At 33.9% G+C, this 115,343-nt stretch carries 96 protein-coding genes; 51 read left to right on the forward strand and 45 right to left on the reverse strand.

Going from position 1 to position 115,343, the window contains the following annotated elements; translation table 11 throughout:
- The first annotated feature begins 509 nt into the window (after positions 1-509).
- Entirely contained in the window at positions 510-2,003 is a 1,494-nt protein-coding gene (locus FLP_RS01250; protein ID WP_065447696.1) for a catalase, read from the forward strand.
- Positions 2,004-2,418: 415 nt separating this feature from the next.
- Here FLP_RS01250 and purU read toward each other — a convergent pair whose 3' ends face one another.
- The 8 genes from purU to FLP_RS01290 form a co-directional block, all read right to left on the reverse strand.
- On the reverse strand, positions 2,419-3,273 hold the full coding sequence (gene purU, locus FLP_RS01255) for a formyltetrahydrofolate deformylase (protein WP_065447697.1): 855 nt from the start codon (positions 3,271-3,273) through the stop codon (positions 2,419-2,421).
- 130 nt (positions 3,274-3,403) lie between these two features.
- Complete coding sequence (locus FLP_RS01260; protein ID WP_065447698.1) at positions 3,404-4,132, reverse strand: DUF4197 domain-containing protein; 729 nt, start codon at positions 4,130-4,132, stop codon at positions 3,404-3,406.
- 283 nt (positions 4,133-4,415) lie between these two features.
- Positions 4,416-5,675, reverse strand: coding sequence for a hypothetical protein (locus FLP_RS01265; protein WP_065447699.1), 1,260 nt, complete (start codon positions 5,673-5,675; stop codon positions 4,416-4,418).
- A gap of 213 nt (positions 5,676-5,888) precedes the next feature.
- Positions 5,889-6,485: a hypothetical protein gene (locus FLP_RS01270; RefSeq protein ID WP_243397619.1), complete on the reverse strand. Its 597-nt coding sequence runs from the start codon at positions 6,483-6,485 to the stop codon at positions 5,889-5,891.
- Positions 6,472-7,092 carry a hypothetical protein gene (locus FLP_RS01275; RefSeq protein WP_065447700.1) on the reverse strand — a complete coding sequence of 207 codons (621 nt, stop codon included), beginning with the start codon at positions 7,090-7,092 and terminating at the stop codon, positions 6,472-6,474. Before FLP_RS01275 ends, FLP_RS01270 begins: the two co-directional genes overlap by 14 nt.
- 112 nt (positions 7,093-7,204) lie before the next feature.
- Entirely contained in the window at positions 7,205-7,624 is a 420-nt protein-coding gene (locus FLP_RS01280) for a cytochrome c oxidase assembly factor Coa1 family protein (protein ID WP_065447701.1), read from the reverse strand.
- A gap of 215 nt (positions 7,625-7,839) precedes the next feature.
- The gene (locus FLP_RS01285; protein WP_065447702.1) at positions 7,840-8,181 is read right to left on the reverse strand and encodes a hypothetical protein; all 342 of its coding nucleotides are present in this window, start codon (positions 8,179-8,181) and stop codon (positions 7,840-7,842) included.
- Positions 8,182-8,387: 206 nt separating this feature from the next.
- Positions 8,388-9,956 (reverse strand): L,D-transpeptidase family protein, encoded by a 1,569-nt coding sequence (locus tag FLP_RS01290; RefSeq protein WP_065447703.1) that lies wholly within the window; start codon positions 9,954-9,956, stop codon positions 8,388-8,390.
- A gap of 319 nt (positions 9,957-10,275) precedes the next feature.
- On the opposite strand from FLP_RS01290, the gene FLP_RS01295 reads away from it, so the two are divergent.
- Together FLP_RS01295 and FLP_RS01300 are read left to right on the forward strand one after the other, a co-directional pair.
- The gene (locus FLP_RS01295) at positions 10,276-13,716 is read left to right on the forward strand and encodes a methylmalonyl-CoA mutase family protein (protein ID WP_065447704.1); all 3,441 of its coding nucleotides are present in this window, start codon (positions 10,276-10,278) and stop codon (positions 13,714-13,716) included.
- A gap of 158 nt (positions 13,717-13,874) precedes the next feature.
- Positions 13,875-16,106: a hypothetical protein gene (locus FLP_RS01300; RefSeq protein ID WP_065447705.1), complete on the forward strand. Its 2,232-nt coding sequence runs from the start codon at positions 13,875-13,877 to the stop codon at positions 16,104-16,106.
- A 156-nt stretch (positions 16,107-16,262) separates the two neighbouring features.
- On the opposite strand, the gene FLP_RS01305 is transcribed toward FLP_RS01300, so the two are convergent.
- From FLP_RS01305 to FLP_RS01330, 5 genes are all read right to left on the reverse strand, one after another.
- Positions 16,263-16,604: a hypothetical protein gene (locus FLP_RS01305; protein ID WP_065447706.1), complete on the reverse strand. Its 342-nt coding sequence runs from the start codon at positions 16,602-16,604 to the stop codon at positions 16,263-16,265.
- 197 nt (positions 16,605-16,801) lie between these two features.
- Positions 16,802-17,077: a hypothetical protein gene (locus FLP_RS01310; RefSeq protein WP_065447707.1), complete on the reverse strand. Its 276-nt coding sequence runs from the start codon at positions 17,075-17,077 to the stop codon at positions 16,802-16,804.
- A 130-nt stretch (positions 17,078-17,207) separates the two neighbouring features.
- The gene (locus FLP_RS01315) at positions 17,208-17,594 is read right to left on the reverse strand and encodes a secretion protein (protein WP_065447708.1); all 387 of its coding nucleotides are present in this window, start codon (positions 17,592-17,594) and stop codon (positions 17,208-17,210) included.
- Positions 17,595-17,970: 376 nt separating this feature from the next.
- On the reverse strand, positions 17,971-18,378 hold the full coding sequence (locus tag FLP_RS01325; protein WP_065447710.1) for a T9SS type A sorting domain-containing protein: 408 nt from the start codon (positions 18,376-18,378) through the stop codon (positions 17,971-17,973).
- Between the two features lie 920 nt (positions 18,379-19,298).
- On the reverse strand, positions 19,299-19,718 hold the full coding sequence (locus FLP_RS01330) for a DUF3244 domain-containing protein (RefSeq protein ID WP_065447711.1): 420 nt from the start codon (positions 19,716-19,718) through the stop codon (positions 19,299-19,301).
- Positions 19,719-20,166: 448 nt separating this feature from the next.
- On the opposite strand from FLP_RS01330, the gene FLP_RS01335 reads away from it, so the two are divergent.
- From FLP_RS01335 to FLP_RS01355, 4 genes are all read left to right on the forward strand, one after another.
- On the forward strand, positions 20,167-21,039 hold the full coding sequence (locus FLP_RS01335) for an AraC family transcriptional regulator (protein ID WP_065447712.1): 873 nt from the start codon (positions 20,167-20,169) through the stop codon (positions 21,037-21,039).
- Between the two features lie 304 nt (positions 21,040-21,343).
- A complete protein-coding gene (locus FLP_RS01340; protein ID WP_065447713.1) occupies positions 21,344-23,377 on the forward strand; it encodes a M13 family metallopeptidase in 2,034 nt (677 codons plus the stop codon).
- Between the two features lie 604 nt (positions 23,378-23,981).
- Positions 23,982-24,851 (forward strand): alpha/beta hydrolase, encoded by an 870-nt coding sequence (locus FLP_RS01350; protein WP_065447715.1) that lies wholly within the window; start codon positions 23,982-23,984, stop codon positions 24,849-24,851.
- An 88-nt stretch (positions 24,852-24,939) separates the two neighbouring features.
- Positions 24,940-25,458, forward strand: a complete 519-nt coding sequence (locus FLP_RS01355) for a hypothetical protein (RefSeq protein WP_065447716.1) — start codon at positions 24,940-24,942, stop codon at positions 25,456-25,458.
- Between the two features lie 331 nt (positions 25,459-25,789).
- Here FLP_RS01355 and FLP_RS01360 read toward each other — a convergent pair whose 3' ends face one another.
- Both FLP_RS01360 and FLP_RS01365 read right to left on the reverse strand, forming a co-directional pair.
- Entirely contained in the window at positions 25,790-26,764 is a 975-nt protein-coding gene (locus FLP_RS01360) for a TerC family protein (RefSeq protein WP_065447717.1), read from the reverse strand.
- A 252-nt stretch (positions 26,765-27,016) separates the two neighbouring features.
- Positions 27,017-28,033, reverse strand: a complete 1,017-nt coding sequence (locus tag FLP_RS01365; RefSeq protein WP_065447718.1) for a glutamine synthetase beta-grasp domain-containing protein — start codon at positions 28,031-28,033, stop codon at positions 27,017-27,019.
- A gap of 428 nt (positions 28,034-28,461) precedes the next feature.
- On the opposite strand from FLP_RS01365, the gene FLP_RS01370 reads away from it, so the two are divergent.
- The 11 genes from FLP_RS01370 (at position 28,462) to FLP_RS01420 (ending at position 39,065) form a co-directional block, all read left to right on the forward strand.
- Positions 28,462-30,651 carry a glutamine synthetase III family protein gene (locus FLP_RS01370; RefSeq protein ID WP_065447719.1) on the forward strand — a complete coding sequence of 730 codons (2,190 nt, stop codon included), beginning with the start codon at positions 28,462-28,464 and terminating at the stop codon, positions 30,649-30,651.
- Between the two features lie 395 nt (positions 30,652-31,046).
- Positions 31,047-31,895: a hypothetical protein gene (locus tag FLP_RS01375; protein WP_065447720.1), complete on the forward strand. Its 849-nt coding sequence runs from the start codon at positions 31,047-31,049 to the stop codon at positions 31,893-31,895.
- 68 nt (positions 31,896-31,963) lie between these two features.
- On the forward strand, positions 31,964-32,485 hold the full coding sequence (locus tag FLP_RS01380; protein WP_065447721.1) for a hypothetical protein: 522 nt from the start codon (positions 31,964-31,966) through the stop codon (positions 32,483-32,485).
- Positions 32,486-32,493: 8 nt separating this feature from the next.
- Positions 32,494-32,895 carry a hypothetical protein gene (locus FLP_RS01385; RefSeq protein ID WP_065447722.1) on the forward strand — a complete coding sequence of 134 codons (402 nt, stop codon included), beginning with the start codon at positions 32,494-32,496 and terminating at the stop codon, positions 32,893-32,895.
- A 29-nt stretch (positions 32,896-32,924) separates the two neighbouring features.
- On the forward strand, positions 32,925-33,227 hold the full coding sequence (locus FLP_RS01390) for a curli production assembly/transport protein CsgE (protein WP_262496244.1): 303 nt from the start codon (positions 32,925-32,927) through the stop codon (positions 33,225-33,227).
- A 16-nt stretch (positions 33,228-33,243) separates the two neighbouring features.
- Entirely contained in the window at positions 33,244-33,648 is a 405-nt protein-coding gene (locus FLP_RS01395) for a curli production assembly/transport component CsgF (protein ID WP_065447723.1), read from the forward strand.
- 1 nt (position 33,649) lies between these two features.
- Entirely contained in the window at positions 33,650-35,011 is a 1,362-nt protein-coding gene (locus FLP_RS01400; RefSeq protein ID WP_065447724.1) for a CsgG/HfaB family protein, read from the forward strand.
- A gap of 65 nt (positions 35,012-35,076) precedes the next feature.
- Positions 35,077-36,561 (forward strand): carboxypeptidase regulatory-like domain-containing protein, encoded by a 1,485-nt coding sequence (locus FLP_RS01405; RefSeq protein WP_065447725.1) that lies wholly within the window; start codon positions 35,077-35,079, stop codon positions 36,559-36,561.
- A 167-nt stretch (positions 36,562-36,728) separates the two neighbouring features.
- A complete protein-coding gene (locus FLP_RS01410; protein WP_065447726.1) occupies positions 36,729-37,907 on the forward strand; it encodes an AIR synthase related protein in 1,179 nt (392 codons plus the stop codon).
- A 79-nt stretch (positions 37,908-37,986) separates the two neighbouring features.
- Positions 37,987-38,343: a hypothetical protein gene (locus FLP_RS01415; protein ID WP_065447727.1), complete on the forward strand. Its 357-nt coding sequence runs from the start codon at positions 37,987-37,989 to the stop codon at positions 38,341-38,343.
- A 116-nt stretch (positions 38,344-38,459) separates the two neighbouring features.
- Positions 38,460-39,065 carry a GNAT family N-acetyltransferase gene (locus FLP_RS01420; protein WP_065447728.1) on the forward strand — a complete coding sequence of 202 codons (606 nt, stop codon included), beginning with the start codon at positions 38,460-38,462 and terminating at the stop codon, positions 39,063-39,065.
- A 248-nt stretch (positions 39,066-39,313) separates the two neighbouring features.
- Here the strand turns inward: FLP_RS01420 and FLP_RS01425 are convergent, their stop codons facing one another.
- On the reverse strand, positions 39,314-39,937 hold the full coding sequence (locus FLP_RS01425; RefSeq protein WP_065447729.1) for a M949_RS01915 family surface polysaccharide biosynthesis protein: 624 nt from the start codon (positions 39,935-39,937) through the stop codon (positions 39,314-39,316).
- Between the two features lie 179 nt (positions 39,938-40,116).
- On the opposite strand from FLP_RS01425, the gene FLP_RS01430 reads away from it, so the two are divergent.
- Positions 40,117-42,450: a GH92 family glycosyl hydrolase gene (locus FLP_RS01430; RefSeq protein WP_065447730.1), complete on the forward strand. Its 2,334-nt coding sequence runs from the start codon at positions 40,117-40,119 to the stop codon at positions 42,448-42,450.
- Between the two features lie 210 nt (positions 42,451-42,660).
- Complete coding sequence (locus FLP_RS01435) at positions 42,661-43,104, forward strand: hypothetical protein (RefSeq protein ID WP_065447731.1); 444 nt, start codon at positions 42,661-42,663, stop codon at positions 43,102-43,104.
- 100 nt (positions 43,105-43,204) lie between these two features.
- On the opposite strand, the gene FLP_RS01440 is transcribed toward FLP_RS01435, so the two are convergent.
- The 14 genes from FLP_RS01440 to FLP_RS01505 all read right to left on the reverse strand — a co-directional run bounded on the left by FLP_RS01440 (position 43,205) and on the right by FLP_RS01505 (position 56,439).
- Entirely contained in the window at positions 43,205-45,058 is a 1,854-nt protein-coding gene (locus FLP_RS01440; RefSeq protein ID WP_065447732.1) for a M61 family metallopeptidase, read from the reverse strand.
- 99 nt (positions 45,059-45,157) lie between these two features.
- On the reverse strand, positions 45,158-45,436 hold the full coding sequence (locus FLP_RS01445) for a DUF2805 domain-containing protein (protein ID WP_055098339.1): 279 nt from the start codon (positions 45,434-45,436) through the stop codon (positions 45,158-45,160).
- A 120-nt stretch (positions 45,437-45,556) separates the two neighbouring features.
- Complete coding sequence (locus tag FLP_RS01450; protein ID WP_065447733.1) at positions 45,557-46,384, reverse strand: sterol desaturase family protein; 828 nt, start codon at positions 46,382-46,384, stop codon at positions 45,557-45,559.
- Positions 46,385-46,596: 212 nt separating this feature from the next.
- Entirely contained in the window at positions 46,597-47,304 is a 708-nt protein-coding gene (gene aqpZ, locus FLP_RS01455; protein WP_065447734.1) for an aquaporin Z, read from the reverse strand.
- A gap of 29 nt (positions 47,305-47,333) precedes the next feature.
- The gene (locus FLP_RS01460; RefSeq protein ID WP_065447735.1) at positions 47,334-47,690 is read right to left on the reverse strand and encodes a DoxX family protein; all 357 of its coding nucleotides are present in this window, start codon (positions 47,688-47,690) and stop codon (positions 47,334-47,336) included.
- 87 nt (positions 47,691-47,777) lie between these two features.
- Positions 47,778-48,674 (reverse strand): EamA family transporter, encoded by an 897-nt coding sequence (locus FLP_RS01465; protein ID WP_065447736.1) that lies wholly within the window; start codon positions 48,672-48,674, stop codon positions 47,778-47,780.
- 212 nt (positions 48,675-48,886) lie between these two features.
- The gene (locus tag FLP_RS01470; protein ID WP_065447737.1) at positions 48,887-50,029 is read right to left on the reverse strand and encodes a peptidylprolyl isomerase; all 1,143 of its coding nucleotides are present in this window, start codon (positions 50,027-50,029) and stop codon (positions 48,887-48,889) included.
- A 37-nt stretch (positions 50,030-50,066) separates the two neighbouring features.
- Complete coding sequence (locus FLP_RS01475) at positions 50,067-51,146, reverse strand: peptidylprolyl isomerase (RefSeq protein WP_065447738.1); 1,080 nt, start codon at positions 51,144-51,146, stop codon at positions 50,067-50,069.
- Positions 51,147-51,162: 16 nt separating this feature from the next.
- Entirely contained in the window at positions 51,163-51,834 is a 672-nt protein-coding gene (gene gldI, locus FLP_RS01480) for a gliding motility-associated peptidyl-prolyl isomerase GldI (RefSeq protein ID WP_065447739.1), read from the reverse strand.
- 6 nt (positions 51,835-51,840) lie between these two features.
- Positions 51,841-52,845, reverse strand: coding sequence for a DHH family phosphoesterase (locus tag FLP_RS01485; protein WP_065447740.1), 1,005 nt, complete (start codon positions 52,843-52,845; stop codon positions 51,841-51,843).
- 306 nt (positions 52,846-53,151) lie between these two features.
- Positions 53,152-54,390: a voltage-gated chloride channel family protein gene (locus tag FLP_RS01490; protein ID WP_065447741.1), complete on the reverse strand. Its 1,239-nt coding sequence runs from the start codon at positions 54,388-54,390 to the stop codon at positions 53,152-53,154.
- A gap of 152 nt (positions 54,391-54,542) precedes the next feature.
- Positions 54,543-54,926, reverse strand: a complete 384-nt coding sequence (locus FLP_RS01495; RefSeq protein ID WP_065447742.1) for a RidA family protein — start codon at positions 54,924-54,926, stop codon at positions 54,543-54,545.
- 288 nt (positions 54,927-55,214) lie between these two features.
- Complete coding sequence (locus FLP_RS01500) at positions 55,215-55,520, reverse strand: chaperone modulator CbpM (RefSeq protein ID WP_065447743.1); 306 nt, start codon at positions 55,518-55,520, stop codon at positions 55,215-55,217.
- Entirely contained in the window at positions 55,513-56,439 is a 927-nt protein-coding gene (locus FLP_RS01505) for a DnaJ C-terminal domain-containing protein (RefSeq protein ID WP_065447744.1), read from the reverse strand. The genes FLP_RS01500 and FLP_RS01505 overlap by 8 nt, the downstream gene beginning before the upstream one ends.
- A gap of 318 nt (positions 56,440-56,757) precedes the next feature.
- Here FLP_RS01505 and FLP_RS01510 point away from each other — a divergent pair, with 318 nt between their 5' ends.
- Complete coding sequence (locus tag FLP_RS01510; RefSeq protein ID WP_065447745.1) at positions 56,758-57,474, forward strand: hypothetical protein; 717 nt, start codon at positions 56,758-56,760, stop codon at positions 57,472-57,474.
- 58 nt (positions 57,475-57,532) lie between these two features.
- On the opposite strand, the gene FLP_RS01515 is transcribed toward FLP_RS01510, so the two are convergent.
- The 4 genes from FLP_RS01515 to FLP_RS01530 all read right to left on the reverse strand — a co-directional run bounded on the left by FLP_RS01515 (position 57,533) and on the right by FLP_RS01530 (position 62,047).
- On the reverse strand, positions 57,533-58,798 hold the full coding sequence (locus FLP_RS01515) for an MFS transporter (RefSeq protein WP_065447746.1): 1,266 nt from the start codon (positions 58,796-58,798) through the stop codon (positions 57,533-57,535).
- A 186-nt stretch (positions 58,799-58,984) separates the two neighbouring features.
- Entirely contained in the window at positions 58,985-60,721 is a 1,737-nt protein-coding gene (locus FLP_RS01520) for a thiamine pyrophosphate-dependent enzyme (protein ID WP_065447747.1), read from the reverse strand.
- Positions 60,722-60,947: 226 nt separating this feature from the next.
- Positions 60,948-61,400 carry a hypothetical protein gene (locus tag FLP_RS01525; RefSeq protein ID WP_065447748.1) on the reverse strand — a complete coding sequence of 151 codons (453 nt, stop codon included), beginning with the start codon at positions 61,398-61,400 and terminating at the stop codon, positions 60,948-60,950.
- A 119-nt stretch (positions 61,401-61,519) separates the two neighbouring features.
- Positions 61,520-62,047 (reverse strand): hypothetical protein, encoded by a 528-nt coding sequence (locus FLP_RS01530; protein WP_065447966.1) that lies wholly within the window; start codon positions 62,045-62,047, stop codon positions 61,520-61,522.
- A gap of 234 nt (positions 62,048-62,281) precedes the next feature.
- On the opposite strand from FLP_RS01530, the gene guaA reads away from it, so the two are divergent.
- The 4 genes from guaA (at position 62,282) to FLP_RS01550 (ending at position 68,367) form a co-directional block, all read left to right on the forward strand.
- Positions 62,282-63,811 carry a glutamine-hydrolyzing GMP synthase gene (gene guaA, locus FLP_RS01535; protein WP_065447749.1) on the forward strand — a complete coding sequence of 510 codons (1,530 nt, stop codon included), beginning with the start codon at positions 62,282-62,284 and terminating at the stop codon, positions 63,809-63,811.
- A gap of 61 nt (positions 63,812-63,872) precedes the next feature.
- The gene (locus FLP_RS01540; RefSeq protein ID WP_065447750.1) at positions 63,873-65,783 is read left to right on the forward strand and encodes a lytic transglycosylase; all 1,911 of its coding nucleotides are present in this window, start codon (positions 63,873-63,875) and stop codon (positions 65,781-65,783) included.
- Positions 65,784-65,878: 95 nt separating this feature from the next.
- Positions 65,879-67,966 carry a PBP1 and LysM peptidoglycan-binding domain-containing protein gene (locus FLP_RS01545; protein ID WP_065447751.1) on the forward strand — a complete coding sequence of 696 codons (2,088 nt, stop codon included), beginning with the start codon at positions 65,879-65,881 and terminating at the stop codon, positions 67,964-67,966.
- On the forward strand, positions 67,966-68,367 hold the full coding sequence (locus FLP_RS01550) for an OsmC family protein (RefSeq protein ID WP_065447752.1): 402 nt from the start codon (positions 67,966-67,968) through the stop codon (positions 68,365-68,367). Before FLP_RS01545 ends, FLP_RS01550 begins: the two co-directional genes overlap by 1 nt.
- A gap of 48 nt (positions 68,368-68,415) precedes the next feature.
- Here FLP_RS01550 and FLP_RS01555 read toward each other — a convergent pair whose 3' ends face one another.
- The 5 genes from FLP_RS01555 to FLP_RS01575 all read right to left on the reverse strand — a co-directional run bounded on the left by FLP_RS01555 (position 68,416) and on the right by FLP_RS01575 (position 78,010).
- A complete protein-coding gene (locus tag FLP_RS01555; protein WP_065447753.1) occupies positions 68,416-70,275 on the reverse strand; it encodes a glycoside hydrolase family 35 protein in 1,860 nt (619 codons plus the stop codon).
- A gap of 86 nt (positions 70,276-70,361) precedes the next feature.
- A complete protein-coding gene (locus FLP_RS01560) occupies positions 70,362-71,717 on the reverse strand; it encodes a Gfo/Idh/MocA family protein (RefSeq protein WP_243397545.1) in 1,356 nt (451 codons plus the stop codon).
- Between the two features lie 117 nt (positions 71,718-71,834).
- Positions 71,835-73,151 (reverse strand): DUF3472 domain-containing protein, encoded by a 1,317-nt coding sequence (locus FLP_RS01565; RefSeq protein WP_065447755.1) that lies wholly within the window; start codon positions 73,149-73,151, stop codon positions 71,835-71,837.
- Positions 73,152-73,239: 88 nt separating this feature from the next.
- Positions 73,240-74,937 carry a RagB/SusD family nutrient uptake outer membrane protein gene (locus tag FLP_RS01570; protein ID WP_065447756.1) on the reverse strand — a complete coding sequence of 566 codons (1,698 nt, stop codon included), beginning with the start codon at positions 74,935-74,937 and terminating at the stop codon, positions 73,240-73,242.
- A 10-nt stretch (positions 74,938-74,947) separates the two neighbouring features.
- Entirely contained in the window at positions 74,948-78,010 is a 3,063-nt protein-coding gene (locus FLP_RS01575; RefSeq protein WP_065447757.1) for a SusC/RagA family TonB-linked outer membrane protein, read from the reverse strand.
- A 645-nt stretch (positions 78,011-78,655) separates the two neighbouring features.
- On the opposite strand from FLP_RS01575, the gene FLP_RS01580 reads away from it, so the two are divergent.
- Complete coding sequence (locus FLP_RS01580) at positions 78,656-79,306, forward strand: sugar-binding protein (RefSeq protein ID WP_065447758.1); 651 nt, start codon at positions 78,656-78,658, stop codon at positions 79,304-79,306.
- A gap of 213 nt (positions 79,307-79,519) precedes the next feature.
- On the opposite strand, the gene FLP_RS01585 is transcribed toward FLP_RS01580, so the two are convergent.
- Positions 79,520-80,560: a LacI family DNA-binding transcriptional regulator gene (locus tag FLP_RS01585; RefSeq protein ID WP_065447759.1), complete on the reverse strand. Its 1,041-nt coding sequence runs from the start codon at positions 80,558-80,560 to the stop codon at positions 79,520-79,522.
- Between the two features lie 232 nt (positions 80,561-80,792).
- On the opposite strand from FLP_RS01585, the gene FLP_RS01590 reads away from it, so the two are divergent.
- From FLP_RS01590 to FLP_RS01640, 12 genes are all read left to right on the forward strand, one after another.
- Positions 80,793-81,884, forward strand: a complete 1,092-nt coding sequence (locus FLP_RS01590; protein WP_065447760.1) for a mevalonate kinase family protein — start codon at positions 80,793-80,795, stop codon at positions 81,882-81,884.
- A gap of 9 nt (positions 81,885-81,893) precedes the next feature.
- Entirely contained in the window at positions 81,894-82,769 is an 876-nt protein-coding gene (locus FLP_RS01595) for a sugar phosphate nucleotidyltransferase (RefSeq protein WP_065447761.1), read from the forward strand.
- Positions 82,770-82,950: 181 nt separating this feature from the next.
- Positions 82,951-84,330 carry a sugar MFS transporter gene (locus tag FLP_RS01600; protein WP_065447762.1) on the forward strand — a complete coding sequence of 460 codons (1,380 nt, stop codon included), beginning with the start codon at positions 82,951-82,953 and terminating at the stop codon, positions 84,328-84,330.
- Between the two features lie 27 nt (positions 84,331-84,357).
- Positions 84,358-86,286, forward strand: a complete 1,929-nt coding sequence (gene nagB / locus FLP_RS01605; protein WP_065447763.1) for a glucosamine-6-phosphate deaminase — start codon at positions 84,358-84,360, stop codon at positions 86,284-86,286.
- 262 nt (positions 86,287-86,548) lie between these two features.
- Positions 86,549-86,785 (forward strand): DUF3820 family protein, encoded by a 237-nt coding sequence (locus FLP_RS01610; protein WP_039117105.1) that lies wholly within the window; start codon positions 86,549-86,551, stop codon positions 86,783-86,785.
- Between the two features lie 427 nt (positions 86,786-87,212).
- On the forward strand, positions 87,213-87,509 hold the full coding sequence (locus FLP_RS01615; protein ID WP_065447764.1) for a hypothetical protein: 297 nt from the start codon (positions 87,213-87,215) through the stop codon (positions 87,507-87,509).
- A gap of 130 nt (positions 87,510-87,639) precedes the next feature.
- Complete coding sequence (locus tag FLP_RS01620) at positions 87,640-88,050, forward strand: DUF4190 domain-containing protein (protein WP_065447765.1); 411 nt, start codon at positions 87,640-87,642, stop codon at positions 88,048-88,050.
- Positions 88,051-88,200: 150 nt separating this feature from the next.
- Entirely contained in the window at positions 88,201-88,455 is a 255-nt protein-coding gene (locus FLP_RS25905) for a DUF2752 domain-containing protein (RefSeq protein ID WP_165606635.1), read from the forward strand.
- Positions 88,456-88,643: 188 nt separating this feature from the next.
- Positions 88,644-90,257 carry a CTP synthase gene (locus FLP_RS01625; RefSeq protein WP_065447766.1) on the forward strand — a complete coding sequence of 538 codons (1,614 nt, stop codon included), beginning with the start codon at positions 88,644-88,646 and terminating at the stop codon, positions 90,255-90,257.
- Positions 90,258-90,338: 81 nt separating this feature from the next.
- Positions 90,339-92,240 carry a membrane protein insertase YidC gene (yidC, locus tag FLP_RS01630; RefSeq protein ID WP_065447767.1) on the forward strand — a complete coding sequence of 634 codons (1,902 nt, stop codon included), beginning with the start codon at positions 90,339-90,341 and terminating at the stop codon, positions 92,238-92,240.
- 99 nt (positions 92,241-92,339) lie between these two features.
- The gene (locus FLP_RS01635; RefSeq protein ID WP_065447768.1) at positions 92,340-93,056 is read left to right on the forward strand and encodes a toxin-antitoxin system YwqK family antitoxin; all 717 of its coding nucleotides are present in this window, start codon (positions 92,340-92,342) and stop codon (positions 93,054-93,056) included.
- 219 nt (positions 93,057-93,275) lie between these two features.
- The gene (locus tag FLP_RS01640) at positions 93,276-93,833 is read left to right on the forward strand and encodes a DUF4956 domain-containing protein (RefSeq protein WP_065447769.1); all 558 of its coding nucleotides are present in this window, start codon (positions 93,276-93,278) and stop codon (positions 93,831-93,833) included.
- Between the two features lie 331 nt (positions 93,834-94,164).
- Here FLP_RS01640 and FLP_RS01645 read toward each other — a convergent pair whose 3' ends face one another.
- Positions 94,165-96,042 carry a PEP/pyruvate-binding domain-containing protein gene (locus FLP_RS01645; RefSeq protein WP_065447967.1) on the reverse strand — a complete coding sequence of 626 codons (1,878 nt, stop codon included), beginning with the start codon at positions 96,040-96,042 and terminating at the stop codon, positions 94,165-94,167.
- A 143-nt stretch (positions 96,043-96,185) separates the two neighbouring features.
- Between FLP_RS01645 and mnmA the strand changes: the two genes are divergently transcribed.
- The 5 genes from mnmA to FLP_RS01670 all read left to right on the forward strand — a co-directional run bounded on the left by mnmA (position 96,186) and on the right by FLP_RS01670 (position 100,754).
- Positions 96,186-97,373 carry a tRNA 2-thiouridine(34) synthase MnmA gene (gene mnmA, locus FLP_RS01650; protein ID WP_065447770.1) on the forward strand — a complete coding sequence of 396 codons (1,188 nt, stop codon included), beginning with the start codon at positions 96,186-96,188 and terminating at the stop codon, positions 97,371-97,373.
- A gap of 45 nt (positions 97,374-97,418) precedes the next feature.
- Positions 97,419-99,020, forward strand: coding sequence for a S8 family serine peptidase (locus tag FLP_RS01655; RefSeq protein ID WP_065447771.1), 1,602 nt, complete (start codon positions 97,419-97,421; stop codon positions 99,018-99,020).
- A 12-nt stretch (positions 99,021-99,032) separates the two neighbouring features.
- Positions 99,033-99,977, forward strand: a complete 945-nt coding sequence (locus FLP_RS01660; protein ID WP_065447772.1) for an NAD(P)H-dependent flavin oxidoreductase — start codon at positions 99,033-99,035, stop codon at positions 99,975-99,977.
- Positions 99,978-99,994: 17 nt separating this feature from the next.
- Positions 99,995-100,405, forward strand: coding sequence for a hypothetical protein (locus FLP_RS01665; protein ID WP_065447773.1), 411 nt, complete (start codon positions 99,995-99,997; stop codon positions 100,403-100,405).
- A 166-nt stretch (positions 100,406-100,571) separates the two neighbouring features.
- Positions 100,572-100,754 carry a hypothetical protein gene (locus tag FLP_RS01670; protein WP_065447774.1) on the forward strand — a complete coding sequence of 61 codons (183 nt, stop codon included), beginning with the start codon at positions 100,572-100,574 and terminating at the stop codon, positions 100,752-100,754.
- Between the two features lie 102 nt (positions 100,755-100,856).
- Here FLP_RS01670 and FLP_RS01675 read toward each other — a convergent pair whose 3' ends face one another.
- Positions 100,857-101,294: a DUF4268 domain-containing protein gene (locus FLP_RS01675; protein WP_065447775.1), complete on the reverse strand. Its 438-nt coding sequence runs from the start codon at positions 101,292-101,294 to the stop codon at positions 100,857-100,859.
- A gap of 91 nt (positions 101,295-101,385) precedes the next feature.
- On the opposite strand from FLP_RS01675, the gene FLP_RS01680 reads away from it, so the two are divergent.
- Positions 101,386-102,042 carry an NUDIX hydrolase gene (locus FLP_RS01680; protein ID WP_065447776.1) on the forward strand — a complete coding sequence of 219 codons (657 nt, stop codon included), beginning with the start codon at positions 101,386-101,388 and terminating at the stop codon, positions 102,040-102,042.
- A 120-nt stretch (positions 102,043-102,162) separates the two neighbouring features.
- Entirely contained in the window at positions 102,163-102,993 is an 831-nt protein-coding gene (locus FLP_RS01685; protein ID WP_065447777.1) for a lysophospholipid acyltransferase family protein, read from the forward strand.
- A gap of 89 nt (positions 102,994-103,082) precedes the next feature.
- Here the strand turns inward: FLP_RS01685 and FLP_RS01690 are convergent, their stop codons facing one another.
- Positions 103,083-103,715: a hypothetical protein gene (locus FLP_RS01690; protein WP_065447778.1), complete on the reverse strand. Its 633-nt coding sequence runs from the start codon at positions 103,713-103,715 to the stop codon at positions 103,083-103,085.
- An 8-nt stretch (positions 103,716-103,723) separates the two neighbouring features.
- On the reverse strand, positions 103,724-104,218 hold the full coding sequence (locus tag FLP_RS01695; protein ID WP_065447779.1) for an RNA polymerase sigma factor: 495 nt from the start codon (positions 104,216-104,218) through the stop codon (positions 103,724-103,726).
- A 151-nt stretch (positions 104,219-104,369) separates the two neighbouring features.
- Between FLP_RS01695 and FLP_RS01700 the strand changes: the two genes are divergently transcribed.
- From FLP_RS01700 to FLP_RS01710, 3 genes are read left to right on the forward strand one after another with little or no spacing between them, the layout of a single operon-like run.
- On the forward strand, positions 104,370-104,795 hold the full coding sequence (locus tag FLP_RS01700) for a carboxypeptidase-like regulatory domain-containing protein (RefSeq protein ID WP_165606636.1): 426 nt from the start codon (positions 104,370-104,372) through the stop codon (positions 104,793-104,795).
- 23 nt (positions 104,796-104,818) lie between these two features.
- Positions 104,819-107,131 carry a TonB-dependent receptor gene (locus FLP_RS01705; protein WP_065447781.1) on the forward strand — a complete coding sequence of 771 codons (2,313 nt, stop codon included), beginning with the start codon at positions 104,819-104,821 and terminating at the stop codon, positions 107,129-107,131.
- 4 nt (positions 107,132-107,135) lie between these two features.
- Entirely contained in the window at positions 107,136-111,668 is a 4,533-nt protein-coding gene (locus FLP_RS01710; RefSeq protein WP_165606637.1) for a TonB-dependent receptor plug domain-containing protein, read from the forward strand.
- A 56-nt stretch (positions 111,669-111,724) separates the two neighbouring features.
- On the opposite strand, the gene FLP_RS01715 is transcribed toward FLP_RS01710, so the two are convergent.
- Positions 111,725-112,786 carry a DUF3810 domain-containing protein gene (locus FLP_RS01715; protein ID WP_065447783.1) on the reverse strand — a complete coding sequence of 354 codons (1,062 nt, stop codon included), beginning with the start codon at positions 112,784-112,786 and terminating at the stop codon, positions 111,725-111,727.
- An 85-nt stretch (positions 112,787-112,871) separates the two neighbouring features.
- On the opposite strand from FLP_RS01715, the gene FLP_RS01720 reads away from it, so the two are divergent.
- From FLP_RS01720 to FLP_RS01730, 3 genes are all read left to right on the forward strand, one after another.
- Entirely contained in the window at positions 112,872-113,084 is a 213-nt protein-coding gene (locus tag FLP_RS01720; RefSeq protein WP_065447784.1) for a hypothetical protein, read from the forward strand.
- Complete coding sequence (locus tag FLP_RS01725) at positions 113,081-113,374, forward strand: type II toxin-antitoxin system RelE/ParE family toxin (RefSeq protein ID WP_065447785.1); 294 nt, start codon at positions 113,081-113,083, stop codon at positions 113,372-113,374. The genes FLP_RS01720 and FLP_RS01725 overlap by 4 nt, the downstream gene beginning before the upstream one ends.
- A gap of 216 nt (positions 113,375-113,590) precedes the next feature.
- Complete coding sequence (locus tag FLP_RS01730) at positions 113,591-115,051, forward strand: aminoacyl-histidine dipeptidase (RefSeq protein WP_065447786.1); 1,461 nt, start codon at positions 113,591-113,593, stop codon at positions 115,049-115,051.
- The last annotated feature ends 292 nt before the right edge of the window (positions 115,052-115,343 follow it).

Consider the following 115,343-nt stretch of genomic DNA (forward strand, 5'->3'; position numbering starts at 1 on the left):
ATAAAAATTAAGATTTAAAATTGGAAATCAACACAGAATCTTTGCGGTAAAAATTACGTTCAAAGTATTGAACAATTTACAATATAATTTCGTGGTTAAAAAAAACTTTGTGAAACTCTGTGAAAAAACTTTGTGGGGATCTCTGTGGTAAAATTTATGTTCAAAGCATGGCAACTTAAAACCTGAAACAAAGAAAACCTGAAACTAAAATTGATATAAAAAAAAGAATGCCGGCATCTCGAAGACGCCGGCATCATTTAACTAACCAAAACCAAAATAATAAATAACCAGTTTATTACACTACAAAGATCTAACATATATGAATGTTTTGCTGTTAAGGTTTTGTTATTACTTTGTTGGACATAAGTTAAGATTTTTTAATACTGGTTTCTGAGCTTTCTGTAGCGTTAAATAACTTTTGGTTATTAAAATATAATAACAATCAATTTTGTTTATCAATATCCTAAAGATATCTTCGTATATTTGATAAAACATTAAATATCAGCATTATGGATTCGAACAAAAAATTAACAACTGCAACAGGAACTCCCGTTCCGGATAATCAAAACATACAAACTGCAGGCCCTCGTGGACCCGTTTTATTACAAGATTTTTGGTTTTTAGAAAAAATGGCGCATTTTGACCGTGAGGTAATTCCGGAAAGAAGAATGCACGCCAAAGGTTCTGGAGCTTATGGGACTTTTACTGTTACTCATGATATTTCAAAATATACAAGAGCAGATTTGTTTTCGGAAATTGGTAAAAAAACAGAAATGTTTGTACGTTTTTCAACCGTTGCAGGTGAAAGAGGTGCTGCTGATGCCGAAAGAGACATTCGTGGTTTTGCCATGAAATTTTATACCAATGAAGGAAATTGGGATTTGGTAGGAAATAATACACCGGTTTTCTTTTTCCGTGACCCAATGAAATTTCCGGATTTAAATCACGCTGTAAAACGTGATCCAAAAACCAATTTAAGAAGTGCTGATAACAATTGGGATTTTTGGACTTTATTACCGGAAGCTTTACATCAGGTTACCATAGTAATGAGTGATCGCGGAATTCCGAGATCATACAGACAAATGCACGGATTTGGAAGTCATACTTTTAGCTTCTTAAATGCGCAAAACGAAAGACATTATGTGAAGTTTCACTTTGTATCACAACAAGGAATTGAAAATTTATCTGATGAAGAAGCAGCACTATTAGTGGGTAACGACAGAGAAAGCCATCAAAGAGATTTATTTGATGCTATTGAAGAAGGGAACTTCCCAAAATGGAAAATGTTCGTTCAGATTATGACCGAAGATCAGGCGGCTAATTATCGTTTTCATCCTTTCGATTTGACTAAAGTTTGGTTAAAAGGAGATTTTCCTCTAATCCCGGTTGGAGAATTCGAATTGAATAAAAACCCGGAAAACTATTTTGCGGAAGTAGAACAAGCTGCTTTTAATCCGGCGCACGTACCACCCGGAATTAGTTTTTCACCAGACAAAATGTTACAAGCCCGTTTATTCTCTTATGGAGATGCACACCGTTACCGTTTAGGAGTAAACAACTATCAAATTCCGGTAAACTCTTCAAGATGTCCTTATAATACTTTCCACAGAGACGGAGCAATGCGTGTTGATGGAAATAACGGAGGACGTAAACATTACGAACCAAACAGCTTTGGAGAATGGCAGGAACAACCAGAATTCAAAGAGCCGCCATTAAAACTTCATGGTGATGCGTATGCGCATAATTTTAGAGACGATGATAACGATTACTTTACCCAGCCAGGTTTATTATTCCGTTTATTAACCGATGAGAAAAAACAATTATTATTCAAAAATACTGCTGGACAGGTAGGAGGAGCACAAAGATTTATTCAGGTTCGCCACATTAGAAATTGTTACAAAGCAGATCCTGCATACGGAGAAGGTGTTGCAAATGCTCTAGGTTTAACAATGGACGAAGTAAATAATTTTTCTGATCCAAGATTGTTAATCGAAGTGAGATAGGTTTTTAAGGTACTGAGATTCTAAGGTTCTAAGGTTAATCTTTCGAATTTAAATAGCAAACCCGACAAGTTTTTAAAAAAGCTGTCGGGTTTTCTTATTTGATATCAATACAAATCTTTAAATTATAATTTCTTTATGTAAACTGGACTGAAGTCCAGCTCTACAATATAATTCGTTCCTTCGGAACTATAAAAAAGCCTTTGGCTTGATGGATATTGTAGGGCCGGACTTTAGTCTGGTTTAAGAAAAAAACAGTGAAAACCTGTTTCAATCGTATAATCCGTGGGCCAATTATAACACAAAGCTTTGGGATCTTCGTATCCTTTTACATTGCAAGAATAAAACTCAGCAACCTTTGAGTAACCCTTTGTACACTTTGCGGTAAAAAAAAATTAGCACCTTAGAATCTTAGTCACTAAGAGAAAACAACTGTCTTATTACTATAAACCATAGTCTTACGTTCTGCATGCAGCTTTATAGCACGAGCCAAAACAATACGTTCTAAATCTCGTCCTTTCATAATAAAATCATCAACCGAATGTATGTGAGAAACCCTCGCAATATCCTGTTCGATAATTGGCCCTTCATCCAACTCAGCTGTAACATAATGACTTGTTGCCCCAATAATTTTCACACCGCGTTTAAAAGCCGAATGGTAAGGCTTTGCTCCCGGAAAAGCTGGTAAAAACGAATGGTGAATGTTAATGATTTTGTTCTCGTAAAGCGCAATCAAATTGGGCGTGATGATTTGCATGTAGCGCGCCAAAACAATAAAATTAATCTGGTATCGCTGTAATAATTCAATTTGTTTCGCTTCGCCTTCTTCCTTATTGTCTTTTGTAAAAGGCACACAATGAAACGGAATATCAAATCGTTCCGCAATAGATCTTAAATCATTGTGATTACTTATAATTACAGGAATCTCAACATTGAGTTCCCCGGCGCTGTAACGGCCTAAAATATCGAAAAGGCAATGATCGTATTTAGAGACAAATAATGCCATTTTTGGCTTTTGTTCCTGATTGTACAAATCCCACGACATATTAAAATCAGTTGCGATTGTTTTGTCAAAATCAGCTTTCAGGCTTTCTATAGTAATAGTAGAATTGGTCAGTTCACATTCTAATCGCATAAAAAACACATTTTGTTCCACATCAACATGCTGGTCAATGTAAGTAATGTTTCCTTCTACTTTAGCAATAAAAGTAGTCACGGCGGCGATAATTCCTTTTTGATCTTTACAATGAATCAGAATGGTAATTTTTTGCATTTCAAGGTGATTTACAGTTTGGTTTTATAGTTTGGTTTAAAGCTTAACCGCAAAGTTTACAATCCCGATAACTATCGGGATACGCAAGTTCGCAAAGAAAAAATGTCTCATTCTTTGCGGTTAAACATTTTTATTTTCCGTCCTGCATAGCAAACACTTTTTGTAGTAAAGGTGTTGTTCTTGCACTAATATTGTTGCGGATGTCTTTTTCTTCAACAGCAATCATTTTAAAAACACCAGCCAAAGCCTGATTCGTTGTATAATCAGTCAAATCCGGATTTACTTTTTTTACTAATGGGATGGTGTTGTACTTATTGATGATATTTTTCCAGATCACATCGGCACCCACTTTTGCGAAAGAATTTTTAATAACGGGATTAAATTTTCCGTACAAAGCCGTTGTTGTTGTTCCTTGCAAATAGCTGGTCGCAGCACTGTCATTTCCCAGTAAAATATTTTTAGCATCTGTAAAAGACATGTTTTTTACCGCCGAAACAAATATCGGAGTAGCCTCTTTCACTGCATCTTCGGCAGCACGATTTAATACTTTAATCCCTTCATCTGCAAGAGACGATAGTCCTATTTTGCGTAAAGTAGCATCCACTTTTTGCAATTCTGCCGGCATTAAAATTTTTACGGCCTCATTTTTATAAAAACCATCAACAGCAGTCAATTTACTCACTTGCTGTGTAATTCCTTTGTTTAGAGCCTCTTTTAGTCCAGATGCAATATCAACGCCGCCAACGCCGCCAACTCCGGGAATTTGTGACGAAATTTGAGGTAATTGATTTAAAGTTTGTTGTACCTGAGCACAAGAACTTAGAGAAAATACAAGCGATAAAATTAAAATCTTTTTCATTATTAGTTTTTATATAAGGTTCAAAAATACTACTTATTCAAAAACAAAGCCACAATTTTCTTTTAGGAGCAGCAACAATTTGTTTCATAATTAACATTCGTCCCGCTGTCCGTTGCAATCTTTTGTGCCTCCCGATAGTTATCGGGACGAACACAAAAGGATTTCCACTTCCATCGGGGCTATAATAGAGCATTTTGTTTCTTTTATGAAATGACGGTATTGAGCAAAAAAAAAAGAGATTCAGCCTAAGCTAAATCTCTTTTTACAGTCTTTTAATAAGAATTTATTTTTTCAATCCAAATTTACCATCTTTCTCGCAGTAAATGTCATTCGAACCAGATTCGTATTTTTTATAGCATGAATCAGCTGTTTTTTCAACCAGAATAAAACCGTTATCGTATTTAATAAATTTCAATTCCTGTCCTTTATCAGTTGTAATTGTGGTTTTATCATTTACAACAACAAAATCAACATCACCATTATCTTTATATGCCCAAACTTTTGTCTGAGTAGGATCATTTGCTTGTAAAATACTTCCTTCTGCACGATTTGCAAATCGATCAGTTTTTAGTTTTCCTGTAAGTGTTTTTCCGTCTTGAGATACAGTTCCGTTAAGATAGATATAATAAACAGAGTCAAAAGTTGGGTTTGCAACCTTAGTACCAATATTCTTTTGGTTTACGGCCATCAAACTTTTAATGTTTGCTGTAGCTTCATCAGGCCACATACTCATCATTCCTGCACCTTGCTTTGCAGTTTCAAGATATTCAAGAGCCTTGTCAAAATTTAAAAGAAATACCTGAGTCAATGATAAATTCAGATAAATCACTTTGTTGTAATCTTTTGGTTTTAGTTTTTTGTATTCTTTACCCACATAACCCAAATAGAATTTTTCAAGATCTGCAAGGTAAGATTGATCTAAAGAATTGGTGGCAATTTTGTTCAGGAACTCATCCGTTTTAGTGTTAAATTCAGCAAGTTCAGGAAATTCCTCAACTTTTTCGAATAAGCCGTAATTCAATGAGAATTCTTTTTCAGTTGCAAGAATGTTATTGTCTGTAAGATACTTATAACCTAAATTGTTCAAATCACTGGCCAAACTCTGGTTGGGTTTGCCGTTTACATAAGTTGCAGAATACATTTTAGCATTTGAACCTTTTTCATATAATATTTCGTTGTTTTTTCCTAAAACCAAATATTTAAAATCACCATCTAAAACATAAGTACCATTATCTGCTTTTTTATAGGTAGCACCTTTATATCCCATTAAAACACGAACATCAGGATTGGCTACGTCTTTTTTAGTGTAGTCCTCAATCGTGTTTTTAGGCACATTATGCTCATAAGTTTTAGAAGTTTTGTCTGCATAATCAGCATTCCATGTATCATCTCCCTGCACGATAATGCTGTAGGTTTTAATATCTTTAAAAAGTTCTGATTTTGGTATTGTAATCTTAACTTTTTTCTTGTTTGTATCTGCTTTTTGAGCATAAGAAGTACTGCCAATTAAAGTTAGCAATAAGAATAATGTAGTTTTTTTCATGGGGTAAATTTTTGCCAAATATAGCAATATAACGATCAAAACGACTAGTAAGGCAAATCTTTTAATTGAAAAAAAACATTTGCTTAATGTCTGTTGCTGAATTCCGTATATACCTGTGCTTGGTTTAGATTAAGTGCAAATTAGAATTCTTTAATATTACTTAGCATCTTAGTATCTCAGTAACTTAGTATCTCAGTAACGTAACATCCTCCTCTATGGCCAATACATTCTTATGTTATAATTCCAATAGGTTTTACTTGAGATATAAGTAGGTTGAAATTCCGGTATTAGCATATTATTTTCGTCGTATAACTGGACTCTGATAATTTTTTCGTTGCTGTCATCTTTTAAGTCAATGTTTCCTTCGGCGGCGTCAATGAGTTTCTTTTTCTTCAGATATAAGTTTGGTTTTTCGATAATAAACACCACGCCTGATTCATTTTTAGATGCTGCTTCTCCGGCTAGCTTGCCATTAACATCAAAGGTTTGAATTTTTTCTAAATAATTATTTCTGTAATAGAAAAGCTGATACCCAATCCCGCCATGCTGTACCTGAAGTTGTTGATGTTGTAAACGAAAACGCAGCACTTGCTTTTTTGCATTTGTAAATTCAACCGAACCATTTCCGGTTGCATCAATGTGTTTGTTTAAAATTTTGGCAGGTTTCGAAAACTGTTTTACCTTATCGATAATAGTCTGGTAATTGCTGTCAGATTGCGCTGTTACAGTAATGCATTGCAGAAAACAAAAAAATAAAAAGAATAATGGGATTCGTTTTCTTTTTGTGCTGATAATTCTAATTGTATTCACCGTTGATATTTTTTCGGTTGGTTTGTTTTATTCCGGTTTTGGTAAAAGAATAAGTTGATTCTTCCTGCCAGCTCCATGATTTTTGTTTGTCAAGATCTTCGCCAACTGCACTGTAAAGAATTTTGATGCTGTCTTTTGTAGTAATCATTTTTACTTCAACAAAATGATCCTGAATTCTTGCCGAAGATTCTGTTTTATTACAATATTGCAATCTTTCTAAAACCTTTGTGTCTTCTTTGAACCACTTTTTCAAAAAAGATAAATGGGTTTCAGAACATTGATATCCCAGATTTAGTGCCGAAAGAAATTTACATTTTAAATTGCCTTCATCTGCTTTTTTTGCACCATCCCAATGACATTCATTACTCACATCAGTTGCGATATAACCTAATGCGGCGCGTTGCTGGTCTGTTAATGTTTTAATATAGCTTGTATTGAGTTGTAGAGAACCATTGGTATCCAGCCACAATATTTTGATATAAATATCCTGACTTGCATTTTCTGCAGAGGATTTATTTATTGTTGTTGAGGCTGTTGTATTGGTTTGAGAAAATACTGAAGTAGAAAAACTGAAAAGGAATAATAGCGTAAATAGGCGAATAGTCATAATCGAAAAATGAGAAAAATTGTTCCTGATAAAGATACTGTATCTAACATTGTTTTTTCAATAAAAAAAGGCAGAAATCTAATTAAAGAAATCTGCCTCTGTTTATAAACCATTACTTTTTTAGTAAATCGATCTCTTCTTTTGTTGCTTTTATAAAAACAGTCATTTCGCTGTATTTCCAGGTGCCTCTTTTTTCGGCAACCACAAATACAGTTGCTTTTCCTTTAGGACCTTTTATGGGAATTTGTAGATTACAATTTCCGCTGTCATTGTTCGTACTGATACTGCCGGAAGTCATGCCGTCATCTTCTATTGGTGTTCCCAGTTTTTCAATAACCAGTTTGTTTTGCTGTACCTGGATCATAGCGCCTTTATAAGCATCAGAATTTGTCATCATAGATGTAACTCCAAAAAATATACTGGCTATAAACACCACAAAAATCAGTAAAATACTCACACATCCTGTTGGTACAAACCATTTCCAGTTTCTTTCCCACCAGCTTTTTCTAACTTCAACGTAATCGTCTTCCATAATAGCTTTTATTTTGATGTTGAAAGATACTATTATTCTTTTTGAAATTAAAAAAATGATATTCCGAATAACTTTAATTATTTTTTGCTGGCATAATTATTCTCCACTAGACAACTTTTCTATTGAAATTGAGTTGTTTTTAGGATTTCTCTAATTTAATAACCTGAAAATTAACACATTAAATTTAATAGTTTGATTTGTAGCTGCTGCTAAAGTTACACATATTGCAAGCAGTATAAATTAGGATTATATATAGGATTAATCGTTTTTAAGTCTGCCAACATAGTTTGAGTATAATCTTTACCGCCAATCGCCAAATAAAATAAAGATTTTGAGACATAAAATGGTCTTAAAGGAAAGTTGCGCCAACTATTTAAGATGTTCTTAAAAAAATGTTTGATGGCATATTTGAATATTTTTTCTTCAGGGCGAACAAAATAAATAGTTGAGCTTTTTAACTGACTCATTAAATTTGGAAACATTACAAATCTTCCTCCTTGTTTAATCAGTAAATTTATTTCAAAAAGTGTTAATCCGTCAATATTCTCTGTTTTCATGATAAATTGATTTTGTAAAATAATAGTACAAAGATCGATCCGTTTTTATTATTTTTTATACTGTAAAAGTTTTATTATTAACGGTTTAAGGTTTTTTGTGTTGGATTGTGATTTTTTTTAATTCATAAAAAAAGCTTCTTATTCATCAGATATTAAATTATAATCTGAATGAATAAAAAGCTGATACTATATCCTAATTTTAAATATTAATTTGAAGAAAGAGCCTGTGTAGCTAATACATTATTTAGTTCACTATCTTTTTCGTAAACGTCCTGATAAAAACCAATTTCACCATTTTCATTTACCAACGAAGTAAAATAAGTAATGTAAATAGGTACTTTTTTAGCTAATTTGAAACTGTTTTCTGTTTTACCTGCCATAGCTTTATCGATTTTATCCGGAGTCCATTCAGGATAATCTTTTAGCATTGCGGCAGCTAATTCTTTTGCCATTTTTACATTGATACAGCCATGGCTGAAAGTTCTTTTTTCGAAATCGAATAAAGTTTTAGATGGCGTATCGTGCATATAGATATCATCAGGGTTTGGAAACATAAATTTTACCAATCCTAAAGAATTATCCGGTCCTGGTTTTTGTCGTACCTGACCATTTACAATTTCCATGTTTTTTTCGGCAAGATAATTTTTGTTTGCTGCTATTTTACCTTTTAATTCATTGTTTACAATACTTTGTGGCACTGTCCAGTAAGGGCTAAAAACGATTCTTTCAATTTCACTGTTAAAAATAGTAGTTTTAGTCAAAGGAGCACCAACAAATACACTCGAAGTCAATTGAATTTTTCCGTTTTTAACATAAATTAATTCATACGAAGGAACGTTTACCAAAACATACTCATCATTACTGGCAATCTGGGCCGAAATCGCACGACATCTTTCCATATTAAGTTGTAAGGTTTCCATTTTATCAGAAAGTGGCACATTCATTTCATTTATATGTTCTTCTGCTAAAATGTAGTTGGGTTTAAAACCGTTACGAACTTTGTATTTCATTACAGCATCCATCAATTCACGATCGTAAAAATTGCTTTTCGAGTCGGTTTTTAAATCTCCTAATAAATACAAGCGGGTTCTGACTTGCTCAATAGTGCTAGAAACAGCATCCGGACGTAATTCTTTATAAGGTGTTTCTTCTGGAACAATAGGTTTCCATTTGTTTGATCGGTCTAATTTTTTATATTTTTTTAGAATATCTTGTAGTTTATAATATTGATCATATGCTACTTTTACATCTGCGGTAGCTGTTGTACCATTTGCCTCTTCGATAGTACTATAGTTTAAAAAATCTTTCAGCATCGCATCATAAGATACTTTTTTCTTAGTATCCGAAATGCTTTTTGCATAAGCAATATATAAAGAGCTTATAAGCATGTCAGCATCTGTTTTAGAAAGTTTTGATTCTGATGAAGAAAAAAGATCATCAATTTCTTTTTGGTAAGGAATTACTAAATCATTGGTTTTTTTTGCTTTTTCGTACAGTACAGTTCCAAACTCATTAATATCATTTTCATCAAACCAGATACTTCCTAAAGTTCTGTTTTTGTATAATGACATCACATCAGATTTATATTTTTTCAAATCAGAATATCTTTTAAAGAAATCATTTGAAAGCTCGTCTACATCATCAGTATTTGAGTTGTAAACAGCGGCAACAGTTGAAGTTTTTTTATAGGATAGAATGTCGTTTTCTGTTCTGTTAAAAGAAGATACAAAGAAACTCAAACTTAAAATTGCGGTGATTGGAAATAATGTTTTCATTTTTTAAATTTTTACGTTTACTACTAATACGTGTATTACTTAAGAGTAAAAGTTTTGGGTAAAAATTTGGGGCTTTTCTACCATGCTAAATTACTTTAGGTGTCTGGAAAACAAGTTGTTGTATTTAATTTAAATTTTTCAAGATTACCATGTTGTTAACATTTCTATAAGACTTATATAAAATAAATACGATAACGATGTAGATTGTTACCCCTCGAGATAAAAAAAGATTATTTATTTTGTTAACAAAAAGATATAAGGAGAATCAAATATTATAATATTTTGTAAATTGCTCCCTTAAAATTATCATATTCATAAAATGGAACAACAAATACCATATATTCCTAAAAATAAAGTAAGAATTGTCACCGCTGCTTCTCTTTTCGACGGACACGATGCCGCGATCAATATTATGCGTCGTATTATCCAGTCAACTGGTGTAGAAGTAATTCATTTAGGTCACGATCGTAGTGTCGAAGAAGTAGTAAATACTGCTATTCAGGAAGATGCAAATGCTATCGCGATGACATCTTATCAGGGTGGGCATAATGAATATTTTAAATATATGTATGATTTGCTTCATGAAAAAGGCGCAGGACATATCAAGATTTTTGGCGGAGGCGGAGGAGTAATTCTGCCAAGTGAAATTTCTGAATTGCATGAATATGGAATTACCAGAATTTATTCTCCGGATGATGGCCGATCTTTGGGTTTACAAGGAATGATTAATGATTTGGTTGAACGTTCTGATTATCCAATTGGTGATCAACTGAACGGAGAAATCGATCATATAGAAAATAAAACGCCAACCGCAATTGCACGTTTGATTTCGGCTGCAGAAAATTTCCCTGAAATTGCAAAACCGGTTTTTGATCAGATTCATAAAAATAATACCGATTCTAAAATTCCGGTTTTGGGAATTACAGGAACAGGTGGAGCAGGAAAATCATCTTTAGTAGATGAATTAGTTCGTCGTTTTCTGATTGATTTCCCAGAGAAAACAATCGGATTAATTTCTGTCGATCCATCCAAAAGAAAAACAGGAGGCGCTTTATTAGGAGACAGAATCCGTATGAATGCGATTAATAATCCTCGTGTTTATATGCGTTCCTTGGCAACTCGTCAATCGAATTTGGCTTTATCTAAATATGTTGCTGAGGCGATTCAGGTGTTGAAAGCAGCAAAATACGATTTGATTATTTTAGAAACTTCAGGAATCGGGCAGTCTGATACAGAGATTATGGACCATTCTGATGTATCCTTATATGTAATGACACCAGAGTTTGGAGCGGCAACACAATTAGAAAAAATCGACATGCTTGATTTTGCTGATTTGGTAGCTTTGAATAAATTTGATAAAAGAGGTGCTCTTGACGCGATTCGCGACGTTAAAAAACAATACCAGCGCAATCATAATTTATGGGATAAGAATCCGGATGATATGCCGGTTTTCGGAACTATTGCTTCGCAGTTTAACGATCCTGGAATGAATACACTTTACAAAGCGATCATGGATAAAATCGTCGAAAAAACCAGTTCTGATTTAAAATCGACTTTTGAGATTACGCGTGAAATGAGCGAGAAAATCTTCGTGATTCCGCCACACAGAACACGTTATTTATCTGAAATTGCAGAGAATAACAGAAGCTATGATGAAAGCGCACTTTCTCAGCAAAAAGTAGCACAGAAATTATACGGAATCTTTAAAACGATAGAATCGGTTTCTGGAAAGATTCCAGGAATCAATAAAGCAGGAATTGATGATACAAGTGTTTTACCAAGCGGTATTCAGGAACATGATGAAAACAGAATTTTCTTAAACCTTTTACTAAATCAGTTTGATAAAGTAAAAATGGATTTAGATCCGTACAATTGGGAAATTATCCTGAATTGGGACGAGAAAGTAAACAAATACAAAAATCCGGTTTATACCTTTAAGGTGCGTGATAAGGAAATCAAAATCGCGACGCATACCGAAAGTTTATCACACATTCAGATTCCGAAAATTGCTTTACCTAAATACGAAGCCTGGGGCGATATTTTACGTTGGAATTTACAGGAAAATGTTCCGGGAGAATTTCCTTTTGCTTCAGGATTGTATCCGTTTAAACGTGAAGGCGAAGATCCGTCAAGAATGTTTGCAGGCGAGGGCGGACCGGAAAGAACCAACAAACGTTTTCACTATGTGAGCGCAGGATTACCGGCAAAACGACTTTCGACTGCTTTTGATAGTGTGACTTTATACGGAAATGATCCTGATATTCGTCCGGACATTTACGGAAAAATTGGAAATGCCGGAGTTTCAATCTGTTGTTTGGATGATGCTAAAAAACTGTATTCCGGTTTTGATTTGGTGCATGCTTTAACATCAGTAAGTATGACCATCAACGGGCCAGCGCCAATGTTGTTAGGTTTTTTTATGAATGCCGCAATTGATCAACAATGCGAGTATTATATTAAGGAGAATGATTTAGAAAAAGAAGTTGAAGCAAAAATCAACAAAATATATAAAGAAAGCGGATTAGAACGCCCAAAATACCAAGGCGATTTACCGGAAGGAAACAATGGTTTAGGATTAATGCTTTTGGGTGTTACCGGAGATCAGGTTTTACCTTTGGAAGTTTACAATGAAATAAAGGTTAAAACCTTATCACAAGTTCGTGGTACGGTTCAGGCTGATATTTTAAAAGAAGATCAGGCGCAAAACACTTGTATTTTCTCAACTGAATTTGCACTAAGATTAATGGGTGACGTTCAGGAATATTTTATTACCAAAAACGTTCGTAATTTCTACTCGGTTTCTATTTCAGGATATCATATTGCAGAAGCAGGAGCGAACCCAATTACACAGTTGGCATTCACGCTTTCCAATGGTTTCACTTACGTGGAATATTATTTAAGCCGTGGCATGAGTATCAACGATTTTGGACCGAATTTATCGTTCTTCTTCTCCAACGGAGTAGATCCTGAATATTCAGTTATTGGTCGTGTGGCACGTAAAATTTGGGCGAAAGCCATGAAAAACAAATACGGGGCCAACGAAAGAGCGCAAATGCTGAAATACCATATTCAGACATCTGGTCGTTCTTTACACGCGCAGGAAATTGATTTTAATGATATCAGAACGACTTTACAGGCTTTATATGCGATTTATGACAACTGTAATTCACTACATACGAATGCTTACGATGAAGCAATTACAACACCAACAGAAGAGTCAGTGCGTCGTGCCATGGCGATTCAGTTGATTATCAATAAAGAGTTAGGTTTGGCGAAAAACGAAAACCCAATTCAGGGTTCGTTTATTATTGAAGAATTAACGGATTTAGTAGAAGCAGCTGTTTTACAAGAGTTCGACCGAATTACAGAAAGAGGAGGAGTTCTTGGTGCCATGGAAACCATGTACCAACGTTCTAAAATTCAGGAAGAAAGTTTGTATTACGAAACTTTAAAACACAATGGAGATTTCCCAATTGTGGGTGTAAATACTTTCCTAAGTTCAAAAGGTTCTCCAACGGTAATTCCGGCAGAAGTAATTCGCGCCACCGAAGAAGAAAAACAATATCAAATTACCATGCTGGATAACTTACACCAATTCCACGAAGCAAAAGTAAACGAGCACTTAAACAAACTACAGGAAGCAGCTATTAAAAACGAAAACTTATTCGATCATTTAATGGAAGCTACAAAGGTTTGTTCTTTGGGTCAGATTACTTCGGCTTTGTTTGAAGTGGGTGGGCAGTATAGAAGGAATATGTAAAGAATCTGATTTAAGAAAATTTAAAGCGCATTTAATTACTTGTTAAAGTTAATTAAGTGCGTTTTCCTTTATTAATTATTTATATTAATTAATGTATATTTATATTTATTAAAGTTGAACTTTAATAATTTTTTCTTTTTAAATATTAATACACAATAATGGATCTGTCAAAAATTAAAATTGAAAATATTTCTCAAATTATTACACCTATCTTGATCAGTAAATTTCTTTTATACAAAATTCAAAATCTAGAAGAAGTCCTAGAAATTGTTCCCGATGAGTTTGGTAAATTAAATAAAATTGGAAAAAAAGTAGTAGAAGAATTAATTAAATTTCAAAAAATAATTATTGAAAATCCTGAAGACATTTATAATCTTTATGAAAAAAACACTAAAATATATGAGCTTCCTGTAGATTTTAGTGTTTTACAAGCGAATTCTTTTATTGAATTGTTAAACGAAGTCATAATTGATTATCTAAATTTTCGAAAAGAGATGGATAAAGGTATTATTACTCATTATTATGGGTTGAATAAAAGTGATTTATTTACTTTAGAAGATTTAGGCAGTATTTATAATAAAACGAGAGAGAGAATTAGGCAACGTAAAGAAGAAATTCTTTATGATTTACGATTGTTTTTGCAAGGTAAAGAATCTGAAACGGAACGAATCTTTTGTAACTCTTCTGTAATAGAAAGATATGAATATTTAAGAAGAGTTGTTATTGATAAAAGAGTTTTAACTATAGAGTTGTTAGAAGATTTATTAATTGATGATTTCTCTTATGATAAAAGATTTCCAGAAACTATAAAATTATTAATAGATCTATTTTCATTGCACGTTTGTGGTAAAGTAAAAACTAGATTTACTAATGCAGAAATAATAATTTGTAATTCAGAAGAAGGGGAAAATTTCATTAAATCCGCAGAAATACTTCTTAAAGTTCTAAGAAAAGAAATTTATCCATTGAACGAGATGCAGCTTATTGTCTTTTGCAAAAAAAAGAATAAAAAATTAATAAATATTGATGTACTCAAAGCTGCTGAAATTCTTCCAGAAGTTGAAATTATAGTGTCAAATGAATCAATATTTTATCAGGCAAAATTTGAATTTCTTTCTCGAGCCAGTGATAGAGCTTTTAGAGTTTTGTTAGAAAATGGTGAGCCAATGTATATCGATAATATTGTATCAGAAATAAATAAACGATTATTTCATTCTAGCACTGAGAAAATATATGATCGTTACAGTTTGGCTTTAGCTACAGATCAGAGATTTATTTCTTTAGGAAAAACAGGAAATTGGAGTTTGAAAATATGGAACTCAAATTCTGGAAAAATCGATATGTTGATAAAAAAAGCATTGCTAAGTTTAGATAGACCTAGTTCGTATAATGAAATTTTTGAAGAAATTTCTAAAGAGAGAAAAGGTCTAAAATTTAAGTCAGTTTGTGCTTTAATTGGAAGGGATTGTTTAAAGGTTGAAAGTGATAAGTGGATTTTACCAGAATGGAAACAGCGCTATTCAGAATTAGCATTTACAACACGTAAACGTAGAGAATCAAATGGTGAGCCAGAATATAAAATTGAACAAAGAAGTAAGATTTTTGAGTATTTGCAAAAAAAAGATGCTCATTCAGCCCTGGCATCAGATATAATTAAAGCTCTTAAAGATTATGATAAAAGATTTACTAAAGTTTCATTTTATAAAATATTTGGCCAAGAAGAATTTTTTAAAAAAAGTATTACGGGAAATAAAAACATTATAACATTAAAAAAAATTGAATCAAATGTTACTTTGGCTATTGATAAATATAATTGGTTAGGTATAAAAGAAAAACTTTATCGTGATTTGTACTCATATTTTGCGGATGAATTAGCTCCAGTATATTCATTTACGCTTGAAGAAGGAATTAGTTTATTTAAGTCAATACTTGATAAACCATGCCCAGTAAGTGAATTTGCTGGAATAAATGATCGAATTTTAGGTAATCTTAATAAATACTATTTTGAAGCTTCAGATAGAACAGATAAGTTAAATTTTTTAAAGCAGTTTCTAACTTGTTTGGATCCTTTTTGTAAGAAAATTTTATTTTATATTGATAACACTTCATATAACTTTATTACAACTAATAAAAAAGGTTTGGGTGAAATTTTTAATAAATTATCTAGAATTGATCCAACAAAAGAGCGCAATAAAGTAAATAGTAGATTAGCTAGAAGTATAAACTTCGGAAAGCAGATACAAACAACATACTTTTATAGAAATAATGATGTCCATTCAGCTAATGATTGGACAGAATTGGAAGTTGCTAATGCAATTACTAGCTGCTTAGTTGTTTATATATTTGTTGGTAATCAGTATTATTCAGAAATAAAACTTCATATAGACTAAATGCTATTACTATAATTCGCAGTTATCCATACTGTGCGACTATGTTGTTTATATTGATTTGTCTTATCCTGAAATAGGTCCCCCTCCGCTAGCGCGAGTGTCCCGCTCGTGAACCTAAAGTAATGCACGAGCGGGACGCTCGCGCCAGCATAAGAGTTATAATAATAAATTCTTAGCTTCCTCTACATTAGGTTCTCTTGCTAATTTCAATGCACTGGCCATTACCTCTAACCAATGTCCTTCATTATGAGTGTTATGAAATGAAGCCCCATAAAATGAAGCCGTTGGTGGATAAGAAACAATATTTTTCTCTTTTGCAATTTTAGAAAATAGTAATGCTAATTTTTCTTTAGTAATAATTGCTTTTTCAAACCTTTCGGGTAAAATACTACAGGTACAAAATAATGTTAAGCATAAATTTGATAACTCTCTATAATTTACATTATTTGATATTGATTTATTTAAATAATAAAAAAGTTCTTTGGTACTATAATCCATCTCTTTTGTATTTAGCTTTAAGTTTTACGAGCGGTACTAGCAAAAGCTTTCGACTTTAAAAGTAAAAAAATATTTAATACTTTTCACCAACCATCTACCCGCTAGCGCGAGCGTCCCGCTCGTGCCCACAAAGTAATGCACGAGCGGGACGCTCGCGCCAGCCAATGGGCTAGCCAATGAATATCCTGTTACATAATTTAAGAATTTGAATCGACCATCTCCCCAACACAACCCAGAAACTCCATTTCATCCAAAGGAAACAGCTGCAACACCGTTTCTAAAATCAAACTCACATTAATAGATTGTTTTTTCTTTTCTCCAAGATTATGCATATCGTGATCGAGTGCGAGAATGCATAATTTTATCATATCGCTGATAACGCAACCCAACTCAAAATAATTTAAAACCTTAATTTGGGCGGTATAGGTTTGAGATTCGTCATTGGCCTCAGCAGGCGCGAGAGTCCAGCTCATGCACACAAAGTGATTTTTTATATTTTACTAGTAGAAAAATCTCTCGAGATATGATAGGTTTATTATATTAGAGTAAACAAAAAAAAGCATCAGCCACAGCTGATGCTTTTCAATTTTAAGTAAAAAACAATTAACGACGGAAACCAGGACTTTCGTTTACTGATTCGTCAAGCTTAATAGTTTTTGATTTTTTAGCAGAAACAGCAATTTCGTGTTTCGCAACTTTACCATTTTCGGTTACTTCTAAAGTGTAAGTTCCGGCAGGAAACGCCTCTAAACTTAAAGTTTTCGAAATCTCTAATTTATCTGTCGCAGATGCTCCTGTGTACACTAAATTATGGTTTTCGTCGTAGATAGAAAAAACTGATTTCTCAGCGTTGTTCAAGGTAAAACTAATTACTTTTCCGTTTCCGGTTTTTATATTCAAAATATAATCCCCTTTTCCATCCATTGCGTAAGTAAAGATTGTTGTTAAAAATACGGCAACAACTAAGCCCATTTTGGTAAAATTTGTCATGTTTTTTTTAATTGTTAATTACTGTTTGTGGAACGCTCAAAACTACAAATTGAAATTTAATTTTATGCAAAAAAATCACTTTTTTATATGTGTAAATTGCTGAATTAAAGATGTTTCTGTGCTTTGGCTGAACTATGTACGTAATTACTGGGCTCTTGGATGTTTTCAGTTCCTGTTTTTTTAATGGTTTAAATATCACAGTTTTATATTTATTAAGAATAGTTTTCGAAAAATAAACCGGCAATAGATTTCAGTTAAAAATTGGGCATAAAAAAACAGCTCAATAACCACAAAGAGCTGTTCTGAAAACGAATTTCTCGTTTTAAACTTTACTAACTATCTAACCTCATTTTTATACTGTATGCAGTATAACTTTTTAGCGTACTGCTACGCTTGTATTTTTTGCAGCAATACCTGATTTGTAAACTGATGAAACTGCTTTTTTTGATAATACAGTTGTATCATCTGTTATCGTAATTTCGTGTCTCACTTTTTTTACATTATCTTCAATTTCAAGGAAGTAAGTTCCCGCAGGAAATTCTTCTAAGCTAAAAGTTCTCAAAATTCCATCTTTACCTGAAGCACTTTCAGAGTAAATTAAAGTTCCTTCTTGATCATAGATTGCTAAGTGGGCTTTTTTTACCTGATTAAGGGCAAACGTAATTAGTTTTCCATTATTCTTTAATACGTGAAGATTAAAATCTTCATTCCCGTCAATTGCATAAGTACTCATTCCAGTAAAAAGTACCGCACATACTAAACTTAATTTTAAAATCTTTTTCATGGTATTTAGTTTTAAATTAATAGTTCTAATTCTCTGATGCTAAATTACTTCGGATGTATGTGTTTTTTCACAACTCTGTTTTCCAATTTCGATGCTATATTCTCATTTACGAAACCGTTATAGGTTAAAGTTTGAATTATTTTTATCGTTTCTGTTAATTTGGTTATTATTTTTTAATGTTTTGTTTAAAATGAGATAACATTCACTGATCTGGTTTTCTTACAAAAGTTTTGTGGATTAATGTTGAGATGGTACGCGGATGACACGGATTCGCTAAAGCGAAAACGCAGATAAAAACGGATTTTTTATGCTCATTTTTGTCATTTCGATCTATGATAAAAAGCAAATCTTTTTTTCAGGAGCTAATCCCGCTATCCGTTTCAAATCTTTTGTGTCCGCCGCGACGGACACAAAAGGATTTTCTCCCGAAGCTTCGGGACTATCGGGGCTCATCTTTTTCATAATAATATTTCGTTTATTTTGTGAGGGATTTTCAAACGCGGTTTCTTCGGAACTTAAGCTTTATATTGACAAAGCTTTGTGAGCTCCGTGTTTTTGAGCGCGATCACAGATGAAATTCTTATTGTCCTTTGTGTTTAATTCTCATTTCAACATGTAGCAAGTTTTTTTTACCACAGAGAACACAAAGATTATATGTAAAGGATTTTATAAAAAACACAAAGTTCGCAAAGCTTTGTAAATGTAAAACTTTGCGAACTTCGCCTATATCCTTGCGCTCTTTGCGTTTAAATAAAAAAAAACAAACTTTGCGTCTTAGTGCCTTTGTGGCAAATCAAAAAAAAGTATGGCACAAAAAAAACAGCTCAATAACCACAAAGAGCTGTTTCAAAACAATCATGTTTTTAACTTTACTAACTATCTAACCTCATTTTTATACTTTATGAGAAGTATAAACTTTTTTAGCGTGTTGCTACGCTTGAATTTTGAGCAATTGTATTTGCTTTATATGCTGACGAAACTGCTTTTGTAGACAATACAGATGTATTATCATTAATTGTAATTTCGTGTCTTACTTTTTTAACACTGTCTTCAATTTCTAAGAAGTAAGTTCCTGCTGGAAGTTCTTCTAAACTAAAAGTTCTTAAAATTCCGTCTTTACCTGAAGCATTTTCAGAATAGATTAAACTATTGTTTTTATCATAAATACTTATGCTTGCTTTTTTAACCTGGTTTAAAGCAAATGTGATTAGCTTTCCATTAGCCTTTAATACGTGAAGGTTAAAATCAACTGCACCATTATCATTACCATCAATTGCATAAGTGTTCATTCCTGTAAAAAGTACTGCGATCACTAAACTTAATTTTAATATCTTTTTCATATCTATTTGTTTAAATTGTTTGTTCTAATTTTCTGATGCTAAATTACTCCGGGCATTGCTTTTTTTTCACAACTGTGTTTTCCAATTTATGTGCTATATTCTCATTTACGAAACCGTTATAGGTTAAATTTTGAATTATATTTGGTGTTTTTGTTAATTAGGCTGTTATTTTTCAATTATTCAATAAAATTAACATTTGATTAAAAGTTCTATTATTCTTACAAATATCAGGTATGCGCATTAAATCACACTACTAAATACGATTTATGAAAAAAAAACACCAAAAAAATACGGATCGTTAAAAAAAATCATCTTAAGCGATAATTTGATGATTTAACTTTTAATGATTATTATGCAAAATTCTCATTTACGAAACCGTTATAGGTTAATTTTTAAATTATATTAGGTCTTTTTGTTAAATTTGCTATTATTTTTTAAAGGAATTATCATGAAGACAATTGCCCCAGCTCTTGAAGTGATATCAAACTCATACGGAAGTTCTTTTACTTACACAAAACACGCCGAAAAGACCAATAGTAAAGCTCATTTATGGCATTATCATCCAGAAATTGAGTTGGTTTATATAAATGGTGGGGCAGGGAAAAGACAAATAGGAAGCCATGTTTCTTATTATACGAATGGTAGTTTGATACTTATAGGTGCTAATTTGCCACATTGTGGTTTTACGAATGAGCAAACGGGAAATATTAATGAAACCGTTATTCATATCAAACCTGAGTTTTTAGGGAATGATTTTTTTGTTGCTCCCGAAATGAAAAAGATTCAGAATCTTTTCAGTCAGGCAAAAGCCGGAATTGCTTTTGGAGGAGAAACTAAAAAAAGAATAGGTAGGAAAATCGAGATGATGGAAAATCAGCTTCCGTTTGAACGCTTACTAACGCTTTTGAGTGTTTTAGACGAATTAGATTCTTCTGACGAATATACTGTGCTGAATGCTGATGGTTTTTCGTTAGAATTACAAACACAGGATAATGATCGTATTAATGTTGTTTTTAATTACGTAAAAGATCATTTTCAGGAATCGATCGCTATAGACGAAGTTTCGAGTTTGGTAAGTATGACGACACCATCTTTTTGCCGTTATTTTAAGAAGATTTCGAATAAAACCTTTACAGAGTTTGTAAACGAATATCGTTTGGTACACGCATCAAAATTATTGGCAGAGAAACCAATAAGCATAAACGAAGTGTGTTACGAAAGCGGTTTTAATAACTTTAGCCATTTCAGTAAATCATTCAAACAATATACCGGTAAAAGCGCTTCGCAATACCGTCACGAACACAAAATAATTATTAGCTAATTATATAGGAGTAAGCTTCTGATTTTTTGCCATTAATGCCACAAATTAGCACGAATTTTTTCTAATTAAAATGAAAAATAGTAGTTCGTGCTAATTTGTGGAATTAGTGGCAAGCTTTTTTTATAATATAAAAGCATATCTCATAGTTATATAGGATTAAGTCGAAACTTTATTCTTTGGAATTTGGATTTTAAAATTTGAATTTTTTTTACGATCTGTTGTTATAAAAATTATATTTACATACTTGTTGTACTTAAATTATAACAAGTAAATAATTAGTCCATCAACCAAAATTTATAACTGAATGAATTTATTTAAACCTGCTACATTCCTTCTTATCGGAATGACTTTTTTTAGCTGTAATAAAAAAGAAGTCGCATTTTCAGATCCTTTGATTACCAATCGCGACACAACAATTAATCCGGCTGATGATTTTTTTAATTATGCCAATAATGGATGGTTCAAAAAAAATCCTATTGCGAAAACAGACAGCAGTAACGGAATCATGAGAACTGTGGTGGATACGATTAACGGGCAAATTAAAAATATCTGTGAAAGCTCGGCCAAAGATGAATCGGCAACAAAAGGAAGTAACAAACAAAAAATAGGTGATTTTTATGCTTCAGGAATGGACACCATTGCGATTGAAAAAGCAGGTTTGTCTCCGTTAAATGCTGAGATCAAAAAAATCAACGAAATTAAAAATGTTTCTGGATTAATTAATGCCATTGCGCATTTGCAAACTGTAGGAGCAGATCCGGCATTTACATTTTATGTTTCGCAAGACGATAAAATCAGTACAAAATATGCGCTGTTTTTCGGGCAAGGCGGTTTAGGAATGAGACAAAGAGATTATTATCTCGATACAGACAAACGAAATGTAGAAATTCGTACAGCTTATGTAGCACATCTTAAAACGATGATGCGATTTACGGGAGATGAAGAATCAGTTGCGGTAAAAAATGCTGCAACGATTATGAAACTCGAAACCGAATTGGCAAAATCATCCCGAAAATTAGAAGCACTTCGCGATCCTATAAAAAATTACAACAAACTTTCGGTAGAAAAATTCAATTCGCTTACACCAGATATCGACTGGAAAAAAGTATTGCCAATTTTAGGTATTGCAAAAGCAGATACTGTAATAGTAGGACAACCGGAATTCTTTACAGCTCTAAATACTACGATTAAAAAATATTCGATCGAAGATTGGAAAACGTATTTGAAGTGGAATCTTGTAAGTTCATACGCTCCATATCTGAATGCCGCTATCGAAAAAGAAAATTTCAAGTTTTATGCTACAACATTAAATGGTGTAACAACTCAAAAACCACGTTGGAAAAGAGTAGTAGAGCAAACAGATTCTTCTTTAGGAGAATTAATAGGTCAGGTTTATGTGAGTGATTATATGCCAAAAGGAGTCAAAGAAAAATTGTTGGAGGTTGGAAACAACATTCGTGATGTATTTGCTTCGCACATCAAAAAACTGGATTGGATGAGTGAACCTACCAAGCAAAAAGCATTATTCAAGTTGAGCAAAATGGTCATGAAATTGGGTTATCCGGATAAATGGAAAGATATGAGCGCACTTTCTATAGATCGAAAATCATATTGTGGGAATGTTATGAGTGCCAATATTTGGGATTATAAATACATGATCAATAAATACGGGAAACCGGTAGACAGAAACGAATGGGTAATGCAGCCGCAAACTTACAATGCATATTACAACCCAAGTAACAACGAAATTGTAATTCCGGCTTGTAATATTATTGTTCCGGGTTATGAAGGAAGTATGCCGGACGATGCTATTTTGTACGGAATTATTGGAGGTTCTTTCTTTGGGCATGAAATTACGCATGGTTTTGATGATCAGGGAAGCCAATATGACGAGAAAGGAAACCTAAACAATTGGTGGACAGCCGAAGATTTGAAAAAATTTAAAGCAAAAACCAAATTAATAGTAGATCAGTACAATGCATATACAATATTGGGCAAAAATGTAAACGGAGATGCCACTCAAGGTGAAAACATTGCTGATTTAGGCGGCGTAATTATGGGTTATGAGGCGTTCCAGAAAACAGCGCAATTTAAAAATAAAGAAAAAATTAGCGGATTAACTCCGGAGCAACGTTATTTTCTTGCTTATGCGTATTCCTGGATGATCAATAGAAGAGACGAATCAAAAATCAACCAAATTATGACTGATGTGCATTCGCCGGAACAATTTAGGGTGAATGGACCTTTGAGTAATATTCCTGAATTTCATAAAGCATTTAATGTCAAAAAAGGAGATAAAATGTATCAGCCAGATAGTTTGCGAGTAGTAATCTGGTAAGAAATAATCTAATTTATGTTTATAAAACCATTCGTTGCGGCGAATGGTTTTTTTGTTTTAGGATTTAATGGGCCACGGGTTAAGCGGGTTGAACTGGTTACCGCTGATTTTTTTTTTTTTTTTTTGCCACAGATTAAATGATTTAAATGATTTTTTAATCTGTGTTTTATTTTTTTGCCACGAATTTCACGAATTTCCACGAATTAAATGGATGCTGATATTTTTTTTGCTACAGATTAAAATGATTTTTTAATTTGTGTCTTTTTTTTACAACAAATTATCCGTAATACAATTCGTAAAAATTCATGTAATTGCTTCGCTTGTTTCCTTAGGTCGGGTTTTGGTAGCCTTTTGGTAGCTAAAAAAAAATCATTTTAATCATTTAATCTGTGGCTTTTTTTTCCGCAACAAATTATCCGTAATCCTATTCGTGAAAATTCGAGCAATTCGTGGCAACCATTTTAAATAATCCATAAAATCATTTTATCTGTGGAAAAAAATATAACAAATGCATAATTAAGTTGCTGAAAAACCAGTCGGATTTTTCATATAATTTACACGGAAAAAGCTATATTTACAATCCCAAAATTGAAAAAATATAAATATGAAAAACTTTAGAATTCTAGTATTTACAGTTCTTTTATGCGCTTCTTCAATGAGTTACGCCGCAAAAGTAGATACTTTACAAGTTGCCAGTACAGCCATGAGCAAAACCTACAAAGCGGCGGTTGTGCTACCTAATTCGTATGCAAAAAGCAAATCAGCATTTCCGGTGATGTACTTGTTGCATGGTGCTTACGGACATTTTAGTGATTGGCTGAAAAGTACACCAAATAAAAAACTAGTTCAAAATTTATCTGATCAGTATAATATTATTATTGTAATGCCTGAAGGTGAAACTTTTAGCTTTTATTTGGATAGTCCTGTAAATAAAGAAAGTCAGTTTGAGACTTTTATCACGCAGGAAGTAGTTCAAAAAGTAGATAAAACCTATAGAACGATAAGTAACCGAAACGGAAGAGTAATAACAGGACTTTCTATGGGAGGTCATGGCGCATTATACTTATCTGCCAAACACCCTGAATTGTTTTGCGCTGCCGGAAGTATGAGCGGTGCCGTAGATATGAGTACGATGCTCAATCGTGAATCTTCGGCACAGGTAGTAAAATTGATGCAGCCTGTTTTTGGAGATAAAAGCGACAGCTCAGAAATGTATGCGAAATATGCCGTAATGGGAATGCTGGATAAAATAAAAGCCAATAAACTACCATTGATTATCGATTGCGGAGTGGATGATTTTTTGATAGAACCCAACAGAGAATTACACCGAAGATTGGTCTATAATAAAGTAGATCACGATTATACCGAACGTCCCGGAGCACATACTTGGGATTATTGGGAAAACTCACTACCTTATCATGTGTTGTTTTTTAATAAAATCTTGCTTAAAAATCAGGTCGTTGCAAAAAAATAATACAACTTTTAGTAAGGAATCATTCAAAAAGCTTTTTTTGGTTTGATTTTTGGAATACCTTTATGTATAACTTAAAAAATAAAAAATTATGAAAAAGATACTTACCTTATTCGCAGTTGTTGGATTAATCGTGTTTTCGAGCTGTGAAGGGCCGGAAGGACCTCCGGGACTAGATGGAGCTGAAACTCCGCTTCCTGTTGTTTTTCAAGTAAATGCAAATTTCACTTCTCCAGGTTTTGCAGTAACAGCTCCGTTAAGTGGATTGTTACCAAGTGATGTTGTTTTGGTATATGAATTAGTTGGTACAACTGGAGGGAATACATGGGCGTTACTGCCTCAAATATATTATTTTAATGATGGTACGGAAACAGCTCAATATAATTATAGTTTTTCGAGTAATAACGTTACAATCTTTATTGATGGTAGTTTAACTGATTTTTCTCAACTTCCTTCTGAATTTAGATTAGGGAAAACATTTAGAGTTGTTATTGTTCCAGCAGATTTCTTGAATAGTAATAAATCGGTTAATAAATCAGATTATCAAGATTATAATGCTGTTATTAAGAAATATAATATTGACGACAGTAATGTTAAAAAATTAAATTAAATTTATAATACCAATAAAAAAAAGGAGATGGTAAGATCTCCTTTTTTTTATGAATATATGTATTTATCCTCAATCTTGTCATTCCGAGGAACGAGGAATCTCCGCAAGTAACTCCGCAACGAAACCCCAATCTTTATCAACTTTCTTGTGTAATTTACTCTGTCTATTTGGTATCGTTCCGTTCTCTTTTCGATAGAAAAGACAAAAACTTTGTCGATCAATTAGAACGATTTACGCTACTGATTAATTATCATCAAGTAACGAATAGTTTACTAAAATAAAAGGCTATCTTTTGGGATAGCCTTTTTTATAAATATATGTTTCAAGAATATTATTCCTCTCCTAAATCAGTATCAGTAAGTTCTTTTTCTTTTCCAAATTTAAGAGAAACCAAAATCCCTACTAAAAGCGAAAGTGCAATAAATCCTAATGAAGCCCATTCTGGAACGTGAATCCATTCGTGAAGTAACATTTTTAATCCAACAAAGGCTAAAATGGCTACCAGACTATATTCTAAGTAACTGAATTTTGCCAGCATATTCGCCAGGAAGAAATACATAGAACGTAATCCAAGAATAGCAAAAATATTAGAACTGAATACTAAAAACGGATCTGATGTAATGGCTAAGATGGCAGGAACACTATCAACAGCAAAAAGAACATCCATAACTTCGATGACAATCAGGGCTACAAATAATGGAGTTGCAGCTCTTTTGGCAGTTTTTGTTGAAATGAAAAACTTTTCACCATCCATTTCAGCAGTGATCGGAATAATTTTTCCTAATGTTTTATATACAAAAGAATCTTTGGGCTGGAAATCATCATCTTCTCCGGAGAACAACATTTTTATTGCAGTAAAAAGCAGGAAAAGTCCAAATACATAAGTAGTCCACGCAAATTTATTGATGAGCATAACGCCAAAGAAAATCATTAATCCACGGAAGATTACGGCACCAAGAATTCCCCAGAATAAAACGCGGTGTTGGTATTTTTGAGGAATTTTGAATGAGGCGAAAATAATAGCAATGACAAAGATATTGTCTACACTTAAAGAAAGCTCGATCAAATAACCGGTTATAAACTTCATAGAAGCTACGGCGGGTTTTAGATTGTCGGGATTTGCAATGTAATCTGTAGTGTAAAGCCAGTAAATTACTCCTGAAAACAGGAAGGATAAAGTCACCCAAATAAGTGTCCATTTACTTGCTTCTTTGGTACTAATAATATGGGGATTTTTATTGAAAACACCCAAGTCTAAAGCAAGAATAAAAACAACGGCTAATAAAAACAAAATCCAGACTATCATGATACTTTTTTTAAATGATTTACAAAGATAGTTTTTGAAGTTTAACTTAAAAATTAATTATCAAAAACTTATGTTGAAATTCTGAATAAAACTTCGCTATCCTAACTCTTGTGGCAGTGAGGTTTGAGTGAGATAAGAACTTTGTCAAAGTTTAAAACTTTGACAAAGTTTTGTGACTGTCAAAATGATGATAAATAAAAAAAAGTGCCAACAATTACGATGGCACTTTTAAGATATAATCTAAGCTTTGAATTATAGGGCTGATTTTACAGTTTTGATAATTCTTGCAGCAATTTTGTATGGATCTCCGTTTGAAGCTGGTCTTCTGTCTTCAAGGTATCCTTTCCAGCCTTTTTGAACTGTATATAAAGGAATTCTGATTGAAGCCCCTCTGTCAGATACTCCGTAAGAGAAATCGTGAATAGAAGCAGTTTCGTGTTTACCAGTTAAACGTTGGTCGTTGTAAGCTCCGTAAACTGCAATGTGTTCTGCAACAACAGGACGGAAAGCTTCACATATTTTTTCGTAAGTTTCTTTAGAACCGCATGTTCTTAATACTTCGTTAGAGAAGTTAGCATGCATACCAGAACCATTCCAGTCAGTATCTCCAAGTGGTTTTGGGTGGTATTCTATATAGTAACCATATTTTTCAGTCAAACGATCTAGTAAGTAACGAGCAACCCAAATTTCGTCTCCGGCTTTTTTAGCACCTTTAGCGAATAATTGGAATTCCCATTGTCCGCAAGCCACCTCTTGGTTGATACCTTCAAAGTTAAGTCCGGCAGCGATACATAAGTCAGCATGTTCTTCTACTAGTTTTCTTCCGTGAGTGTTTTTTCCACCTACAGAGCAGTAGTACATACCTTGTGGAGCAGGATATCCTCCAACAGGGAAACCTAATGGCAATAAAGTTTTAGTATCCATGATGAAATACTCTTGTTCGAAACCAAACCAAAAATCATCATTATCATCATCAATTGTAGCTCTACCGTTAGAAGGGTGTGGAGTTCCATCAGCATACATAACTTCAGACATTACGATATATCCGTTGATACGAGTTGGATCTGGATAAATTGCAACTGGTACTAATAGACAGTCTGAAGATCCGCCTTCGGCTTGTTTTGTTGATGAACCATCAAATGACCAGTTTCCAAGTTCTTCTAATGTTCCTTTGAAATTTTCATGCTCTTCAACTTTAGTTTTACTTCTAAGATTTTGAGTTGGTTCATATCCATCTAACCAAATGTACTCTAACTTAATTTTAGCCATAATAATATAAATTAATTTTTTTGTTTTTTTCGTTGGGTCAAATATAGATTTATTTTTTTAGCCGTAAAAATTAGGGGGCTGTTTTGTTTAGCTCGCTATTATTTTTTGGATAAGCGCAATTTTCTGAGGGGTATATTTTTAAAAAAGCAATTTTTAACACTATTAAAAAATAAATTCGTAAAAATTACACTCGTTTTTTACAAATCAGGGTTAAGGAATTATGAAAAAATGTTTATTTAATGAATAATACTGAAGTATTTTGTTACATTTCTTCAAATCAAATTCATTATTCTTTGAAAAAAGCGTCTTACGTTGAAAAATCGTTGAACAAAAATCTCAAATTTATCTTATAAACAGGCTTTTTATTTGTTTATATTTGTTGCTCTTTTTTTAGTAAAAATTATTACAAATTTTAAACTTAATTATACATGTCAACATTACGTTTCCAGGCTTTAAGAGATGCTTCTACAAGAAAGCCAGTACATTTTGAAGAAATAGACAGAAAATCTAACATTTTTGGCGCAAATGTGTTCAATGAAAAAGCAATGAAACAGTTTTTAACTTCTGATGCTTTAAAGGGAGTTAGAGATGCAGTGCAGCACGGAACTAAAATTGACAGAAAACTGGCAGATTATATTGCTATGGGAATGAAAGAATGGGCATTATCTAAAGGAGTTACACATTATACACACTGGTTTCAGCCTCTTACAGGAACAACAGCAGAAAAACACGATGCTTTTTTTGAAGTTTCGTATGATGGAAGCGATCCTGTAGAGAAATTTGGCGGTGCACAATTGGTACAACAAGAACCGGATGCATCAAGTTTCCCGAATGGTGGAATCAGAAATACATTTGAAGCAAGAGGATATACAGCCTGGGATCCAACATCTCCAGCTTTTATTTACGGAACAACTTTATGTATTCCAACTGTATTTATCGCTTATACAGGAGAAGCTTTAGATAATAAAATACCTTTATTGAGAGCATTATCTGCAATTGATGAAGCAGCGACAGAAGTATGTCGATATTTTGATAAAAACGTAAAAAAGGTAACGGCAACTTTAGGTTGGGAACAGGAATATTTTTTGATTGATAAAGCATTGGCAAATTCACGTCCGGATTTAATGATGACTGGGAGAACTTTATTAGGACATACCTCTGCAAAAGGACAACAATTAGACGATCATTATTTCGGGTCTATCCCAACTCGTGCTTTAACGTACATGAGAGATTTAGAGCAGGAATGTATGCTATTGGGAATTCCGGTAAAAACACGTCATAACGAAGTGGCACCAAATCAGTTTGAGCTGGCGCCAATTTTTGAAGAAACCAATCTTGCCGTAGATCACAACTCTTTATTGATGGATGTGATGCAAAGAGTGGCAGAACGTCATGATTTTAAAGTGTTATTTCATGAAAAACCTTTTAAAGGTGTAAACGGTTCAGGAAAACACAACAACTGGTCACTGGCAACTGATACGGGAGTTAATTTATTGAGTCCGAGTAAAACGCCAATGAGCAATTTACAGTTTTTGACATTTTTTATTAATACTATAAAAGCGGTTAACGATTATGAAACGTTATTAAGAGCGTCCATCGCAACAGCAAGTAACGATCACAGGCTGGGAGCAAATGAAGCGCCGCCGGCTATTATTTCGGTTTTTATTGGAGCGCAATTAACAAAGGTTTTATCTGAATTAGAAAGTGTAACGACAGGAAAATTATCACCTGAAGAAAAAACAGATTTAAAACTAAATGTAGTAGGTAAAATTCCGGATGTTCTTTTAGACAATACAGACAGAAACAGAACATCTCCTTTTGCCTTTACTGGAAATAAATTTGAGTTTAGAGCTGTAGGATCTAATTCGAATTGTTCGAATTCAATGACAACGCTTAATGCGATTGTGGCTAAACAACTTAAAGACTTTAAAATAGAAGTAGATACTTTGATCGAGTCGAAAGACATGAAAAAAGATGATGCTATTTTTAATGTTTTACGAGAATACATCAAACAATCTAAAAAAATACTTTTTGAAGGTGACGGATATAGTGACAGTTGGGAAAAAGAAGCAGCAAAAAGAGGTTTAAGTAATTTTAAAACTACTCCGGAAGCAATTAAAGCTAAAGTTTCTAAACAAGCATTAGACTTATTTTCTGAATTAGGAATTTTAAATCATGTTGAAGCTGAAGCGCGTTACGAAATAGAATTGGAAGAATACACCAAAAAAATCCAGATCGAAGGACGAGTTTTGGGAGATATTGCAAGAAACCACGTTATTCCAACAGCAATTCGTTACCAAAATACATTAATAGAGAATGTAAAAGGATTAAAAGAAATCTTCGGAAAAGAATTTGAAACAATTGCAAAAGAACAAATTGTTTTAATTAAAGAAATTTCTGGTCATATAGAAGGCATTAATTCTAAAGTATTGGCGATGACAGACGAAAGAAGAACGGCCAATCATTTGACCGATGCACAAAAAATGGCCGAAGCATATTGTAATAAAGTAAAACCTTATTTTGAAGATATTCGTAATCATTGTGACAAATTAGAACTGCTTGTGGACGACGAAAGCTGGACATTAACCAAGTATAGAGAGCTATTGTTTATCAAATAATAGTAATGTAACAAATCTATCAAGCCCATCGAATTACGATGGGCTTTTTTTTGTTTTAATGTTAAAATAAAGGAAGATCAACATTGTTTTTAGCATATCTGAGGGTGTAAATGTAAGGAAATTGTAATAATTAGGTAATTTCCTACTTATGTTTTTTTGGATTTCAGTAGTTCATCGAGATAGTTTTACATTTCATCGAAAAGTAGTTATCATATTGTAAAATAGGTATTTATACTTGATTTGATTTTCAGGAAGTTTTCTAATTTTGGTCAGGAAGAAAGAAAATAAGTCTTCTGATTTTATTTTCGAATGATGCTTTTTGATGGCTTGATTTCCCCCAAATCACACTGACCTACATAATAAGTTGTATTAATAACCAATTAAATATATCTATTATGAAAAAAGTAATTTTAAGCATCTCAGCGATGCTATTTGTAGGGGCTGCAGCAATTGCACAGGGAAACACTTCATCAGTGAATCAGGTAGGAAACTCTGACACTGGTATCGTAAATCAAAATGGAGGAACAAATGATTCCAAAATCGATCAATTAGGAGATTCGAACAAATCAGAGGTTTATCAGGGAATTCAACCTGGCGTTTACAATGCTAAAAACAATGCTGCAGATGTAAAACAAAAAGGTAACAACAACACCGCTTTTGCTTCTCAAAGTAACCATGACAATAAAGCGTATCAAACTCAAACAGGAGACTGGAATAAAGCAACGATCTGGCAAGATCAAATTGCTGCTCCAGCATCAGCATTAGGAGGATTTGATAAAGCAACTCAGGTACAAACAGGAAAACACAATGAAGCTATTATTGACCAAGGAACAACTGGAAATGAAAAACCAACCGGAGCTCCTTTCAATGCAGCTCAATTGGCAGCTGTTAATGCAGTAAGTGTACCATTTGCTCCTCATAATAATAATGAGGCGACACAAACTCAAAATGGTGATGGTAATTATGCGTATGCTACTCAGGGTGGTGTTAAAAACCAATCTTGGCAAACTCAAAAAGCTCCGGCAGGTACAGCTGTAGCAGATGGTAACAAATCATACCACTATCAATATGGTGATGAAAATAAAGCTACAACTACACAAGATGGTACTAAATTGAAAGAAAGTACATTGCAAATTGGAAACAAAAATACTGCAACTGTAACTCAAACTGGTGCATCTCATGCTAGTGTTGCATTTTCACTTGGAAACATGAACACAATTACAGTTACCCAATCAGGTATGTAATTTATTAAAATGAAAATGAGATAGTCACAGAACGTGACTGTCTCATTTTTTAATCTAAATCAATAAAGATGAAAACTTTCATTGTAAATATTGTAGTGCTTTTGCTTTTTTCTCCTGTATTTTACGCTCAGGAAAAAGAGGATAATTCAGATTTTAAACCATACAGCTCTTCTGTTTTTAATTCTAAAGAAAAAGCTTTTAGTGTGGTTTCGAGTATGGATAAGAAAGCACAGAATAATTTAAATTCCAAAATTCAGTCTGGAATTCAAATCCAGCAAATTGGGGATTTAAATAAAGTGAGAGCATTTTTAAAATCAAATGAAACAAAAGTTGCTGTAGATCAAAACGGAGACCGCAATGAATTGTTTTTGGATAAAAGTGCTAAAACATTGACCCAAAACATTATTCAACAAGGGGATAATAATAAAATTTCTGATTTTACATTGCATACCAATTATAATGTAAATATGGAAATGATTCAAAAAGGAGACAATCAAAACATTCAAAGCATTGGAACCAATTCGTTGTCAAAAAATATGAAAATTACCCAGACAGGAAATGGCGCTTCAGTAATTCTTATTAATAAATAAATTTAAAGATGCGTTTTTTATATCGACATATTACTTTAGTATTTCTTGTTTTTACTGCCATATTATATGGTCAGGTCCCCCAAGACAAAATAAAAGCAAAACTGGAAATTGAAAAAGTAGAGGGTAATGTAAAAATTACCGGTACGGCAGAAAATCTTACTGATGTCCTCAGAGGAGCTGCTTACAGAATGTCTGTTATAAAAAATAATAATAAAAGTAATAATCAGTCTAATAATGACCAGGTTGGTGTTTTTACCTTACAGCCAAACGAAAAACAAAAATTATCTACTTCTCAGATTAATATTTCTGAAGACGATGAGGTAGTTGTACTATTATTGTTTTATGATGAAGACAAACAAATAATAGCAAAGGATCGTGTGGTTTTGGGTGAAGAAAAAAAAAAGATGTAGAAGTTCTTGTATTGCCTGTTGACGGATTTGTGTTAAGAGGAATTATTACAGACGATACCAAAACCAAAATGGGAAAAGATTTTTACGACAGGTATTATTACAAATACAATGATATTGGAATCAACGCTGAAAAAATAGTCACAATAGGTGAAGAATATAGTTTTGCAAGAAATACATCCATAACCATCAGTATCGACAATGAAGTTGTTTATGAGTTTCTGGCAAGACCAGATGATGAATTTTTGGATGCAGTTGCAGAAGAATCTGTAAATGCCACCTTCACTTACCTGAAAGAAAAAGAAAAAGAGCGCAAGTATTTCACTCAGTATTAATTTTATTATTAACGACATGAAATTTATAATCACCCTGGCAGCATTCCTGCTTATTTCTCCGTTTATAAATGCTCAGGCATTAGTTTATAAACCAGTCAATCCGGCTTTTGGAGGAGATACCTTTAACTATCAATGGCTTTTGAGCAGTGCCGAAGCTCAGAATAAGCAAAAAGATAAAACAGCCGAAACCAAAACACAAACTGACTTAGAGCGATTTAAAGCCAATTTAAATTCGCAGTTATTAAGTCAGATTTCAAGTACGCTATACAAACAGCAATTTGGTACTGATGGTATAAAAGAAGGTTCCTATACTTTTGGGAGCTATTCAGTAGATGTTTACCCATCTGCAGACGGACTTACTCTAAATATTTTAGATACCAATACCGGCGAACAAACTCAAGTAATTATCCCAAATCAATAACATGAGATTACATCACTACTTATTTATAGTATCCGGATTACTTTTTTCGGGTTGCGGTGCTTATTACAATCAGCCAACCGGCGTTCAAAAAGCAGTTTTAGGAGAAGGAACTCCTGCCACTTCATTATTAAAAGATCTGCCAAAACCAAAAGAGCAAGTTGTCGTGGGTGTTTATAAATTCAGAGACCAGACCGGACAATATAAACCACAGGAAAACGGAAGCAGTTTTAGTACTGCCGTTACTCAGGGCGCCACTTCAATATTGATAAAAGCGCTTGAAGATTCTAAATGGTTTATTCCAATTGAGCGTGAAAATATTGGTAATTTACTTCAGGAACGAAACCTGATTCGGGCCACGCGTCAGGAATACGTAAAAAATGCCAATCCAAACGAACCTCAATTAACTCCTTTATTATATGCCGGTGTTTTATTAGAAGGAGGAATCGTTTCGTATGATTCTAATATTATTACCGGAGGTTTTGGAGCGCGGTATTTTGGAGCCGGAGCTTCTGTAAAATACCGTCAGGATCGTGTTACCATTTATTTGAGAATGATTTCAACCTCAAACGGAAAAATTTTAAAATCAGTTTATATCTCAAAAACTATTTTGTCTCAGGCAATTGATGAAAGTTTATTTCGATATGTAAATTTTAAAAGATTATTAGAAGTCGAAACCGGATATACCACCAATGAACCCGTACACATGGCGGTTACCGAAGCAATTGAAAAAGCGGTAGAATCATTGGTTTTAGAAGGAATAAAAGATAATATTTGGGAAGCAGATGCACCAAAATTTGAAGTTGATAATCTACTAAAAGCATATGCCGAAGAAACCAAAACGGCTGATGTAACCGCGCTTTACGGAAGAGAATTAGAAAACAGAAGGAGTAAATTTGCCATTGAAATTTCGGGCGGTGCAACTCTTATGGATGGCGATTACCAAGATCCGCTTTTACGGCCTTTTGGACGTGGAGCCTTGAAATTTTTTATCACTCCAGGTTTTAATATAAGCGCTTCTACAAACGTGGTTAATCTCGCCAATAAAAATTTACTCGACGTTGGTTATATCACTTATGATCTTAATCTCGAATGGATTTTACTCCCCAAAGATCGTTTTACACCTTATCTCTACGGAGGCGGCGGATATGCAACAAACAGGAAATTCGAGAATGCCTATGGTAAAATTCAATACGGTTTAGGTCTTGAATATCTGATTTCAGACAAAATTGGAATCAAATTGTTTGGAGAGCAAAATGTTAATTTTAGTGATAATGTCGATTATATAAAAGCCGGAACCCGCGACGATTACTACTACAAATTCGGATTAGGACTTACTTATTATTTTGGGAAAAAGAAAAAATAAGAAGCTCTGAAAATCAGAATTAAAAATATAACGATGAAGTTTAGTAATTTAAAAACAAATTAATAATGAAGTATTTATATAAAATAACAAGTGTACTTTTTTTATTGTTTTTGGTTTCATGTAGTGAAGAAAAAATAGGAGAATCTGCTTTTGGTACTGTTACCGGAAGAGTGGTTAATGCAGATACTTTTGAACCAATGGAAAATGTAAAAATCCTTTCAAGTCCCACAACAAGTACCGTTTTTACAGATGCCGAAGGTAAATTTACAGTTTCGAATGTAAAAGTGGGCGAATACTCTTTTCAGGCACAAAAAGAGGGTTTTATAGCAAAATTCGAAGCTGCAACGGTTACAGCAAACAATACATCACAAGTGGTTTTTGAACTCAAAAAAGCATCAGCCAATAATAAGCCGCCAACAGTTCCGGTATTGGTAAGTCCGGTTGATAATAGTACAGCGCAGGCGGTTTCGTTAGATCTTACCTGGACGGATACAGATCCGGATAAAGATGAATTAATTTTTAAGATAATCCTTAGAAACGACAGTAACAGCGAGGTAAAAGTTTATGATGCTATAAAAGCGAACAAACTTACATTGACAGATTTAATTTTTGGAGCAAAATACTACTGGCAAATCGAAGTTACAGATGGGGTAAATACTCCAGTTTTAAGCGCCGTAAATACATTTACCACAATTGCTTTTCCGGCAACAAGATATTTGTTTGTCAAAAATATCAATGATAATAATGTAATTTTTACTGCCGATGATAGTGGAAAACAATATAAACTAACCAGTTCAGACAGAAATTACTGGCGTCCAAGAAGAAATAATCTGGTAAAGAAAATTGCCTTTATAGGAACAAATGGTTCTCAAAATGATCTTTATACCATGAATTATGACGGAACGGGAATTAAAAAGTTAACAAGTTCAGTGCCTATTGCCGGATTCAATTCAGATTATATAGGTTATTCCTGGAATGCTTCAGGAAGTGAACTTATTTATCCTAATTTCGATAAATTATATAAAATCAATAACGACGGAAGCGGTTTAACCAAGATATTCCAGACACCAAATGGCAAATTTATATCAGAGTGTGACTGGAGTGCAGATGGATCAAAAATCGCTTTAAAAGTAAATGATGCAAACGGATATAATGTTGAGATTTATGTAATTAATCCTTCCGGAGTGGTGATAGCGACCATTCTTTCGGGTCAAAATGGGGCAGTAGGCGGATTAAATTTCTCTATTACAGGACAAAAAATAATCTATACCAGAGATGTTTCAGGATTTGAAAGTTCAAATTACCGACAGTTAGATTCCAGAATTTTCGAATACAGTTTTGCATCCGGAAATGCTACACAAATTACAACAGAGAAAGCAGCAGGTACAAACGATCTCGATGTGAGATATTCTCCAAACGAATCCGAATTAATTTTTACCAATACTTCTAATGATGGTATTTCGGTAAAAAATAGTGTAAAAACAACCTTGGGCGTTGTCAATTCCAGAGTGGTATTATTTTCAGGAACGGCAATGCCCGATTGGGAGTAACTTTTAGGAGCCAAAATTTTATAACCAATTTTACTCAGGAAATTCGGCAGCGCTATAAAACCTGCCGAATTTTTTTTGTGCCTTAAAATATTCAATTTTAAATAGTATAGCCCTGAGAATAAAAAAAAGGGATTATCTTTGCACCACATCAACACAAACTAAGTTTCATGAGTTCAGATTCTAGCAAAAGGTACGCACAAAGAGGTGTTTCGGCATCGAAAGAAGACGTGCACAACGCCATAAAAAATATCGATAAAGGTTTATTTCCTCAAGCATTTTGCAAAATTGTACCTGATTATTTAACACAGGACGAAGATTATTGCTTAATTATGCACGCTGACGGCGCTGGTACAAAATCGTCACTGGCATATATGTACTGGAAAGAAACAGGTGATATTTCGGTTTGGAAAGGAATTGCTCAAGATGCCTTAATCATGAATATCGACGATTTATTATGTGTTGGCGCAACAGATAATATTTTACTGTCTTCTACAATAGGAAGAAACAAAAACTTAATTCCTGCCGAAGTTATCTCAGCGATCATCAATGGAACAGAAGAATTAATCAACGAATTAAAATCTTTTGGCGTAACCATTCATTCAACTGGCGGAGAAACTGCCGATGTTGGCGATGTAGTTCGTACGATAATTGTAGATTCTACCGTAACCGCCCGTATGAAACGCAGCGACGTTGTAGACAATGCAAACATAAAAGCAGGTGACGTAATAGTAGGTTTAACCTCTTTTGGTCAGGCAACTTACGAAAAAAGCTATAACGGCGGAATGGGAAGCAACGGATTAACATCTGCCCGTCACGATGTTTTCGGGAAATATTTAGCTAAAAAATACCCGGAGAGTTATGATGCGCTTGTTCCCGAAGAATTAATTTATTCAGGTCAGGTAAATCTAACCGATGAAGTAGAAAATAGCCCAATAAACGCAGGTCAGCTGGTACTTTCTCCAACTCGTACTTATGCGCCAATTATCAAGAAAATTTTAGACACCTACACACCAAACGAAATTCACGGAATGGTGCATTGCAGTGGAGGAGCACAGACTAAAATTTTACATTTCGTGCAGAATTTACACATTATAAAAGATAATTTATTCCCGGTTCCGCCATTGTTCAAGTTAATTCAGGAACAATCAAAAACCGATTGGAAAGAAATGTATCAGGTTTTCAATTGCGGTCACCGTATGGAAATTTACGTTCCTGAAAACATTGCACAAGATATTATTGCGATTTCAAAATCATTCAATGTCGATTCACAAATCGTAGGTAGAGTAGAAGCAGCAGATGCTAAAAAATTGACCATTACCAGCGAATACGGAACATTCAATTATTAGAATAATAAACACAGATTTCACAAATTACACAGATTCATTCGTGAAAATTCGTGAAATTTGTGTTTAAAAACACCAGGCTATGTACGAATTACTTTTTTGGAGATATTTAGAAGAAATTTACCTAAACCACCACGAAGTTTACGAAGCTCTTATAGAAAAAGAAACAGTGGAAGGTCTTGAAACCCTTCCGGTTGAGGTAATCATTAACCGAATCAATTCTGTTTTTTCGAAATGGGAAAAAGTAGACGAAAACAGTTGGCAAAATACTTCAGGAAAAGGTGCTTTTCAGGTAATCACAACGCCACAAAGCATCAAAATCGACTGTTACGGCACCGAAGGTAAAACCATGAATAAATTGGTAGAAGTAATGGAAGAATTCAAATTACCGTTGTACGATCCGCAAGTGCCGGAGCGATATGACGAAATGAGTGAATAGTTTTTTTCTTTTATACCTTTTGTGAGTCTTTGTGAAATACTTCGTGCATCTCTGTGAAAAAGTTTTTACACAAAGTCACGCAAAGATTCAGACGGAGCATAATAAAAAAATAGCTTATGACAACACCAATTTTCAGTTTCTCAGACAATATCATTTTAGAAGACGATTTAGTTTTATTACGTCCTTTACAAGAATCAGATGTCAATAATTTGTTAGAGATTTCGATCAATGAACCAGAAACCTGGAAATATTCATTAGTAGGAGCAGACGGAAAAGAGAATTTGATCAAATACATTCAATCGGCAATAAAAAACCGAGAGGATAAAAAGGAATTTCCATTTATTGTTTTCGATAAGAAATCGCAAAAATACGCGGGTTCAACACGTTTCTACGATATGAATCTTGAATTCAAAACACTTCAGTTAGGTTACACCTGGTACGGTTCTGCTTTTAGAGGCACCGGACTCAACAAACATTGTAAATTCTTACTACTACAATTTGCCTTCGAAACCCTAGGAATTGAACGAGTAGAATTTCGTGCTGATAATAGTAACGAAAGAAGTATTGCCGCCATGAAAAGCATTGGCTGCAAAGTCGAAGGTGTTTTACGAAGCCATATGCCAACAATAAATAAAGAAATTCGCCGTGATTCAATCGTTTTAAGTATTCTTAAAAACGAATGGTTCGACGAAGTAAAAGAAAACCTAAAGCAAAAGCTTTAAAAAGAGCCGTAGGCTATCTCCATATTGTAGGGCTGGACTTTAGTCCAGTCTAGACAATCAAGGAAAAAAAGAGCCGTAGGCTAGCCAAATATTGTAAGGCTGGATTTTAATCCACTCCAGCAAGGATTTACCCAATATTTAAAGAAATTTAGAATTTAAAAAGTTTGGAATTTGGAATTTAAGATTTGGAATTTAAATCGAGGTTTAGATTGGAATTTGGAATTTCAAAATTTTGGAATTTCAAACTTCTACCCATCATGCAAAATAAGATCCTGTTCCTTTCTTAATTTTGCCACTAAATTATCGACATAAGTTTTTATTTTTGGTGGTAAAGAATTCCAGCTTACATCTTTTTTGAAACTTCGGCAATAATCCAAGTCGCATTCTACAGCTCGAATTGCATATTTTTTATTTTTATAAATCGTAATAATTTTAACCCGTCTGATTTCATTATTTTCATTTCTGGTTCCGTAAACAATTACAGGATCGATATAGCCATCGCCGTCAAGATCTTTCGTGCTGCAATATTTGGTCCAGAACCAAATATTAGTTTCTTTGGGTTCAGTGTTTTCAAGCAAGTCATTAATGCGCCATTTTTCAAGAAAACCACCATGATCGCTCATCGTGTAAATAGCTTGAATTTTGGTGTTTAAAGTATCTTTTTTAGTTATGGATTTTCGATTTTCACATAAAAGCAAATTATATACGCCGCTTTTATCAGAACATTCAAAAGCCTTATAAATAGGAAAATCTGAAACCTGATCGAGTTCTCTTTCTTTTATCTCACTTTTTGTTAATTGATAACTTTCCGTTTTTTGTGAAAAGCTCAATATAGAGTAGGAAAACAACAGGAATAAAAAATATTTTTTCATCTATAGCATTGCATTTTTTGATCAATCAAAGATATTTAAAAGCTTTTTAGTTCAGTAAATTTTATATTTTTTAAAAAGCATATTTTGTTGTATTTTTCTAACCTGGAATTATTAGAAAAACGTTTTAGTAAATACCTGATACTGTTTTGTAGAAAATTTAATGTTTAAAAAAACATCTGATGAATAGAATAAATTGCAAAGGTTTTCTCTTTGGATTCTCCTTTTTAGTAATTGGCTTTGGAGTAAATGCTCAGAAAAAAGCAATAGAAAAACGTAATCTAATTCAATACGTAGATCCCATGATTGGTACAGCTAGGATGGGACACACTTATCCAGGGGCAACCGTTCCGTTTGGGAGTGTACAGCTAAGTCCGGAAACCGATACTATTGCTTACAGTTTAAGCGGAAAATACAATGGAGACGTTTATAAATATTGTGCAGGATACCAATACGAAGACAAAACCATTGTAGGTTTTAGTCACACGCATTTTAGCGGAACAGGCCACTCTGATTTAGGAGATTTTCTAATAATGCCTACAACTGGAAAACTGCAATTGAATCCCGGAATAGCGTCAAAACCATTATCAGGTTACAGGTCGGCATTTTCTCATTCGACCGAAAAAGCAGAACCGGCTTATTACAGCGTATTGCTGGAAGATCATAAAATTAAAGCAGAACTTACCGCAACAACGCGTGTGGGAATGCATCAGTATACATTTCCAAAGTCGGATGAAGCGCATATTATTCTCGATCTGACTTCCGGAATTTACAATTACGATAAAAAGAACGTCTGGACATTTGTTCGTGTTGAGAACGATACTTTAATTACAGGATATCGCCAAACTAATGGCTGGGCAAGAACCAGAACTGTTTATTTTGCGATGTCTTTTAGTAAACCAATTAAAAGTTACGGTCAAGCGCCTCTCGAAAAAAGTGTTTACAGAGGTTTTTGGGGAAGATTTGATCAAACAAAGAATTTCCCCGAAATGGCAGGTCAAAATTTAAAATTGTTTTTTGATTTTAATACTCAGGAAGGAGAAAAGATCAAAATAAAAATGGCTTTATCTCCCGTAAGTTCAGCCGGAGCGCTTGAAAACATGAAAAAAGAAGTTCCGGGTTGGGATTTCGAAAAAGTAAAAAAACAAAGTCAGGAAGTCTGGAACAACGAATTGAATAAAATTCAGGTAGAAACCATTCAGAAAGAAGATTTAGTGAATTTCTATACTTCAATGTATCATGCCTTTTTAGGCCCAACAGAATATATGGATCTAGACAGCAACTATAAAGGTCTCGATATGAATGTTCATAAAGCAGAAAACTTTAAAAATTATACCAGCTATTCGCTATGGGATACTTATCGGGCTTTGCATCCATTATTCAATTTGGTACAGCCAACCCGAAATTCAGATATGATTAGTTCGATGTTGGCACATTCAGATCAGAGTGTGCATAAAATGCTGCCAATATGGTCGCATTATGCTAATGAAAACTGGTGTATGATTGGCTATCATTCGGTTTCTGTAATTGCAGATGCTATTGTAAAAGGCAATACTAATTTTGATCCTGAAAAAGCGCTTCAGGCTTGTGTAAACACAGCAAAGGTTCCGTATTATGACGGATTGGAATATTATATGACAAAGGGTTACGTTCCTGAAGATAAAAACGGAGCTTCGGTTTCTAAAACTTTAGAATATGCATACGATGACTGGGCGATTGCGCAGGCGGCGAAAAAGTTAGGAAAAACAGCTGTTTATAATGAATTTATCGAAAGATCTAAAAACTATAAAAATGTTTACGATTCAAAAACAGGTTTTATGCGTCCGAAATTAAACGACGGTACTTTCAAAAAAGAATTTGATCCGCTGGACACACATGGGCAGGGATTTATTGAAGGAAATTCCTGGAATTACAGTTTATATGTTCCTCAGGATCCTGCTGAAATGATTAAAATGATGGGAGGAAACGATAAGTTTAATGTTAGGCTGGATTCGTTATTCAGGATGCATTTGCCGGATAAATATTTCGAAAATACTGAAGATATCACCAGAGACGGTATCATTGGGAATTATGTTCACGGAAACGAACCTTCACATCATGTTGTTTATTTATACAACTGGACGAATTCGCCCTGGAAGGCTCAAGATAAAATTAGAATGATCCTGAAAAAAATGTATAGAAATGGCGCCGATGGTTTGGGCGGAAATGATGATTTCGGACAAATGAGTGCCTGGTATATTTTTAGTAGTCTAGGATTTTATCCAGTTGCTCCTGGTTCTGATGAATATGCTTTGGGGAGCCCATTGATGAAGAAAGCAGTTTTTAATTTAGAAAACGAAAAAACTTTTGAAGTCGAAACCGTAAATCAATCGGATAAAAATGTGTTTGTTAGCAAAGTGCTTTTAAATGGAAAACAATTAGAAAAACCTTTCTTAAAACATTCAGATATTATTAATGGTGGGAAAATTACTTTTTATATGAGTACTAAACCGAACAAGAAGAATTACCAGAATTAAATTTGCCCAAGGGTTTTACGGATGAAACGGTTTTACGCGGATTTTTTGTTAGTGTCACCCTGAGCGAAGTCGAGGGGCTTTTACTACGAAAAAAGCTTCGACTTTGCTCAGCCTGACAATGTGTAATATTTAAATTTGAGAAAATTTGTGCAATTCGTGGCAGAACAACAAAAAACTTCACGAAATTTGCACTTTAAATAAAAAGTAAATATGAAAATAAATCTAAAATCAGGAATTGATAAATTGCTTTTCGGAATGAAGCAAAACGATGTAACTGCTGCTTGGGGAAAACCGGACAAAAATTATGTAGACGAAGATGATAATGTGATTTTTGTATACAATGCGCACAAAATCAGATTGACATTTTATCAGGAAGAAGACTTGAAATTAGGTTATTTAGTAGCTTCGAGCAATGAATTGGAAGTTTTTGGATTCAAATTAATTGGAAGAAAAATTGCTGATGTAAAGAAAGACCTGGCTACAAAAGGAATTACAAAATACACTCAGGAGACTTTTGATACTTTCGAAAATTATTTCAACGAAGACAATTGGTTTATTCTTCAAACTGAATTTGATGAAGTTGTAAAGTTTGAAGTTGGTGCAATCATCAATGATAAAGACGAATTTGACTGGAAATTTCCAGTGAAGAAATAAGAGAAATAAGCTTAAAAACTTTGACAAAGTTGAATGGACACATTAAACAAAAAAACCGACAATCACTTGTCGGTTTTTTTTATGTTTTGATGAAAAGAAATTACCCTTTTAACCATGCATTTTTAAGTTTTTCTTTTGAAGCATCTGTAGCTTTAAAAGTTTCTTTTTCTTCAAATGGGACTTTCACAGTTCCTTTGATGGTTTGTTCTTTTCCGTCACGTTTGATTTTAATCGTGATAGGATCGTTTTCTTTCCAGTTTTCACTTTCGGTAATCAAATCATAAATATTGTCTAAGTTGTATGTTTTCTCATTTACAGTTAGGATTTGATCTCCAGCTTTAAGATTTAAGTTGCTGAAAAATACATTCAAATCAAGATCCTTACGAACACTTATTACTTTAGTTGCTTTATCAATAGTTATATATGGATTTTGACCTTTTATGAAAATTGATCCCGGAACTTTTTCTGAGGCTTTGCCCACACCAACTTTTGCCAAATAAAAATCATAAGGAATTGGAGTTGTGCCCTGAACATATTTAGTCAAAAATTCGCCCACTTCAGGATAAGTTAGCTGTGTAATTTTGGCAAAAAGCTCATCATCATTAAATGGTTTTTCTACACCATATTCATTGGCTAATTTGTGCATTAGGTCCAGAATTCCTCTTTCGCCATTGCTTTTTTCTCTAATGATAATATCGATGCACATACCAATTAAAGCTCCTTTTTGGTACACGTTTAAGTACTGATCTTTATAAGGTTGTTCTAATACATTTTTACTCATTACAGTAAACGACATTGTATCGTTTAAACCTTTTGCCTGCTCGATTTTATCTGCAATACGAGTATAAAATTCGGCTTCGTCAATTAAACCCTGATTGATTTGAAAAAGGTTTGCAAAATATTCTGTTACTCCTTCATACATCCATAAATGTTCAGACATTTTAGGTGCATTATAATCAAAATACTGAATTTCTTTTGAGTGAACAGTAAGTGGTGTTACAATATGAAAAAACTCGTGCGAAACAACGTCTTTCATTGATTCTACCAATTTTTCTTTTGGCATAGATTCCGGTAAAACAACCGTTGTAGCTGTAGGATGTTCTAAGGCTCCAAAACCGTGAGCATCATCTTTTGCCATACTTGACAAGTACAATAAAACGGTATATTTTTTAGTTGCATTTACTTTTCCTAAAAAGTTTTTTTGCGCCGTCATCATGGTTTTCATTTCAGGAGTAATACTTTCGGCAGTAAATTTTCCTGTAGGAGAGTAAACAGCGATTAGAATATCCATTCCGTTTACATTAAACGTTGTATAATCCGGTTTAGAATACATTATTGGGTTTTCGACTAAAACAGCATAACGAGGCGTTGTAAAAACGTCGCTTGTGTTGCTTGCGTCTTCGTCATTCATTGAAGTTGCTCCCCAAAGTGTTTCAGGATGCGTGATGGTTACTTTATAAGGTACATTCAGTTTATCCTGAAAATAACCTACAAAACCATGCGTGTTAACCATAAAATTGATTCCTGCATTGATATTGGTTCCGGCAGGCGAAAAAACGTCATCATTACCAAATCCGGTTCCTTTTTCGGTGTCAAAAGTGTCTCCTACTAAATACGTTACTTTTTTTAACGATTTAGCGTTAGAAATTGACCACGAGTTATCATCGATTCTTTTTACTGTTAAAGGATTTCCCTTTGCATCAAAAGCTTTAAAATCATCTGAAAATTTTCCGTAGTTATCTGTAGAGTAAGTTCCGGGAACTGTTTTTGGGATACTATAAATTACTTCATCGGTTTTTATTTGAGGAGGGGTAACGGTTACTAGTACTTTGTCCTCTTTTACATCGATAAGATCAATGTTAACACCTACTACATTTGCGGCACCAGATGAGCTTCCTGTTTTACAGCTCCAAAGAGTTACTGCAAGAGCTAAGGTGTAAAATATTTTTTTCATTTGTTTGAATTTAGTTATTCGTATATGACTTGTAAATTATAAAAAAGTTACATTAACATTAAAAATAATAAAAAAACTCCTGAATTTCAGGAGTCTGTTTTAGTCTAGTTTGTTTTTTATATAATATTTACCATCCAGATCTTCATCAAAATCATCTATTTTAACGGGTTTTGGTTTTGGTTTATTTGCAATTGCCTTTTTTTTCCACATTTCAAATTTTTCAAGTGGCATCTTCTTTTTCATGATTTCCAGAACTTCTTTTTCTGCCAATCCAAATTCTTTTTTAATGATCTCAAATGGATTTTTTTCTTCTAAGGCTAACGAAACAAGTTTTTCGGTTTGCTCCCAATTCAATTCTTTGCGGTTACTCTTTTTCATCACGTGAAAATTAATTCAAAATAGGGGTTAATGATTAATAGATTGATTTTCAATTTAAGTATCAATATTAATAAAAAAAATAATTACTTGGTGCGATCTGGGATATTTTTTTTAATGATTTTAACTGTTTTTTGCAGATCTCGGTTTTTGAAACGGAATTTGCAATAAATTATGCAATTTGTTGTTTTCTTCAGTTTCCATATGAGTGTCGACTCCATAGATTATTTCTTCTTTTGAAAGGGTTGTAAAAGTGCCAAAAATGCGGTCCCAAACCGAAAAAATATTTCCGTAATTACTATCCGTGTAAGGAAGGACATAATGATGATGTACTTTATGCATATTGGGTGAAATGATAAAATAACTCAAAAAAGCATCCAATTTAGGAGGTAAAGAAATATTAGCATGATTAAACTGCGAGAAAATAACAGAAAGACTCTGGTACAGGAAAACCATCCACATGGGGCTTCCTACAATAAGAACGCCCAGAGTAGTAAATATAAACCGAATAATACTTTCTCCCGGATGATGTCTGTTAGCGGTTGTGGTGTCTATCCAGGTATCAGTATGATGTACAATATGAAAACGCCATAGAAATTTTATTTTGTGCTGAACCAAATGCGCCAGATAGGCACCAATTAAATCCAGCAGCAGTAATCCGATGATAGTATAAAGCCAAACAGGAATTTGAGGCAGCCATTGCAATATCCCAAAGTGATTTTCTGTTGACCAGTTCGCCGTTTTGATGAGGATAAAAGCCAACACAAAATTTACAATAATAGTAGTAAATGTCAAAAAGAAATTGATTCCTGCATGTTGCCATTTTCTGTATTTCATTTGAAACAGCGGGAAGGTGTTTTCGATAAGCCAAAATATAGTAATTCCTCCTACGAGAATTAAACTTCGATGCGTGGACGGAATCGTGCTGAAATATGCTATAATATCATTCATAAATAAAAAGGTTAGATAGATGAATAATGTGATCTGTTTTCTATGAAGAGATTAATTGAAATAGAGGCATATAAAAAAAAGAAAACCGAATATAAATATATCTGATTTTCTCTTTTAAAAGTAATTTATAAGATGATTTTTTTAATGAGCTGATTAAAAGGGTAATAAAGATAAGAATGTTATATGGTGCTTTTTAGTTTAATTGAAATTGTTTAGGCTGCGTCGTGATTTTGTAATAATGTTTTGTACAAAAATCCGGCTACAATTGCTCCTAAAATAGGTGCAGCCCAAAATAACCAAACCTGAGCTAATGGTTCTCCACCAGTAAAAATGGCCTGAGACAGAGATCTTGCAGGGTTTACAGAAGTATTTGTAATTGGAATACTGATTAAGTGAATTAGCGTTAAGGCCAAACCAATTGATAAACCGGCAAATCTTCCGTTTGCAAATTTATCTGTAGCGCCAAGGATGATTAATAAGAAGAATAATGTTAGAACAAATTCAGCAATAAATGCTGATGCTAATGAATATCCGTCGGGTGAGAATGCTCCATAACCATTAGAGGCGAAAGCTCCTGCTTGTGTATTATTGATTGCATTTCCTGCTTTGCCTGACCAGATGATGAATAATGTTCCTGCAGCGGCCAGCGCGCCTACGCATTGTGAAATAATATAAGGTATCAGATCTTTTGCCGGAAATCTTCCGCCAGCCCATAAACCAAATGATACTGCAGGATTAAAATGTCCGCCAGAGATATGTCCTACAGCATAGGCCATGGTTAGTACTGTTAAACCGAAAGCCAATGCAACTCCTGCAAATCCAATTCCTAAATTAGGAATTCCGGCAGCAAAAAGTGCGCTTCCGCAACCTCCAAAAACTAGCCAATAAGTTCCAAAGAACTCTGCAAATAATTTTTTCATAATAAAATAATTTAATTAATAGTTGATTGTTAAAGGGTATATTGGTATGCCCAAAAAATCAAAACAAACTGTAAGGGCAAACGTACAAATAAAATCCAATTGGGTAAACCAAAACCTGCTTTTTTGTTTTGGTACATAAATAGATTCGCTGGAAATATAGCAATTAACAATGCTATAATTCCCCACGCAGCAAAATTTGTTGTGTAACTAACCATTAGAAGTATGCCAAGAATAACTTCGGCAGCTCCGCTTAAAATATTCATTAATTTAGGGTTGGAGAAAAAAGGCGGAATGATTCTGATATACATTCCGGGATTTCTAAAATGATTTAATCCGGCAATAATATAGAGCGCAGCCATAAGGTATAAATGCCAGGGTAAATTCATGATAAGTAAATGTTTATCACGAATTTATAAAAAAATTAACAATTATTACATTACAGGTCTTTTTTTTTTTAGATCCTTATAAATAAGTTAATTTTTACGCTTAAAATTTACGTTCATAATAATTATGGCAAGAATGATTAAGGCGATTCCAATCCATTGAGAAAGAACAACTTGTTCGTCTAATAATATATAAGCCATCATTACGGAAACAGGAAGCTCAAGTGCTGAAACGATACTTCCCAGACCAATTCCGGTTAAAGGAAAACCTGCCGTCATAAGCATAGGAGGTATAATAGTTCCAAAAAGAGCTAATATAATTCCCCATTTCATAAAAATCTCAAAGTTGAAAGGTGTTACCTGAGTGGCAATTGCAAATGAAAATACAATTACAGCACCTCCTAAAAGCATATATAAACTACGTTGCGCTGATGAAATCTCTGTAGCAACGCTATTTGCCGTAAACATAGTGGTAGTAAATGAGGCTGCTGCCAAAACTCCCCACGCAAGACCACGCCAATCAAGGGCAACGTCATTATGAATGATATTAGTAGCTAGAACAGTACCAATAAGAACTATGATTACAGCGATTACTTTTTGTTTTGATGGTAATTTCTTTTCTAAAATCATTTCCAGTAAAACTCCCATCCAAACGGTTTGCATTAATAAAACAATACCAATAGAAACCGGAATGTATTTTACGGCCAGGTAATAAAATAAACTTGTCATACCTAAGGATGTACCGGCAAGCATTAAACTGAATATATTTTTTTTGGTCGCTTTTACAACCTTATCCTTATGTTTTGCTTTTTGAAAAGCGTTTATTAATAAAATACCAATGATTCCTAATATAAATTGAGATGTGGTTACTTCGGCAGTTGTGTACCCTTCAGAATAGGCCATTTTTACAAAGGTGGCTAACATTCCGTAAGTTGTAGCGCCTATTGCTACTAAAAATACTCCCTTTAATACATTGTTTTGTGACATCTTAACTTGTTTAGATTAAAAAAATAAAGCCGGCAAAGGTAAGCTATTTTGTTTAGGATTTAATAGAAAATGCTCGTAAACATTATTGTGAGTTTGGTTTTTGATCTAATTTATAGGCTAATATTGTGAATTTGATATAATTGGATAAAATGAAAAACCCATCAAAATATAGCATTTTGATGGGTTTGAATATATTCTGATAAAAATAATTCTTATTTTGTTACAGGCTGATTTTGGTAGGTTTCAATTTCGAAAACCAAAGTAGAGTTGGGTGGAATAACTCCTCCCGCACCTTTTTCTCCGTAAGCTAAATTTGAAGGGAGAAAGAAAATTGCTTTTTCTCCGTCAGTCATCATATCTAATGCTTCGATAAAACCAGGAATCATTCCGTCTTTTTTACCTACTGTAAACGGAAAAGCCTGGTATCCTTTTTGAGCATCACGGTTTGCATCATATTTGCCATATGCTTTTGCTACGTTTGCTATACTACTGTCAAAAAGATTTCCATTGTCAAAATATCCTGCGTAATGGAAATAAATAGTAGAACCTTCGGCCCCTTTTACACCAGTCCCTTTTTTTGTTATTACATATTTTAAACCTGATGCAGTGGTAGTCGCTTTTGCTTTAGTAGCAGCAAAATAAGCTGCTTTTTCAGTTACGACTTTTTGAGATTCAGCTTTTTTAGCTTCTTGTTTTTTTACATCATCGGCTAAAACTTTTACGGCATTGAACTTTTTCGCAGCATCACCTTTGCGGGTAATGGTAATTTTTGTCATAACATCATCCTGAACAATTTTGTTTACATTGTCCATTCCTGAAACAACATGGCCAAAAATGGTATGTTTTCCGTTTAACCACGGAGTCTCTTTATGCGTGATAAAAAACTGACTTCCGTTTGTAGCAGGGCCGGAATTTGCCATGGCAAGAACACCGCCTTTTTCAAATTTTAATTCTTCAACAAATTCATCTTTAAAGGAATATCCCGGACCTCCAGAACCGTTTCCGTCCGGATCTCCACCCTGAATCATGAAATCATTGATTACTCTGTGAAATTTTAATCCGTCGTAAAAAGGTTTTCCTTTAAGTCTTTCTACTTTTACATTAGGATTATTTCCTTCTGCCAAAGAAATAAAGTTAGCTACCGTTACCGGAGTTTTAATATATTCTAATGATACGACAATATCACCTTTAGTCGTTGATATTGTAGCAAAAATTCCATCATTTGGATTGGTTGCCGGAGCCACTTTTGTCGCCGCTTTTGTTGCAGGGGCTTTTGATTTTGCTGCCTGTTTTTTTGTCTGAGCCTGGATATTGACTACTGCCAGGCAGAATAAAAATAGAAATTTAAACTTCATGATTTCGAATTTAAGTCTATAGTTTTGTAAATATAATTTATTGTGGCTTTTCTAATAATTGAATTTCGAAAATAATGTTAGCATTTGGCGGAATTACTCCTCCGGCTCCTGTTGCTCCGTAAGCTAAATGAGACGGAATAAAAAGAATGGCTTTGTCACCAAATGAAAGTTGTTCGATTCCTTCGATAAATCCAGGAATCATACCATCTTTACGACCTGCCTGAAACGGAATTGGCTGGTAGCCGTGTTGTTCTGCTCTTGCTGCATCAAATTTCCCAAAAGCTTTATTTACTTCTTCTACGCTTGAATCAAATAGAGTTCCGTCTTCTAAGAAGCCTGAGTAGTTAATGTATAATTGAGCTCCCTGAGCAGGTTTTTTACCAGTGCCTTTTTCTGTAATTAAGTATTCTAATCCAGTACTGGTTTTAGTTGTTTTTGGTTTTACAGTGGCAAAATAGGCTACTTTTTCTTTTTGTGCACCTGCATATTTACCTTTTTCTTTCGCAATTTCAGAGAAATAATCGTGAAATACTTTTACTGCATCAAATTTTTTGGCTGCTTCACCATTTCTGATAATTGTTACCGCAACAATAGTATCACCTTGTTTTACCTGATTCACAACTTCCTGGCCTTTTTCTACAACATGTCCAAAAATAGTGTGTTTTCCGTCTAACCATGGAGTTTCGACATGTGTGATAAAAAATTGACTGCTGTTGGTTCCGGGACCGTTATTGGCCATCGCCAAAACTCCTGCTTTGTCAAATTTCAAATCAGTGATTTCATCTTTAAATTTATATCCGGTATCTCCCGAACCAGTTCCTTCCGGATCTCCAGTCTGAATCATAAAATTTTCAATAACTCTATGAAATTTTAATCCATTAAAAAAAGGTTTATTTTTTAGATAATCTTTTGTTACAAACTCGTTTTTACCTTCAGCTAAAGTGACAAAGTTAGCTACAGTAACTGGTGCTTTTGTATAATCTAATTCAACAATAATATGCCCTTTATTGGTTTCAATATCTGCATATAAACCATCAGGCAGGTTGCTGTGCTCGTCTTTGCAAGAATACAATGAGCTAACGGTAACAGCTAGTAATAATAGAATACTCTTTTTCATTTTTTAAATGTTGTTTTTATGGGTTTATTGTATCTTTTTTAGTTGGAGCTGCAGGTTTTGGCGTTGCAGTTGTTGGTGCAGCAGCTTTTGGTGCAGCGGTAGTTTGGGTCTGACCAGCCACAGGTGTTGGCTTAGCCGCTGGATCCGGTACAAAATTGCGAAGCGTAACCGTGCAAATTAAGGATTGATTAGTTCCTATTTTTTTATTATCTCCATGATATCCATAAGCAATATGCGAAGGAAATAAGAAAGTTACAGTTTCATTTTTATGCATCATTTTGATACCATCACGCAATCCCATCATGATATCTTGTTTGTCTACGTAATAAGTTTGAGGGCCAAGGTCGGCTTCAGAGTAAATAATCTTACCGTTGATATCTTTTATTTCCAGATTAAAATAAGCAATATCACCTTTTTTAGGAGTTGCCAGATCTGTAGTATTTTTTTCGTCGTAATACAACCAGTATCCTTTTCTGGTAGCGTAATATTTTATTTTCGGATTGCTTTTGATTATTTTTTTAATAACCTCCTCTTCGTTGGCCACTAATTTTTTGTTTCTGTCTACCGATTTTTTCATGAAAGTACCGGAAGCCTGAGAAATAGGCCTTCTGGCTTCTTCATGTTGTTTACAGCTCACCAATAAAACAGCAAAAAGTAGGGTGTAAATGCTTAGTTTTAAGTAGTTCATATGGGGTTATATTTTTAGTTTATTTACTAAATCTTCAAATTTCTTCACGGTTTCTTCCATCGAAACTTCTGATCTTCCGCCAGCCGCATTACTGTGTCCGCCACCATTAAAGTGATCTCTGGCAAATTGGTTTACGTCGAATCCGCCTTGTGAACGGAAAGAAATCTTGATAATTTTCTCGTCTTTATTTTCGATAAAAATAGCAGTAAAAACAATACCTTTTATACTTAGTCCATAATTAACGATTCCTTCAGTATCACCTTTTACATAATCAAAGGAATCCAGTTCTGCCTGAGTAAGTGTAGTATAGGATGTTTTGTGTTCCTCAAGCACTTTCATATTCTGTAAAGCGCGGCCTAATAATTGCAAACGGCTATAAGAACTATTGTCAAATAATAAAACAGGAATCTGAGTATTTTCGACTCCTAAATCAATTAATTCTGCAATGATTCTGTGCGTGTTTCCTGTTGTTCCCGGAAAGCGAAAAGAACCGGAGTCAGTCAATATTCCGGTATAAATACAAGTGGCAATGGTTTTGTCTAAATCTTCTTTTTTTCCTAAAAAAGAAATGAAGTTATACACCATTTCGCAAGTAGATCCAAAAGACGTATCAGAGTACATATAAGTGGCATAATCATCTGGTTTTTGATGATGATCGATCATAATAAACGGAGCTGTAAGCTTTGCTAAAGTATGTTCCATTTCGCCTGTACGATGAAAAGCATTAAAATCTAATGTAAAAATCAGCTCAGCTTCTTCTAATATTTTGGTGCAGTTTTCAGTATCTTTTTCGAAGATTTTTACCGTTTCAGAACCTGGTAACCAGGCCAGAAAATCAGGAAAATCATTGGGAGCAATCACAGTTGGCTGGTGATTGTTTTTTAGTAAAAAATGGTATAAACCTAAGGTTGAACCCATAGCATCCCCGTCAGGGCCTCTATGTGGAATTATGGCGATTTTCTTTGGGGTTGCGAGTAACAATTGTATCGCTTGAATATCTTGTATTTTCATAGTGTGCGAATTTACATTTTTTTAATGTAATGCTGAAATCATTTTACAGATTAACACACTTTTATTAGTTGGCAGTTTCGGTCGCTCCCGATAGCTATCGGGATCAGTTACAGTTTTCAGTTTTCTGAAATAGAGTTGATTGTAAAAACGATAACTATATACCAATGAAACGGATTTTTATTTTAAAATTTTATTTCACAGAGATCCACAAAGAAAGCTCAGAGATGCACAAAAGGAATTAATAAAAGAATGATTTGTTTTGGAATTTATTTTTTTTGAATTTGCCATTGCCATTGAAATTGTAATTTAAAAATAAGAATTCAATCTCTGATATAGCTTATATTTCAACCCTTTCACAATTTGCGATTTATAAATCCCTACAGAACCAGAAGAAAAATAAGCAATTGTACAGGCAATGGCAATAAATATTCCGGGTTGAATGCCAAAAAGTTCCATTCCCATAATAGTGCAGGCGATGGGAGTGTGAGTGGCTCCCGAAAATACAGCTACAAATCCTAAACCTGCCAGAAACGCTATTGGCAAAGGAATTATTGAAGATAAAGCACTTCCTAAAGTAGCGCCTACAAAAAACAACGGAGTTACTTCTCCGCCTTTAAAACCTGCGCCTAAAGTAAAGCCGGTAAACAAAATCTTGAGTAAAAAATCATACCACATATTGGCATTCGAAAAGGAATCAACAATTACCGGAACGCCTAATCCTGCGAATTTGGTAAGTCCAAAACCTGCTATGGCAATCGCCAGAATTATCCCTCCTGTAAAAGGACGTAACGGTGGATATTTGATTTTTGAAAAAAGGGATCCCCAAAAATGCGTACTTCTGGAAAAAAGTAAGGCGGCAAGACCGGATAAAACTCCAATGATGGCAACATAGAATAAAGTTGAAATGCTAATTTCAGGAACAAGCGAAATACTATAATGTGTATGTTTTACCTGCCAGAATTCTACCGTAAAATAAGCAACATAAGCGACTAAAAATGATAGAACAGCACTTTTTAAATTGATTTTACTAAAGTATAAAACTTCCAAAGCAAAGATAGCGCCCGCCAAAGGAGTGCCAAAAACAGATGCAAAACCCGCACTAATTCCCAGAATAATTAGAATCTTTCTTTCGGAATTATCTAAATTAAAAAGCTTGGTAAATTGATCTGCAATTGCGCCGCCCATTTGCACCGCTGTGCCTTCTCGTCCGGCAGAACCTCCAAATAAATGAGTAAGTAAAGTTCCTAAAAGAACCAAAGGAGCCATTTTAAAAGGAATGACTTTTTTGGGATTCTCGTATTCTTCAAGCAATAAATTATTGCCTTTTACAACAGATTCTCCCCAATAATAATAACTCAATCCTATCAATAATCCGCCGAAAGGCAAAAGCCAGATAATCCAGTCGTTGTGAAGTCTATACTGTGTAACCCATTCAAGAGCAACTAAGAAAAAAGCTGAGGCAGATCCTGAAAATATACCTATAAAAACACAAATGAAAATCCATTTGAAAATAGTTACAAGTATTTGTTTGGGAATTAGAGTCATTAAAAAAAGTTTGCCACGAATTTCACGAATTTACACCAATTTTAAAACACTATTGGATTAAAATCTTCATCAAAAATAATCTTTTAAATCTTTCTAATCTGCGGCAAAAAAATAATTCGAGAAAATTTGTGTAATTCGTGGCAAAAAAATATTTACTGTACAACAGCCGTAAATTCAATTTCAACTAAATATTCAGGTGCAACTAGTTTACTGATTTCATAAAAACCAGTTGTAGGTTTTACATCTTTAAAGAAAGCAGAGTGAGCTCTTGCAACTTCTTCAAAAGTAGAAATGTCGGTGGTGAAAATACGGGTTCTGATGACATCTTTCATTCCAACATTCAAATCTTCCAAAACTTTTTCAACACGTTCCAGGATGTTATAGGTTTGAGCATAAGCATCATCAGCTTTTACTTTTTCACCATCAACAATTGCCACAGTTCCTGAAACTTCAATGATATTGCCAATTCTTACCGCACGGCAATAGCCCATTTTGTCCTCCCAAGGTGATCCTGTTAATATGTTTTCTCTTTTCATTTCTATATAATTTTATTGAATTTGTTTCTTTGATTTTAAATCAAATTCCGGTTAGTTAATTTCGCTGCAATTTATAAAATATACAACTGATAAAGAACCAAATTAAATTGAAATCAATTCGTAAAACGTTCTTTTTTGTGATATTTTGAGGAGTAAGTTTTATTTTCTTGCCACAGATTCCACAGATTAAAATGATTTTAAGGATTATTTATTGCGTAAAAAATTTTGCCACGAATTACACCAATTTTAATTCGTTTAATTTGTGTAATTCGTGGTGAAAAAAAATCATTATTCAATTTCATGGTGCTGATAAAGGCGAAGTTTATTTTGAGTTGCAGTAAGATTTTGTTGCAGTACTTCGATTTTGTCTAAAAGATTTGCAATGACATCAATACCTTCTAAATTAATTTTAAGATCATAATGCAAACGAATCATTTTCTCTACAGTTGGCAATTGCTCGGGCTGTAAATATTCGTCTTCTTCAAGAAAAATAATTTCTACTAAACCGTAATTATGCAACTCTGTTATAAAGGTGTTTTCAATTTCGTGATACAAACAAAATTGTTTTATTTGAATTAAGTTTTTACTATTCATGATTTCTTAATTTAGCTAATTCTTCGAATAATTCTTTTTCTTTGGCAGATAATTTTGTTGGAACTTTTATAGTATAATTAATGTATAAATCCCCAAACTGATTGTCTTTTTTATACACCGGAAAACCTTTTCCTTTCAGTTTTACTTTCGTTCCGGGTTGGGTTTCCGGAGCTACTTTTATTTTTACTTTTCCGTCAAAAGTATTCACATAAATTTCACCTCCTAAAATGGCCGTGTATAAATCCAGATCAACATCAGCATATAAATTATTGCCTTCCCGTTTAAATTCTGAATTGTTATCAATTAAAAAAGTAATGTATAAATCTCCATTTGGTCCGCCATTTGCGCCCGGTGCTCCATGATTAGGAATTTTTATAATTTGTCCGTTTTCTACCCCGGCCGGAATTGTGATTCGGATATTTTTTCCGTTTACCGTTAGATTTTGTTTGTGAGTAGTATAAGAAGCAGCCAGATCAAGTTGTAGTTCGGCATTAAAATCCTGTCCGCGGTATTTCGCCTGGCCTCTCGAACTTCTTCCCGAAGAACCATACATAGAATTGAAGAAATCAGAAAAATCACTTCCTGAAAAGTCTCCTCCGCCAAAATCAGAATAACTTTGGTTACCGCCTTGCTGCTGTCTGGAATATTGCTGTTGTTGATTGGGATCGTAACCTGCTTTTTCGAATTCGTCAGCATGTTTCCAGTCTTTCCCATATTTATCGTATTTTTTACGATTCTCAGGATCGCTTAAAACTTCATTGGCTTCGTTTATTTCCTTGAATTTTTTCTCAGCCTCTTTATCATTCGGATTCAGGTCAGGATGATATTTTCGGGCTAGTTTTCTATATGCCTTCTTAATTTCGGCTTCAGTGGCCGATTTTGTGATATCTAATACTTTATAATAGTCAATGTAGTCCATTTGATTGTATTTTTAATAAAGGTAAATTAAAATATTGAAGTTAGGAATAAGTTGCTAATTATCAAAATGATGAAGTGTTTTTAAGATGAGAAAAATAAAAAAATGATTCAGGTTAGTTTGGAATTTGGAATTTATGGTTTGGAATTTGTTTTTAATACAATCTTTTATTTTTGGCAAGTTTTTTGATTCCAAAAATTAGCCTAATATATTGTTATAATAGTCTTAAAGTTGTAGAGCCAAACTAAATTATGCTATTTTTGTGATACTAGAGTTTTTATTCTATATAACAATAAAAGCCGATTCGATAATACTTTTTCAATGAAGCACATCCTATTTTTTATATTATTTTTTGCCGCTGTCACTGTTTCAGCTCAAACTGAATTTGGTACTAAATACAGGCCTATTGCAGCGCCAAAGTTTGGGGCAAAGCCTAAGAAAACTCCGCTGCCGGAAGTAAAAGATCCGCAAGCCAACAATATGGATATACCAAGTATAAAAACGCCAAATGTTTTTGATAATACGAGTATCACACCAAAATCGCAATTACAGGTAGGAGTAGAGAAAAGTAAATTTACGATGTCTACTGAAACTGATTTTGCCAATCCGGGAGATCGTTATGTTCCTAAAATGGAGAAAGATTTAGACAAAGCGCTAAAAGATGCCGGACTAAAAGAAGGTCGAGGGCAACTGGTAAGAAAGAATATTTCGCTGGGCGATTTTAGAACAAAATCAAAATATTTTATTGTAAAATTCCGTGATTTTGGTGCTATCGATGGCGATTTAGTAAAAGTATCTTGTAATGATCAGGTGATAAGAGACCAGTTGTTTTTAGAAGGTAATTTTAAAGATGTCAAAATAGATCTTGCCAACGGTTTTAATAAACTGGATTTTGAAGCTTTAAATATTGGAAGTTTAGGCGGGAATACTGCCGAAATCCGTGTTTATGATGACAAAGGACAATTGGTAACAAATGATTATTGGGATAATCTTGCAGCAGGTTTCAAAGCTTCGATAGTAGTAACAAAAGAAGAATAAGATACAACTATAATTTTGTTGCATCTTATTCTGCTAATATTTTCTAATTTAATAAAGTTTAATCTTTGGCAAGTTCAGGAGTATTGGTTGATTTTCCTTCGCCAGTTTCCTTTAATAGAAAGCTAACCAGAATTGCTATCGAAATTCCAATTATCCAGAATAAACCTGCTTGTTGAAAATGCATAATTTTATCCGTAGTATCATTTAATGTTTGTCCGAACAAACGACTGAATAACGGACTTAAAAGCGTTGTTACTCCAAAAGTTATAAAATTAATTGCTCCTGTAGCACTTCCTTTTACATTGTCAGGATTCGCTTCTTTAATTATAGAATACGGAATCATTGCGGCACCAGAACCAACGCCCAACAAAAACATACTGATTTTCGTAGGAAGTACATCGGGGAAATACAATAACTGAATCAGACTCAAAATCATAAATAGCGCTCCAAATATTAAAACGGGTTTGCGTTTGTTTATTTTATCTGTAATATATCCTAATAACGGACAGCCAAACACCCAGCCAAAAGCAACCATCGCACTCGAAATTGTTGCACTATGAAAGTCGAAAGCACGATCTTTCTGAAAAAAATCTACTGCCCAAGTCATAGCAAATATAGTGGTTGGAGCAAATAATAATCCTGAAACGATTCCGCATAACCAGGATTGAGGATTGCTAAAAACAACTTTATAAGGTTCAAGCAAGCTTTGTTTTTTTACGATAGTTTCTTTCTTTTTTTCGACTACGTTTGCCGGAGTTATAAACCAAAGTCCGAAAGCTACAATTATCGTGAAAATTCCGATAGAGAGCCAGAAAGTTGTTGTATTCATTCCTTTTTCGATTAAAGGCCCTACAACAAATTGCCCTGCTGAACCGCCGAGCATTCCTAAACATTGAGTAAAACCAATTGCAGTTGCCAATGATTTTGCTGAGAATCCTTTACTGGCCAAATACACACAACCCGGAAAAGCGAAGGCACATCCGGCACCTTGAAACAATCGCCCCGTTACGCCGCTAAACTGACTAGAAATCATAAACAGCAAACAGCCAATTCCTAAAATAAGTGCTCCTGCGAAGAGCGAATATTTGGCTCCAAACCGATCTAAAGCTATTCCTGCAATTAAACTACAGGTAGAATAGGTATAATAATAAGTTCCTATAATAGTTACCAGTCTGATCTCACTTACCGAAAAATTATGCGACAGTTCCGGAAGCATTACTGCTGGAGCAGAACGTATTACATAATCTAAAAAATAGAAAACCAAACCAAATACCCATGCGATGACATAGTATTTGGTATATGATTTATTTGTATTGATGTCCATAAAATGTATTTCTTTTATTTGAGCTGTAGCTATTTAAATGAAACACGAATTTGCTCCGCCTGTTCGCTATCGCTCGGGTCACGAATTGGCACTAATTAATTCGTGTTATTAATTTTACAAATTAGTTCATCTATTATAATTTGTGCCAATTCGTGAAATTCGTGTTTATTTTTTTTAAAATAGGTTTTAAATACCTTCTTTCAAATGTTTGTAGTTGGATTTTATAGTATCTAAAACTTCATCCATTTTACCGCCAAGCATTAGTCTTGTCATGGATTTTGCCATACCTACAACTTGTTCCCATTCTACTTTTGGCGGCATTGCCAACGCATTTGGGTTGGTGAAGATATTCAGTAAAACGGGACCATTGTGTCTGAAAGCATTTTCGATTGCAACTTCAACCTCTTCGGGTTTGTGCACATTTACACCCTGAAAGCCCATTGCCTGAGCAATTAGTCCAAAGTCCGGATTGACCATATCGGTTTCATTATCTGGTAAACCTGTAACTTCCATTTCGAGTTTTACCATTCCTAAAGCACGATTGTTAAAAACAATAATTTTTACGGGAATATTATATTGATGAATGGTTGCCAAATCACCTAAAAGCATAGACAAACCACCGTCGCCACACATAGCAATAACTTGCCTTTCCGGATGTGCAAGAGCTGCGCCAATAGCCATTGGCATTGCATTGGCCATAGATCCGTGATTGAACGAACCCAGCATTTTTCGTTCTCCTGTTCCTTTTATAAAACGGGCTCCCCAAACGCAGGTCATTCCGGTATCAACAGTAAAAATAGCATCTTTAGTGGCTAATTTATCAATGATATGCGCCACATATTCGGGCTGAATGGTATCTTCTCCGCCATTATCATTAATATAAGTATTCATGTTCTCTTTTACACTGGCGTATAATTTAAGCTGCGCTTGTAAAAAACTATCATCTGTTTTGGTTTCTAAAAGTGGTAACAAAGCTTCTATAGTGTCGGCGACGTCACCGCATAATCCCATGTACAGATTGGCTCTTCGGCCTAAACGTTCTGTGCTGGTATCAATTTGAATGATTTTATTGTCTGAAGGCATGAATTTATCGTATGGAAAATCAGTTCCCAGTAATAGTACCAAATGTGATTCGTGCATACTATGATAAGCAGAAGGTTGTCCTAATAAACCTGTCATTCCTATTTCGTTAGGATTATTAGGCTGAATACTCATTTTTCCGCGGAAAGAATATCCTACCGGAGCTTTGATATGCCGAGATAATTGCACGACCTGATCGTGGGCTTTTTCGGCACCAATTCCGCAGAACAAGGTGATTTTTGTACTCTCGTTGATCGCTTTTGCTAAATGCTGTAATTCAGTATCCGATGGCCTGATAACAGGATTGCAATGAAAATATTGGGTAGAGATATTACTTTCAACTGCTTTCAATTCAGAAACATCGCCAGGTAAACCAATTACGGCAACACCTTTTTTGCCTAAAGCATGCTGAATTGCGGTTTGTATAATTCGAGGTGCTTGTTCTGCCGTCATAATCATTTGATTGTAATGACTGCAATCGTCGAAAAGTTTGATAGTGTTGGTTTCCTGAAAATAATCCATTCCCATCTCGCTTGTATTTATGGTGGAGGCAATGGCCAATAAAGGAACGTGCGAGCGATGTGCATCATACAAACCATTTATTAAATGTACATGTCCGGGGCCACAACTTCCGGCGCAGACCGCAAACCCGTCCAATTCGGCCTCGGCTGCTGCTGCATAAGCGCCAACTTCTTCATGTCGAACATGAATCCATTTTATTTTTCCGTTTCTGCGAATTGCATCATTAAAATGATTTAAACTATCACCGGTAACCGCATAAACGCGTTTTACTCCGGCTTCTACCAACATGTCAACTAACTGTTCTGCAACTATTTTACTCATCGATTGTATTTTTTAGAATTACTAATTTTTTAATGGTATAATATTGGTTTTGGTTGTGGTAGTTTATTTCTAAATTAAATTTATCAAATTCCACTCAGTTCTATAAATTTAATAAAAAGAAAGGAGTTTCATTCCTTTTTTTTAAGAAAGGTGAAAATTAGAGACGAATTAAATATTTCGAAGAAATAAGGTAAATAAGAGTAGCGTAATGTTTTTTTTAAATAAATCAATAATGATTGGAAGGCATTCCGCTTGCAGCCATGGAAAGAAACCATAGAAAAGTAAAGAAAAAAGAAAGGATTATAGTGATGATAAAACCAATTAAATAAGATTTCCAGACTGCTCTGTTTTTCGATTTTGGATTCTTAATTAATAAAATAGCCTGAAATATTAAGTTTATTAGTATTGAGAAAAGAAGAGCGAACTCATTGACTTCAGTAAAAAACATTCCAATACACAGCGCTAGTAATGAATATAATATTCCTAAAAGAATAATTTTTGCACGCTCGTTTTTGATTTTAAGAACAAGATAAAAAGCATAAATGAAATAAGATATTCCGCCAATAAATGCAAAGTCATTTAAGTCATGATTTGACATAAATTCATATACAATAACAGGAAAAATTGTGACAATAAGAAAGATTACAAGGTGGAGTGCTATTGTTTTGATAATATTCATTAACGAAGTAGGTATACATTAGAGATTTTCTAAATGTAATAAAATAGGTTCAAAGCGACAAGGTTTTTACACCTTGGTTACCTCTGAACCTTTGTTGCTTTGTAACTTTGAACCTTTGACTAGAAAGGATCCGCCATCACTCTAAACTTCATGTCAGCTTTAACTGTTACATCTTTCGAAAGCGTTTCTTTTAAGGTAACTTTTGTTCTGATTTTATATTTATCGGCTTTAATGTATTGGTCCAGCCTGGCATCGGTACAAATTAAATCGATTGTATTGCTGGTGGAGTTAATGTTGTCCTGATAAGCCAATTCTATCTCGTCAGAATCAGTTGTTGAGATGTACAAATGAATTGACTTTAAAAATGTAAAGGTTTTATCTGATGGATCAGAAATCGTCAGTTTAAGGGATCTGATTTTTACATCCTTAACTAAATCTGCTTTGGTTTTGTTGTTTTTAAATTCGGCTGAAGAATTTGTTGTAACATCAGGCGTGATGATTTCTGATGGCAAATTAATAGGTAAATTGCTTTGAATTTTTATTGAAGTGGAGTTAGAAATATTAAAACTCAGTAAATCATCTACAGCATCGCAAGAGGTTATAAATACAGAAAATAAAAGGGTAATGACAATAAGTTTTGATTTCATAGTTAGATTTTTGCTTAAGTACGGTTTTTTTTGAAGATTGGTTTTTTCCTTTTTAGGTTCAAAGTGGCAAAGGGACAAAGGAACAAAGAAAAGACCTAATAAAATCATAGATTTTAAACCTTTGAATCTTTGTTGTTCTGAACCATTGTCGCTAAAAACCGGAACAATGAAAAAAAATATTATTTTTTCATTGTTCCGATTTTTCAAATTCGAATATAAAAAGTATTTTTGCGCATGCAACACAACGTACTTATTTTAGATTTCGGATCGCAATATACACAGCTTATTGCGCGTAGAGTTCGCGAATTAAATATATTCTGCGAAATTTTCCCTTACAATCACTTTCCTAGTGATTTATCACCTTATAAAGCCGTAATTTTGGGAGGAAGCCCATTTTCTGTTCGTGCAGAAGATGCTCCACATCCTGATTTATCTCAAATTCGAGGCAAACTACCTATGTTGGCAGTTTGTTACGGAGCACAATACTTAGCCCACTTTAGTGGAGGTGAAGTAGCCGCTTCGAACACCAGAGAATACGGTAGAGCGAATTTATCTTATATTAAAGAAGGTGAAACTTTCTTTAACGGAGTTTCAGAAAATAGCCAGGTTTGGATGAGCCATAGCGATAGTATCAAGGCTTTACCAACAAATGCTGTTAAATTGGCAAGCACGCATGACGTAGAATATGCTGCTTACAAAATTGAAGGTGAAACCACTTATGCCATTCAATATCACCCTGAAGTTTTCCATTCTACAGATGGATCAAAAATGTTGAAAAACTTTTTAGTTGATATTGCTGAAGTTCCTCAAAACTTTACACCAAATGCTTTCGTAGAGGAAATGGTGGGAGAATTAAAAGAGAAACTAGGAAATGATAAAGTAGTTTTAGGATTGTCAGGCGGAGTAGATTCTACTGTAGCGGCAGTTTTATTGCACCAGGCCATTGGTAAAAACTTATATTGTATTTTCGTAAATAACGGTTTACTACGTAAAAACGAATTCCAAAATGTATTAGATCAATACAAAGGAATGGGATTGAACGTAAAAGGAGTAGACGCCGGAGATCGTTTTCTTGGTGAATTAGCCGGAATCTCTGATCCTGAAACCAAACGTAAAACTATTGGTCGTGTATTTATCGAAGTTTTTGATGATGAATCACATTTGATCGAAGATGTAAAATGGTTGGCGCAAGGAACTATTTATCCTGACGTAATCGAATCGGTATCTGTAAAAGGACCATCGGCAACGATTAAATCACACCACAATGTAGGTGGATTGCCGGATTATATGAAATTAAAAATTGTAGAACCACTTAGAATGCTTTTCAAAGATGAAGTAAGAAGAGTTGGAGCTACTTTAGGAATAGATCCTGAATTATTAGGAAGACACCCTTTCCCGGGACCAGGATTATCAATCAGAATTTTAGGAGATATTACTCCTGAGAAAGTTCAAATCCTGCAAGATGTTGATGCTGTTTTTATCGACGGATTAAAATCTTGGGGATTGTATGACAAAGTTTGGCAGGCTGGAGCTATTTTGCTTCCTGTAAACAGTGTTGGTGTGATGGGCGATGAACGTACTTACGAAAAAGTAGTAGCGCTTAGAGCTGTAGAATCAACAGATGGTATGACTGCTGACTGGGTTCATTTACCTTACGATTTCCTGATGAAAGTGTCGAATGACATTATAAATAAAGTAAAAGGCGTGAACCGCGTGGTTTACGATATTAGCTCAAAACCACCAGCAACAATTGAGTGGGAATAGCATTGTTTTTCAAATTAAGGCGTTACATTTGTAACGCCTTAATTTTTTAAACCTACTATTTATGAGAGAATTTTTAACGATTTCTCTTGTCTTTATTTTGTCTTTTAACAAAATAACTGCGCAAGATTCAATTATTGAACACAAAATTCAAAAAGGAGAAACTGCCTATTTTATTGCCCAAAAATACAAGGTTTCTGTTGATGAAATTTACAAACTCAACCCCGAGTCGCAGAGCGGAATCAAAGACAATCAAATTATTAAGATTCCGGTTCACTCCGCAGAAAAAGAAAATTCAAACCAGCAAATTACTCATGTTGTTGGTTCCAAAGAAACCCTTTTTGGTTTATCAAAACAATATAATATTACTGTAGAAGCCCTTCAAAGTGCAAACCCTATTTTAGCAAACGGACTTCAGATTGGTCAGGAATTAGTTATTCCGAATCCTACAAATCTTCTAAAAACTGAAAGTTCAACTTCTTCAAAAGTAACGCATCAGGTAGTTGCCAAAGAATCCTTGTTTAGTATTGCGAGACAATATAATGTTTCGGTTAATGATTTAGAAAGTTTAAACAAAGACCTTCTTGTTAACGGATTGCAAATTGGTCAAAACATTTCAATTCCAAACAAAAGAAAAACTTTAGACGGACGATTTCGTGTAATCAATCAGGAAACGGTTTTTCATGTGGTTGAACCAAAGGAAACTAAATTTTCGATTGCGAAAAAATACAATATTTCTATCGATCAGTTAGAATCTCAAAATCCTGAAATCGTTAACGGATTAATTGTTGGGAATAAATTAGCCATTAATACCAAGGAAGTAAAACCAACTAATGAAAGCGAAGAATTGATGTTGGCTTTGGCCGAAAAACAAGTTGTGGTCGAGAAAGGAAAAGCCAAAACGGTTGAATTGGAAGATTTAAAAGACAGATTGGTGGTTCAGAAAGAAATGAATCAGAAGATTATTAAGATTAATGATTTGAAGGTGAATCTGAATGATATGAATGGTTCGAAGGAAAATTCGGTTGAAAAATTGCGACTAGTTCTCGAAGCCAATAAAAATGTACAGGATATTTTAATGACAAAATTAGATTCGTTGGTGAACACGATGAATAATGATTTGGTCGATTTAAAAAGAATGGACATTTTGAATGTGGATGAATCAAAAAGATTAGAAAAGCGATCGTATGAAAGCATTAGCAAAACGAGTGAATTATCTTCTCAATTAAAAAAAGAACTGGCTGAAAACCGAAAGGCTTATGCCGGTTTAATGAATAAAGTAGAAAAAATTGCTGTTGAAGAGAATCAGGAGTACAAGAAGAAAATCCGCGAAAGCGAAAAAAATACCAACGTTACTTCTTTGCAGCAACGACTTTCGCTAGAAGAAATAAAAAGATATAAAATAGAACAAGAGCAGGGTGATGCGCAAAATCAGCTTTTAATTGCCAAGATTGATTCGCTGGATACCCAGAAAAAAATCGAAGTAAAACGACACATCAGCAAAGCCACTTATTATAGTATGGAAGCCCGAAAGTTTGACGATAAACTGGCGTTGATAAAATTGAAAAAGTATCAGGATGAAGCCATTAAAAAACAAGATAAGTCGACTTCTTCTGAATCTTCAAAAACAATTTCATTAGAAGAAATGAAGCGTGAACTTAAAGAAAATCCACTTAAAACTGATAAAACGGTAAAAGTGGAAGTTTATGATAATCTTAAAGAAGTTTCAAACGGCTATTACTTAGTTTTAGGTATATTTACAGACTCGTCGTTAAGAGATAAGCTCATTATGAAACTCATTGATTCTGGTGATTTTAATGCTAGTTTCTTCTTTAATATCAACAGTCTTTCGTACTATGTTTACTCAGATAAGTACCAAAATATGGAAGAAGTGCTCTATAAATGCAAGAAAATGGAAGAAGATGAGTTATATAAAGAGGTGGTTATTGCTAAGGTAGAAATCGATCTTAGATAATAATTGACGATAAAATAACAAGTGGCAAGAATCTTGCTTTAAAGAGAATTTAGTAACTTGTTTTGAATTAAAAATTAAATTGTTTTAAGTCTATTATGAAGTATTATTCAACATTATTGTTTCTCGTTTTTTTTGTAACATTTTCTGCTTTTTCACAAGAAAAGGTCATTAAATATACCGTTGCGAATGGAGAAACCATTAACCAGATTGCAGTAAAATTTAAGGTTACGCCTTATGATATTTATGCATTAAACCCCGATGCCAGAAGTGGTATCAAACCCAATACAGTTTTACTGATCCCAACCCATACTGCAAAATCTGCGGCGGTTAAAACAGAAACAGCTGTGGCAAGAACGGGCGGTAATACAAAAGAAATAATTCATGAAGTACAGCCAAAAGAGACTTTTTATAGTATCGAAAAAAAGTATGGTATCTCTGATGAAGCATTGAAAGCTGCCAATCCTACTTTGGAAAAAACCGGAGTTCAGATTGGACAAAAACTGGTGATTCCTGCAAAAGGTTCAGCTGTAAAAGCTCTTGCTGCAACAGAAAAACCGGTTAAAGAAAAACCAGCTAAAGAAAAAGCTCAGGAAAAATATGTATATCATGATGTTGTGGCAAAAGAAACCAAGTTTTCGATTGCTAAACAATACGGAATAAGCATTGAAGAATTAGAAAAACGCAATCCGGAAATTGTTTCAAATTTACCTGTTGGATACCGACTAACCATTAAAGGAAAAGCGCCTAAAACTGAAACTTCAGGTCCAGCGGTTACTGCTGCTGCCAAGCCAGTTGAGAATGGTAAAAAAGCAACAACTTACATGGAGTATCAGGTAAAACCAAAAGAGACATTTTATAGCTTAGGAAGAACTTTTCATATTAGTCAGGAAGAATTAACCGCATTGAATCCGTCACTTTCTGAAGGAGTAAAAGAAGGAATGGTTTTAAAAGTTCCTGCAGGATATTTAGCTCCGGCTCCAATTATTCCGCAACAGCAACCTGTTGAAAAAACGATCGAAAATTCAAATTCCGGAGGTTCTATACAAATTGTAGATAAAGTAAAATCTGAAACCGTTTCAGTTAATCCTGAAGTAGTAGAACTAACAAAGAAAAGAGGACAAAACGATCGTAAAAAATTAGTTTTATTGTTGCCCTTTAATTTGAATAAAATGCAGAATGATACAACAAGTCCTGCTACCCGAATTAAAAATGATAAATTTTTGAATATGACTCTTGATTTTTATTCAGGAGCGATGATGGCGATCGACTCGGCTAAGACCCTGAAATTACCTCTTGATGTGGTCATTTATGATTCGCAGGAAACAAAGACAAGTTCGAATGTTTCTACTTTGATTGCTCAGAATAAATTGCAGGACGCTCATGCAGTAATAGGACCATTTTATCAAAACAATGCCGAAGCTGCAGCAAATACATTACGTTTGTATAACGTTCCTGTAATTTCTCCATTATCAAAAGATAAAGCAAACCCAATTGATAATTTGTATCAGACAATACCATCTAGTGATGTTGTGAGAAATGCGATGTTTGATTTTATGCGTGCGAAAAACGGAAATATCGTTGCTGTTGTGGATAAAAAGAAAGAATCGGTTATTAGTTATATCAAACAAAACCAAAAAGGTGTTGTTTTTGCAGCTTTGACAGAAACAGGAGGCCTGGATGTAGCAAATTTAAAAAGTTTGTTGTTGCCTAACAGAATGAATTATGTGGTAATGGAAACCGGAAATACGGCAATGGTTAAAACGACTATTAAAGCCTTGCTGGATTCACAAAAAACATGTCAGGTGCAATTGGTTATTTTAGAGCCAAACAGTACATTGGATACTGACGAAATTAGTTTTGATAATTTAGTAAAACTGAAATTAATGTATCCGTCTGTAACCCGTGAAAGCGACGAACCGGGAGTTTTAATCTTTGATAAAGAATACAGATTGAAGAATAAGATAAATCCAAATACTTATGCAACACGCGGATTTGATGTTACTTTTGATACGATGATGCGTTTGGTACAAGGAAAAACATATCAGGAAACTGCAGATTTAATGACAACAGAACAAGTTGACAATAAATTTCAATTTTATAAAAAAGAAGATGGTGGACACGCCAATAAAGGAGTGTACATTTTATATTACGATTCAGACTTAACTTTAAAAGTAGCCAATTAATGACATCAAAAGTAACCTATTTAGGAGATTTAAGAACAAAATCAATTCATGTGCAATCAGGAAGCGAAATCATTTCTGATGCACCTTTAGACAATAATGGAAAAGGAGAAGCATTTTCTCCAACGGATACAGTTGCCAATGCTTTAGCAAGCTGCATGATGACCATTATGGGAATCAAAGCACGTGATTTAGACGTAGATTTCATAGGTTCAACTGCCGAAGTAACTAAGATAATGAACGCTGAGCCAAGAAGAATTGGAGCCATCGAAATTGCTTTTGAAATGCAGGGTGTTGCAGATGAGAAAAACAAAACAATTCTGGAACGTGCTGCAATGACGTGTCCGGTGTTTTTAAGTTTAAGCAGTGAAATAGAAAAGAAAATTACTTTTAACTGGAAGTAATATTCAAATCAAAATAGTAAAAAGCCATTCAATCGAATGGCTTTTTATTTATAAACCTTTTTCAGGTATTAAATCTTCCAGAATTGGAGTTAGAATAGTCCTTACCTCTTTTTGAATAGTTTCATTTTTTTGTTCGAAAATCAGAATGCTATTTTTACCTTTTTTAAGCCAGCATCCAGGCAAATAAAGGGTTTGTTGTGGGCCAACGCTCCAATAACGCCCAATATTAATTCCGTTTACAAATACAATTCCTTTGCCCCAATCGCGCATGTCCAGAAAGGTATCTCTGGTTTTAGTGACATTAAAAGTTCCCTGATATAAAGTAGGACGATTTATTTTGCCTGAGTTTTTATACGTTGTTAAATCAGGTGGTGAAGCCATTGGTAATTTATACATTTCCCAATCGCCGGTAATAGTTTCTCCGTTAATAACAACATGACTTATAATACCTTTATTGTTGGCATTAATTTGAGAACCATAATTAATGCGTCCCATGTTTTCGACCAGAATGTCTAAAGTGGCATTAAAAGGAACTTCGATTTCGCAATCGTATTTTTTATAATATCGGTTTAATTCTGCTACTTTTTTACCGTTAACATAAACGATAGCATAATCGCGTAATCCTTTTAGTTCTAATTTTCCACTAATAGGCTGAGTAAATTTCTTGCTGTACCAAACATAACCATCACCTTGATTTAATTTTTCAAATGTCAATGGATCATCTTCGATAACGGGTGTGATTTTCGATTTAAAATCGGCTAAATCAACCACTTTTGTCAATGAAATGTTTGGAAGAGTAATTACAGGCATTTTTTCAGGAACAGGAGGAGTTTCGCTTGTTTTTAGTAATTCTCTTAGTGCATTGTATTTTGGAGTCGCCCAACCCGCTTCGCTAATAGGAGCGTCATAATCATAGGAAGTCATGTCGGGCTGAATATCATGCTCTTTATCGTAATTAGCGCCCGAAGTAAAACCAAAATTGGTTCCGCCATGCACCATATAATAATTGAAAGAAACCTGATTGTCCAGATATTTTTTAGTCTGACGTACGGTTTGTTCCGGTTTTTGTGTTGGGAAAGGTTCTGCCCAATGATCCAGCCAGCCCGGATAAAATTCGGCAACCATATAAGGTCCCTGATTATTATTAAACTGATTAACTACTGTTTTTAACTTTGCAATATCGCTTTCGCCATTGGCAGTTGGTAAAGCGCCCGGCAAAGCACCGCCTTCAAATAACCAGCTTCCGTCTGATGTGAAAAATGGAACATCAAAACCAACATCTTTTAATTGCTGAAAAACGGCTGCACTGTATTTTTTGTGCTCTTCTAACGGAATATCTTTACGTTGGGCGACATAAGAACCAAATTCATTTTCGCCCTGAACCATAATTATTGGACCGCCTTTTGTAATTTGTAAATCTTTAACCTGATTGTACAATTCGGTAAAATAGACTTTGGTCGCCGTTAGATATTCTTTGTTATTGCCACGAATCACCATATTGGGAACATTTTGCAAAAACCAGGGATAACCGCCAAATTCCCATTCGGCACATACATACGGACCTGGTCGAAGAATAACAAATAAACCTTCTTCCTGCGCTGTTTTAATGTATTCGGCTAAGTTTTTATTTCCGGTTTTAAAATCCCAAACTCCCGGAGCAATTTCATGATAGTTCCAGAAAACATAAGTTGCCACAGCATTTAAACCCATTGCTTTCATCATTTGTAAACGATGACGCCAGTATGGCTGCGGAATTCTGGAATAATGCATTTCGCCTGAATGAATCTGAATTGGTTTTCCATTCAATAAAAAATCCCCATCGTTTATGGCAAAAGTTTGTTTTTCTTGTGCTGTTAATGCTGAAAGAATAAAAAAATTAAACAGGAGGATGAAATAAACTTTTTTCATTTTATTTGAAATTGATGATGTTTATAAAAAACAAGAGAGCACTATGAATTGCGCTCTCTTGCTAACCTAACTAACCAATAAATTTATTACTCTGAAAATTCTAATTTTTGTAATTTTTTCCATCCGCCGCGAGTGAAATCTGGAATTTCTACAGGAGACGAGTTATTATCAAGTGAGATCTCTGTTAAAGGACCTAAGCAAGACCATTCTGCTAAATCGTAAACATCCATATCTAACGGAAGTCCTTTTTGCAGACAGTGAATCAATCGGTAATCCATCACGAAATCCATTCCGCCGTGACCGCCCACTTTTTTAGCTTTCTCTTCGATATCTTTTACAATTGGATGCTTGTATTTTGCCATCAATGCTTTTTTAACATCTTCAGGAACAAATGAATGTGCACTTAATTTTTCATGATTTGGTTTTACATCATCTCCTAATGCTGCCCCGTCTAAAGCATAACCTTCTAACGGATATTTGTTAGCAAAACCTTTAGTTCCGCTCAATTGGTACATTCTGCTGTACGGACGAGGAGAAGTAACATCGTGCTGAATCTGAATTGTTTTTCCGTTTTCGGTACGAATCATAGTCATGGTATGATCTCCGTTTCTAAAATCTTTAATTTCCTGACCTGATTTTTCTTTGATGTAAGCAGGATTTCCTACTGCTTTTGTATCCATAGAAACTAAGAAATTCATTTTATCCCCACGGTGAATATTCAAAGCCTGACAAGCTGGTCCCATACCGTGAGTGGCGTAAATATCGCCACGGTGTTTGATGTTGTAATCCATTCTCCAGTTATTCCAGTATTCACCCCAAAATGGTTGAAGACCGTGAATGTAAGAACCTTCGGCATGAAGAATTTCTCCAAACACACCTTGCTGTGCCATATTTAATGTCGTTAATTCGAAGAAATCGTAAACGCAATTTTCAAGCTGCATACAATGTTTACGGGTTTTTTCGGAAGTATCAATAAGATCCCAGATTTCTTTCATGGTCATAGCACCCGGAACTTCGATTGCTACGTGTTTGCCGTCTTTCATTGCCTGAACACCTATTAAAGCGTGATGTTTCCAGTCGGTTGCAATATATACCAAATCAACATTTGGTAAGGCAGTAACTTTTCTCCAGGCATTTTCATCTCCAAAAAATTCCTGAGCTTTAGGAAGACCAGCTTTTGTTAAAATCTCATTAGCCGATTGTGTGTTTTTCTCTGTCATATCGCAAAGCGCTACGATTTCTACTCCGGGAATATGCGTCATACGCTCAACAGCTCCAGGGCCACGCATTCCTAAACCAATAAAAGCAACACGAACAGTTGGAAGTGGAGCAGTAGCCAAACGCAAAACATCTTGCTGACCTTTTGGACGTGTTGGTGTTTTGGTTTTGATCATTTGTGCCGATGCGATTGCTCCTCCAAACAACAGACAGGCCACTAACATGAATTTTAAAATACTAGTTTTCATAATTGAATTAATTTGATTTGAAATGATGATAATCTAAATGCTGATTATCGGGAATTATTGTTGTTGTAAATTGTTTATTTTTAAAACGTCTTTTTAAGGTAATGTGTCAAAATTTATTTCTGGTTTGTTATTGTTTAAAGGTCTTGTAAAGATCGTTTTTGGTGTTGTATAATTGTTGAAAAAACCGCCGTCTTTTAGATAAAAAGAAGTATTGTCGAGTCCGCCTGCAAAATCCATTCGGTATTCTTTTGCTCCCGTATTATCTGTTGTAAAGCGAGCCGAATTGATCTCTGACCAAACTCCCTTATCGTCACAAACCCATTGATTATTGAATAATACCTTACGGGACAAATCGCCTTGTTCCGGAATAAAATTTTCTAAGAACGAATGAAATCTTTTTAAGTACGTATTGGTTTCAGGACGATTAAAACTAGCGATTAATAGCCATTTTTGCAATTCCGGTGCGTAAAAATAGGCTGTATACGTGGTTGTATTATTGTTTTGAGGGAATCCTTGTAATAAAAACTTATAAGTAGTTCCTGCTTTCCAGTTGTATTTAAGATAGCTTTGACCGCCAGAACCTTCGTTTCCAAATTCGCCTGTGTGAACATTTTCACCTTTTTTGAGCATTTTAATTTTATGAGATTCAGGAATACTGGCCGGATCATCAGTACTAAACGGACTCCATACAGAAAATAAAACTCTTCTTTCTGAAGCCGAATTAACCTGAATACCAAAGTAACCTTCTCCAAAACCATTTGCCATAAAATAAGAACCAATTTTATCTTCGTTTTCAGGAACGGTAACTTCGTTATAATACCATTTTGCATTGATGTTGTCTGGAACCTGATAGTTTAAATGTACAGATGGTCCGCGGCGTCCCCAATGATAAAAGTTCCCTTCATTATTTGGGACATAAGATATTTTTGCATCGTAATCATTACTCGAAATCGTTAAACGATTTATAGCAGGAAAACGATCTCCTGTTTTATTAATTCCTTTTATCTTAACGGCAACATAACCTTCCTGATTAATTTTCCAGGTACCAATTGTTACCGCTTTTTTTGAAGTATCAAATGTTACTTTTTTGGCTTCATTATTAATCGAAAATTCTAATTCTGATTTTCCAACTACTTCTACCGATTCTTCAACAGTTAACTGAAAACTTCCGGCTTTAGAAATTCTGAAATAAACGGTAAAAAATTCTTCGGCATTGATCCAGTTTTCAATTCCGTTATCCGTAATAGTATTGCTTTCTAAATGTTTCGAGCTGTAAGCATTTCCCGCCAACGGAAGCGAGATACTGGTTTTTGGATTTTTTAAAGAATCTTTCTCAGTGGTTTCGCTATTGTCTGTACAGGAAAAAGATACAAGTAATGAAGCAAAAAATAAGTAAAATAAGTTTTTCATAGTATCGATAGTTCGTTTATTTTTTTTTAAAATTACCTCTCTAATCTACCAAATTAGAGAGGCTTCAAAAACAAAACAATTCTAATAATTATGGATTCTGTGTTAAAGTTCCCGGATAAGCATTAATTTCTGATTGCGGAATATATTGAACCACTCTCAAACTTGAAGCTCGCCAGTCTGTCATTGGCAAGTGAGGGCCAGGATAACGACGCGTCATGGTTTGTCCGTTTCTGTAAACATCATAACCTCTATGTGCTTCAAACGCTAACTCTAACTGACGTTCTTCGTCTACTCGCTGTACAGCATTTGTACTGTTTAATGATGTATAACCGCCACCAACAATCGATCTTTCTCGAATTATGTTTAAGTTGGTTAAAGCACTATTATAATCACCTTTTTTAACATATGCTTCTGCCATGTTCAAATACATCTCGGCCAATCTTGAAATAGTAGGCGAGTGCAGGTGCGAATCATTATTCTGAAGAGAACATTTCGTGATATAATACATTGGATAAACACGGTTCAGCAACATCATATAATCTTTTTCGCCTGTATACGTTTTACCTTCATATACAATCGAATATTGATTTTCGGCTGCATTTACAACAGTCAGATTATAATTTGTAGTTCCTATTGTGATATAAAATGAGTTGTCAGGATTACGTTTTATAGGCTGTTGAATATAGTTGTAACCCGTTTGAGTACCACCAGTATTGTAAACATCATAGATAAAGCGGAAAGCTTCGGTTTTATTTCCTGCATCGTCTGTGGTATATTGAGGATCGATAAAAGCCCAACGAGCGTCTTTCTTTAAACCTGATTTTCTTAGCAAATCAAGATATTTGGCACTGGCATACATTTCGCCCCAGCCTTGTCCCTGAATATTGGCATACATTCCGCCAATTCCATAAAAATGATCGTAACCTGAAAATTCTGATGCCACTTGTTTTACAGCAAAAATCGTTTCGGTTTGCTCATCAGAATCTGGGGCGTAGGTATTAAATTTCATGAAGCTGTCTCTGCTTAATAAATGATATCTTCCGCTCGCAATTACTTTATTTGCGTAGTCTATCGAAAGCGTTGCATATTCCTGATTAGGTGTTTCATACGTTCCGCTCATATACAAATAAACTCTTGAAAGCATTGCCTGAGCAGCTTCTTTTGTTGCATAAGCTGCTTTTCTTTCAGTTGTCATTAAAGCTTCAGCTTTTTTCAAATCGCTGATGGCTTGTGCATAAGTATCTTTTACTGTTGACCTGTCCGGAAGGTTAAGATTATTTAAATCTGCCGGTAAACCATTTACGATTGGCACTCCTAAATTAGTTTCTGGTGATTGCGAATAAGGTCTTCCGTAAGTACGACACAAATAAAAATAAATCATACCTCTTAAATAGTAAGCTTCACCTAATTGCTGATCCATAGCGGCGCTTTCTCCCTCGGCAATCATTTTCATTAAATCACTTGATTGCGAAATAATTTTGTAACTATTGTTCCAAAAAACAGATAAACGACCATTGTCCGGAATATGCTGATAGGAGATAAAAGAATAAAAAGCATCTGTAGAGGTACCTCTAATCATGATATTGTCACCCGGATATTCTCCAACCCTGTGCATAACATCAGACCATCCTTTTAATTGTGCGTAACATCCGTTTAGTAAAACTTCGATCGAAGCTTCTTTATCTTGTTCAATTTTGTCTTTTGTATAGGAATCAAATGGCTCTCTGTCTAAATCACATGAGGACAGGAAACTAATTGCCATACATAATATAAATATCTTTTTCATGATTTTGTTTTTAAAGAGTTAAGTTAAGTCCTAATACAATTTTGCGCGTTTGAGGATATACCTGTGTCGCAACACCAGTAATAGCGCCATTTGTTGGAGGGATTTCAGGATCAACTCCGGAATAATGAGTAATCGTAAATAAGTTTTCACCGGCGATATACAATCTTAAATTTGCGATATGCAAACGTTCGATAGGTACATTATAACCTAAAGTGATGCTTCTCATTTTTAAGTAAGTTCCGGTTTCCAGGAAACGTGATGATGCTTTGTTAGAGTTACTGGGATTATTGTAAAGTGCTTGCGGATGCGTTGCAATATCGCCCGGTTTTTCCCAACGGCTCCATCCACTATGAAGGTTCATTTGGTTTCTATCGGTATACGCACCATCAGAATCGAATTCTGCTCTTGCATAATTGTAAATTTCACCTCCTACAGAATAACTAAAAATGGCAGCAAAATCAAAGTTCTTGTAATTTACACTGGTAGAAAATCCTCCAAAAAAGTCCGGAGTATAAGCACCAATTACTTTTTGGTGTTTAGAAGCATCACCATAGTTAGAAGTTTTTACACGTTCTCCTGCAGCATTTGTCGTAAACCATTGTGGTTTTCCGTTTTCAGGATCAACACCAGCCCATTCTGTTAAATACCAGCTATCAACATCTTTTCCGGGAGTTAATAATTTTGATGCAGATCCTGCAATACCACTACCATCTCCAACAATAATTTCCTGCTTGCTTCCGTAAAGACTCGTTACTTTATTTTTATTAGTACCAATGTTAGCATCTACAGACCAGTGTAAATTTTCATTTTTAATGATATCAACATTCAAAGATGCTTCAAAACCTCTATTATTTACAGCTCCTACGTTTCTCCAGATACTTGTAACACCAATTACTCCAGGCAATGGTACTCTGTATAATAAATCTGAAGTATTTTTATTATAATAATCCAATGTAATATTTACTCGGTTAAAGAAACTAACATCGACACCTACGCCGCCAGTATATGTTTTTTCCCAGCTTAAATCCGGATTGGCCAATTGCGAAACCAATGCTCCGGGATTTTCATTATAACTTTGAGAGAAAGAATACAAAGGAAGGTGAGGGTACAAACTGTTAGGACGATTTCCTACCGAACCATAACTTGCTCTTAGCTTTAAGTTATTGATATAATCGGCATGAAAAAAGGCTTCGTTATGAATATTCCAACCACCGCTTACAGAGAAAAAGTTACCATATTGTGCATTTGCTCCAAAGTTAGAAGCCCCGTCACGACGAAAAGAGACTTGTGCTAAATAACGATTGTCATACGAATAATTCACATTCGATAACAAAGACTGCACAGCCCATTGCGATCTGTTACCACCCACTTTTTCAGGCACCGCAGCAGCATCTGTAACTATAATTCCTGGAGGGATTCCTGTTGCTACGCCAGTACTTGTTTTAGAGTTGTATTCGTTCCATTCATAACCTGCAAGAGCATTAAAGTCATGTTTCCCGAATGATTTATTGAATTTTAATAATTGGTTCGTGTAGATTCTGTTATAAGTAGAAAAGTAATCTTCGATTCGGCCTTTTACCGCTTCTCCCGCAGAAGATCTTGGATCTGAATAATAAGTTGAATTATAATTACCAAAAATGTAATTGTTTACAGAAGAATATGTTAGCCAGCTGTTAAATTTAATATCAAAATCAAGATTTGCCCTAACCGTATAAGATTCAGATTCACCATAATTCCATTGTAAATCATATAAATAGTTAGATCCGGTTGTATTTACCCAGGTTGGGTTTGGCGCGTTTCCTGCCAAAGATCCATCTTCCAGATACGGACTATCCCAAGGCATGTTTCCGTAAAGTGCACCCACAGAATGTTGTTGGTCATCTGTTGTTTCTCTGGTTAAATTTACCTGTGGTCTCAGCGTAAACCAACTATTTGGTTTGTACTCAAATTTCATCAAACCATTGTATTTTTTGTACTCATAGCCTCTTATAGCACCCGTTTCGTCATAAAGACCAATAGAAACGTAGCTTTTAAAATTATCTCCACCACCACTTATGGATAGATTGTAATCCTCTGCAAGTCCGGTTTGTGTACCATTATTCCACCAGTCAAAATTTTGGTTTCTCAATTCCGGTTTCCACCACCAAACATTTTCAAAATCTTGTTTGTTGGCAAACGAATCGTACAAATCATACAATTGCGATCCGTTCATGATTTTAAAATTTCCATTATTGATAGTAGTTAAAGCTGTTTTAGCAGAAAAACTAATTTTAGATTTACCCGCTTTACCGCTTTTTGTAGTAACCACAATAACACCATTGGCGCCCTGTGAACCGTAAACTGCTGTAGACGCGGCATCTTTAAGAACCGTTAACGTTTCGATATCAGATGGATTCATGTTTGCCGAACTATTCCCCACAATAACTCCGTCAATTACCCATAAAGGATCTGTACTTCCGTTAACGGTTGTTCTGCCTCGAATGATTATTTTTCCTACTGCTCCCGGCTGTCCGCCACCAGTATTTACATACACTCCCGTAGCTTTTCCTGCCAGCATATTTTCTACAGAAGGAGTCGTTACATCTACAATTTTTTTATTGTCTAAAGTTTGCAGCGATCCGGTTAAACTCTCTTTTTTAACCTTAGCATATCCTACCACTACCACCTCGTCCATTTGCTCACCGGCTTCTTTCATTGTTACATTAACAGAACCGTTTCCTGCCGCAACTTCCTGATCCTGCATTCCTAAAAAGGAAAAAACTAAAATCGTATTGGCATTGGGTACATCAATGGCAAAACTTCCATCCATATCCGTTTGCACTCCTTTTGATGTTCCTTTTATGATCACATTTACTCCAGGAATCGGAATTCCTTTTTCATCGACAACCTTACCCTTCGTTATTTTTTGAAATGCCAGTAAATTGGTTTTGTTTACCGGAATTTCTTTTGAAGGTGCTGCATTGGTAACTTGAAAACTTAAAGACAACAACGAAAGTAATGTTGCTTTTAAACTTTTTTCAAGTACAGTATGCAACCTTAAGTTTCCAGGTTTTTTTGAGAATACTTTTTTCATACTCTTTGTTTGGTTTTGGTTAATGAATGTGTTTTTGTTTAGTTATTTTTTTCGATTTTTTTAAAATTTCATCACTCATTTTTTCGCTTTTTTGGTGTAATAAAAAAGGCCTTAAAAGCGGTGAAAAAAGGTAAAAAAAGCCATATTATTTTTTTATTCTTCGACGAAACTATAGATTATATTTTTATTAACCAAGAAAAAACACAAAAAATGTGCTCGAACACACAAAAAAAGTGTTCTCGAGCACATAAAATTGTGCGATACGTTTTTTTTAATATAAAATGATGCGATTATTCTAAAAAAAAGCACAAAAAGCACATCGCTTTATTTTAGGCGTATTCGCAACTATGATATTTTATTTTTAAGGAATAAAAACAAGTTGTTTGTATTTCTAAGAATATCGCAATCATCAATTAATTTGTTTAATAATAAATCAAACTTTTAAAGGTTTTAATTTGATCCGTTTTTTCTTATTTTTTACTTTTTAAATAAAAAAGCAATAAAAAACAGTAATTAGGTTTTAAATAAAAGTTTGACTTATATTAGCGTTTTTATAAGAAGATTTTTTAAGGCGATTTTCTGTCCTTTGAAATGATTAAAATGCGTTAGGATTTTGTTTTCATTAAATAAATTTTTCCAAAAAATATGCACGAAATTTTAAAAGAATATCAGGTAGTTTTAATCGATAAAAAACAAAAAAATGATGAAGCTATTTTGACTTCTTCATTATGGGAAAAAGCAAATTGTTTAACTGATTTTTGTTCTCCATGGAAAAATGATTCGTTTTCGAAAATTGAATTTAGGGCAGTTCATGATCTCGAAAATTTCTATTTTAATTTTAGGGTTTTTGATACTGATATTTATATCGATAAAAAAGACGATAGTTTCATGAGTATAGGAAATTCAGACAGGGTAGAATTGTTTTTTAGAACCAATGAATCCTTAAATCCTTATTATTGCCTTGAAATAGATACATCAGGAAGAATAATGGATTTTAAAGCGCTTCCTGAAAAGAATTTTGATTTTAACTGGAAATGGCCTAAAAAGGATATAGAAGTAAAAACGGCAAAGGATGAAATTTCATTTATTGTTGAAGGCAGCATTAGTATTCAATCCCTAAGAGATTTAAATTTAATTCAGAACAATACAATTGAAGCCGGAATTTTCAGGGCAAAATTCTCTTTGGTCGAAAATCTGCAATACGAACCCACCTGGATTTCGTGGGTAAACCCAAATACCGAAACGCCTAATTTTCATATCGCTTCTTCATTTGGAAAGTTTGTTTTTAGCCACTAAGGCGCAAAGGCACCAAGTTAAAACGCTTTATTTTTAAAGTTAGTTTGTCATTTTTTGTCATTTCGACCGAAGGGAGAAATCACACAAGTAAATCGACAAAGTTTAGCAATATTCTATGCTGAATTTCTCGTGTGATTTCTCCCTTCGGTCGAAATGACAAAAAATGAGAAACTATAAAAAAAAAACTTTGTGTTTTTGTGTCTTCGTGGCTATTTAAGATACGTAAAACGAAGCATTCTCTACATTAATAATATCAATAGGCAACAATATAGTTTCCGGGATATCTTTGCGAAATAAAAAATGCTCTACCAAAGTACTAACGCCTAAATAAGCTTGTCTTTTTTGATTTTGATGAATTAAAAAATGCACCAATCCCTGATTCAGGAAATTGACATTCTTCTCGACCAAATCGTAACCAATAATGGCAATTTTTTTATTTTGTAAAGGAGCTAAAATCGAAGCAATCTGATACGCTTTAGAAGTGGTGATAAAAATTCCCTTCAGGTTTGGATTTTCTTCCAAAAAGGCCGAAAATTTACTTTCGACATTAGGATGTTTTAATTTTAAAGTAGTTAAAGAAAAATCGGCAATTTTCTTCTCGTCGAAATAATTTCTAAAACCCTTTTCTTTTTCCTGCATGTGAACCGCATTTTTTACGCTTTCATCTATATGAACAATCGCAATTTGCCCCTCAGTTAAAATTAGGTTCATTAAACTGGCGGCAACACGACCACTTTTATGCAAATCCTGCCCCACAAAACTCTTAATAGATTCGCTTTCAATTTGGTTATTAAAAGTATTTACTATTATTTCGAGTTCATCGTATTGTTTTACGATTTCAAGCGTTTCCTTATGAAATAAAGGAGCAATTAAAACAGCGTCTGGGGATTGTTTAAGAATCGTTTCGTGTGCATTTAAAAACGATTTTTTACTTTCAGGATTAAAGTAATGCGTTTCTATAACTACACCATACGCTTTAAACTCAGTTTTGGCTTCCTGAATTCCGTTTACGCACGGCAACCAATACGGATCTATTTCCGGATCCGGAAGCAAAACGCAAATACGATAAACCTTGGTGTTTTTTAAATTACGGGCAATTAAGTTAGGCTCATAATTAATGACGTTCAAGACTTCATTAATTTTATCCAGCGCCGTAGGAGAAACTTTTCCTCTGTTATGCAAAACACGATCTACAGTTCCTTTAGAAACTCCTGCCATTTTTGCTATATCCTTAATAGTGTACTTTTTATCCATATAAGCAAATATAGAAACTTTGCTTTAATTATTTGAAAAAATATTGTTTGAATTAATAAGTGTGCTCGAGAACATTAATTTAGTGTGTTCGAGCACATTTTTAGTTTTTTTCTTGTTTTATAAAAATATAATCTATAGTTTCGTAGAATCAAAACCAAAAAAACAGCGTAAATTCTTAACCTATTAATGTTGTAATTATTTGTATTGCAATGTTTTATTATAAAATTTATAAGTGAAAAAAATTACTTCATTAGCTCCCGGCCGAACGTGCCTCTTTGGAGATCATCAGGATTATTTAGGATTGCCGGTTATAGCCTGCGCAATCGATCGAAATATAAAACTAACCGCTGAACAAAATAACACCAATACGTTTGTGCTGAACATGATCGATATTGGCGAAATCAGGGTCATTGATATCGATGCTACTTTCGATACATTAGAACCTCGCGATTATTTTGCCTCTTCGTTACGCGTCTTGCGGCGATACGGTTGTGTGCCCAATGTAGGTTATACCATTACCATTACAGGAGATATTCCTATAAATTCAGGAACATCGAGTTCATCGGCTTTATTGATGGCCTGGATTCGGTTTTTGATTGATGCTTTTGGAGTTGATCACGAAGTTACTCCTGAATTTATAGCCAAAGCTGGATATGAATCTGAAGTTTTAGAACACGGAGAACCAGGCGGAATGATGGATCATTTTAGCATTGGGGTAGGGAATGTGGTGTACATTAATACAAAAGAACCTTTCTCGTTTAAAGTAATCAGATCAGATTTGAAAGGTTTAATAACAGGAGTTTCTGGTGTTCCCAAAGAAACAATTGGATTGATTGGCGAAATAAAAGGAAATGCTTTAATGTCTATTGGCATTGTAAAACAAAACTTTCCGGATTTTGATTTGAATACTTCTGAAATAGAAGATATAGATCGCTACAGAAATTGTTTACCGGATCGATTGATTCCGTTTTTCGAGGCCGCGCTAAAAAATTTCCATTATACCAAAGAAGCTTTAAAAGAATTCGAAAATCCTGTTTTAGATCTCAAAAAAATTGGTGCATTAATGAATCAGCATCACGAAGTTTTGCGTGATTTATTGAAAATTACAGTACCAAGAATCGACGATATGATCAATGCAGCTTTGCGTGCAGGAGCGTATGGAGCTAAAATTGTAGGCTCCGGCGGTGGCGGAAGCATTGTTGTAATTGCAAATCCTGAAAAAGAAGCTGCCGTTATCGAGGCTATTTTAAAAGCCGGTGCAGAGGAAGCTTATGCGGTTGCTGTAGATCCGGGTGTGAGAATTATAGAAAATATTGAAATTTAAAAAATAAATATGCACAACAATTTAGTTATTCTGGCAGGTGGAGCATCATCCCGAATGAAAAAAGAAGCCGTTCTCGATAATTTATCAGCAGAAGAAATCGCTCAGGCAAACGAAAGAAGTAAAGGTTTAATTGGCGTTGGCGCAAGCGGAAGACCTCTATTGGATTATCTTTTATTGAATGCGAAAAAAGCGGGATATAAAAATATCTACATTATTATAGGAGAACAAGGGGAGTTGTTTAAGGAATTTTACGGAAGCCAAAATCTAAATAATGATTTTCACGGACTCAACATTTCCTTTGCCGTACAATATATTCCCGAAGGAAGAGTAAAACCTTTTGGCACGGCCGATGCTTTGTTTCAGGCGGTTGAACAATTCCCGGAATTAAATACGCAACAATATTCGGTTTGTAATAGTGACAATTTATATTCGGCGAAAGCCTTATTAACACTTAGAGAAACAACCAGTCCTAATGCTTTTATCGCTTACGATCGTGATGCATTAGAATTTCCGTCTGAAAGGATTTCGCGTTTCGCCATTGCTAAATTAGATCAGAACAATCAATTATTAGACATTCTTGAAAAACCTTCTGCCGATGTTTTAGCCGATTATAAAGATGTTGAAGGAAAAATAAGAGTGAGTATGAATGCTTTTAAATTCAACGGAAGTACTTTATATACTCATCTTAAAAATTGTCCCGTTCATCCCGAAAGAGATGAAAAAGAACTGCCAACCGTACTTTTAAATTCGGTAAAAGAACATCCAAATACCACTTTGGGAATTCCGTTTTCAGAGCACGTTCCGGATTTAACCGCCAAAGAAGATATCGCCGATGTCAAAGCATATCTAAAGCAACATTATCCTGTTTTGGACTGGCAAGCCTAGAAAAAATTAACAAAAAATTGATATCTAATTTACCAGTAAGTACAACTTATTGGAGTACTTTTGCTTTAAATTTGCAAAAAAAATGCAACAAACTGTGTTTAATTGCGATATATTTGCAAAAGTGTTGATGGTATTTTAGGTAGAAATAAGAACTAATCTATTAATAATCAACCAAAAAAATATGTCAAACATTGAAAGTGTATTACAAATAGAAAAACGGAGTACTATTATTCCAATGGTCATTTTAACCGCTTTATTTTTTATTCTCGGTTTTGTTACCTGGCTCAACGGTCCGTTAATACCATTTTTTCAATTGGCTTGTGAGTTAACCTCTTCTCAGGCCTATTTTGTAACTTTTGCTTTTTACATCGCTTATTTTGTAATGGCAATTCCGTCATCATGGGTAATCGAAAAAGTAGGGTATAAAAATGGTATTTCGTTAGGATTATTGATTATTGCTGCGGGCGCATTTATGTTTTATCCCGCTGCCGAAAGCCGAACTTTTGTATTGTTTTTAATTGCATTATTTGTAATGGGAACCGGTTTGGCTATTTTGCAGACAGCATCAAATCCGTACGTGGTCGTTATTGGTCCAAGAGAAAGTGCAGCCGCGAGAATTAGTGTTTTGGGAATTGCAAATAAAATGGCAGGATTCGTAGCTCCGCTGATATTAACAGCTTTGGTTTTGTCTAATATGCAGGAGTTTACAGCAGATAAAATAGCATTGTTGGATTCGGTTTCAAAATCAAATGCTCTAAATTCTCTTGCATTGCAATTACAAAGACCTTACCTTTATATGGGATTGATTATAATGGTTTTGGCACTTTTAGTGAAGTTATCGCCGCTTCCTGAAATTGATTTGGATGAAGAAGGAAATGTGACACATTTGAGTATTTTTAAACAAATGAGAAATGCGTTCAAACGCCCTCAATTGGTTTTAGGAGTAATCACGTTAATGCTCTATTTGTCTGCCGAAGTTTTAGCCGGAGATTCTATAGGAGGTTTCGGAAAAGAATTAGGAGTGTACGGAAAAGAAGGAAATTTTTATTTAAAGTTAACTTCTTTCACAATGTCGGCAATGGTTGTGGGGTATATTTTAGGAATCACATTAATACCTAAATATCTTTCGCAAGTTACGGCGCTAAAGGCATCCGGAGTTTTAGGCGTAATTTTAGTTTTGGCAATCGTTTTTATTTCGCCAAAAATAATGTTTCAGTTGCCCGGGATTCCAAATTTACCGGTGGTGATACTTTTAGTAGCATTACTGGGTCTGGCAAATGCGTTGTGCTGGCCTGCAATCTGGCCAATGGCGCTGGAAGATTTAGGAGGCTATACTAAAATTGGAAGTGCAATTTTGATCATGGGTATTATAGGAGGAGCAATTTTTCCTTTGTTATACGGATTGATCACAGAAAATATAAACGCATCAAATATCGCAAACGGAACCGTTGAAATTTCGAAAAGCGGAAATCAGATTGCTTATTTAATGTTGTTGCCATCTTATTTAATGATCCTTTTTTACGCTATAAAAGGACATAAATATCGAAGTTGGAAAATGTAACGAGAGGAATTAAAAAAAAACTATATCATGTTAAAAAGTAAAACAGACAAAGCGACAGGATTCGAGAAACGATTTGAAAACATCAATACAATTGTTTTCGAAAATTCAGGCGAAGCATCAAAAGCGGTAGCGCAGGAAATTGCAGCTTTAATTCAATCCAAACAAAAAGAAAATAAGCCTTGCATTTTAGGACTTGCAACAGGATCTTCTCCTAAAGGATTGTACGCTGAATTGGTTCGCTTGCATAAAGAGGAAGGTTTGAGTTTTAAAAACGTAATCAGTTTTAACTTGGATGAATATTATCCGATGGAACCAAACTCAATCAACAGTTACGTTCGTTTTATGAAAGAATTACTGTTTGATCACGTTGATATTTTACCTGAAAACGCTCATGTTCCGGACGGACTTTTAACAAAAGAACAAATCGCAGATTATTGCCACGAATACGAAGCTAAAATTGAAGCTCTTGGCGGAATTGATCTTCAGATTCTGGGAATTGGTGGTAACGGACATATAGGTTTTAATGAATCAGGTTCGTTACAAAACTCTAAAACCCGTTTGGTCGCTTTAGATCATATTACAAGAGTAGCTGCAAGTAAAGATTTCTTTGGTTTGAGCCATACACCAAGAACTGCTATTACTCTTGGAGTTAAAAAAATCATGGAAGCTAAAAGAGTGATCTTATTGGCCTGGGGGGAAGGAAAAGCAAATGTGGTAAAAAGATCTGTAGAAGATGAAGTTACGAATAGAGTACCCGCTTCATTTTTGCAGGAGCACAACAATGCCGTTTTTATTTTAGATAAAGAAGCTTCTTCAAAACTTACCAGAATCAATAAACCTTGGTTGGTAGAAAAAGTAGAATGGACAGATAAACTGACTCGTAAAGCAGTTTTAGGATTGGCACTTCAGCTTAAAAAACCAATTTTGATGCTAACCGATGCTGATTATATCGAACACGGAATGAGCGATTTATTGGCTGATTCTGGTCCTGCATACGACATCAATATTAAGATTTTTAATAAATTACAAAATACAATTACAGGCTGGCCAGGCGGAAAACCAAATGCAGACGATTCTAACCGTCCTGAAAGAGCAGAACCGGCCAAAAAACGTGTCTTGATTTTTAGTCCGCATCCTGATGATGATATCATTAGTATGGGAGGAACTTTTATGCGTTTGCAAGATCAGGGACATGAAGTGCACGTTGCGTATCAAACTTCGGGAAATATCGCTGTAGCGGATGATGAAGCGTTGCGTTTTGCAAGATTCGTAATTGATTACAATGAAAAATTCGGGATAAAAAGTCCTGAAGCAGATGACATTTACAAAAAAGCCCAAACTTTCCTTGAGAATAAAAAGAACAGTGAAATAGATATTCCGGAAGTTCGTTACATCAAAGGATTAATCAGAAAAGGTGAGGCGAGAGCAACAAGTCATTTTGTTGGTTTAACAGATGATCAGATTCATTTTATGGAATTGCCTTTCTATGAAACCGGAACAATCGAGAAAAAACCAATCGGACAAGAGGATATTCAGTTGACAATGGATTTAATCGAAAAAATTAAACCACACCAAATATATGCTGCGGGAGATTTAGCAGATCCACACGGAACGCATAAAGTTTGTCTGGATGCTATTTTTGAAGCGGTAAAAGCACTTAAACCAAAATCGTTCATGGATGATTGCTGGTTATGGTTGTACCGTGGAGCTTGGCAGGAATGGGGAATTGACGAAGTTGAAATGGCTGTACCAATGAGCCCGGATCAGGTTTTGGCAAAACGTCACGGAATCTTTAAACACCAATCGCAAAAAGATGGTGTTGTTTTTCAGGGAACTGATGCCCGCGAATTCTGGCAAAGAGCCGAAGACAGAAATGCAGAAACTGCTGCTTTGTACCAGGAATTAGGTTTGGCAACGTACGCAGCGATGGAAGCTTTCGTGAGATGGCACTATTAAGATTCTGAGTTGCTGAGGTTCTAAGATTCTAAGCCTTTTAAGCCTTTTTAAAATATTCGCCACGAATTCACGAATTATATTTAAAACTAATTAGTGAATTCGTGGCGATTTTTTTATCATCGCTCGGGTCATGGAGAAAATCATTAAAATCCTTTAATCTGTGGCAAAAAAAATAAAAAATTAGAATAGCTTTGCATCACAACAAGAAGCAAGAAAAGAATAAATCTATATTCTATTTTCTTGCTTCTTTCTTCTTAAAAATATGGAACCAGACAAAAAACTTCTCATAAAATTAGCCCATACCAAAATGCCTTTCGGGAAATACGAAGGACGATTTTTAATCGATTTACCGGAGTATTATGTCGTTTGGTATCATAATAAAGGCTTTCCTAACGGTGAGTTGGGGCAACAACTGGCGCTTGTCTACGAGTTAAAATTGAATGGTCTTGAGGAACTGATTCGGAATATTAAAAAACAGTATCCCAAGCCTTTAAAATAAAATAGTAAGAAAAATCTTTTGCTATTTCGATTTTTTTATTTAAGTTTGATATGTAAAAATATTACAATTTTTAAAAACTAATTGATACCACAGAATTCAAGACTGAATTTGCGAATGTGTACAAGTCAATATTTTGAAATTATAATATTTGAATACATAAAAAATAGTATAATTTTTAAAAACAAATTGACACCACAGAATTCAAGACTGAATTTGTAAATGTGTACAAGTCGATGTTTTAAAATTATAATATTTTTTTATGCCAAAAAATTCTTCATAGCCAGTTTTATAGTCAGTTTTTATACCTAATGTTCCGATCTTTTAAACAGGAAATCCCTTTTGATTTTTTTGTTAGTAACTTTCAAGTATTCTCTATTGCTCCCCTGAGTGTTTTTCAATTTTTGTAAAAATTAACATGAAGAACTAAATGGAAAACAGTTTTAAAACCTCAAACTCAGGTGAAAATTTTAGTATTGCAGCTTTAGTTTTAGGAATAATTTCTATTATAGTAGCTTTCATTCCTTGTATAAATGTGGTGGCGCTAGTTACTTCACTTCTAACCGTAATTTTTGCAGCAGTTGGTTTATTTAGGGCAACAAATGCAAATTGTCCAACTTTGCTAGCTAAAATAAGTTTTATTTTGGGAATCGTTGCACTGTTGTTCTCAATAATTCTCGTATTAGTTTATGGTCTTATTACTGGAGCCTTGTCATTTTGGGATTAGTAAAAAAGGCTATGATTGTTAAAAATAATAAGAAATCCCTTTTTAATTTATTTGTTAATAACTTTGAAGTATTGTTCGTTGTTCACATAAGTGTTTTTCTATTTTTGTAACAATTAACATAAAACACTATATGGAAGATTATAAACAACCGTCAAATGCAGGTCAGGGCATGGGTATTGCGGCCTTAGTGCTGGGAATCGTAGGTCTTATTGCAGCATTTATTCCTTGCTTTGGTTTTATTGCCGTAATTTTTGGAGTACTTGCCATAGTTTTTGGAGCAATTGGTCTGTCTCAGGCAAAAAGAGAACAAGCTTCAACTACAATGCCATTAGCAGGTTTGATTTTAGGCTGTGCAGCAACAGTTTTTGTTGTTATATGGGTGCTAGTTGTAGTAGGTTCTATAGGATCTGCTGTAATGTCTCATAAAGATGAAATTACTAATGCCATAGATTCTGCAACTATAGAGTCTGTAAAAATACAAGATTCACTAAATGATGTAGAAATAGCAACTGATACTATAAAAGTAGAAGAAACAAAATAATAAATCTCTTTTGTGGAAATAAAATCTTCTTACGAAATTGATTCTTATAAAAAGATAAACACGATTTTTATTGTAATCATCATGTTTATCTTTTTTTATTGCTTTATAATGCCATTTTTAAACTTTGGTTTCCGCTCGACTTGCGAAGGAATGCCTTTAGCCTATTGTAAAAGCCGTGGTTTAACAAGGGCTTTTGCTCAAATTTTAAGATTAAACTTTAGTGAGGCAATTGTTTATAATCCGTACAGTATAAAGATTTTTTTGTTTTTTCTAATTCAATTATTTATACGCTTATTTATCAATAAGATAGTACGCATTTCTACTTTTAAAAGAATAATAATTTGTGATATTTTATTGAGTGCTGTATTATTTGTTTTTTCATTTTATAATCTTGTCGTAATCTGAAAACTTAAAATTAACAGGGTAATATTCAAAAAAACATCCAATTAAAAGTTAAAATTATCGATTACGAAATCATCTAATCGTTCTAATTAAAATTTTGCAAATTATCTCATTCTCTAATTGGCAAATTATCTAATTAAATTTGTACTTTTGCCAAGTTTTTTACACAACTACATACAAACAACAACAGAATGAATCAAACAAAATATATTTTTGTTACAGGCGGTGTGACTTCTTCATTAGGAAAAGGGATTATCGCGGCATCTTTAGCAAAATTGTTACAAGGAAGAGGATATCGTACAACTATTCAAAAATTCGATCCATATATTAATGTGGATCCGGGTACTTTGAATCCATACGAACATGGAGAATGTTATGTAACAGATGATGGTGCAGAAACAGATTTAGATTTAGGTCACTACGAGCGTTTCCTGAATGTTCCTACTTCTCAGGCAAATAACGTTACTACAGGAAGAGTATATCTTTCGGTTATTGAAAAAGAAAGAAGAGGAGAATTTTTAGGAAAAACGGTTCAGGTTGTGCCTCATATTACAAACGAAATCAAAGACAGAATGCAATTGTTGGGTAAATCCGGCGATTATGATATTGTAATTACTGAAATTGGCGGAACTGTAGGTGATATTGAATCATTACCTTATATAGAGTCTGTTCGTCAGTTGGTTTGGGAATTAGGAGAAAATAACGGAATCGTTATTCATTTAACTTTAGTTCCTTATTTAGCTGCTGCAGGTGAGTTGAAAACAAAACCTACGCAACACTCTGTAAAAACATTGATGGAAAGCGGAATCAAAGCGGATATCCTGGTTTGCAGAACAGAGCATGAACTTTCTGATGAATTACGTAATAAATTAGCGTTGTTTTGCAACGTAAAAAGAGAAGCTGTAATTCAGTCTATTGACGCTTCAACAATATATGAAGTTCCAAATTTAATGCTTGAAGAAGGATTAGATGTTGTGGCTTTAAAGAAATTAGATTTACCTAAAAAAGCCGCTCCGGATTTAAAAAACTGGAATACTTTTTTACGCAGATTAAAAAATCCAAAACATACTGTTAATATCGGTTTGATTGGAAAATATGTAGAAATGCAGGATTGTTACAAATCTATTTTAGAGGCGTTTATTCATGCTGGAGCTTCAAATGAAACCAAAGTAAACGTAATTTCTATACATTCAGAACACATTAACAGTGATAATGTTGAAGAGAAATTAGGACCACTTGACGGAGTTTTAGTAGCACCTGGTTTTGGAGAAAGAGGTATTGAAGGAAAAATCGAAGCAGTTCGTTTTGCACGTGAAAATAATATTCCGTTTTTCGGAATTTGTTTGGGAATGCAAATGTCAGTTATCGAATATTCAAGAAATATTTTAGGTTATGCTGATGCCAATTCTACTGAGATGAATGAAAAAACCAAACATCCGGTGGTGAATTTAATGGAAGAGCAAAAAACAATTACAGACAAAGGCGGAACAATGCGTCTTGGAGCCTGGAAATGTGATATTAAACCAAATACTTTAGCACATAAAATATACGGACAAAAGACTATTTCAGAACGTCACCGTCACCGTTATGAATATAATAATAAATATAAGGATGAATTGCAAAAAGCAGGATTAATTGCTTCAGGAGTGAATCCGGATACAGGTTTGGTAGAAATTGTAGAACTTGAAAATCATCCGTTTTTCATTGGCGTACAATACCATCCTGAATACAAAAGTACTGTTGCAAACCCACATCCAATTTTTGTAAATTTTGTGGCTGCTGCGGTAAATGCGCATAAAAAATAATAATTAATATTCTAAAGAGTGTAACTTTTGAGGTCAACTCATTACTAATACGCTGTAACGAATAACCTTTTTTAAATTATAATGGAAGAAAAAAAATTTGATCTTAATTCAATCATTGGTTTTGTATTGATATTTGGAATTTTGGTTTGGATTATGTACCAAAACCAACCTTCTGATAAGGAAATTGCTGCTGAAAAAGCCAAGAAAGAATTAGTTGCCAAACAAGAAGCACAAGCTAAAGCCGATAAAACTAAAACTGCTGTTGTACCGGTTGTTGCTACGACTCCCGGAGATACAGTTCAGTTAGCACAATTGCAAAAAACGTTAGGTGGTTTTGCTTATTCAGCTACACTTCCTTCTGCAAAAGAAGGTTTTACAACTATCGAAAACGATAAGATAAAACTAAAAATTGCGAACAAAGGTGGTTACATCGTTGAAGCAACCTTGAAAGAATTCAAAAGGTTTGAGAAAAATTCAGGACAATTAGTAGAATTAATCAAAGACAATAATTCTAATTTAAATATCCAGTTACAAACAACTGATAACAGAACTTTAAACTCTAAAGATTTATATTTTGAGCCAACACTGACTAAAAGCGGTACAGATCAAATATTGACTATGCGTTTGAAAGCGGGTGCTAACGAATTTTTAGAATATAAATATGTATTAAAATCTAATGAATATTTAGTAGGTTTTGATATTCGTTCTCAAGGATTGAATAAAGTTTTAAATTCTTCTAAGCCATTAGATTTACAGTGGAATTTAAGAACTTTTAGAAACGAAAAAAGTATCTCTTATGAAAACCGTTATGCTGAAATTTATTACAGCTATCAGGATGGAAAAGAAAGTTATGTAGGTCAGGGTTCTCTAAAAGAAGAAACTCCTGAAAAAGTAGATTACGTGGCATTTAAACAACACTTTTTTACTACAATTCTACAAACAAATACTTCTTTTGAGAAAGCGCATTTGGTTTCTGAGAACTTAGTAAAGGATGAAAAAATTGATACGATTTTTACAAAACAATTCAAAGCAAACGTTCCTTTAGCGTTTACTAACGGAGAAGTGGATTATAAAATGAGTTGGTATTTTGGACCAGCTGATTACAAAGTTTTAAAATCATACGATAAAAATTTCGAAAAAATCATTCCATTAGGATGGGGAATTTTCGGATGGATCAACAAATGGATCTTTATTCCTTTGTTCGGATTTTTAGCTTCATTTATTCCTTACGGAATTGCGATTATCATCTTTACGATTATCATCAAAATTGCGATGTCGCCAATTACTTATAAGTCTTTCCTGTCTCAGGCTAAAATGAAAGTTTTACGTCCGGAGATTACAGAATTGGGAGAAAAATTCAAAAAAGACCCAATGAAGAAACAACAGGAAACAATGAAGTTGTACAACAAAGCTGGGGTAAACCCAATGGCTGGATGTATCCCGGCATTGATTCAGCTTCCGTTTATGTATGCATCATTCCAGTTCTTCCCGTCGGCTTTTGAGTTAAGACAAAAAAGTTTCCTTTGGGCAGACGATTTATCATCATTTGATGCTGTTGTAAAACTACCATTCCACATTCCTTTATACGGAGATCATATCAGTTTGTTTCCAATTTTGGCAGCAATTGCGATTTTCTTCTATATGAAAATGACTTCTGGAGATCAGCAAATGGCAGCGCCTCAGCAAGAAGGTATGCCGGATATGGCTAAAATGATGAAAATCATGATTTATGTTTCACCATTGATGATGTTAATTTTCTTCAATAGTTACGGTGCTGGTTTGAGTTTGTATAACTTTATTTCGAACTTAATTACAATCGGAATTATGTTTGTCATTAAAAACTATATTGTTGATACAGATAAAATTCACGCTCAGATTCAGGAGAACAAATTAAAAGAGCCTAAAAAGCAAAGTAAATTTCAGCAACGTCTTCAGGAAGTGATGGAGCAACAGGAAGCTGCAAAAAAACAGAATAAAAAATAATAAGTTATTTATAAAAAAAATCTCGATTCGTCGGGATTTTTTTATTTTTGAAACATACTTTATTAAAGTGAATTTCGTTAAAGTTTAAAATAAAATACAATGATTTATAAAAAAATAATAATTGCATTACTTTTCTTAAATGCTGTTTTAGTATCAGCGCAGGACTTTAATAAAACAGACGCGAACGGAAAAAAAGACGGTGTTTGGAAAGGAACATACGAAGTTTCTAAACGTCCTCGTTATGAAGGAACTTTTAATCACGGAAAAGAAACAGGCATTTTTAAATTTTTTGATGATACTAAAAAAGGAGATGTTATTGCAACTCGTGATTTTACAGCAAATGACGGAAGTTCGTATACTATTTTTTATGACCAGAATAAAAACATAGTAAGTGAAGGAAAAGAAGTAGGAAAGGCTCGTGAAGGCGAATGGAAATATTATCACAAAGCTTCGAAAGTATTGATGACACTTGAAAAATATAAGAACGGCAAGTTAGAAGGTTTAAGAAGTGTCTATTATCCCAACTCAAAAATTGCAGAAGAAATAAATTACGTAAACGGATCTAAAGAAGGAATCTATAAAAAATACGGTCAAAACGGAACTCTTTTGGAGCAAAGTACCTATAAAAATAATGAATACAATGGTGATGCTGTTTTTTACGACGCAGATGGGGTTGTCGCTTCAAAAGGAAAATTCGTAAACGGAAAAAAAGCAAACATGTGGCAGTTTTACTTAAAAGGTAAATTAACCAAAGAAGTCAATATGAGCGATCCGAAAAGTAGTTATCAGGTAGATTCGAAACCTAAAACGCAATAATTTTATAAGTCCGCAAGGCGGACTTTTTTTTAGCCACAAATTGCACAAATTTTCACGAATTATTTTGATACTCAAATTAAGCAAAGCAATTAGTGAAAATTTGTGCAATTCGTGGCCAATTTTTTTTAAAAAAAATGCGGTTCAGAATTCCAAAAAGAAAAACTCGTGCAATTCGTGGCAAACTATTTTTTAAATTTGAATTACTAATACTTTGATTCAATGGATTTAAACGAACTTGTAGGACGGTTTTTATTATTGTTTTTCTCAATTCTGATTTTGTATTTTTTCTCTAACAGAAAAGATAACGAAACTATAAATCCGTTGATGGTTATTGTTGGTCTTTGTACTTTTTCGCTTTGTTATTTGTTTACCAAAATCGAAATAGGAGTGGGGATAGGATTCGGGTTATTTGCGATCTTCTCGATATTAAGATTTCGAACCCAGTCTTTTACTGTAAACGCCATCATTTTTCTGTTTGCCACCATTACGCTTTCGATTTTAGATATCATGTATCCGTACGAAAAGATCGAAGTGTTATTGTTTTTTCAGTTGATTATTATTGGATTTTATATTGCCGCTTCAATTTTGGTCAGTAAAAAAATCTCTAAATATTTGAATGTAGTAGATGTGAAGATTCCGTTAGAAGGCGACTTTTCATTAAACAATCAAAACATTAGAAAATCGATTCAGCAAAAAATAAACATAGAAGATTTTGATTTTAAAATTGTTCTGATCAATACCGTTTCGAATGAAATTGATCTTTTAGTTTATTATTAATCTGATTTGAATTGTTTTTTTCGCTAATACCATGCGAGGGGTTGAAAAGTATACAATTTGTGCCTTTAGGCACTAGATATTGGTAGAAATTAGTTCGTAATATGTTTGCGTGCCGTAGGTACGCAACAAAATGATTCTATTGTGTACCTACGGCACGCTGAATTCATTCTGTTTTATACCAATATTTAGTGCCTAACGGCACATCTCCAGTTTTGATTCTTATTATTCGTTTTCCTGCAGAGCTTCTAGATCTTTTTAGTCTTTATAGCTGCAATGAAAGATATTCAGGTTTCTTATATGAACTATTTAGGGATTGAATTCCGGTTATTATTTATTCATTAAAAGGTCTGACTTGTTTGATGTATAAATCCCTGTTTTCGCCCACGATTTTAAATTCGATATCAACCGGATGATATCTGTTTTTTCTCCAGTAACGATACATTTTAGCTTCAATTTTTTGACTTACAAGAAAAAGGCGGCTCATTTCTTTACGGCTCAGTAAAGGCTCATTATTGTTTAAATTAGAATTCGAAGTATAATCAATATCAAAATCGTCATCATCAGTTCCCATATTAAAATGATACGCCACAAATTGTTCGCAGACTTCTCCTTTTTCTGGTTTTACAACTGAGTTTTCTCCTTTTTGAATGTTCACCGTAATGCCCGGGAAGTTTTTACGGAACATATTTTTGGTAATTATTACGCCATTTGCGAGTTCATCCGGAAAAGAGCGATGTACTAAAACTCCCATAGCAATATTTCTTTGGTCAATATCAAAAAGTTCTCTTTCTCCATAAGAGCCTTCATTCCATACACTGGCCCAGACTTGTTTAATCGCTTTTTCGAAGGTTTTCACGCTATCGCCTACAATTCCGGTTTTTGAGTCGTATAAACCTGCGCCATTAAAATCATCTAAATCTTCGGCATTGGTTGACGAACGGAATCTGAAATTTTTGAAAGAAGCATTTTTAAAAGTCTCATTTAGCTTTGTAATTAATTGAGGATTAACAGGCTCTTTTTTAATGGCATCCCTGATCTTTTTTAATTGTTGCTTTACCCAAACGGCAGAATCTTTATGTGTGTTTGCTAAAAGTTCATTAATCAAAGGTGAAATAGATTTGCTTTGAACGTGTTTTACATAAAAATAAAACGGGATTGCGTGTGCATTTTCCGGCGTTTTGAATTGAATATCTTTAGAAATTGCAATTAAATACGCTAAGTTTTGCGCTTTTGAACCAATATAATTAATTCCGTTTTTAGGTATTTTACTGAGATCTACTATCGAAGTTACAGTGGTGTCAATAATGAGTTTTTTCTTTTTTGTATTGGCTTTTTGGATTATTTTTTTATTGGTTTCTTTAACGTAAAAAGTATCGATTTCAATTTTTAGTTCCACTTTTTTACCCAGTAAACTTTTAAGGTTATTATCTTTAAGAGCATTTGTATAAGCCATGATCGGAATTTTTCGGTTTTTGCCCAAAAGTACCAGATGGCTTAATGGTGTCTGAAGTTCATTAACAATTATTCCTCTTACATTAGGTAAAATATCCGGCGTTCCGTCTACAATTATAATTTCGTCAGAATTTGGTTTTGTAGTTTCGAGATCCTTTAGTTTATATTGTTTCAGTATTCCGACATTGCTTCCGGAAACCACTTCCTGATACTTTATTTCATTAAAAATAAAATCTGATTTTACACAAGGGATTTTAAATTTATTCTGTTGAAACCATTCCATTTTTTCTGGATTATTCAAATAGAATTTCAAATTAGAACCTATAAAAGTCGATTGTACAATTAAATTGTAAAAGCGCTCAATCAAGACAATGGGCATATGATCTGAAGCTGCTAACTCGAAAATCCATTTATCGGTTCCTTTGATGTGATTTAGATTTCCTAGCAAATAATTTCTGTTTTTATCGGTGTCACTATAATTTTCATTGTTAAAAATTTCAAGATCCTGACTGTAGCCTAAGTAGTTGGTAACAAAATCATAATGTAGCGGAATTAGGGTACTATCGAAGTAATACATTTTTTGTTTTTTTAAATCGTAAACAATTTTTACCGATTCGATATTCGAAAATTTGTCTGATAACGGTTTACCTCTAAATGCCTTGTAGGCTTCGTAATTAGACAAAGTGGCGCTGTATCTTTGTGCATTTAAAGAAGTTATGATAAGCAGAAAAATAAAACTACAAATGTATTTGTGCATGACATTTTTATTGATCATTAAAAGTAATTAAAAAAAGCAATCAATTTTATCTACCACGCCATTATATAAACTAATGAAAACTACCCCAATTATCAAAAATAGGACTTATCTTTGCACCCTTGTAAAAATATAAACGATTTAGAATGAAACGTGTAGTTGTTGGACTTTCCGGTGGAGTAGATTCGAGTGTCGCTGCTTATTTATTGCAGCAACAAGGATACGAAGTTATTGGCCTTTTTATGAAAAACTGGCACGATGATTCGGTTACTATTTCTAATGAATGTCCTTGGTTAGAAGATAGTAATGATGCTTTATTAGTAGCTGAAAAACTCGGAATACCGTTTCAAACTGTCGATTTAAGCGAAGAATACAAAGAAAAAATCGTTGACTATATGTTCAACGAATACGAAAAAGGGAGAACTCCAAATCCTGACGTACTTTGTAACCGCGAAATCAAATTTGATGTATTCATGAAAATTGCTTTAAGTCTTGGTGCAGATTATGTAGCAACAGGGCATTATTGTCAAAAAAATGAAATTGAAGTTGATGGCAAGCCAGTTTATCAATTGATTGCCGGCGCTGACAATAACAAAGATCAATCGTATTTTTTATGTCAGTTATCACAGGATCAGTTGGCAAAATCTTTATTCCCAATTGGAGCTTTAACAAAACCTGAAGTACGCGAAATCGCTGCTGAAATGGATTTAGTAACAGCCGAAAAGAAAGATTCACAAGGATTATGTTTTATTGGAAAAGTTCGTTTACCGGAATTCCTGCAACAAAAATTGCAGCCAAAAGAAGGTAAAATTGTTCAGATCGATAAAAACGATCCAATTTACGCTATCGAAGAACCTGCTGGATTATCATTAGAGTCAGCATTAAAATTAGAAGCTAAAAAACGTGATTATCTGCCAACAATGGGTAAAGTAGTTGGTAAGCATCAAGGTGCGCATTATTTTACAGTGGGACAACGTAAAGGTTTGAATGTAGGCGGAACAACAGATCCGTTATTTATCATCGCTACAGACGTTGAAACCAATACCATTTATACAGGTTTAACAAGTCAACATCCTGGATTGTTTAAAAAAGCTTTGTTTATAGAAAAATCTGAAGTGCACTGGATTCGTACTGATTTGGCTTTGCGAGTTGGTGAAACTATGGAAGTAATGGCGAGAATTCGTTACCGCCAGCCTTTGCAAAAAGCAACCTTACACCAATTTGAAGACGGAATGTATGTTGAGTTTGAAGAGCCACAATCAGCAATTACTGAAGGTCAGTTTGCGGCTTGGTATTTAGATAATGAATTAGTTGGTTCGGGAGTAATTTCTTAGCTTTATACTTTTTTACAAAGGTTTTGCCTTTTAAAAAAGTAAACTATGAAGTACTATTTTATGTTTCTTTTATTGATGGTTTCTTCTGTGATCTTTTCGCAAGAAGATGCTTGGGTTTATTTTAAGGATAAACCAAATGCACAAACGTATTTAGATAATCCGTTAACCATGCTTACACAGCGCGCATTAGATAGAAGAACCGCTCAGAATATTGCTTTAAATCTTACCGACATTCCTTTAGAAGTAACCTATATCAATCAGGTCAAATTAAGTTCAGGAATAACTGTAATGGCACAATCGAAATGGTTGAATGCGCTCCATATTCGCGGAACTCAAAATAATATCTTATCATTAAAAGCATTATCATTTGTAGATAAAGTCGTTTTCGCAAATAAAAACCTGAATACAACTTCTAAAAAAGTTTCAGAAAATCAGGTTTTTCAATTTAAAGAAAAACTCAAAACTACAATTGATTATAGTTATGGATCTTCAGCAAATCAGATTCAAATGCTTAATGGTCAGGTTCTGCATCAACAAAATTATACTGGTTCAGGAAAAATAATAGCCGTTCTGGATGCTGGTTTTCCGGGAGTAAATACTGCCCAGCCTTTTAAAAAGCTTATTGATAATCATCAAATTTTGGGCGGTTATGATTTTGTGAATAGAAACAATAATTTCTATACTGGCGATGACCATGGGACAATGGTACTTTCAACAATGGGCGGTTACAAAGAAAATTCTTTAGTAGGTACTGCTCCGGATGCTAGTTATTACTTATTTATTACAGAATACGATCCTACAGAAAATCCTGTAGAAGAGTCCTATTGGGTCGAAGCGGCAGAAGAAGCAGATCGTTTGGGAGCTGATATTATTACGACTTCTTTGGGGTATTTTGGTTTTGATAATGTCAATTATAGTCATACTTATAGCGATATGAATGGTACGACAAATTTTATTTCGCGTGGTGCCGAAATTGCTTTTAGTAAAGGAATTGTAGTAGTGGCTTCAGCAGGAAATGAAGGAAATACAACAGAACCTCACATTGGTGCACCGGCAGATGCTGTTTCTGTGATTACGGTTGGTGCTGTCACGGCTTCAAAAACAAAGTCGCCTTTTAGTTCTATCGGGCCAACTTATGATTTAAGAATTAAACCTGATGTTATGGCGCAGGGAACTGCCGCTGTAATCTCTGATACTGGAGGCAATATCACAACGGTAAACGGCACTTCGTTTTCTTGCCCAATTATGGCAGGAATGATTGCTTGTTTGTGGCAGGCTTTTCCGTCGAAAACCAATAAGGAAATCAGGCAAATGATCCTTCAGTCTTCAGACCGATATGCTGCTCCAAATAATAATTATGGTTACGGAATTCCCAATTTTGGGTTGACTTTGGGCGTAGAAAATTTTCAATATTCGTTATCTTCTTTTTCTGTATTTCCTAATCCGGCAAAAACTACAGTTTCATTTTTGTTTGAAAACAATACAGGTTCGGTATCAATTTATTCAGTTTTAGGGCAGAAAGTAATTGAAAAAGAAATAACCAGTCAAAATTCAATTCTTTCTGTAGAATCATTAAAAAGCGGACTCTATTTTTATACTTTTGATGCGGATGGTTTGCATAAAACAGGGAAAATTATCAAACAATAATTATATTTTTGAATGAATAAAATTACACAACTTTTTAATATAAAATATCCTATTATTCAGGGCGGAATGATCTGGAATAGCGGTTATAAATTAGTTTCGGCAGTTAGTAATGCGGGAGGTTTAGGTTTAATTGGTGCCGGATCAATGTATCCGGAAGTTTTAAGGGAACATATTCAGAAATGCAAAAAAGCAACTGATAAACCCTTTGGCGTTAATATTCCGATGTTGTATCCTAATATCGAAGAAATAATGCATATCGTGATCGAAGAAGGCGTGAAAATCGTTTTTACTTCGGCAGGAAATCCTAAAACCTGGACTGCTTTTTTAAAAGAAAAAGGAATTACAGTTGTACATGTAGTAAGTAGTAGTGTTTTTGCATTAAAAGCACAAGAAGCCGGAGTCGATGCAATTGTTGCAGAAGGTTTTGAAGCAGGCGGACACAACGGACGTGATGAAACGACAACACTGACTTTGATTCCAATGGTCAAAGAAAAAATTAATATACCCATTATTGCTGCAGGCGGAATCGCAACAGGACGCGGAATGCTTGCTACAATGATTTTGGGTGCGGATGGTGTTCAGGTGGGAAGTCGTTTTGCGGCATCGATAGAATCGTCTTCGCACAATAATTTCAAAGAAACGATAGTTAAAGTTAAGGAAGGTGATACACAATTGACATTGAAAGAATTAGCTCCCGTGCGTTTGATTAAGAATAAGTTTTACAATGATGTTCAGGAATTGTATGAAAAATGTCCATCTAAAGAAGATTTAGTGCAGCTTTTAGGAAGAGCACGAGCCAAAAAAGGAATGTTTGAAGGCGATCTTGAAGAAGGTGAACTCGAAATTGGACAAATTGCAGGATTAATTCATGAAATATTACCTGTAGAAAAAATTATTCAACAAATGATCACCGAATTCGAAATTGCTCGTCAGGAAAAGGCTAAATTTGAGTTTTAATTATCTGCATTACATATATGAATTCTATCCGCACCTATATATTACTACTATTTTTAGGACTTTGTTTGCAACAGGCTTACAGTCAGTCTTATCAATTTAAAACTTCAGGATTTAGTGTTTTAGAAAAGAATGAGAGAGGAAAATGGGGTGAATGGTCCAATCTTGATTTGGTCAATCTATCAGTTGTTCTGGATACCAATAAGCATAGAGTTGTAGTGTATTCTCAGGAAATACAGCTTTTTAAGATACTTGACTATATCGAACGTGAGGAAAATGATACTGATATTGTTTACTCTTTTATGTGTAAAGATAATGATGGCCGTGATTGTAAACTTTCTATTATAACCAGAAAGAAACAAGATTATAGAAAGCAATTGTATATTAACTACGACGATCATATTATTGTCTATAATATTTTTAGTGTTTAGGTTTTAAAAATAAATTGATATTACCCGTTTTTAGGGTATGACAAATTTCTACAATGCTATAAATTTGATGCTAAATACTTTACTTACATAAAGATTCAATGGAATAATCTTTAAAAACATAAATAAAGTATTGTAGAAAAAAAGAAACATTAAAAAAACGAATATTATGATTTGGAGTAATTTATTAATTGGAATTTATGTTTTGATTTTAATAGTGAATGGTTATTTCTGGTATAAATACAATAAAAAGGCTTCTGCAGATCAGAAAAAAAAAGAAGGCTGGAATAATTATTACTTAATAGGAACGATTTTTATTCTCACTTTATTATTTCAAAAAATGGGTTGGTAAATAATAGTCTTAACTATTTAAAAACAATAAACCCGATAGATTTCAAACCTATCGGGTTAATATAAAACTTAGCGACTTAGCATCTCAGCATCTTAGAAACTTTTAAGAATCAATATCCTTGATAAAGTCATCATACTCCAGGTAAAACATCTCCAGCGCATTCATTTTTTCGAAAAAGAAATCAAAAATAGTATCCCAATTATTGCGATTGCTGAAACCTACGCCTTGTATTTCAGTCCAGATTCTGCTGATGGTTTTTCCGCTTTCTAAAGTATAATTTTTTTCGAAAACGAGATCTTTAATAAATTCCTCTTCCAGAATATTTTTTAAAGCCTCTAACTTTTCAAAATAAGCATTTCGTTTTTCGTCACTTCTTTGTTCGATATCAATTAAAACCTGTGCTTTTTTATTGTCTACAAAAAACTTAAAAGAGAAATCTTTAATCTTAGTATCATAAAGCACCCATTTGCGCGGATATTTTTCGGCGAAAGCCACCCAAAATTCTCTTTTTATTCTTTGTGATTCTTCTCTGCTGTACATTTTTATGGCTTTGATTTTAGAAAGCTTGTAGAAACGCCTTTTCTAAACTATATTTATATTTTATTTGAAAATACAAAAATAAACTTTGAATATGGATTTTCAAGATTTTTTGCAATATGTTCCTAATTTAATTCCGATCGAACTACCGGCAGTTGCCTCACATATAAAAATGGCTCCAAAAGAGCGCATAGAAGCTTTGAAAAATTTGGATTTAAAAATAGAAAATCCAAGAATTGCTGCTGTAATGCTGTTGTTTTATCCAAAAAATAACGAAACCCATTTAGTGCTAATTGTTCGAAATGCTTATAATGGAGTTCATTCTTCGCAAATTGCTTTCCCGGGTGGGAAATACGAAACAACCGATGCAGATTATGAGGAAACAGCGCTTAGAGAAACTCATGAAGAAGTAGGTGTTCCTCCTGAAAAAATTGAAATAGTAAAGCATTTTACCCCAATGTATATTCCGCCGAGTAATTTTTTAGTGCATCCGTTTTTAGGAATTGCCAGAGAAGAACTTATGTTTTTTCCTGATAGTAGAGAAGTGGCAGCCATTATAGAATTGCCGTTATCTGTTTTTTTAAACGATGAAATTATTGTCGAAGCCACATTGTCAACTTCTTATGCTAATAATATTTTAGTTCCGGCATTTGATATCCAAAATCATATTGTTTGGGGAGCAACTGCTATGATTTTAAGTGAATTGAGAGATGTTCTGAAAATTGCTTTTGAAGAAAAATTGGAAAAATAGAAAATTAACAATTTGATATTCATTATAATAACAATTTATTTCCGAAATTGCGTTATAGTATTGCTAAAAGAATAATTTTTGTATGTTTGCGTTCTAACATAAAAAATACAATAAACAGCTATGCGATTGTTTAAACGAAATCCTTTCGGACATATATTATTCATCAAGAAATGGTTAATCCGTATTTTGGGCACCATGACTCATAGAAGATATAGGGGGTTTAATGATTTACAGATTGAAGGATCTGAAATCATTAAAACACTTCCGGATACAAATGTTTTGTTTATATCCAATCACCAAACTTATTTTGCCGATGTTGTCGCGATGTTTCATGTGTTTAACGCAAGTTTAAGCGGACGTCAGGATACTATTAAGAACATTGGTTATCTGTGGCAGCCCAAGATGAATATTTACTATGTGGCAGCAAAAGAAACGATGCAAGCAGGTTTATTACCAAGAATTTTAGCTTATGTGGGCGCTATTACGGTCGAAAGAACCTGGCGAGCAAAAGGTGTTGACGTAACTGAAAAACGTGAAGTTAACCCAAACGATACTGAAAATATTAGAATTGCGCTCGAAGATGGCTGGGTAATTACGTTTCCGCAAGGAACTACAAAGTCTTTTAAACCCGTTCGTAAAGGAACAGCGCATATCATCAAACAACATAAACCTATTGTAATTCCTATTGTTATCGATGGTTTCCGTCGTTCATTTGATAAAAAAGGATTACGAATGAAGAAAAAAGGAATTCTGCAATCTTTTATTATCAAAGAACCTCTTGATATTGATTATGAAAACGATACTATCGAAGAAATCGTAGAAAAAGTAGAATACGCTATAGAGCAGCATCCGTCATTTTTAAAAGTAATTCCAGCCGAGGAAATCAAGGTAGAAGAAGAACTTAACGAAATGAGAAGGTGGAGTTATAAAGCTTCAGAAAGTGAACATTAAAAAAAAGTTTCAAGTTTCAAGTTTTAAAAAAAAAACTTAGAACCTTAGTGTCAGAATCTTAGCAACTTATAAAACCTTTATCCCTTTTATTAAAAATCAATTTTCTTCAACTCTTTATAGTTAGCATATAATTTGCGCAATAATGTTCCGTAAATTAATCTGTAAATACACCAGAATATACCCAATAAGCCTAAGATTATCAAAATTAAAATTCCCACAGTAAAGAACATTGCTTTTCCGTCTGCGGCTAATTTTTCTCTTAAAAATTCCATATCAGGATTGTAAACAAAGGTGATGAAATAACTGAAGATACATATGACAACAAGCATTCCTAAGTTGTACCATACGTAATACTGAACTGTCTTTCGGGTTCTTAGAATAGCACTCATTAGTGTTTTTGTAGCGACAGTTGTTGAAATTGTTTTGTAATTTTTATAAAAATTAATCACAAAAAAAAGTACAACTACATAATTGAAATACGTTAAAATGTCAAGGGCTAATACAATTTCGGGATGATTCATTTTTCGTAACAAATCATCAGTATTAATAAATAAATTAGAGAAGGTCCAAAATGAAAACTCCAAAATGCTGATAACCAAAATCCACTTCACGGTAGAAGAAGATTGTTTATGAATCATTTTGTAGATCTCTTTTTCAGAAATTTGTAGAAAAGAATCCGAGTTCTTTTTCCAGTCTTTTTTTAATAAATCCAGTTCTTTCATAATAATTTTTAAGGATTTAGTATTTTTTTAAGTTTCCCTTTAATTCTGTTCATTTTCACACGTGCATTCACTTCGCTGATTCCGAGAGTTTCGGCTATTTCCTGATAATCTTTGTCTTCTAAATACATAAAAACTAATGCTTTCTCGATGTCATTAAGCTGATATACAGCTTTGTACATCAGTTTAATCTGCTCTTCTTCTTCATAATTGTAATCAACATCTTTTATAAAATGCTGATGACTTTCATACTCTACGGTTGATATGGTTCGTTTGGTTTTCCTATATAAGGTAATGGCGGTATTTAAGGCAACGCGATACGTCCAGGTCGAAAATTTACTATCGCCCCTAAATTTTGGATAAGCTTTCCATAACTGAATGGTGATTTCCTGAAACAAGTCTTTGTGAGCATCTTCGCCGGCAGTATATAATCTACAAATCTTGTGGATTATATTCTGATTTGCCTGCAATTGCGCAACAAATGACTGTTCTAGATTTTCGCTCATATTTTATTAGTAGTATTGCAACCGTTTTTGTTACAGTTTTAAAATTAAAAAAAATATTATAAATAAAAAATTAGTATTAATCTTAATATTTTTTTTGAGCCAATTCCAACCTTTTACAAAAAATGATACTCTATATATAAAAATGCCAAATATGAAAAATTTTTTACTCTTACTTTTTATATCAACTGTTGGTTTTTCGCAAACTATTTATAGAGGCAATGTAAGCGAGAACGGAGAGCCAATTCCAGGAGTTTCTGTTTGCGTAGTAAATACGTCAAGATGTACAGCGACAGACTGGGATGGAAATTATGCTATCGAAGTTAGAACAGGAGATCAATTGCGTATCTCTTTTATAGGAATGAAAACCAAAATAATAAAAATTACCAACACTACTTTGCTGGATAATGACAATAGAGTACAACCTATCATAAGTGAGGATTATATCAATAAATTAGAGAAACACGATGATGTCGTACCCAGCAAATCAACCGGAAATTATGATTTTGATTTGCAGTATAATATTGAAAATTATGATTTAATGAAAAAGCCCGGGATAATACTGGTTTATACCATTTAAAAAGTAAAGCTGCATATTATAAATTGGCATTTGAAGTCAATCATGATTTTGTTTTTTCGACACCAATTCGTTTGCCAAAATATCAAACAAACTACGCTCAGGGCAGAAGCCAAAATGGAGCTTTAACTTATCAGTCTCCGGAGACGAATGAAATTTTTAGCTGGGGCCCAAATGTTACTTCTTTATCCTATTCCGACAATCCTTCTGAATATTATCCGCAGGGAAATATTGTCAATAAAAGTTCCGGCAACGGAAATTCGGTGCAGACTTACAACCCGAATGACTTTTTTCAAAACACTCAGGACAATAAATTGTCTTTTAATACTCAAATTGAAACTCCAAAAGGAAATTCGCTAAAAATCAATTTTGGTTATAAAACAGGAAATATTGTCATTCCATCAAGTCGAAATAACGAAATTACAACTTCATTAAAATATTTTAGAAACGTTTCGAGAAACGGAAAAATTGATGCCCTTTTATCTTATAACGATTATGAAAACAATCTGTCGAATGCTAATTTTGGTGTCAATAAAATCATTTTTGCCAATGCGATAACGCCAGTTCATTTTGATAATCAATTGGCTTCAACTCTGTCAAATGGTTTACAGAGAAGCTATTCTGCCAATGAAAATAACCCGTATTATTTGATGCAGCATAATTTAGATAAAAATAAAAGCAAAACCCTCTCATTCAATTTAAATCATATTTATTCGGGTGGTAATGATTATAATACTGTGAATGCCAATTTTCAATCATCAGAAATTCGCAATACAAATGGTCAGGGTTTTTATTTTGCAGGAATCAATGCTCCTAATTTCGACAAGAGATTTGAAGGTTTTAAAACTCTTTCGGTTTCTGATCTTTACAAACACAATTTTGGGTATCAGAGGTTTATTGAATCCAAAATCGATTTTAGATTCCAGCAAAGAGATCTGGAACGTACCTATTTTTCAGGATTTGCTTTGCCGGCAGATTTTCCGGATAATAGTGCCTCGCAAACCAGTCTTGATGTACTACAGAAAAGATTTGAAATGTTTTACAGTTTAAATGGTTCTTATGTTTTTCAACATTTTCCGGGTCGTTATGATGAAGTTGTTCTTAAAGCCAACACCAATTTAAATTATTCATCAACCGTAAAAAATGATTTTCTGTTTAATTATTTCGCTTCCGCAGAAGTGAGAAAAATATTTGATACACCTATTTTCTTTACGATCAGTTATGGTTTGACCCAGACAGAGCCTTCATTACAAAATAATAATCTAAATTTTAATTCTTTACAATATCAGACTAGTCAATTTAATCAGCTTAAAAATAATTTGGAACTTCTTACTCCCAATAATGCAATTGCTACAAAAGAGGGCATTACAAATCTGCTAGTGATGTATCGATTTAATTACATGTGGAATATCAATTTGAATTATTATTTTAAAAAAGTCCAAAATTTATACACACCTCTTTTTAATGCAAATGCTGTTGTTTGGTCTCCGGATGTAAATTACAAACAAAACGGATTTGAATTTGAAATCGAAAAAATGAGATACGGTAACCGACATTTTGATTATAGCTTTAATTTGAATTTTACTTATTATAAAAATGAGGTAACGAGCCTTAATAATAATCAAACCCGACTTCCGTTTGCAGGTTTTGCCGATGTGAACAAAAATTATATTGTGGGCCAGCCGCTGGGCGTTATTGTTGGAAATGGTTATTTAAGAGATCAAAATCAAAATGTAATTATTGATAATGACGGTTTTCCGATGGTAGATCCTCAACAGAAAATTTTAGGAGATCCAAATCCTGATTTTGTGGTTGGTTTTTATAATACTTTTAAATATCAAGATTTTAGTTTAAGTCTTTCTTTCGACTGGAGTCAGGGTGGACAACTCTGGAACGGAACCCAGCAAACTTTAAATTATTATGGAAAATCGGCCCTGACCGAAGAGCAAAGAAATGTAACCAATTATGTTTTTAATGGCGTTACACCATCAGGCTCTGCCAATACGAAACCCGTTTCATTTTACGACAGTAATCTTCCGGTAGAGCAAAATCGTTGGGTGCGTTATGGAGTTGCGGGCGTTACAGAAGATGCGATTGAAGATGCCAGTTATTTTAGATTGAATTCAATCAACTTAGCGTATTCAAGTCCGAACGGAATTTTTAGAGATAAGCTAAAATTTACCATTGGTATTTTTATGAATAATGCCTTTGTCGTGACAAAAAGCAAGTCGGCTTTTGGTAATAATTCAATGTTTAATTCTACAGATACCGCAGGATTAGATTATTTCAATTCGCCAATGATGAAAAGCTTTGGTTCTTCCTTAACCATAAAATTTTAAGATGATGAAAAAGATACTCTATATATTGTTTTTACTAGTAGTTAAAACTGCTGTTGCCCAAAATTTCGAAGCAGACTGGAATACGGTTTACCAAAGTTCAGTTACAGAAAAGGTTTATTTACAGCTTAATAACGTTTTGTACACGCCTGGAGAAACTGTTTTTTTTAAAGCTTTTGTAACCGAAAGCGATAACAAGCCAAGTGCATTGAGTGATTATTTGTACGTTGATCTTTTTCAGGGTAATAAAAAATTGATCAGTCAATTTTATGTTATTGAAAACGGAAGTGTGGCTGGTTCTTATACCCTTCCTGCCGATGGAATTTCTGGTTTGTATACGATAAAAGCCTATACTAAAATTCAAAATGCACTTTCTGAAAACATTTTTACGAAGACCTTTTTTGTGCAAAAAGTAGTTGCTCCAAGAATTTTGATGACTTTGGATTTTAAGAAAAAAGCATACGGAAAAGGAGAAGTTTGCCAGGCAGATTTCGAACTTAAAAATCTGGAAAATCTACCTATTAGAAATTATGCTTTTAAATATGATGTTTTTATAGCCGGAAAAAAAATAGATTCTCTTCAGGCCAAAACTGATGATTTTGGAAAAGCCATTATTCAATTTAAACTTCCTGAAAATTTAACTTCAAACGACGGAATTTTGAATGTACTGCTGGATTATGATAATGTCAAAGAATCGGTAACGCGTTCGATTCCGATTAATTTGAATTTTATTGACTTGCAATTTTTACCCGAAAGTGGCAATTTAGTTTTGAATGAAGCATCTTCTTTATTTTTTATCGCTAAAAATGAATTTGGTTTTCCGATGGATATTGCCGGTTATATTGAAGATGAAAAAGGAAATAAAATGACCGATTTTAAAAGCATTCACGACGGAATGGGGAATGTGATGCTGAAATCTGAAGAAAATAAAAACTATTTTGCAGTTGTCACTTCTCCTTTTGCATCCAAAGAAAAAATTGCGCTGCCAAAAGCCGAGCAAAATGTTTTTGTTATCAATGCGAAAAAGAATCCTGAAAAACTTGCATTACAAATCTATGCTCCATTAGCAATTGACGCGAATATTCTGGTTCGAAATACAGCAAAAATTCATCAAAAAATCAATTTAAATTTAAAACAAGGCTGGAATTCATTAGATATTAATACAAAAAACTTTCCTGTTGGAATTCACTCATTTTCGTTAGTGGTTGAAAATAAAATTGTAGCAGAAAGACTCGTTTTCCTGAACTGTCAGGATGGATTGAAAATCGAAATTAAAACTGATAAAGAAACCTATTTGCCAAGAGAAAAAGTAAAAGTTTCGATCGTCACAAAAGATAAAAACAATGCTCCAATTCCGTCAAATCTTTCTGTTTCAGTATTAGATTCAAAATTGCTTACTTATATCGATGATAAACAGGATAATATTTTATCGTGGCTTTTTCTTGGTTTTGAACTAAAAGGCAAAATATTCGAACCAAGATTTTATTTTGATGATAATAAGAAAATTGAAAATAGAGAAGAAGCTATCGATTTGCTTTTAAACACGCATGGCTGGAGAAAATACGATCAAAAGAATCTTCAAAAATTAATCTCGGAATTTAAAAATAATAGACCCGAAAAAACGCCTGTAATCGAAGGTTTTATAACCAGTTATGAAAATAAGGGTTTTGCTAAAAAAGTATTGCTTTTTACAGATAACGGAAAAGTGTATGAAACAAAAAGCAATTCAAGCGGTTATTTTAAGTTTAATAAAATTCCTTTTTCAAATTTAGCATGTGTGGTTGTAGAGAGTAGAAAATCAGCAAAATATAAGATAACACATTCGTTTTCTGGTCTGGCTGATTTTATTAAAATGAAAGACACACTTTCAAATACAACGACCTTAAATATCGATTACAAACCTGTAGAAAAAAGAGAAACTCTCGCTGAAAATGGTCAGGTAAGAGGAAACTCAGTTTCATTAGATTCAGATTCTGCTGCATTATCAGAAGTAATCGTAATGGGGTATGGTACAACCACCAGGAAAATGGTTTCAGGATCAATTACCTATCTAACTTCGAGAGATCTTACCAATAGTTCGTTAAGTGGAAGAGTAGCGGGGATTCAGATAACAGAATCTTCGGGACAGGCGGGTGCATCAGATAAAATTATCATTAGAGGCATGAGTTCAATTTACGGCAGCAGAGCAGGATCGCAACCCTTAATTGTTGTTGACGGAATTCCGTATGCCAACAATGAGAATTCATCTGTTTTTGGTAATTTATCAGTCAATTCAATCGAATCGATTGTGTTTTTAAAAGATGCCTCAGCAACCGCAATTTATGGCTCAAGCGGTGCCTATGGTGTAATTGTAGTCACTACCAAAAACAAATTATTGCAAGGCAATACGCTTTTAGGAGCCCGCTATCATTATTCTTTTGAGTATATAAATAAGCTTGGTAAAAATATACTAAATGTAGCCGAAAGTTTTTATGCTCCAAAATACAAATCGACAATTGTAGAAGAAAAAACGGATTTTAGAAGTTGTATTTACTGGAATGCCATTGTTCAAACCGACAATAGAGGACAAGCTGATTTTGAATTTTATACTTCTGATGATAATACCTCTTTCAAAATTATGGCGGAAGGAACTTCTTATAAAGGAGATCTGGGGAAATCTGAAGCTTCATTTGCTGTGAAAGAATTAATTCAGAGCGATGTGAAAATTCCTCTTTTTGCCTCAGAGCAGGATGTGATTTTGTTGCCTCTTTGGCTAAAAAATAATTCAGGTAAGAACATAAAGTTAGAATACAAAGTTGATTTTCCAAAAAATAAAAATGAGATTTCAGAAAGTGCGTTTATTGAGCTAAAACCAAATGAATCTAAAACCGTTAATATAAAATTAATTGCAGAGAAAGTCGGTAAAAATCTTCCTTTGGAAATTACTTTAAGTGGAGAAAATTATACAACCAAAATCAAAAAAATAATTGACATTTATGCAAAAGGATTTCCTGCAAACATTGACATTTCAGGATCGAAATCTAAAAGCATCGATTTTGTATTGAGAGATGTAATACCCAATTCGATGAGTGTTGATTTCAAATTATTTTACAATCCGTTTAGTTCTATTTTTGATGGTCTGGAAAGTATGATGAGAGAACCTTATGGCTGTTTTGAACAAGTTTCATCTTCTAATTATCCGAATATTATGGTTATGCAATTGTCAAAATTTAAGAATACAGCACCGGAATTTAAACAGCGTGCGCTGCAATTTTTAGAAAATGGCTATCAAAAACTTAAAAATTACGAATCAAAAGACGGAGGTTTTGAATGGTACGGCGGAAATCCCGGAAATGAAGCTCTAACGGCCTATGGTTTATTACAGTTTAATGAAATGAAAGAATTCATTAATGTAGATCAAAAATTAATCGGGCGATCAATGGATTGGTTGAATTCCAGAAAAGATGATAAAGGCGGGTTTAAACAAAATCCCGGAAAGTATGGTTTTTCAGGAATAAAGAAAGAAGTAAACAACGCTTATATTGTGTATGTTTTGTCTGAAATGGGTAATAAGGATATTGAAAAACAATATCAGACCGCTTTAGAAGAAGGATTAAAAAGCAAAGATCTTTATCGAATGGAATTATTGGCGTTGGCAGCATTCAATTTGAATAAAATGGAGGATTACAAGTCATTAATGACGCTCATTAAAGCAGAAGTAAAGAAACAAGCGCTGAAGAATTTAAAAGCAGAACAATCGGTTATCAATAGTTATGGAAGATCGATGAATGTCGAGATTGCTTCATTGTATGCACTTGCTTTATTAAAAGAGAAGAAAATCGCAGATGATGTTGTTGAAATTATAGATTACATACAATCTGCCAAAACTTCTTACGGATTTGGTTCTACACAAGCAACGGCTTTGGCTTTGAAAGCAGTTACTGAATTCAATAAAATTTATGTGAATAATAATGTCATGAAAATTGCGACAATGGATTTAAATAATCAACCAATCGATTTGACTGTAAAAGATAAAGAAGGAAACGTAATTTTAAAAGAATTAAAGGTGAAAGAAGGAACAAATAACTTTTCGATTCAAATTCAGGAAGAAAGTGGTATTCCTTATTCGTTTAATGTTCAGTACAATACCTATACACCCAATAATGCTGTGGCATGCAAATTATTTTTAACTACAAAAGCAGTAATAAATAAAGTAAAAGTTAGCGAAACAGTTCGGGTAGAAATTGAAATTCAGAATAAAACTACCAGTGAAATATCAAACCCAATTGCAAGAATTGGAATTCCCGGCGGATTAACTCCTGAGCCGTGGCAATTAAAAGAACTGGTAGAAAAGAATGCAGTAGATTATTATGAAATTTTCGACAATGAGCTTGTATTTTATTTCAGAAAATTAAACGGAAAAGAAATCCGAAAAATCAATGTCGATTTTAAAGCCATTGTTCCCGGAAGTTATAAAGGAGTCGCTTCTTCGGCTTATTTGTATTATGAAAAAGAACATAAAAACTGGAATCAGGGATTGGAGATAGAAGTGTTGCCTTGATTTAAATGATCCTAACAGGTTTTAAAACCTGTTAGGTGTTTTTGTTACTACTATAATCAAAATTCTTTCCCTTTATAATAATTCACCATCAAATCGATAAATTTACTATAACTGTCCATTCCGTCTTTTTGATTGTTTGTTTTTAAAAAAGTATCATAAAAAGCATGAAAACCTTCGTCAATAAAAGTGTCGTATTGTTTCCAGAAATCCTGACTTTCCTGATAGTTTTTTAAGATTCCAACATGAACTGTTTTCTTTAATTCATTGAAAATTTTCTCATTTTTAAACTGCCAGATTCCCAAACAATAACGCAAAACAAAACTGTAACCGGCATACTGATAATATAGATTTTCGTTTTTAACAGAAGCCAAAACACCAATAAAATTGCATTCACTTTCGCTCGCAAATCCCATTTGGTGTGCCATTTCATGATTTGCTGTTAGGGGAAAAGTATACATCGGCAACAAATCATTAACCTGTGCTTCATTCGTAAACGGATTCAAATATCCGCCAAAACCCATATAAGTTAAAGGTACGCTGAAAAGTGATTTTTTAACGCTTGGAATTTCATACTTAAAAAAGGAATGTTCTTTGGCCAGATTGTTATAACCGTTCAGATTCATTCTGAAAACTTCTGCCTGCGAATACGGAAAAACGATTTTTAAGCTATCATTTTTAGTAATCTGAAACTGGATTTTATTGGTTTTTACTATAAGTTTTTTGGTAAAAGCTAATAATTCAGCATCGGTATATTCTCTCTGAATTTTCATTTTTTCAAAAAGAGGTTCGCGGTAATAATTGAAAGCCCACAGCAAATGAAAGAAAAAGTAAAAAACAGAAAGAACACTTAAAGTCTTTAGGAGATTATCTTTCCATTGTAGTTTCCAGGTTTTACGTACTTTCCAAAACCATCTAATCAATAATAAGATTAAAATGGAATAGATAACATCACCAACTGAAAAAGGAATTTTACCTAAAATGATTCTCGAAAAATGAGAGATTTTTATATATAATGTGTTGCTGTAAAATCGTTCGATAAACTCTGGAAAGAAGGGTAGTATCTTTAAGATGATGATTTGAATTAAGAGGAATAAAGGAAGGATGTATTTTCTTCTCACAATTTTGCTTTTGGTATAAAAATAATAATTAATATAGTAGTTCGCTTTCTTTTTTTGTAAATTTGTTACTTATAACAAGGGAAAAATGACACAAATCACTTTAAATATTCCAGATAATGAATTGTCATTCTTTATGCAGTTAATAGAAAAATTTAATTATGAAACCGTAATTAATGAATTTTCTGTTACCGAAGAAATGAAAAATTTATTAGATGAAAGAAGATCAACATCAAAAGTTGAAGATTTTCTTCCGTGGAATGAAGCGAAAAAACAATTGCGTTTTAAATCTGGAAAATGATTTTTGAAGTTGTAATTGAGCCAAGAGCAATTCTTGATATACAAGATGCAATTGATTATTATGAATCTAAACAAATTGGATTGGGTGACTATTTTTATCAGGTAATTGATGAGCATATAAAAACATTAACCAAAAATCCTTTCTTTCAAATCAGATACAAAGATTATCATGGTTTGCCTACGAAAAAATTCCCGTTTATTATTCTTTATTTCATTGATGAAAAATTGATGACTATTTATATTTTATCAGTTTTTAATACAGCACTTAATCCTTCTAAGTATCCTAAGTAAGATCCAAATACAATATTGATTGATAAAAAAAGTTGGCCACGAATTCCACGAACTTTCACTAACTATTAGATTATAATTTTACAAAACAAGATAGTATTGGTGAAATTGTATTTTAATTTCAATAAGATTATTGCTAATTCGTGAAATTCGTGGCGAAAAAAAATATAAACTTTGTAACTTTGGAACTCTTAATTGTTAAACTTCAAACAAAATATAATGAGTCAGGAAATAAGAAATCTGGAACCAAAAGCACTTTGGAATAAATTCGCCGATTTAAACGAAGTTCCGCGTCCGTCAAAGAAAGAAGAACGCGTAATCGAGTTTATGAAAAACTTCGGAAACAGCTTAGGTTTAGAAACTTTTGAAGACGATATACGAAATGTAATCATCAGAAAACCGGCAACTCCGGGAATGGAAAATCGCAAAGCAATCGTTATGCAGGGACATCTTGATATGGTGCACCAAAAAAATGCAGATACAGTTTTTGATTTCGATACACAAGGAATAGACATGTATGTTGATGGCGACTGGGTTCGTGCGCGCGGTACAACACTTGGTGCTGACAATGGGTTAGGTGTAGCTACAATTATGGCAATTCTGGAAAGCAAAGATATTCCGCATCCTGCAATCGAAGCTTTGTTTACTATTGATGAAGAAACCGGAATGACAGGAGCTTTAAATTTAAAAGGAGGAATTCTTCAGGGACAGATTCTTTTGAATTTAGATACAGAAGAAGATGATGAAATTGATATTGGCTGCGCCGGTGGAATCGATGTAACGGCTACAAGAAGCTATAATGAAGAAGAAGTTCCGGAAGGATCAGTTGGACACATTATTACCGTAAAAGGACTTAATGGAGGTCATTCAGGAATGGATATTCATAAAGGTTTAGGGAATGCTAATAAAATTATGAACCGTTTGTTATTTGATGCTTTTGAAAACTTTGGTTTACAAGTGGCTGAAATTAACGGAGGAAGTTTAAGAAATGCAATTCCGAGAGAAAGCGTTGCAAAAGTGATTATTTCTGAAATGTTTGATGAGGCGTATATTTTTGACATGCAGGAAATCATCAATGATATAAAAGCAGAATATAAAACAACGGAACCAAATCTTACTATCGAAATCGTAAAATGCGATTTGCCTGAAAAAATAATGGATTTAGGTGTTCAGGAAGGAATTATTAGAGCGATTTATGCTGCACATAATGGTGTTTACAGAATGAGTGCTGATATGGCTGATTTGGTTGAAACATCAAATAATATCGCAAGAGTGATTGTAAAAGATGGTGAAATTTCAATTGGTTGTTTGACACGTTCGTCTGTTGAAACTTCAAAATTCGATTTGGCTAATGCATTGCGTTCTGCTTTTGAATTAGTAGGTTGTGAAGTTGAACTTTCTGGTTCTTATCCGGGATGGACACCAAATGTAAATTCTGAAATACTGGATACTTTGGTTGGAATCTACGAAAAACAAAATGGTGAAAAGCCAAAAGTGGTAGCTTGTCACGCTGGTTTAGAATGTGGAATTTTAGGAACAAATTATCCTGATATGGATATGATTTCTTTTGGACCAACCATTCACGGTGCACATTCACCTGATGAAAGAGCAAGTATTTCTTCGGCTCAAAAATATTGGAAATTTGTATTAGAAATTCTTTCTAATATTCCGGTTAAATAAAGTAATCAGTTTTCAGTCACAGTTTTCAGTTTCTCATTGAGACTGAAAACTGCGACTGCGACTGAAAATTAATCTCTCTTAGGACTATTTTTCTTTTCTCTTTTTTCTTCTTTCTTTTCCTTAGCCGTTTTTAGCGGTTCTTTTTTTGCTGTTTTTTTAGCATCCTGACTCTTAGCCATAATATCTTGATTTAGTTTGTATTATTTATTTTAATAGTAAATGTAAGGTTTTTAAAATCCTAAAGGCAAAAAAAAATCCCCAATTTTTTTAATTGAGGATTTGAGTTTGAGAA

Source organism: Flavobacterium piscis, assembly GCF_001686925.1.
In the GTDB taxonomy this organism is placed as follows: domain Bacteria; phylum Bacteroidota; class Bacteroidia; order Flavobacteriales; family Flavobacteriaceae; genus Flavobacterium; species Flavobacterium piscis.

What these genes read in the sequence shown, in the direction of transcription:
- FLP_RS01250 (WP_065447696.1), top strand. Translation starts at nt 510, where the DNA reads ATGGATTCGAACAAAAAATTAACAACTGCAACAGGAACTCCCGTTCCG.
- purU (WP_065447697.1), bottom strand. Translation starts at nt 3,273, where the DNA reads ATGCAAAAAATTACCATTCTGATTCATTGTAAAGATCAAAAAGGAATT.
- FLP_RS01260 (WP_065447698.1), bottom strand. Translation starts at nt 4,132, where the DNA reads ATGAAAAAGATTTTAATTTTATCGCTTGTATTTTCTCTAAGTTCTTGT.
- FLP_RS01265 (WP_065447699.1), bottom strand. Translation starts at nt 5,675, where the DNA reads ATGAAAAAAACTACATTATTCTTATTGCTAACTTTAATTGGCAGTACT.
- FLP_RS01275 (WP_065447700.1), bottom strand. Translation starts at nt 7,092, where the DNA reads ATGACTATTCGCCTATTTACGCTATTATTCCTTTTCAGTTTTTCTACT.
- FLP_RS01280 (WP_065447701.1), bottom strand. Translation starts at nt 7,624, where the DNA reads ATGGAAGACGATTACGTTGAAGTTAGAAAAAGCTGGTGGGAAAGAAAC.
- FLP_RS01285 (WP_065447702.1), bottom strand. Translation starts at nt 8,181, where the DNA reads ATGAAAACAGAGAATATTGACGGATTAACACTTTTTGAAATAAATTTA.
- FLP_RS01290 (WP_065447703.1), bottom strand. Translation starts at nt 9,956, where the DNA reads ATGAAAACATTATTTCCAATCACCGCAATTTTAAGTTTGAGTTTCTTT.
- FLP_RS01295 (WP_065447704.1), top strand. Translation starts at nt 10,276, where the DNA reads ATGGAACAACAAATACCATATATTCCTAAAAATAAAGTAAGAATTGTC.
- FLP_RS01300 (WP_065447705.1), top strand. Translation starts at nt 13,875, where the DNA reads ATGGATCTGTCAAAAATTAAAATTGAAAATATTTCTCAAATTATTACA.
- FLP_RS01305 (WP_065447706.1), bottom strand. Translation starts at nt 16,604, where the DNA reads ATGGATTATAGTACCAAAGAACTTTTTTATTATTTAAATAAATCAATA.
- FLP_RS01310 (WP_065447707.1), bottom strand. Translation starts at nt 17,077, where the DNA reads ATGAGCTGGACTCTCGCGCCTGCTGAGGCCAATGACGAATCTCAAACC.
- FLP_RS01315 (WP_065447708.1), bottom strand. Translation starts at nt 17,594, where the DNA reads ATGACAAATTTTACCAAAATGGGCTTAGTTGTTGCCGTATTTTTAACA.
- FLP_RS01325 (WP_065447710.1), bottom strand. Translation starts at nt 18,378, where the DNA reads ATGAAAAAGATTTTAAAATTAAGTTTAGTATGTGCGGTACTTTTTACT.
- FLP_RS01330 (WP_065447711.1), bottom strand. Translation starts at nt 19,718, where the DNA reads ATGAAAAAGATATTAAAATTAAGTTTAGTGATCGCAGTACTTTTTACA.
- FLP_RS01335 (WP_065447712.1), top strand. Translation starts at nt 20,167, where the DNA reads ATGAAGACAATTGCCCCAGCTCTTGAAGTGATATCAAACTCATACGGA.
- FLP_RS01340 (WP_065447713.1), top strand. Translation starts at nt 21,344, where the DNA reads ATGAATTTATTTAAACCTGCTACATTCCTTCTTATCGGAATGACTTTT.
- FLP_RS01350 (WP_065447715.1), top strand. Translation starts at nt 23,982, where the DNA reads ATGAAAAACTTTAGAATTCTAGTATTTACAGTTCTTTTATGCGCTTCT.
- FLP_RS01355 (WP_065447716.1), top strand. Translation starts at nt 24,940, where the DNA reads ATGAAAAAGATACTTACCTTATTCGCAGTTGTTGGATTAATCGTGTTT.
- FLP_RS01360 (WP_065447717.1), bottom strand. Translation starts at nt 26,764, where the DNA reads ATGATAGTCTGGATTTTGTTTTTATTAGCCGTTGTTTTTATTCTTGCT.
- FLP_RS01365 (WP_065447718.1), bottom strand. Translation starts at nt 28,033, where the DNA reads ATGGCTAAAATTAAGTTAGAGTACATTTGGTTAGATGGATATGAACCA.
- FLP_RS01370 (WP_065447719.1), top strand. Translation starts at nt 28,462, where the DNA reads ATGTCAACATTACGTTTCCAGGCTTTAAGAGATGCTTCTACAAGAAAG.
- FLP_RS01375 (WP_065447720.1), top strand. Translation starts at nt 31,047, where the DNA reads ATGAAAAAAGTAATTTTAAGCATCTCAGCGATGCTATTTGTAGGGGCT.
- FLP_RS01380 (WP_065447721.1), top strand. Translation starts at nt 31,964, where the DNA reads ATGAAAACTTTCATTGTAAATATTGTAGTGCTTTTGCTTTTTTCTCCT.
- FLP_RS01385 (WP_065447722.1), top strand. Translation starts at nt 32,494, where the DNA reads ATGCGTTTTTTATATCGACATATTACTTTAGTATTTCTTGTTTTTACT.
- FLP_RS01395 (WP_065447723.1), top strand. Translation starts at nt 33,244, where the DNA reads ATGAAATTTATAATCACCCTGGCAGCATTCCTGCTTATTTCTCCGTTT.
- FLP_RS01400 (WP_065447724.1), top strand. Translation starts at nt 33,650, where the DNA reads ATGAGATTACATCACTACTTATTTATAGTATCCGGATTACTTTTTTCG.
- FLP_RS01405 (WP_065447725.1), top strand. Translation starts at nt 35,077, where the DNA reads ATGAAGTATTTATATAAAATAACAAGTGTACTTTTTTTATTGTTTTTG.
- FLP_RS01410 (WP_065447726.1), top strand. Translation starts at nt 36,729, where the DNA reads ATGAGTTCAGATTCTAGCAAAAGGTACGCACAAAGAGGTGTTTCGGCA.
- FLP_RS01415 (WP_065447727.1), top strand. Translation starts at nt 37,987, where the DNA reads ATGTACGAATTACTTTTTTGGAGATATTTAGAAGAAATTTACCTAAAC.
- FLP_RS01420 (WP_065447728.1), top strand. Translation starts at nt 38,460, where the DNA reads ATGACAACACCAATTTTCAGTTTCTCAGACAATATCATTTTAGAAGAC.
- FLP_RS01425 (WP_065447729.1), bottom strand. Translation starts at nt 39,937, where the DNA reads ATGAAAAAATATTTTTTATTCCTGTTGTTTTCCTACTCTATATTGAGC.
- FLP_RS01430 (WP_065447730.1), top strand. Translation starts at nt 40,117, where the DNA reads ATGAATAGAATAAATTGCAAAGGTTTTCTCTTTGGATTCTCCTTTTTA.
- FLP_RS01435 (WP_065447731.1), top strand. Translation starts at nt 42,661, where the DNA reads ATGAAAATAAATCTAAAATCAGGAATTGATAAATTGCTTTTCGGAATG.
- FLP_RS01440 (WP_065447732.1), bottom strand. Translation starts at nt 45,058, where the DNA reads ATGAAAAAAATATTTTACACCTTAGCTCTTGCAGTAACTCTTTGGAGC.
- FLP_RS01445 (WP_055098339.1), bottom strand. Translation starts at nt 45,436, where the DNA reads ATGAAAAAGAGTAACCGCAAAGAATTGAATTGGGAGCAAACCGAAAAA.
- FLP_RS01450 (WP_065447733.1), bottom strand. Translation starts at nt 46,384, where the DNA reads ATGAATGATATTATAGCATATTTCAGCACGATTCCGTCCACGCATCGA.
- aqpZ (WP_065447734.1), bottom strand. Translation starts at nt 47,304, where the DNA reads ATGAAAAAATTATTTGCAGAGTTCTTTGGAACTTATTGGCTAGTTTTT.
- FLP_RS01460 (WP_065447735.1), bottom strand. Translation starts at nt 47,690, where the DNA reads ATGAATTTACCCTGGCATTTATACCTTATGGCTGCGCTCTATATTATT.
- FLP_RS01465 (WP_065447736.1), bottom strand. Translation starts at nt 48,674, where the DNA reads ATGTCACAAAACAATGTATTAAAGGGAGTATTTTTAGTAGCAATAGGC.
- FLP_RS01470 (WP_065447737.1), bottom strand. Translation starts at nt 50,029, where the DNA reads ATGAAGTTTAAATTTCTATTTTTATTCTGCCTGGCAGTAGTCAATATC.
- FLP_RS01475 (WP_065447738.1), bottom strand. Translation starts at nt 51,146, where the DNA reads ATGAAAAAGAGTATTCTATTATTACTAGCTGTTACCGTTAGCTCATTG.
- gldI (WP_065447739.1), bottom strand. Translation starts at nt 51,834, where the DNA reads ATGAACTACTTAAAACTAAGCATTTACACCCTACTTTTTGCTGTTTTA.
- FLP_RS01485 (WP_065447740.1), bottom strand. Translation starts at nt 52,845, where the DNA reads ATGAAAATACAAGATATTCAAGCGATACAATTGTTACTCGCAACCCCA.
- FLP_RS01490 (WP_065447741.1), bottom strand. Translation starts at nt 54,390, where the DNA reads ATGACTCTAATTCCCAAACAAATACTTGTAACTATTTTCAAATGGATT.
- FLP_RS01495 (WP_065447742.1), bottom strand. Translation starts at nt 54,926, where the DNA reads ATGAAAAGAGAAAACATATTAACAGGATCACCTTGGGAGGACAAAATG.
- FLP_RS01500 (WP_065447743.1), bottom strand. Translation starts at nt 55,520, where the DNA reads ATGAATAGTAAAAACTTAATTCAAATAAAACAATTTTGTTTGTATCAC.
- FLP_RS01505 (WP_065447744.1), bottom strand. Translation starts at nt 56,439, where the DNA reads ATGGACTACATTGACTATTATAAAGTATTAGATATCACAAAATCGGCC.
- FLP_RS01510 (WP_065447745.1), top strand. Translation starts at nt 56,758, where the DNA reads ATGAAGCACATCCTATTTTTTATATTATTTTTTGCCGCTGTCACTGTT.
- FLP_RS01515 (WP_065447746.1), bottom strand. Translation starts at nt 58,798, where the DNA reads ATGGACATCAATACAAATAAATCATATACCAAATACTATGTCATCGCA.
- FLP_RS01520 (WP_065447747.1), bottom strand. Translation starts at nt 60,721, where the DNA reads ATGAGTAAAATAGTTGCAGAACAGTTAGTTGACATGTTGGTAGAAGCC.
- FLP_RS01525 (WP_065447748.1), bottom strand. Translation starts at nt 61,400, where the DNA reads ATGAATATTATCAAAACAATAGCACTCCACCTTGTAATCTTTCTTATT.
- FLP_RS01530 (WP_065447966.1), bottom strand. Translation starts at nt 62,047, where the DNA reads ATGAAATCAAAACTTATTGTCATTACCCTTTTATTTTCTGTATTTATA.
- guaA (WP_065447749.1), top strand. Translation starts at nt 62,282, where the DNA reads ATGCAACACAACGTACTTATTTTAGATTTCGGATCGCAATATACACAG.
- FLP_RS01540 (WP_065447750.1), top strand. Translation starts at nt 63,873, where the DNA reads ATGAGAGAATTTTTAACGATTTCTCTTGTCTTTATTTTGTCTTTTAAC.
- FLP_RS01545 (WP_065447751.1), top strand. Translation starts at nt 65,879, where the DNA reads ATGAAGTATTATTCAACATTATTGTTTCTCGTTTTTTTTGTAACATTT.
- FLP_RS01550 (WP_065447752.1), top strand. Translation starts at nt 67,966, where the DNA reads ATGACATCAAAAGTAACCTATTTAGGAGATTTAAGAACAAAATCAATT.
- FLP_RS01555 (WP_065447753.1), bottom strand. Translation starts at nt 70,275, where the DNA reads ATGAAAAAAGTTTATTTCATCCTCCTGTTTAATTTTTTTATTCTTTCA.
- FLP_RS01560 (WP_243397545.1), bottom strand. Translation starts at nt 71,717, where the DNA reads ATGTTAGTGGCCTGTCTGTTGTTTGGAGGAGCAATCGCATCGGCACAA.
- FLP_RS01565 (WP_065447755.1), bottom strand. Translation starts at nt 73,151, where the DNA reads ATGAAAAACTTATTTTACTTATTTTTTGCTTCATTACTTGTATCTTTT.
- FLP_RS01570 (WP_065447756.1), bottom strand. Translation starts at nt 74,937, where the DNA reads ATGAAAAAGATATTTATATTATGTATGGCAATTAGTTTCCTGTCCTCA.
- FLP_RS01575 (WP_065447757.1), bottom strand. Translation starts at nt 78,010, where the DNA reads ATGAAAAAAGTATTCTCAAAAAAACCTGGAAACTTAAGGTTGCATACT.
- FLP_RS01580 (WP_065447758.1), top strand. Translation starts at nt 78,656, where the DNA reads ATGCACGAAATTTTAAAAGAATATCAGGTAGTTTTAATCGATAAAAAA.
- FLP_RS01585 (WP_065447759.1), bottom strand. Translation starts at nt 80,560, where the DNA reads ATGGATAAAAAGTACACTATTAAGGATATAGCAAAAATGGCAGGAGTT.
- FLP_RS01595 (WP_065447761.1), top strand. Translation starts at nt 81,894, where the DNA reads ATGCACAACAATTTAGTTATTCTGGCAGGTGGAGCATCATCCCGAATG.
- FLP_RS01600 (WP_065447762.1), top strand. Translation starts at nt 82,951, where the DNA reads ATGTCAAACATTGAAAGTGTATTACAAATAGAAAAACGGAGTACTATT.
- nagB (WP_065447763.1), top strand. Translation starts at nt 84,358, where the DNA reads ATGTTAAAAAGTAAAACAGACAAAGCGACAGGATTCGAGAAACGATTT.
- FLP_RS01610 (WP_039117105.1), top strand. Translation starts at nt 86,549, where the DNA reads ATGGAACCAGACAAAAAACTTCTCATAAAATTAGCCCATACCAAAATG.
- FLP_RS01615 (WP_065447764.1), top strand. Translation starts at nt 87,213, where the DNA reads ATGGAAAACAGTTTTAAAACCTCAAACTCAGGTGAAAATTTTAGTATT.
- FLP_RS01620 (WP_065447765.1), top strand. Translation starts at nt 87,640, where the DNA reads ATGGAAGATTATAAACAACCGTCAAATGCAGGTCAGGGCATGGGTATT.
- FLP_RS25905 (WP_165606635.1), top strand. Translation starts at nt 88,201, where the DNA reads ATGCCTTTAGCCTATTGTAAAAGCCGTGGTTTAACAAGGGCTTTTGCT.
- FLP_RS01625 (WP_065447766.1), top strand. Translation starts at nt 88,644, where the DNA reads ATGAATCAAACAAAATATATTTTTGTTACAGGCGGTGTGACTTCTTCA.
- yidC (WP_065447767.1), top strand. Translation starts at nt 90,339, where the DNA reads ATGGAAGAAAAAAAATTTGATCTTAATTCAATCATTGGTTTTGTATTG.
- FLP_RS01635 (WP_065447768.1), top strand. Translation starts at nt 92,340, where the DNA reads ATGATTTATAAAAAAATAATAATTGCATTACTTTTCTTAAATGCTGTT.
- FLP_RS01640 (WP_065447769.1), top strand. Translation starts at nt 93,276, where the DNA reads ATGGATTTAAACGAACTTGTAGGACGGTTTTTATTATTGTTTTTCTCA.
- FLP_RS01645 (WP_065447967.1), bottom strand. Translation starts at nt 96,042, where the DNA reads ATGCACAAATACATTTGTAGTTTTATTTTTCTGCTTATCATAACTTCT.
- mnmA (WP_065447770.1), top strand. Translation starts at nt 96,186, where the DNA reads ATGAAACGTGTAGTTGTTGGACTTTCCGGTGGAGTAGATTCGAGTGTC.
- FLP_RS01655 (WP_065447771.1), top strand. Translation starts at nt 97,419, where the DNA reads ATGAAGTACTATTTTATGTTTCTTTTATTGATGGTTTCTTCTGTGATC.
- FLP_RS01660 (WP_065447772.1), top strand. Translation starts at nt 99,033, where the DNA reads ATGAATAAAATTACACAACTTTTTAATATAAAATATCCTATTATTCAG.
- FLP_RS01665 (WP_065447773.1), top strand. Translation starts at nt 99,995, where the DNA reads ATGAATTCTATCCGCACCTATATATTACTACTATTTTTAGGACTTTGT.
- FLP_RS01670 (WP_065447774.1), top strand. Translation starts at nt 100,572, where the DNA reads ATGATTTGGAGTAATTTATTAATTGGAATTTATGTTTTGATTTTAATA.
- FLP_RS01675 (WP_065447775.1), bottom strand. Translation starts at nt 101,294, where the DNA reads ATGTACAGCAGAGAAGAATCACAAAGAATAAAAAGAGAATTTTGGGTG.
- FLP_RS01680 (WP_065447776.1), top strand. Translation starts at nt 101,386, where the DNA reads ATGGATTTTCAAGATTTTTTGCAATATGTTCCTAATTTAATTCCGATC.
- FLP_RS01685 (WP_065447777.1), top strand. Translation starts at nt 102,163, where the DNA reads ATGCGATTGTTTAAACGAAATCCTTTCGGACATATATTATTCATCAAG.
- FLP_RS01690 (WP_065447778.1), bottom strand. Translation starts at nt 103,715, where the DNA reads ATGAAAGAACTGGATTTATTAAAAAAAGACTGGAAAAAGAACTCGGAT.
- FLP_RS01695 (WP_065447779.1), bottom strand. Translation starts at nt 104,218, where the DNA reads ATGAGCGAAAATCTAGAACAGTCATTTGTTGCGCAATTGCAGGCAAAT.
- FLP_RS01700 (WP_165606636.1), top strand. Translation starts at nt 104,370, where the DNA reads ATGAAAAATTTTTTACTCTTACTTTTTATATCAACTGTTGGTTTTTCG.
- FLP_RS01710 (WP_165606637.1), top strand. Translation starts at nt 107,136, where the DNA reads ATGAAAAAGATACTCTATATATTGTTTTTACTAGTAGTTAAAACTGCT.
- FLP_RS01720 (WP_065447784.1), top strand. Translation starts at nt 112,872, where the DNA reads ATGACACAAATCACTTTAAATATTCCAGATAATGAATTGTCATTCTTT.
- FLP_RS01725 (WP_065447785.1), top strand. Translation starts at nt 113,081, where the DNA reads ATGATTTTTGAAGTTGTAATTGAGCCAAGAGCAATTCTTGATATACAA.
- FLP_RS01730 (WP_065447786.1), top strand. Translation starts at nt 113,591, where the DNA reads ATGAGTCAGGAAATAAGAAATCTGGAACCAAAAGCACTTTGGAATAAA.